The sequence below is a fragment of the Photorhabdus akhurstii genome (assembly GCF_018448925.1).
In the GTDB taxonomy this organism is placed as follows: domain Bacteria; phylum Pseudomonadota; class Gammaproteobacteria; order Enterobacterales; family Enterobacteriaceae; genus Photorhabdus; species Photorhabdus akhurstii.
Genome location: NZ_RCWE01000024.1, coordinates 1 through 83,363, shown reverse-complemented (window position 1 = coordinate 83,363; position 83,363 = coordinate 1). Strand labels below are relative to the sequence as shown.

General features: G+C 42.6%; 38 protein-coding genes, 1 tRNA gene and 2 pseudogenes. 14 read left to right on the top strand and 27 right to left on the bottom strand.

Going from position 1 to position 83,363, the window contains the following annotated elements; translation table 11 throughout:
- Positions 1–2,862, top strand: a 2,862-nt coding sequence (locus tag EAE93_RS19310; protein ID WP_214040350.1) for a non-ribosomal peptide synthetase, incomplete at its 5' end; no start/stop codon positions are given.
- Positions 2,863–2,920: 58 nt separating this feature from the next.
- Here the strand turns inward: EAE93_RS19310 and EAE93_RS19305 are convergent.
- A complete protein-coding gene (locus EAE93_RS19305; protein ID WP_214040349.1) occupies positions 2,921–3,520 on the bottom strand; it encodes a TetR/AcrR family transcriptional regulator in 600 nt (199 codons plus the stop codon).
- A 245-nt stretch (positions 3,521–3,765) separates the two neighbouring features.
- On the opposite strand from EAE93_RS19305, the gene EAE93_RS19300 reads away from it, so the two are divergent.
- Both EAE93_RS19300 and EAE93_RS19295 read left to right on the top strand, forming a co-directional pair.
- Positions 3,766–5,040, top strand: a complete 1,275-nt coding sequence (locus EAE93_RS19300) for an FAD-dependent oxidoreductase (RefSeq protein WP_214040348.1) — start codon at positions 3,766–3,768, stop codon at positions 5,038–5,040.
- 113 nt (positions 5,041–5,153) lie between these two features.
- Complete coding sequence (locus EAE93_RS19295) at positions 5,154–5,795, top strand: HAD family hydrolase (protein WP_036777710.1); 642 nt, start codon at positions 5,154–5,156, stop codon at positions 5,793–5,795.
- An 11-nt stretch (positions 5,796–5,806) separates the two neighbouring features.
- Here the strand turns inward: EAE93_RS19295 and hutC are convergent, their stop codons facing one another.
- The 3 genes from hutC to hutI all read right to left on the bottom strand — a co-directional run bounded on the left by hutC (position 5,807) and on the right by hutI (position 8,857).
- On the bottom strand, positions 5,807–6,538 hold the full coding sequence (gene hutC / locus EAE93_RS19290) for a histidine utilization repressor (protein WP_214040347.1): 732 nt from the start codon (positions 6,536–6,538) through the stop codon (positions 5,807–5,809).
- Positions 6,539–6,643: 105 nt separating this feature from the next.
- Entirely contained in the window at positions 6,644–7,600 is a 957-nt protein-coding gene (hutG, locus tag EAE93_RS19285; protein WP_040149206.1) for a formimidoylglutamase, read from the bottom strand.
- A gap of 18 nt (positions 7,601–7,618) precedes the next feature.
- Complete coding sequence (hutI, locus tag EAE93_RS19280; RefSeq protein WP_214040346.1) at positions 7,619–8,857, bottom strand: imidazolonepropionase; 1,239 nt, start codon at positions 8,855–8,857, stop codon at positions 7,619–7,621.
- 237 nt (positions 8,858–9,094) lie between these two features.
- Here hutI and smrB point away from each other — a divergent pair, with 237 nt between their 5' ends.
- Entirely contained in the window at positions 9,095–9,628 is a 534-nt protein-coding gene (smrB, locus tag EAE93_RS19275; protein ID WP_036777702.1) for an endonuclease SmrB, read from the top strand.
- Between the two features lie 46 nt (positions 9,629–9,674).
- Here the strand turns inward: smrB and sixA are convergent, their stop codons facing one another.
- The 3 genes from sixA to fadI all read right to left on the bottom strand — a co-directional run bounded on the left by sixA (position 9,675) and on the right by fadI (position 13,923).
- Complete coding sequence (gene sixA, locus EAE93_RS19270; protein ID WP_036777700.1) at positions 9,675–10,157, bottom strand: phosphohistidine phosphatase SixA; 483 nt, start codon at positions 10,155–10,157, stop codon at positions 9,675–9,677.
- Positions 10,158–10,429: 272 nt separating this feature from the next.
- On the bottom strand, positions 10,430–12,613 hold the full coding sequence (gene fadJ / locus EAE93_RS19265; protein ID WP_214040345.1) for a fatty acid oxidation complex subunit alpha FadJ: 2,184 nt from the start codon (positions 12,611–12,613) through the stop codon (positions 10,430–10,432).
- Positions 12,613–13,923, bottom strand: a complete 1,311-nt coding sequence (fadI, locus tag EAE93_RS19260; protein WP_046393826.1) for an acetyl-CoA C-acyltransferase FadI — start codon at positions 13,921–13,923, stop codon at positions 12,613–12,615. The genes fadJ and fadI overlap by 1 nt, the downstream gene beginning before the upstream one ends.
- A 583-nt stretch (positions 13,924–14,506) precedes the next feature.
- Here fadI and fadL point away from each other — a divergent pair.
- Entirely contained in the window at positions 14,507–15,832 is a 1,326-nt protein-coding gene (gene fadL, locus EAE93_RS19255) for a long-chain fatty acid transporter FadL (protein ID WP_110086625.1), read from the top strand.
- Between the two features lie 78 nt (positions 15,833–15,910).
- Here the strand turns inward: fadL and mlaA are convergent, their stop codons facing one another.
- Positions 15,911–16,666 (bottom strand): phospholipid-binding lipoprotein MlaA, encoded by a 756-nt coding sequence (gene mlaA / locus EAE93_RS19250; RefSeq protein WP_036812382.1) that lies wholly within the window; start codon positions 16,664–16,666, stop codon positions 15,911–15,913.
- 189 nt (positions 16,667–16,855) lie between these two features.
- Between mlaA and EAE93_RS19245 the strand changes: the two genes are divergently transcribed.
- Positions 16,856–16,930 (top strand) — tRNA-Arg (locus tag EAE93_RS19245).
- Between the two features lie 243 nt (positions 16,931–17,173).
- Here EAE93_RS19245 and EAE93_RS19240 read toward each other — a convergent pair.
- The 3 genes from EAE93_RS19240 to EAE93_RS19230 form a co-directional block, all read right to left on the bottom strand.
- Positions 17,174–17,608 carry a PIN domain-containing protein gene (locus tag EAE93_RS19240; protein WP_040149198.1) on the bottom strand — a complete coding sequence of 145 codons (435 nt, stop codon included), beginning with the start codon at positions 17,606–17,608 and terminating at the stop codon, positions 17,174–17,176.
- Positions 17,608–17,826: a hypothetical protein gene (locus EAE93_RS19235; RefSeq protein WP_040149197.1), complete on the bottom strand. Its 219-nt coding sequence runs from the start codon at positions 17,824–17,826 to the stop codon at positions 17,608–17,610. The genes EAE93_RS19240 and EAE93_RS19235 overlap by 1 nt, the downstream gene beginning before the upstream one ends.
- A gap of 386 nt (positions 17,827–18,212) precedes the next feature.
- Positions 18,213–19,466 carry a dicarboxylate/amino acid:cation symporter gene (locus EAE93_RS19230; protein WP_036812384.1) on the bottom strand — a complete coding sequence of 418 codons (1,254 nt, stop codon included), beginning with the start codon at positions 19,464–19,466 and terminating at the stop codon, positions 18,213–18,215.
- Positions 19,467–19,958: 492 nt separating this feature from the next.
- On the opposite strand from EAE93_RS19230, the gene ybfF reads away from it, so the two are divergent.
- Positions 19,959–20,720 carry an esterase gene (ybfF, locus tag EAE93_RS19225; protein ID WP_415186301.1) on the top strand — a complete coding sequence of 254 codons (762 nt, stop codon included), beginning with the start codon at positions 19,959–19,961 and terminating at the stop codon, positions 20,718–20,720.
- 66 nt (positions 20,721–20,786) lie between these two features.
- On the opposite strand, the gene rtxA (EAE93_RS19220) is transcribed toward ybfF, so the two are convergent.
- Both rtxA (EAE93_RS19220) and EAE93_RS19215 read right to left on the bottom strand, forming a co-directional pair.
- Entirely contained in the window at positions 20,787–30,929 is a 10,143-nt protein-coding gene (gene rtxA, locus EAE93_RS19220; protein WP_214040343.1) for an MARTX multifunctional-autoprocessing repeats-in-toxin holotoxin RtxA, read from the bottom strand.
- A 775-nt stretch (positions 30,930–31,704) separates the two neighbouring features.
- Positions 31,705–31,959 (bottom strand): annotated as a pseudogene (locus EAE93_RS19215) (antitoxin Xre/MbcA/ParS toxin-binding domain-containing protein); the annotation flags it as partial.
- Positions 31,960–32,202: 243 nt separating this feature from the next.
- Between EAE93_RS19215 and EAE93_RS19210 the strand changes: the two are divergent.
- On the top strand, positions 32,203–32,409 hold the full coding sequence (locus EAE93_RS19210; RefSeq protein ID WP_082301001.1) for a type II toxin-antitoxin system prevent-host-death family antitoxin: 207 nt from the start codon (positions 32,203–32,205) through the stop codon (positions 32,407–32,409).
- 163 nt (positions 32,410–32,572) lie between these two features.
- Here the strand turns inward: EAE93_RS19210 and EAE93_RS19205 are convergent, their stop codons facing one another.
- A complete protein-coding gene (locus tag EAE93_RS19205; protein WP_214040342.1) occupies positions 32,573–39,712 on the bottom strand; it encodes a Tc toxin subunit A-related protein in 7,140 nt (2,379 codons plus the stop codon).
- A gap of 536 nt (positions 39,713–40,248) precedes the next feature.
- Positions 40,249–41,265, bottom strand: coding sequence for a formamidase (locus EAE93_RS19200; RefSeq protein WP_036812397.1), 1,017 nt, complete (start codon positions 41,263–41,265; stop codon positions 40,249–40,251).
- Positions 41,266–41,748: 483 nt separating this feature from the next.
- On the opposite strand from EAE93_RS19200, the gene EAE93_RS19195 reads away from it, so the two are divergent.
- Positions 41,749–43,305 (top strand): Fic family protein, encoded by a 1,557-nt coding sequence (locus EAE93_RS19195; protein WP_214040341.1) that lies wholly within the window; start codon positions 41,749–41,751, stop codon positions 43,303–43,305.
- A gap of 263 nt (positions 43,306–43,568) precedes the next feature.
- On the opposite strand, the gene rtxA (EAE93_RS19190) is transcribed toward EAE93_RS19195, so the two are convergent.
- The 4 genes from rtxA (EAE93_RS19190) to EAE93_RS19175 form a co-directional block, all read right to left on the bottom strand.
- A complete protein-coding gene (gene rtxA, locus EAE93_RS19190; protein ID WP_214040340.1) occupies positions 43,569–54,245 on the bottom strand; it encodes an MARTX multifunctional-autoprocessing repeats-in-toxin holotoxin RtxA in 10,677 nt (3,558 codons plus the stop codon).
- Between the two features lie 658 nt (positions 54,246–54,903).
- Positions 54,904–65,535, bottom strand: a complete 10,632-nt coding sequence (gene rtxA / locus EAE93_RS19185) for an MARTX multifunctional-autoprocessing repeats-in-toxin holotoxin RtxA (protein WP_214040339.1) — start codon at positions 65,533–65,535, stop codon at positions 54,904–54,906.
- A 1,484-nt stretch (positions 65,536–67,019) separates the two neighbouring features.
- Positions 67,020–67,487, bottom strand: coding sequence for a hypothetical protein (locus tag EAE93_RS19180; protein ID WP_214040338.1), 468 nt, complete (start codon positions 67,485–67,487; stop codon positions 67,020–67,022).
- A gap of 207 nt (positions 67,488–67,694) precedes the next feature.
- Entirely contained in the window at positions 67,695–68,126 is a 432-nt protein-coding gene (locus EAE93_RS19175) for a hypothetical protein (RefSeq protein ID WP_235319461.1), read from the bottom strand.
- A gap of 815 nt (positions 68,127–68,941) precedes the next feature.
- Between EAE93_RS19175 and EAE93_RS19170 the strand changes: the two genes are divergently transcribed.
- The 5 genes from EAE93_RS19170 (at position 68,942) to EAE93_RS19150 (ending at position 74,174) form a co-directional block, all read left to right on the top strand.
- A complete protein-coding gene (locus tag EAE93_RS19170) occupies positions 68,942–69,631 on the top strand; it encodes a PAS domain-containing protein (protein WP_110086799.1) in 690 nt (229 codons plus the stop codon).
- 29 nt (positions 69,632–69,660) lie between these two features.
- Positions 69,661–70,347 (top strand): helix-turn-helix transcriptional regulator, encoded by a 687-nt coding sequence (locus EAE93_RS19165; protein WP_214040337.1) that lies wholly within the window; start codon positions 69,661–69,663, stop codon positions 70,345–70,347.
- A 462-nt stretch (positions 70,348–70,809) separates the two neighbouring features.
- Positions 70,810–71,478, top strand: coding sequence for a helix-turn-helix transcriptional regulator (locus EAE93_RS19160; RefSeq protein ID WP_214040336.1), 669 nt, complete (start codon positions 70,810–70,812; stop codon positions 71,476–71,478).
- A 541-nt stretch (positions 71,479–72,019) separates the two neighbouring features.
- On the top strand, positions 72,020–73,297 hold the full coding sequence (locus tag EAE93_RS19155) for a hypothetical protein (protein WP_214040335.1): 1,278 nt from the start codon (positions 72,020–72,022) through the stop codon (positions 73,295–73,297).
- A 4-nt stretch (positions 73,298–73,301) separates the two neighbouring features.
- Positions 73,302–74,174, top strand: a complete 873-nt coding sequence (locus tag EAE93_RS19150) for a hypothetical protein (RefSeq protein ID WP_214040334.1) — start codon at positions 73,302–73,304, stop codon at positions 74,172–74,174.
- Between the two features lie 90 nt (positions 74,175–74,264).
- Here the strand turns inward: EAE93_RS19150 and tssE are convergent, their stop codons facing one another.
- From tssE to EAE93_RS19110, 8 genes and pseudogenes are all read right to left on the bottom strand, one after another.
- Positions 74,265–74,693: a type VI secretion system baseplate subunit TssE gene (gene tssE, locus EAE93_RS19145; protein ID WP_046394646.1), complete on the bottom strand. Its 429-nt coding sequence runs from the start codon at positions 74,691–74,693 to the stop codon at positions 74,265–74,267.
- Positions 74,694–74,727: 34 nt separating this feature from the next.
- Positions 74,728–74,976, bottom strand: a pseudogene (locus tag EAE93_RS19140) (type VI secretion system lipoprotein TssJ); the annotation flags it as partial.
- Positions 74,954–76,036, bottom strand: a complete 1,083-nt coding sequence (gene tssG, locus EAE93_RS19135) for a type VI secretion system baseplate subunit TssG (RefSeq protein WP_214040332.1) — start codon at positions 76,034–76,036, stop codon at positions 74,954–74,956. The gene tssG and the pseudogene EAE93_RS19140, both read right to left, overlap by 23 nt.
- Entirely contained in the window at positions 76,000–77,760 is a 1,761-nt protein-coding gene (gene tssF / locus EAE93_RS19130) for a type VI secretion system baseplate subunit TssF (RefSeq protein WP_214040331.1), read from the bottom strand. The genes tssG and tssF overlap by 37 nt, the downstream gene beginning before the upstream one ends.
- A 535-nt stretch (positions 77,761–78,295) precedes the next feature.
- Positions 78,296–79,279, bottom strand: a complete 984-nt coding sequence (locus EAE93_RS19125) for a T6SS immunity protein Tli4 family protein (protein ID WP_214040330.1) — start codon at positions 79,277–79,279, stop codon at positions 78,296–78,298.
- 248 nt (positions 79,280–79,527) lie between these two features.
- Complete coding sequence (locus tag EAE93_RS19120; RefSeq protein WP_250151103.1) at positions 79,528–80,529, bottom strand: T6SS immunity protein Tli4 family protein; 1,002 nt, start codon at positions 80,527–80,529, stop codon at positions 79,528–79,530.
- 98 nt (positions 80,530–80,627) lie between these two features.
- Positions 80,628–82,241 (bottom strand): esterase/lipase family protein, encoded by a 1,614-nt coding sequence (locus tag EAE93_RS19115; protein ID WP_214040329.1) that lies wholly within the window; start codon positions 82,239–82,241, stop codon positions 80,628–80,630.
- Positions 82,242–82,956: 715 nt separating this feature from the next.
- The coding region (locus EAE93_RS19110; RefSeq protein ID WP_332009440.1) for a type VI secretion IcmF C-terminal domain-containing protein at positions 82,957–83,363 on the bottom strand (407 nt) is incomplete at its 5' end.

Genomic DNA, 83,363 nt, shown 5'->3' with positions numbered 1-83,363 from the left:
AACTTTGAAGAAAATCCGCCAGACAGTCGTCTGCCGTTCAGGCCGGTGACACTGGATGAATCGTTATACAGCCCTGCTAAGTTTGACCTGAGCCTGTTTCTATCCGATGGGCAAACCGATATTACCGGGTGTCTGAACTACGCCGTCAGCCTGTTTGCTGAGGCTGCCATCGAGAGACTGGCGGGGATTTATCAACGGGTGCTGGCCGCCTTCGTGGCAGACCAGACACAATCGTTGTCCGAAATTGACATCCTGTCTGCCCAGGAACGTTATACCCTGCTGCACCGCTGGAATCAGACCGACGCGCCTTACCCGCAGGATAAAACCCTGCAACAACTGTTTGAAGCTCAAGTGGAAAGCACGCCGGATAACGTGGCGCTGGTGTTTGAAGGCGAATCCCTGACCTATCGCCAGCTTAACGAACGGGCAAATCAACTGGCCTATGTGATCCGTGAACGCTGTCAGCCACACCATCATGTCCCTGTGCAAGCGGATACCCCCATCGCCCTCTACCTTGACCGCAGTCTGGACATGGTGATCAGTATTCTGGCGGCACTGAAAGCCGGGGGCGCTTATGTGCCTATTTCTCCTGAATATCCATTAGAGCGGGTTCGGTTTATTTTAGGCGATACCCAATCCCCCTGCGTCGTCACTCAGCAAAAGTATCTGGCAACGCTGGCGACAGAGACGCAAACATGCGCAGGACAACCGGTACTGATAGCAACGGATGACCCGACAATCACCGCAGACCAGCCGGTAAACAATCCGGCATCGGTAAACAAATCCTCAGATTTGGCTTATATCATCTATACCTCAGGCACCACCGGCCAGCCGAAAGGGGTCATGATTGAGCACAAAAATGTGGCTCATATGGCGGCGGCACAGGCAGAAATTTTTGATGCCGCCAAGAGAAAAAAAGCCTTAATGTTTGCCGCCTATGTATTTGATGGCTCTGTTTTCGAGCTCTTCCCCAGTTTATTTAATGGCCTGACGCTTTACCTTTGCAGCGAAACAGAACGTCATGCCCAGGCAATTGAAAAACTTATTCAACGAGAAGGCATTGAAATCGCTGCCTTACCGCCAGCCATACTCAAGCTGTTAATCGGCTCGCACTTACCTTCCTTGCAGTTATTAATAACAGCCGGAGAATCCCCCTCGCTCGATTTTCTTGACCATTTCAGCCGTCATAGCGATGTCCTCAATTCTTATGGTCCAACCGAAGTGACCGTTTGTGCGACCGAAAAGAGATATCAACCTGGAATCATCCCAACCAATATCGGCAAAGCCATTAATAATACCCGCCTTTACGTTCTTGATAATCACGGCAATCTGTCTCCTGTCGGCGCACCGGGAGAACTGTATATTGGCGGTGCCGGGCTGGCGCGGGGATATTTAAATCGTCCTGAACTGACGGCCGAATGTTTTGTGGCGAATCCCTTTGCCACCGCAAAAGACAAGGCTCGTGGTTATACCCGCCTGTACAGAACTGGCGATTTAGTCCGCTGGCAGTCGGATGGCAATCTGGAATATCTGGGCCGCAATGATTTTCAGGTCAAAATCCGCGGTTACCGCATAGAATTGGAAGAAATTAAAACCGCACTCACTTTGCACCCACAGGTAAAACAGGCGGTGGTGATTGATCATGAGCATAACGGCCATAAAGTACTGGCGGCATATCTGGTGACGGCAGAGGAACTGTCTGATGACAGCCTGACTGAGCATCTCTCTTCCCGCTTACCGGACTATATGCTGCCGGCCAGTTTTACCCGTATTGAATCCGTGCCCCTGACCCTGAATGGCAAACTGGATCGCCGCGCCCTGCCCGAGCCAGTTTGGGGGAATCGTGACAGCTATGTCGCGCCCCGCAATGCGTTGGAAACTCAGCTCTGTACCATTTGGCAGGCCATCTTGGGGCTGGAGCGGGTGAGCATTGATGATAACTTCTTCCGCATCGGGGGGAACTCACTGATGGCAATTAAGCTGACCACAGCGATACGCCATGAAATGGGGATTGATATTCCTTTAAATATTTTATTTAACTACAAATGCATTTCTCTGTTATCCCAATGGTTGGAAACAGGCAATACAAAATCTAGCTTGCTTAATTTATTAACACCTAAATCAACGGCAACAAATAAGCTGTTTATGGTTCATCCTGCTAATGCAGGTAGTGAAGTCTATGAATTTCTGGCAAATAATTTATCTAGCACGTATAACTGTATAGGCATCGATAATTATAATCTCTGTACAGATAATCAGATAGATTCACTATACCAAATAGCTCAAATTTATAGGGAGTTAATTCTGACTGAAACTTCTATTAATCAACCTATTCGCATCTTAGGATGGTCATTAGGTGGGCAATTAGCGATGGAGATTGCATTTCAATTAGAACAGCTAGGCGCAAAAGAAATTCAATTGTTCTTGTTAGATACTATAATCAATAATGATGAGATAAAAGAGTTCAGAGATAACTTAGCTATATCAAGTGAACATGGTCCCATCATTGTAAAATTGCGAAAAATGGGGGCAAGTGATACCTATATTAAGAAAGTTTTGGCAGCAATACCATTTGAACATAGAATGACTAACTGCAATTTAAGCGGGAAATTATCTTATACCAATATTACCCTATTTAAAGCAGGCCAAATGACACCATATTGCATAGATGAAATTCAATTAGCTATGGGTAAATTGATAACAAAAATATCAGATAATAATATCTCCCAATGGACAGTCAATCCATTAGTGATTACATTGCTTAATGATTATTATCATGAAAATATTATTGAAGCTGTTTCCATTATCAGCGAAAAAATAATCAACACGCGGTTAATTAAGGATAATATCAATATAACTTGATTATGGTTTACGGGGCCGGCCTTGCTGGCCCCGTCAGATTTCTAGTCGAAATGAACATTCAATCCCTAGCCAAACCACCAAACGCACAATCAATAACCTTATCGACAAATTCAGGTGTAATAGAAGAAAAAGAAACCATATATTTGTAGTAAATAGCACCGAAAATGCAGTCTAACAATAAGTCATGATCAGTATTAGAAGAAATTTCTCCCTGCTCGATAGCATGTAAAATGATCTGCTTTCCTGACTGTCGTCGTGGTTCAAGCCAGCGCTGAATAAAAACCTCCCTCACCTCAGTATCATACTGCGCCGCTCCCAACAGATACCTGAACAGCAACCCGCGCTTACTTTGCAACACTTCAATAAGTTTCTTAATGGTAACCCGCATGGATTCTATCACCGGCATCTGTTTGTCATAAATAATCAGAAGCTCAATATCATCAAAGAAAGCATCCATTAAAACCGCTGATACATTCGGCCATCTACGATAAATAGTCGATTTCGCAACGCCTGAATATAAAGCAATATGATTAATAGTGATATCTGCAATCCGTCCACTTTCAGCGAGAACAAGTGCAGCACTCAACACAGTTTTTGTCGTGTCACTATCGCGCGGGCGCCCACGTCTTAATGAGGATAGCCGCTCATGCTCACTCATAACTCCCTCCGTTTATTTCAAAAACTACCCATATTTAGGTATTGACAAATAACAACAGAAAAGCAAGTTTAGACGCTCTAATTTCGATACCAATAGTTTCGTATTTAATAAGGGTAATCGGAATAGAGTGCTATTTCTAGTAAAAAACGGGATGTACTCCGTAAAACCGAACAAACAATTCAATGCTCAACTCATAGAAAATGTTCCCAGGAACATCAATTCTGACTAAAGAATGGAGGAGAGAAATGTCTGTATATGATGTCGCTATTATTGGCGCTGGCCCAGCAGGTTTAGCTGCGGTACAGAAATTGAAAGGAAAAGGTTTACGAGTCGTACTAATCGATAATGGCAAAGCTATTCATGAACGCGATAAAGATAATCTCGTTGAGATAACCGAAGGACACGGCGGCGCTGGGCTGTTTTCTGACGGAAAATTCTCATTTTTTCCTTCTGCCAGTGCACTTTGGGAGTTACCAAACGAACCGGAATTACGGCAAGCCTATGAATGGACGTGCGCCACACTGAATACATATGGCCTGGACACACCACCATTTCCAACAAATCCTAAAGACTTTACAGTGGGTTCTGGAGAATGGGTATTAAAAGATTATCCCTCCAATTATATGTCTCTTGAAGATAGAATTAATCTTGTTGAAGATATGGTGCAAACGGCAGATGCAGATATCATCACACAAACTAAATTCCTGTCTTATAAATACGCCAGAGGAAAAGATTCTCTGATTATGAATTTAAGAGACAATAATGCTAATACTTATCAAATTGAATGCCGACGAATCATTTTGGCTAGTGGAAGATTTGGTCCATTAGAGATTGTTAATCTAGTTGAAAAACAATCTTTCAATCGGCTAGAAGTTGGATTCCGCATTGAACAACAAGAAGATTTAGCATTCTTTAAAAATATGAAGCAACTCGACCCGAAGTTAAAATTTCGGTCGGATGATGGCGTTATTGAATGGCGTACTTTCTGTGCTTGCCGGGATGGAGAAACAGTATTAACAAAAACCCAAGATTTATGGACCGTTTCCGGTCATTCTGACGGCCCTTCTACAGGACGATCTAATGTTGGGTTTAATACTCGTATTCTCGATGAAGATATCGCGGACCGAACACTCAATAATGTTGTCTCCGCCATGAAGCAAAAGGATTCTTACTTTAGAATCAAAGTACAAGATGTATTAGCAGGAAATGCCCACATCATTACACAACTTGTATCTATTTATGGCGAAGAGCTATTCGATAAAATGTTGCAAGGATTACGTAATATCATTAAAAAATTTCCTGAAATCGATCACGAGAATACGCATATCGTTGGTCCTACACTAGAAGGCGTCGGTTGGTATCCCAGTCTTGACGGCGATTTAAGCCTGGAAACTTCCCCTTATCCTGTATGGGTTGCAGGAGATGCTTGTGGAATTTTCAGAGGTATTGTTGCTGCAATGATTAGTGGTCACTATGCCGCCTCAGCGGTTCTTAAGACCTTGGCAGTAAAAGCCGCCTAATCCGTGAGCTAGCTGAAATAAGCGGGGGATTACTAAGATAGGTAATCCCTATATGTTTACCATCACAAACAGACCTACCTATCCCTATAACGAAAAAATTACTTGGGTTTATTATGAAAGTATTACATGTTTTTGATATGGATGGCACTCTTCTCACAGGAACCACGGCAAGTCTGGAAATTGCCCGTACAATGAATTGCCTGACAGAGCTTCATCTGCTGGAAAAACAATTTTCTCAAGGAGATATCAATACCAAAGAGTTTGCCGCTGAATTACAGTTTTTATGGTCAAACTTGCAATACGTTGACGTTGCCGAAGTTTTTTATGCCTCACCGTGGATTGGGGGAATAAAAGAGGTTTTTGACGATATCAGAGCCAAAGGTGAAGTATCTATGGTTATTACCCTCTCACCCGATTTCTTCGCCCAACACTTAAGAAAATTTGGGGCTGATATCGTTGTTGCATCAAATTTCCCTGCTTTACCTTTTCGTGAACCGGTTGATCCAGAAAAGATATTAACGCCTGAAAGTAAATTACAGATATTAAAAAAATATGTACAGGAATATGGGCTGAATTTGGAAAAGTGCGTTGCTTATGGTGATTCTGACTCTGACCTCCCTTTATTTAATGCCCTTACTAATACGGTTGCCATAAATGGGACGGATAAAATACGTGAAATCGCATTAATTCATTACGAAGGTAATGATCTATGGCAACCCTATCAGCTCATACGGAAAAAAATCAGTTGTGAATAATAAGGATACCGCTATGAGCTGAAACGTCCTTTCAATTTATAGCGGTTACCGGGAAATAGCAGCCTGGCACTGGAAACAGTGTAATGAGTGGACCAAGTTCGACGACTAATTAATAAACAAGGAGCTCCTGACTCAATTTGCAACAACTTACAGGATCGAGGATCGCCAGCAATAGCTTCCACAATGTGTTCACCTTCCGTTAGTGGGGCAATCATTGACAAATAATCGTGTGGCGTAAGCTTGGTAAAATCCTGTTGCAAATAGCCAGAAGCCGCTTGAGCATTGACATAACGATCTTCTATCTGAACAGGAACATCGTTTTCATAGTGAATAATAATCGAATGGTAAATCGGCGTACCGACGATAATATCCAATTCAGCCGCCTGTTTCACATCCGCATTCAGCTCGGATAATTTTAAGATTTTACAGCTATGCTGATGAGAACGAGCTGAAATCTCATCAGCAATGCTGTGAATTTCGAATAGCGCAGATTGTCCCTTCGGTTCAGCGACAAACGATCCCACGCCTTGCAGCCGTACTAATAATCCTTCAGCGGTCAACTCACGCAACGCGCGGTTGGCGGTCATACGGCTACAGTTAAATTGTTTAACCAATTCAGCTTCAGAGGGAACACGATCATTTGATTTCCATTCACCAGTATAAATTTTTTCAATGATGGATTGTTTCACTCTGGCATACAGAGGCGCAGGTTTGGCAAATGATCCTGATAAGTGCGTCGTCACAATAAATTCCTTATGCTGTAAAAATGTTAAGTGATTAATTACATTCACTTTATCAGGCTATCTTTGCCAAAATAAAAAACACAATAGTACTGTTATTCTAGATAATCAATACCACCAATGTGCTAATTGCCAGGCAATACGCGCCGCTGCTTTTCCACCTATGCCTTGCATATCAAATATTGGATTGAGTTCAACCAAATCAGCCGCCTGTAGTTTACCGCTCTGACAAATTGGCTGAACTAATTGCAAAAGGCGCTCTAATGGCATCCCCAATGCGGCCGGCGCAGAGACGGCTGGCATCTGATAAGCAGGTAATACATCCAAATCGATCGTCATATAAATCAAATCAACTTGCTGGAGTATATCTTGTATTTGCTGTCGCACCTTGTCCAGCATAGTTTCACGACATTGTTCATCCCAGATAATCGTGGCATTCAAACGGTTTGCCTCATCCACCAATGCCTGAGTATTAGACGCCAAACTTGCGCCAATGCAAGTATAGTGAAACTGGCGTTGATGTTGCTGACAATATTCAGCAAGTTGACGAAATGGTGTGCCGGAAGTAGGCTGCGGCGACCGCCGTAAATCGAGATGAGCATCAAAGTTAATAATACCAACACGTTGATGTGGAAAAGCATCATAAATGCCAACACCATGAGCAAAAGCCGTTTCATGTCCACCGCCCAATACCAAAGTACGTACATTCTGACGTTGGCATTGGGTAACGGCATCAGATAAGGCTTGTTGCGCCTCACATAATTGATTGGGATTAGCACGAATACTTCCCAAGTCCACCAATCGATCATGCCCTTTATGACTCGCCATATTTGCCAACGACTGTCGCAAATAATCAGGGCCTTGATTGGCGCCTGGCCTCCCCTGATTACGTTTTACACCTTCATCACATTCAAACCCTAATAGAGCAATATAGTGAGAAAATTCTTCCGGCGTAAAATACGGAGATAGTTTAACTGTTTGAAAAAGCCGAAGTGCATTATCCGCTTCTGCCAAATCATTTCGTCCTTGCCAAATAGTCGGCGAAGTAGCATGCCATAAATTCATTTACCGCTCCTTATCTGTTTATATGTTGGAATGAGTCATAACGCCACGAAACACTCTGGTATTCAAAGGGTTATGACCCAACTCATAAAAAATATCAACGGGATTTTCTGCATCCCAAACAACAAAATCGGCGTAAGCTCCTGCACGCAACTGCCCGTGACTCGGCTCTCTGCCCAATGCACGAGCCGCATGTCGGGTGACACCTAGCCATACCTCTTCTGGAGTCAATCCAAATTGGACACATGCCATATTCATAGCCATTCGCAAAGAGGCAAATGGGCTGGTTCCAGGATTAAAATCGGTAGATACGGCTATCGGCACATTAAATTGCCGCAATAAATCGATAGGTGGGCGCTGTGTTTCCTGCAAAAAGTAGAACGCACCAGGAAGCAAAACCGCTACCGTACCACTGTGACTGAGCGCCTCAACTCCTGCCTGATCTAAATATTCAATATGATCCACAGAAAGACCATGATAGCGAGCGACCAGTTCACTTCCGCCTAAATGAGATAACTGCTCCACATGGCCTTTTACCGGAATATTCCAACGTTGTGCTGCCTGAAAAAGCCGCTCAGTCTGCGCCAGATTGAATCCCATACTTTCACAAAAAACATCTACTGCCTCAAACAGCCCTTTTCGCCAGAGTTGTGGCAGGATATCTTTGCAAATCAGATCCATATAAGCGTCAGGATTATGCTTATATTCAGGTGGGCAAGTATGAGCCGCGAGCAATGTGGGGCTGATTTCTATCGGATTATGTCGCGCCAAGTTTTGCGTAACCTGTAGCAACTTTTCTTCATTTTCCAGATTTAATCCATAACCCGATTTAATCTCAATAGTCGTTACACCTTCGGCCATAAATGCGGCAAGACGCTGCTGCGCAGAACGTTCAAGTTGTTCATGAGAACTGGCCCGAGTCGCAGAAACTGTCGCGTTAATCCCCCCTCCTTGAGCACTAAGCTCAGCATAAGACATACCATTTAAACGCTGTTCCCACTCATAAGCCCGGTTACCACTAAACACTAAATGGGTGTGACAATCGATTAAACCAGGGGTAATTAGGCGTTGTTGGACATCAATAACCTGACAGCAATTCGTCTGTAATGTTGCGGTGGGTAAAATAGCTAAAATTTTGTCATCACGTACCAGAAGATCATATTCTTTTAATAATCCGTAAGCTGCATTGACAGCAGAGTCCATTGTTGCCAGTCTTGCATTGCGCCAGATGATATCAGTATCACGCAGTTCTATCGCCATGATTAGCATCCTGTTATTGGTCTATATCTGATAAATCAGGTTTCTAGTTGTATATACATTTAATTTCCAACCAACTGTTATTGTCAAATTATTTTGTTAACTACCGAGATATGCCTTCTTATCAGCATTTTTAAACCACAAACTCGGTAAAATCAGGTTTTATTAAGCATAATTAGGTTTAATAGTTAAAAAGATGCAGTACACTTGTCACAAAATGGTTTAATTAACTGAGCAATGATGAAAAATAAATACTCCCTGAATGAGGAAGAAATTCACTTATTTCAACAATCGGTAGCAGGCACCAAACGCATTAACCAAGATACCGTCTTACATTCTCCCAGAAGAAAAAAAATCAGCTATATTGCCCCTGAACGAGTCCAGCAAGAACAAATTGATGCCAGCTACTATTTTTCTGATGAATTTCAGCCTAACCTTGATACCGAGGGTCCTACCCGTTATGTAAGGGGAGATACAAACCATTACGAATTGAAGAAATTACGTCGAGGTGACTATTCGCCAGAGCTGTTTCTTGATTTACACGGACTAACTCAAATTCAGGCCAAACAGGAAATTGGGGCATTGATCGCTGCTTGCCGTCGTGAACATGTCTATTGTGCCTGCATCATGCACGGTCACGGAAAACACATTCTCAAACAGCAAACACCTCTGTGGTTAGCTCAACACCCAGATATCATAGCCTTCCATCAAGCGCCAAAGGAATGGGGCGGCAACGCCGCACTATTAATGCTTATCGAACTTGATGAGCCTTGAGCCTATACCCGTTATCTTTCCATAGGGTATATACATTGCTGGATTATTAGGCTTTTTCTGCTAATTGTGACGGACTGACCTGCCAGACAAGAGTCCCTTTGCCAGTCTGGCTGTTTAAATCTACACATATCATTGCAGAAGTTGCAAACATCGGTGGTGTTTCTGCCGGACATAGCTCAGCAACTAAGTAGCTGACTAATGGTAAATGAGAGACAACTAAAACAGCGTTATGACCTTGCTCAGCAAGAAACTGGAGATAACTACTCGCTGTAGCAGCATCACCTGATGGCGTTAACCCCAGCAATACTTCTTCACTGTCTGGTAAAGATAAAGATTTACGAACAATCTGTAACGTCTGTTCAGCGCGAATATAAGGACTCACCAATACAAGATCAATTTGATGCTTTTGCTGTGCTAACCAACAAGCCATTTTTTGCGATTCATCACAACCGCGAGGAGTCAGTTGCCGGGCGGCATCGCTCATTGCATCTAAAGCCGCGTCACCATGACGCATAATAAAAATTTGCATAGTCCACCGTATGAATGAGTAAGTGCAGTTATTCTACCGCTAACAAATATCAGCAATCCCGACCTGAGTTATACAATAAAAATTGTTACTACAAAAACATTTCAAAGATAGTGAACAAGCATTCTACTCAAAATAAATAAAATGGTTGAACGACAACTCAATGGATGTTGCTTAAATCTATAAAGAGATCTTTTTCATTCAAAAATACTCAATACAATTCCGGTGCCTCAACGGCACCGGAAATCATTTTTTCATCAATGCAGCACAGGCCACTATGGATAAAAACTTTTATTCTGTTCAGCCATTTTCACTAAACATTCACAAGGTACAAATCTGTCTCCATACTGGCTTTCCAGCCTACGCAGAATCTCCACCACTCTGGCACAACCAAGGCTATCAATATAACGGAATGGACCACCAAAGAATGGCGGAAAACCTATGCCAAATACCGCCCCAATATCACCATCACGCGGACTTCTGATAATGCCTTCATCTAAACAACGAACAGCTTCATTAAGCATTAGCATCACACAACGCTGAGCGATTTCTGACGAGAGCATATGCGACTCAGGTGTTATATTCAGCAAGGTATAAATCGAGCTATCAACTTTTTTGCCTTTCTTACCAAACTGCCGGAATTTTCTGGCCTCTGATGCATACAAATAGAAACCACGGCCATTTTTCCTACCCTTGCGACCATCTTGCAGTACAGCATCGAGAGATTCAGGCGCAGCAAAACGCGGACCTAGTTGCTCTACCAGAATCGGCATGATTTTGGTGCCAACATCAATACCTACTTCATCCAATAAATTAATCGGCCCTACCGGAAAACCAAAATTAACCAGTGCTCCATCGATATGGTCAATAGGTTCTCCTGCTACTAGACAATGAGCGGCTTCACTAATATAAGGGACAAGAATCCGGTTTACATAAAACCCGGCTTTATCACCCACCACAATAGCGGTTTTACCCTGTTTCTTCGCCAAAGCAACGGCTGTAGCAATCGTTTTCTCACTAGTCCCTTGATGTGGAATAACTTCCACCAGCGGCATCTTATCTACTGGACTAAAATAATGCAGACCAATAACCTGTTCTGGTCGTTGGGCTTTTTCAGCAATCTGATGGATAGGTAGTGAAGATGTATTAGATGCAAATATGGTCTCTGGTTTAGCATTCGTTTCAATTTCTGCCACCATTTGTTGCTTTAGTGACAAATCCTCAAACACTGCTTCAACAACAATATCGGTTTGTGCGAAACCACGATAATCCGTCGCTCCTGAAATCAGCATCATTTGCTGAGCACGCTCTGCCGGGCGTAGTCGTTTTTGCTTCACCCGCTTGGACAACAAATCCCAAGTATATTTCAATACCTGACTAATGCCCTTTTCATTAATATCTTTAATCCGCACCGGCAACTTGCCACGAGTGACTGTTACATTCGCAACGCCTCCGCCCATCAAGCCACCACCTAATATACCAACGCGCTTGATTTCCGCCGGTCTCTCTGATGAACCCGTTTCATTCTTCAACGAAGTTGCAGCAAAAAACAGATTACGTAACGCAGCAGATTCCCGTGTCATTGCCAGTTCACCAAATGCTACCGCCTCAGCCCGTAAACCCTGACTCATGCCTTTTTCAAGACCTTCTTTGACAACATCAATAATTCGTTCAGGCGCAGGATAATGCCCACGAGTTTTCGCCAGTGTCTTTTTACGAACGATATTAAACAAAAAGTATCTTCCCAAGGGGCCAACTAATAACCGCTGTTGCCACGGCAAAGGCTTACGCACAGGAATACCCTTTTTGACTTTTTCAATAGCAATGTCCAGCAGAATATCCAACGGCACAGCATCATCCACCAACCCGAGCCGTAATGCCTGTTTCGCCCGTAGCTGTTTACCTGTCAGAATGATATCCAACGCTGAACTGACGCCAATAAGTCTCGGCAACCGCTGAGTACCGCCAGAACCGGGTAATAACCCAAGTTGAACTTCCGGTAATCCAAGACGAGTTTTATCGTCCAGTGAACAGACGCGCCAATGACATGCAAGCGCTAATTCCAAACCGCCGCCCAAACAAGCGCCATGAATTGCTGCTACTACAGGCAAGGGATAATTAGCTATCTGAGAAAATAGTTTCTGACCCTTTTCAGCCAAATCTCGCGCATCTTCTTTAGTCTTACATCCGGCAATCATAGAAATATCGGCACCGGCAATAAACGTATCCGGCTTACCGGAAATTAATATTAATCCTTTAAGACCCGAAGATTGCTGAGCTTGTTTGAAAACATTCAGAAACTGATCAACAAATTCTGCTTTCAGCGTATTTACCTTTTCTCCCGGCACATTAATGGTGATAACGCCGATCTTATCTGGCCTGATATCAAAACTGAAAACGGAAGCAGTTTGATTTGTACCCGTAGTGATGGGTGCCGCATCATGCTGAGCCTGAGTCATTATTCCACCTCCAATACCATAGCTGTGCCCAACCCGCCAGCAGCACAAGCGGTTGTCAACCCAAGCCCACCGCCCCGACGGCGCAACTCATTCAATACTTGCGTCACCATACGAGCTCCTGTCGCTGCGAATGGGTGCCCATAAGCGATTGAACCACCTAAAACATTAAATTTGTCCATATCGACTTCACCAATTGCCTGAGCACGCCCTAATTTATTACGAGCAAATTCATTACTGGCAAACATTTTCAAGTTTGCCAGCGTCTGAGCCGCAAAAGCTTCATGCATATCGATTAAAGTCAGATCTTTCAGTGTAATACCTGCCCGATCAAGCGCTATTGGCGTGGCGTATGACGGCCCTAATAACATATCCTGCCAGACATCAATGGCTGAGAATGCATAGCTACGCAGATAACCGAGCGGTTTTGTTCCCAACGCCTTAGCCACTGATTCACGCATCAATATGACTGCCGCCGCCCCATCCGTCAGCGGTGTACTGTTTGCAGCAGTGACCGTGCCGTACTTACGGTCAAATGCTGGACGCAGCTTCGCATAAGAGGTCAGTACAGAATTTTTACGAATATTATTATCTTCAAGCAGTGCTTCACGATACGGTGGGAAGTGAGCTGTCATGACTTCATCAACCAACAATCCCTGTTCCCAAGCTTTCGCCGCCAGAATATGGGAGCGGTGTGCCAGTGCATCCTGATCTTCTCGACTGATACGGTAAGTCTTCGCCATCTGCTCTGCGGTATCTCCCATACGCAGACCTGTCGAATATTCCGCTACCGCCGGAGATACAGGCAATAAATCGCGAAATTTAAGGCGGCTAAGTAACTTAAGGCGTTGCGATAACGTTTTAGCCTTATTCATATCCACCAAAGTACGAGCCAGGGATTTAGTCACACCAATCGGCAATACAGACGAGGAATCTGCTCCTCCGGCAATCCCGATATTCACCGAGCCAGCCATAATGCTTTCAGCCACATTGGCAATCGCCTGGAAACTAGTGGCACACGCACGGGATACACTATAAGCATCAGTACTCACACTTAACCCAGCACCAAGAACGATTTCACGGGCAATATTTGGCGCTTCCGGCATCTGCACTACTTGCCCAAACACCAGTTGGTCAATCTTTTCAGGGAGTAAACCACTCCTAGTCACAAGTTCGCTGACGACTGATTTACCCAAATCCACAGCCGGGATGCCGTGATACGATGTTGCCTGTTTAGCAAATGGAATGCGCAGCCCACTGACAATGGCGATACGATCACCTTGCTGTGTCACTTTTGTTAAAGGACGACTCATAACGGCTCCTGAAAGATTATCGTTAACTGAATCAAATTACTGAAAAAACTTTTCAACCAATCTGGACAGGTCTGACCTGATAGATCATTGTTAGCGTAATGTTTATAAATAGCAAACCTGAATAAATCAAAAATGAGAGGAAGCGCAACTTTAATTTTTTTAATGGCTAAATGGTTTCAATACTTATTCGAACATGTTCGCAAGCTTTTATGCGAAATTAGCCTATTACACCAGTCACAATTTCATTACTAAAATATTCATAATGAATTTTAATATTTTATCTCTCTTAAACTACCGGGAAACTCGCCCTACCCCCTAAAGAATATTTATCTGCCGAAATTTGATCTTAAAAAATCATTTTTAAACGTTTTTATTAATATCAAAAATCATTTTTTTGTTAACTGAGTCGCGTTTTTGATATCAACTTGGTAATATTTTGAAAACATTCTTGCAACACCAACTGTTATCAGACCTATACTTCACGACTGGTCTGATTTGTCAGCGAGGCAAACCGACCCTACAATCCTGCGCTCCTTGCTAAGATAAGTGGCATAGTTAAATAATAAACAAGAGGGTTTTGGTTATGAACCAGAAAAACCTGTTCACCCGTTCAGCATTAGCGGTTGCAGTGGCAATAATTTCATCGAATGCTGGCGCTGCTGGTTTCCAGTTAAATGAATTTTCTACTTCGGCTTTGGGCCGCGCTTTTTCCGGGGAAGGCGTTGTCGCTGATAACGCAACGGTAGGAAGCCGTAACCCAGCAGCAATGACACTGTTTGATCGCCCATCATTTTCTATTGGCGCTATCTATATCAACCCTGATGTTGATATTACCGGTAAATCCCCAATAACGGGCAAAAGCACTAACGCTAAAAATATTGCGCCTACCGCTTGGATACCTAACATACATTTCATTATGCCAATCGATGATCAATGGTTTGTTGGTACTTCGGTCACTACCAACTTCGGCCTGGCAACCGATTTTAGCAATAACTATGAAGCAGGCCCTATCGGCGGTAAAACTGACCTGACAACATTAAACTTCAACTTAAGCGGTGCTTATAAGCTGAATGATCACTTTAGCTTTGGTTTAGGGCTGAACGCTGTTTATGCGGATGCAGAAATCGTCCGTCATGCGGGCGCTCTGTCGTATCACCCTAAATTGCCAAAAGGTCTCATAAAACCAACAGATGAAGTTGCTAATCTGTCAGGTAAAGATTGGGGCTATGGCTGGAACGCAGGTATCATGTATGAAGTGGATGAAAATAACCGCTACAGCTTGACTTATCGTTCTAAAGTTAAAATTAAGTTTAAAGACGGTGACTATAAAAACGACATACCTGTTAAACTAGGTCAAATGGCGCAAAAAATGGGAATAAATTTACCGGGTACTGGAGGCCAAACCATTGGCGGTAGATTGGATCTCAATTTGCCTGATATCTGGGAAGTTTCTGGTTATAACCGTGTAGCACCTAAATGGGCTATCCACTATAGCCTGGCATACACAGGCTGGAGTGAGTTTAATGAACTGAAAGGGACCAGAAATAAAGATGGCTCTGTCCTGTTTAGTAAACATGAAGGCTTTAAAGATGCCTACCGTATTGCTTTAGGTACAACGTATTATCACGATGACAACTGGACATTCCGTACAGGTATCGCCTTTGACGACAGCCCGATTCCTGCTGAAAACCGTTCTATCTCCATTCCGGATCAAGATCGTTTCTGGCTGAGTGCAGGCGCAACCTACGCATTTAACAAAGATGCTTCTGTTGATGTAGGTATTTCATATATGCATGGTCAGAAAGTCACTGTTAAAGAGAAATTGTCCGAAGCGTTGCCTAACGCATATGAATTCGACGCTAAAGGCACTGCTTGGCTATATGGTGTGAACTTCAACTACGCATTCTAATAATATGCCACTCTCAAAAAGGATAGCGACATTGCTATCCTTTTTTATCTACGCGGTTAAAAACCAAATAAGGAGTTATCAATCATCAATACTATCTAAATCATCCTGTATTGCTTCAGCATTTGGATTTTTCGTGGCTTCCAGTTTACCGCCGCTTGCCATAAAATCATGGCTCTGGAAATAAGCTTCACGCATCATCAAATAAGGATCTGACGAGTTCTTCAACAAGCCATCAGAATCCAGTAAACGAGCACGGTTTTCAATCCCTTCAAATGCCCACTTGCCGGCTGACATCCAAATAGTCAGATAACTCAGCATTGGATAAGTCATATCCGCCCAGTTTCCCCCTTCATCACGTAGGGTGAAATTGCCATAGCCCGGTAATACAACATAAGGGCCATACCCCACCTTATGATAGCCCAGAGTACTCCCAAAGCGTTTTGGCTCTTCTTTTGCCAATTTGGGGTTTGCCATCGTTGCAACATCAATCAGCCCCCCCATACCCAAAATGGTGTTCAGGAAAAAACGATTAAAATGTTTCATTCCCTGATATGGATTACCACGCAAGAAACTGTTTACCATACTAGCCGGCTCTTCGAGATTACTCAGAAAATTACCCAAACCATTTCGAGCAGGCATCGGCACATAATCACGCCACGCTACCGCGACTGGACGTAAAACATAAGGGTCAAGAACATCATAATTAAAGTTGAACATTGTACGGTTAAAACCTTCCAATGGGTCTGAACGCCCTTGTTCAACAGTATCAGATGAATTAGCGCATCCCACTAATAATGCGGCGGTAAGAGCGATTCCGCCCAAACGATACTTCATACATCTCTCCAAGTAATAACCTTCTAGATCCGGCAAATTAGTTTGTTGCACGACTCGCCGATGATCATCAATAATGTCAATATTACTGACAATCTAACTTGAATGGTACTCAATTCAAGCGATCACTAAATAGGCAAACAGTTTATAACGCCTTATATTATGAATGAAAAGCCGTTATAATAAAGCTATGTCCCCTTAGTTAAATGGATATAACAAGCCCCTCCTAAGGGCTAATTGCTGGTTCGATTCCAGCAGGGGACGCCACTCTAATGCTAATAAACATAACCTTTCGCTAACGGAATTTCTTTAAAACAGCTCTTCCCCACCTTTGTCGTAGAAGATGTTTGTATGTTTGTCGAGTCACATTAAGCATAAAAAACCCCACCAGATAGTTGATGAGGCTTATTTTTATATCTCTGGAGCTGTCAATCGATTATTTAGATGAACCTGTAGACGACGGTTTCAAGATGATTTAAAGATCGTAACTCCACCATAACTCTATTTCTTCTAAGGCTCTTCTGTACCGTCAATCTCCAATGCAGCTTTATCAAATGTATAAAGCGGTGAAACCGACTCTTTGTTTTTTATTCCATACCGTTGAGACTTATTCACTATCAATGCGTCCGCAAAGTCGGCCTGCTTAGTCTTGCCGCCGCATTTAATCGGTTTTGCATTGATATAGTCATCCAATGCACACCAGAGCGCATGACCATCTTCGAAGACAACATTAGGCTCTTCAATGAGCCTATGCAACACTTTTACCAGCGACTCTTTAGGCAGCAAGTAACGCTTGCCTCTCAATGTCCAAATTGTCTCAACTAAGACTACATCTGTGATCAAGATTTTTTGATTACCTTCAAAGAGTGCATTGGCCTTTTGAGATTGGTTCGCATCATCTTGCAGCAGATACCTAAGTAAGACGTTTGTGTCTACCGCAATCATCAGTGCATGCCACTCTCAAGTGATTCTTCTTCACTCACCTGGTGATCGGCCAAGATACCCTTCAATATCCCCTTCGCGGCACCTTTGCGCTTTGTGACAATTGAAATGACCCCTTTTCGGCTGACGAAACTCTCATACTCATCACCTGGCTGAATGCCTGCTATCAAACATTGCTCAAGCGGTAACGTCACCTGCCTTTTTTGGCTAACTATTGGCATACAAACACCTCTTTACTAAATGTAAAAAGTAAAGATATGCGCATCTTTGCATGTTGTCAACAGTATATACTGCATTTATCTTGGCATAATTACCAATAAACAAGTAATTCTCTATTTCTTAAAAATGTCAAATAATAAAAGTAAAACATTATCCTGAAATAACTCGATATGTTTCATCATGAATAATATGAAATAATTTATATAGAATATTTTTTTGAATTACATTGCAACTCACTATTATCAATCAATTGAAAGTAAGTTACATATTCATTTTAGCAGGAGAATAATATTAATTGCTGACTGGCCTTCATTAATTGAAAATAATGCCGGTTAAAAGCCGGCATTATTTTATTAATCATCGAATAGATAAAAATCCAAAGATTTGCTTATTTAGCATTTAACACTTCGTTTAATTTGCCTTCATCAAGCTGACGACAACGTTTCGCTACCACAATCGTTGCAACACCATTGCCAATCAGATTCGTTAAAGCTCTTGCTTCTGACATGAAACGATCTATTCCCAATATTAATGCCAGCCCCGCTAATGGTAAATGCCCAACAGCGGAAATTGTCGCAGCTAATACAATAAATCCACTACCTGTTACACCAGCAGCACCTTTAGAGGATAAAAGCAATACAACTAATAACGTTATTTGATGCACAATATCCATATGAGTATTCGTTGCCTGAGCAATAAATACCGCAGCCATTGTCAGGTAAATAGAGGTCCCATCCAGATTAAATGAATATCCCGTCGGTATCACCAAACCAACAACAGATTTCTGGCATCCCACTTTCTCCATTTTATCTAACATACGCGGCAATGCAGATTCAGAAGACGATGTTCCCAATACGATTAATAGTTCTTCTTTAATGTAATTAATGAATCGGAATATGCTAAACCCTGTGGCTTTAGCAATTGTTCCTAAAACAAATACCACAAAAAGAATACAGGTGATATAAAAGCAAACTATTAATTGCCCTAATTGTACCAATGTACCAATACCATATTTCCCGATGGTAAATGCCATTGCACCAAAAGCCCCCAAAGGAGCTAATCGCATTATCATATTGATAATGCCGAAAATAACATGAGAAAAACCATCAATAATATTAAAGATTGGTTTCCCTTTCTCTCCTAAACGATGAAGTGCAAAACCAAATAACACAGCAAATAGTAGGACCTGCAAAATATTGCCACTGGCAAATGCTCCGATGACACTAGCCGGAATAACGTCAAGTAAAAATGCGATTATCCCTTGTTCAGCCGCCTTTTCCGCATATAAGGATACCGCTTTAACATCTAATGTAGAGGGATCAATATTCATCCCCGCACCAGGCTGTACAACATTGACAACAATTAGCCCAATAATCAAAGCGATTGTGCTAACTATTTCAAAATATACCAATGCAATAGCGCCTGTTTTACCAACAGCTTTCATACTTTCCATACCTGCGATACCGGTCACAACGGTACAGAAAATAACAGGAGCAATAACCATTTTGATTAATTTGACAAATCCATCACCTAATGGCTTCATTTCTGCCCCAAGCTGTGGGTAGAAATGCCCCAAAAGTATGCCGATAGTTATTGCAACCAAAACTTGAAAATAAAGGCTTTTTAGTAAATTTTTCTTCACTTCTTAATTCCCTAATCCATAGTGTAAAATCAGATTCTATTTATTCTTATTAGAACGGTGTAGTTATTGTTAAATGTACCTTATGTCTTCACTCATATAACACATAAAGTAAATTTTCATCATTTTTTCACAAAAAATTAAAATTAACACACAATTTTTCAAGATATAGATCACATAAACACACAATCAATAACCTCACTAAGATGATTGAACCGATAATCATCTCATAAGTTATTTAAAACTTTCCATTTAATAATATTATTTACTTGAAGAACATTTATTTTTCAATCCATTAAGTATTACATTGAAAAAATTAACAAGTTTTTGATACATGAGCGTTTTGAGAACAACTTAATCATAAGATATTATTAACTATAATTGTATAACCTGGTTGCTTTTTTATAATTTAAGCAACAATATACACGGTATGATATCAATACTTGAAAGAAAACAATTCTCATCATGAAATTAGACAACCTGTTAAATTACCATATGCAGGTACCGGAAAATCCGCTCTCTTCCACCCCTGTGGTATTCATCCACGGGTTATTCGGCGATCTCAATAATCTTGGGGTTTTGGCCCGTGACTTGCAGCAATACTACCCCGTCATTCAAGTCGACGTGCGCAATCACGGTTTATCCCCACGGGCAAATAATATGGATTACCACGATATGGCACAAGATGTTATTTCCCTGCTGGATCATCTGCAAATTGAGTCTGCCATTATTATCGGTCATTCAATGGGCGGTAAGATCGCTATGGCAATAACGGCACTAGCACCAGAACGAATAGAAAAAATTGTCCTTATTGATATAGCACCCATTGCCTATCAAGTTCGCCGTCATGACCAAATTTTTACCGCACTGAATAAAGTGACAGAAGCCGGAGTTAAAACCCGTCAAGACGCCGCTAAAATTATGCGAAAAAATATTCAGGAAGAAGGTGTCATTCAGTTTTTACTGAAATCATTCCATCAGGGGGAATGGAAATTCAATTTACCGATATTAATTGATCAGTATGAAAAGATCAGTGGCTGGCAAGAGATCCCTACATGGCCTCGTCCAGCCCTGTTTATTCGTGGCGGCCTCTCCCCTTATATTCAGGAAGAATATCGGAACGATATCGCCAGACAATTTCCACAGGCTAAAGCTTGGGTAGTCGCCGGTTGCGGCCACTGGGTTCATGCAGAAAAACCAGACGCGGTTTTAAAGGCAATTCATCGTTTTCTTAATGCCAATACGGAATTAATGTAGGAAACCGGTTGATTAGCAATAAAAGTGGCTCATTTATCTTGAGCCACTTGATTATCAGGAACTTAATTAGGCAAATGTCCCCTTGCCAATCGTGACATCTGCCCACGCTGTTGCGATAGCCACTTTCGCTTGACTCTCCAGCCCCTCAATAAAACCATTATCACCGACTGTCGGCGCAAAACCACTCATTGCCTGGATCAAAGAATCCACCACATTATCTGACAGTGCGGTAAATTCACGCTCCCCTAATGAGTTCTTATCACCTATCCGAGTCACCAATTTGGCGCGATTGCCATTAAAGTAATTATCAAATGTCACCGAACCTACTGATTCAAATAACCCCTGCGCACTGTTGTCCCGAGTTTGGCGCTTCACTGACAGCACCAGATCATACCCACTACGCTGCAACCACAGGTTTCTCCAGTCAACACCATTAAGCAATATCATGTCTTCTGCGCTGATATCATTGACTGATGTATCAATCACCTCTCCGCTAACCACAAAACTGTCCGCCCCCAAACCACCCCGGAAGCGGTTCTGGTACCCACCAAGCACCAACAAATCCTGACCTTCACCGCCATCAAACTCACTGAACTTCGAAATCGCCGTGGCTATTAAGTGATCATCACCTTCCCCACCGTTGATTACCGCATGGTAGCCCATCAGTTTTATCGCATCGTTGCCGGAATAGCCGTCGATCCGGTTGTCATTGCCAAATACTCGGGCAAAATCATTGCCTTCACCCAATTCAACCTGGTTATTATTGCCGATGGCGACAACGTAATCCTGACCTTCTCCGCTATCTACCCGGTTATAGTTGCCGGAGATGGTGACGTAATCCTGTCCGTTACCAGCATCAATAAAACCGCCTTCACCAAAGACAAACACCTGGTCATTGCCTTCACCCATAAACACATGGTTAATGCGCCCGGCCACCACCGCGATATCATCGCCATTACCGCCAAACATCCAGTTTTCACGTCCCATCAGGACGCCCAGATCATCTCCTTCACCGCCGGTAAAGATGTTGGAAGTACCAATTGAATAATAAACATCATCACCGCGACCACCCCAAAAGTTGTTGTTATCTCCCAGATAAGCGCCGAGATCTTTACCGTCGCCACCCCAATTGAAGTTATAGTTTCCCAACGATATATGGATATCGCCATCGTCATGCAAATGACCGCTGTTACGCAGGAAATCAAACGTTTTTTCCTCCATATTAAGCAAATCAGCCGTCAGGTTTTCTTTCAAATGCGTGGCTAAGGACTTCATTTCTGCTTGCTTATCTTTACTGAACATCGTCGCAAACAGATTAGGCAGATTCAATGAATTAAAGCCAAATGCAGATTTAGATTTCTCATCATCGGTCTGAGCACGCTTTCCATCAACGCTCACTGGAGATTCCGGTTTACGGTTTTCGTCAGGAACTTTCTCTTGCAAGCCATGATTTTCCGCAAACGATCTAATGCCATCCTCGCCCATATCAATGCCCGCTTTCAAACCATCAAGCAACTTCTCTAGATTTGTAAAAGCTTTCAGTTGATCCCCGCTAAATTCTCCAATCACTGCCAGCATCTCTTGCAGAATCGCTTCGCTATCAACCGGTTCTCCTGTACGGGAAACAATTTGCCCCTCTGCGGTGTAATTCACGCCAAAAATGTCCGCCAGGGTAGTCTCTGCATTTACACTTGCTAATCGGCCAAGCAGCTTATTCTTAAGCTGACGCGGCAAGTCTTGCGGATGATAGGTAAAAGTGGTCTTCGCCATACCCGTTGTCGAATATTGCTGAGTCATCAGACCAAACAACGAACCCAGGTTGGTATCCATAATCGACTGGATATGATCACCAAACATAAAATTCCAGTTACCGGCTGTTACCTGGATATCTGCTCCTTGACCACCGACGGCAAAGTTAAAAGCCAGCTTCTCATTAGCCTGACGGAATTGATTTGCTCGGCTCATTGTGCCCATATCTGTAACGTTGCTGGTTAACCATTGGTGATATTTTTTATTCAACGTCGCTTCAATATCTCGATTCAAACCGCGGCTACTGCGTTCATGCTGTGAATCCAACTCAACCAACGTCTTGTAGTTCACACTGCTGGTTTGATCCAAACGGGACATATCTTGCACAAACTTGTTCGCACCGGCGATTGTCCACTGCTGATCTTGCGCGATTAACCAATCCTGTTCTTTGCCAGAGTAAGCAATATCTTGTAGTACGCCGGCAACATGCGCCACACCATCAAACGGGTTAACCAGTGGCGGCGTTGGAATGGATTTATCCATCATCACAATCAAGTCATTACTGCTGCCCTGATTGAAGCTCACGTTACGATTACCGATAAACATCTGCGCCCCTTCAAACGCTTGGTAACCACTGATATCGAAGCTATGTTTGCTGTCTCCATCACCGATATGGACCATCACATTATTGTCACCGAAGGCCAGTGATTTAAAGCCACCGCTACCCACTTTAATACCGACATTTGATGTTCCCCAATTGAGCGCAGTAAACTCCCCTTCACCCACATTAACCTGAATGTTGCCGGAGTAGCTAAACTGATTATTCGATTTATCGTTGGAGTCAATCTGAATAGTATTTTCACGTTTCTTTGGCGTAGTAAAAGGACGACGATAATCTGCAACTGCCCCTCTCGTCACCGCATCATCCCCGGTGTATCCCACCTTGGAAAGGGTGATATCACTTTCAGTAACACCGCGAATAACCCTTTCTGTACTGGTCGTCAATTCACCCTGTTTATTCCATTCGAATACAACTTTGTTATCAGGCAAGTTATTAACCCATTGGTTATTAGCATCACGGGTAAATTTACGGCCTGTTGTATCAATCGCTACTTCGCTACGGCGGGCGGAAACATTACTGCGAATACCTTGTTTATCTAACTCTGTGATAAAGCGATGGGCAAAACCATCCCGCTTGTCATCACTTATCAAAGAACAACCCACGATGCTGATATGGCTAGGTTTACCCGCTGGTTTAAGGTCGTGACTGAACTGCTTTAGTCTCACAACCAGTTGATCGGCAGTGTAACCACTCAGGCGAATGTTATTTTGCTCCGACGTATCACGGCCATGACCGACAATTTGCCAACGTAACTTACCGGATAATCTGGCTGGGTCGCCATAAACGACACGATATTTACCGTCAGCATCCAGTTGCACCACCACACTGGAATCTGGGTGTTTACCGGCCAGATTGGCTGCTGCTTTGGCAACGACCGGATCATCTTCCATTTGAATAATGACCTGATGACTAAAACGAGTCGTAAGCTCATCGGCTTGTGGTATGACAACCACCTGTTCCCAAGTTCCCGCATCTTTGTTTTTGATGATGTCACTTGATGACAATTTTTCCAGTGAAGAGCTCGCCGCATCACTATCAACCGGCACTTTAAGTATCAGCCGATTTGCTGCTGGATAAGAGAGGACTTTATCGATATTCGACTGCACAAAGCTGGCCGCTTGTTTAAAGTTGTTGCTCTCAACGTCAACCAGAACCTTCTTAGTTTGTTTACCTTGCTTAGCTGTCACTTCCAAGGTGATATCACCTTCTCGGTAATCAACTACACGCCCAGTGACGTTTGAACCTAAGTTAAATACCTTGCCTTGCTCTTTCAATGCGCGCAATACGTAGTTTTGTTCACCATCACGTGACGTTTTCCAAACGCCGTCATATTTCGCAATGGTTCCCTCTTCAAACTTATTAAATTGAACATAAAAGCTTTGGTTGGATTCTTTACTTGCCTGAAATTTATAACTCGTTATAAACCCTTTATGAAACGTATCCATAAAACGGCGGAAATCGTTATAGTTAGCAAACGATTTGCCGCCATAGTTAGGATCATAAAATGACCAAACTGTTTGATTGATTTTTTTATGTACCACAACGGACATAGCATGTTCTTCCGACATGAATGTCATATAAGTCGATTTTCTTACATGACGCAGCTTATCCATGACGGATTCATAGCCTTCCGCAGAGTAATTCAGTGCATTATTAATGTTCGGCCCGGCCAATCCATTAGCTTTCAATTTGCCGCCATAAGCAGCATTCGCTTTTTTATAGGCTTCAAGAGTAGAGTCATCCATAAATTGGCTGTACTGCATCGATAATAAATCTTCAATAACCACCCCAATATTTTGACGGCGATATTGAGTCAGCAAAGCGGATTCAATGGCGTTGATATCGGTTTTCTTATTGACTGATTTGTCGTTATAGGCTTTAACAGTGTCCTTCAACCACAACATATAAGCTTTACCACCCCCAGAGCCATGTACTCGCTCTTCCATTAAATAACGGGCAGATAAAGCAAAACACAATCCTTTCATGAGCTTTTTAGACTCAGCGGTATCTCCTTTAGTCAAGAGCACACTGCCAATTTCCGGGATAACTTCACTAAGTTTTTCTAACAAATTGCCATCTTGGCTAAAATGGAATGAATAAGCTTCCAGCTCTTTTCCATGTGCTATAAGGTCAAAAATTTTATTATCAATTTTTTGAAAAACATCCCCTTTTATTGCCCCTCGATGTTGAGAAGATGTTGTTAGCAGATTTTTATCCAACAAGGATGATTGATTATTAACCTGCAATCGATTAATCATGTTTTCTGCATCTTTCAGTACGGCCAGATCTTCTTCCATCAATCCTGCGCTAAATCGCCCATTTGCCTGTTCGGCAAACTCAAAACCAACATGGCTGCTGGTTTCAGGCATAGCCGTGGACTGATAAGCCTCTCCCGGCAAACCACTACCAAGCGCGCCTATTCGCTGTGGCTTAGCATTGTCACTCTGCTTCGCGCTCTTCGCATCGGTTTGTGCCTGAATCACTTTCTCCTCAGCCACAGCAATATCGCGTTTGCCTCGATTTTCTGCCTCTAGATAAGCAATACTGGCATTACTTTTTGCTTTTTCTGCTTGCCGTTGTTGTAACAGGGCCTCTTTTTCTCTCAATTCCACTTTTTTATGAACGTCTATCATATCTTGTTGCACGCCAATACGATGCTGCTCACTTTTCGCTATACCTGCCTCCGATTGTGCAATCGCTTTTTTCACACTCTGTCGGTTATCGCTAATATTTTGCTGTACATTAACCAATGCTCTCTGTGCATTAGTTTTGGTGTTATCCAATTTACTCTGAACATTGTTTAAGAATCCGGCAGCAAATTGATTACGCCATTGATCACCAGATTTACCGTGGTAATTATCAAAGTCATTCAATGCATCCAGACCTTGAGTCATGGAGAACAGCTCATCTGTCACTGCTTGTGATTCTTCTTTTATCGCATCACGCTGCGCTTGCCCATTGGTGTTTAGCACCGCCTGATCCGTTGACTCCAATCGAGATTGTGTTTCTGCAATTGCTGCCAGTTGTTTCTCTTTCTCTTGTTCCAAGACGCGGCGATCTTCTCCAGCCTTATCTTTATCACTTAACGCGTTTTGCGCCGCTTTATCCTGTCTTACCTGTTCGATAACAGCCTTAGCTGGTCGTGAACTTTCAGATTTCGCAACAATATTATCGAGAACATAACCTACGCCATCATTTAAACCTGTACCTTTAAATGCAATTTGGTTACTACCGGTTTTCGCTGTCAACTCCAGCGTTTTGTTTTGCCATCCAGCAACATCTCCAGAAGTTGAGAATACCCGTTCCCCATTCCAGAAAACCTCCATGCCATTGTTGGTAAGATAAGCATTGTGACGATTGGCAAAATCAAAGCTCAATGAAATAACTTCTCCCTCGAACAAGTCTTGTAGATCCTGATAAATCGCGGTGTTTTTATCCGCATCAAGTTCACTAACCCGCTCTCCATGCCCCTCATTATCAAGACCGTAAGCACCGGCTGAGAGATATGCCTCAATACCATTAGTTGCCAGCCAGCCGTAATTACCTTGCTCAAAATTACCATTGATGATCAGATCGGCTTCCTGTTTCCGATCATCGCTTTCATCAATATTCAATGAATGATAGATATTTTCTAGCTCGGGCGTTTCTATCGCTGTTACAGAACTATTCAGACGACTGCTTAAATCTGAATTTACCGGCGCAATTTCATTCATCTTAAAACCATCAATAGCAGAAACTTCGGCTAAATTAATCGCCCCTCTGCCTTTATGTGTTCCTGACGTATTAGCCTCACCGCCCTCAACCAGATAGTTGATCGCCTGACTGCCCCCCACACCTAACGCTGTCTGTTTGATATGTTCAAAGAAGGAAGAGAGTTTGTTGCTTTGCGTATTGCTTTCTGCAACAGAGAAACTATAGAAATCACCGTTACCGATCTTAATCGCCACGTTATTACGTGCATACGAGGCATTCACCCCCAGACCATCGCCAATATGAATATTGGCATTATTTTTACCTTTCATCACCGCAACATTCAGGCCATTTCCAACTTTAGTATTAACATTGAAATTACCCCATGCCACGTTAACGGAAACACCCTCACCCACTTTGGTATTCACATTCAGGTCGCCATGCGTCGCCGTTACATTTAAGCCATTTCCCACGGTGGTGGTGATATTCGCTTTGCCTTTTGCCGCAGTAACTTGCATGCCATCACCCGCTTTGGTGACAATATTCCCTTTACTCCACAAGGCATTAAAACTGTCACCGTTACCCACCTGAGTCACAATGTTAGCCTCACCTTTGGCAAGCACCACATTGCGCCCATCACCGACCTTGGTGATGACGTTGGCTTTACCCCAGGCGCCGGTGTAATCATCACCGTGACCAACATGAGTGATAATATTGACATCACCCTGAACGATCGTCACTTCTTGTCCATCACCCACTTTGGTTATGATGTTCGCTTTACCTTTCGCGAAGTTATAACGATCACCATGCCCCTTTTGCGTCAAGATATTAGCTTCACCCCAAACCGCATTGATACCGGCGCCATTCCCCACTTTGGTAATGATATTGGCTTTACCTTTAGCAAATCCCACTGTTGTGCCATCACCAACATGGGTCATGACATTCCCCACATTCGACACAAGCAAGCCGACAGTCGTTCCCTCTCCCACTTTGGTCAGAATATTACCTTCGCCAAGCAGTACGCCAGCAGTCACCGCGTTGCCTACATGAGTAATAACATTAGCTTTCGCCCCTGCGACAACCCCCATAAAATCATTACCGGTTTTGGTGACAATATTTGCTTCGCCTAACGCCAAAACACCGGTTAAACCATTGCCGACATGGGTCATGATATTGGCCTGACCAAACATTGCCGCCAACGTTGTACCATCACCGATTTTAGTCATCACGTTCAGTTCACCGGCAAACAAGCCAAGACTGGAGCCATTACCCACATGGGAATAGATATTAGCTTTACCTATCATCAAGGCGGTTGTCAGATCATTACCGATCTTAGTCAACACATTGGCGCCACCGATCATGGCAGCAAAGGTATTGCCATCTCCCATATGGGTAAAAATATTGGCGCCGCCAATCATTGCGGCCAACGTCATACCATTACCCACTTTGGTCGCGGCATTACCTTTTGCCAGCATCAGGGCAACACTACTCCCATCACCAATGTGGGTAAATATGTTGCCTGCGGCTATCATCAGCGCCAATGCATCACCATCACCCACTTTAGTAAAGATGTTTACCGCGCCCCCCATCAACGCCCATACATCACCCTTACCGACATGAGTAAAGAGGTTGCCTGCGCCAATCATGGCTGCAATCACAGCGCCATCTCCGACTCGGGTAAAGATATTGCCTGCCGCCCCCATCACCCCCAAAGTCTGACCGCTACCGACATGGGTAAGTACATTACCTATCCCAAACAGAGTGCCGATAGTATCGCCGTCGCCTATTTTTGTCAGGATATTGGCGCCACCGAGCATCACACCTGTCGTATTTCCGTTACCAATGTGAGTCAGAACGTTTGCACCACCGCCCGTCACTGCCAACACATCGCCCTGTCCTTTCTTGGTAAGAACATTAGCGCCACCCAAGGCAATTGCCCTGATATTCGACATTTCAGCATCATCACTGATATGCGTGATAATGTTAGCCCCACCGAGCATACCGGAAACCAAATCACCGGCACCGAGCTTAGTCAGCACATTGGCGCCGCCCACCAATACCGAGGAGACATTGCCATTTCCTTTTTGGGTCATGACATTAAAACCGCCCGCACCTAACCAGCTCGCTCTACCATTGCCTATCTGCGTGTGCGTGTTGTAACCACCTAACATGAAAATCTGGCTGTTGCCATTGCCGTTGTGGATTGAAATATTGCCAACCGCCAGAAGATGTGCCAAATATCGTCCATCTCCGACACGGACGAAAACATTTGCCGCACCACCAGCATGAACATCCATATCTCCACGTTGACTTTGATGAACAACGACATTTGCCAGACCCGCACCTTCAAAATTGACATTGCCATAGGTGACACTGGATGTAATAACATTTCCGCCGCCAGCGCCATTGAATTGAATATCACCGGAACTCTCACCACTGTTAGTAGATGAGTTCACCAGTGCTTGCTGACGGTATTCTTCGGTATGCGCCAACCGATCAGAACCACAGCGCATCGTTGCATTAAGGCTATATTGAAGCTGACTTAACACGCAGCTACCTGCACTCACCGAGTGGTAACCGTTTGTGGATGAAATATCTTCATCAGCCAGATTGCTGGTATGATCACCCGCTCTGCACCACGCATTAACAAGGTATTTGAGTTCCTGCGTGACAGGATCATTTCCCAGTTCAACCACCACCACTCTCGTGTATGATTCTAGATATTTAGCATATACATAAGTATTCGGTTGACGGTTCGATCTCACTGCGGAAACATCAAACTTCTGACAATTAGCAAAGATCGTATCTCCTCCCATCTTCGCATCAGAGAGGGTGATATCTTCCGCTTTAACCGTTGTCCCACTCGCATAAATAATCCACTCGTTTTCAGATAACCCCGCTTCCACGGCATGAATAGTCACCGGCTGATAATGTTCAACCATTAAATTGAAAAGTCGGTAAGCATCATTGATGTTGATATCGACAAATCCATTACCGGAAGAAATCTCCGTTGAAGCTAGACCATTGAGGTGATTACCCTCCTTATACCAAGAGGTGGCGTAATAATTGAGCTTGCCGGTTTCGGGATCATTTTGGAGCTGAATTTTGCTGATTTTCGTATACATTTCGTCAGCAAAGGCAAAGAGATAAGTATCAGGTTCAGTCGTTGATTTAATACCTGTCACTTGCCGGGCTTCTTGAATCCAAGTTCCGCCCATCGTTGCTGTCGTTAATACAATATCTTTAGCCTTAGCATATTCCAGCGCCTCATCACGGAGACTATTATTGACACCTATTCTTGATATTTGGTTGTAGGCTCCGACACCGGAGAAATTAATATTGCCATGCGCAATATTAGAATAAATCTTGTTATAACCACCTGCCCCCTCGAAAGAAATATCACCACGGGTCTGTACGTAAACATCCTCCTTTTGGCGAATACGTTTAATTCGGTTCGATGCCCCAGCACCACTTAAGGTAATATCACCCTCTTTACCTTTACGTACAATATGATTGTCAACCCCGGCACCTTCGAAAACAATATTACCGAGCTCTGTCCGCGAGCTAATACTATTTGCCGCACCTGCGCCATTAAATGTGACATCGCCACGACTTCCGTGGTAATTATCATACCAAGTGCGGTCAATTTTGTTACCCGCTCCAGCGCCATCAAAGAATAAATTGCCCTGATTGGTTCCGTGCCATAATTTATTGTAGCCGCCAGAACCATTGAAGCTCATATCACCCGTTAAACCGTCACGGTTCATTTCGTTATAAATGGCCGCACCGGTAAAGTCCAGATCACCGTGATGACCGGTGTGATCCATAACAACGCCACCCGCAGCGCCGGAAAATGAAACATTACCATCACCATTTTTATCAATATCGGTGTAACCCGCGCCACCTTTTACTGTCAGATTACCGGTGGAATCCTCAATAGATAAATATGCCGCGCCACCGACTACCGTGTCATTACCTGTGCCGGTATAGACTTTGGCAGCAATCGACCCTAACGTAATATGGTCATTTCCTCCGCGAGCATAAATGTAGCCACCAAATCCAATAGCATCAATGTCATTATCATTGTCATCAGCGAAATAATTCCCGGTAAAAAAATATTCCGCACTCCTGCTTGATGATTTCCCCATAAACAATCCCTTAGTTTAATAGAAGTTAAAACCGTACTCGACAGATATAATGGTTAGGTTGAATGTCTCATTTTTTTAACAATACAAATCCTTTAGTCTCTTCATGATAAAAAGAGACCAAATAACATATTGTTAGCAACGTTAAAGCGGTGATCATGGAATATGATCATTTCGAAAAAAACAGATATTCCGGCTCAACGATTAAGCTTTATTTAAAATACTGAGTGCAGGAAAATGCTACTCCATCATTATTTTATTCATCCGGCAATTTTATTCTCAGCACACGGAATATAAGGTAAGCAGCTCTCCTGCTGATATACAGATTAGAGAGAATTTGTACAAATCTTTTAGACATACTTTTACTCAAAAGACAATTTATTCATAAAAAGCGCACCATAAAACTTTAAAATCAAAAAATACCTAAACTGATGTATAGACAGATACTTTCAAATAAAACCAAGATTCAAAAACAATATTTAACCCAGAAAACTTCTTTCTTTCATATAAGATATAACGTTTCGCTAATTATGATCAATTATTTATTTTTTCTTTATTAAAATACCAAAAATATATTTTCACCAATAACATTAATTCTATATATATAATATATTATTAATATAATAACAATTTGAAATAATTAATATCGATTCTATTTAATGTAAACCTGCCACCTACCATGACGTTAAAAAAATGCCCAGTTCACATTTGACTGGGCATTAATCTAGAAAAGAGAGATTAAAGAAGGAGAATGATTTTTCTTAATTCTATAGAAAAATCATGAGAATACTCCATGCTCCAGACGTTCGATAAGGTCTAACACTTCAAGTGCGCCACTTTCAGTTGCAATAAGAGATATTGGAGTAACTCCACCAAGCCCTTTAACAGGACTTTTTAACCATGTCCATGCTTCATTCTTATTTCCGCCAAAAAGTTGTACTGCGGCATCAAACACACGAATCAATCGTGCAACACGCTCACTCTCTTCGGCAGAAAGAACACAACCTGCATTTTTTCGGCAGGCAACGTTTCGCCCTTTATATTTGTATTTGTCAAAGTTGTACATATGACACCTTAGTTAATCTGATAATAATGACCGCTATAGCTCAGATACCACAAATTACGAACTTGGAAGCTTGCAAGATACAAAAACAATCGTACAGTATGTTGTACGATCAATAGGTGTTTCGTTGTATTTTTCAGGTTATTTCTTGGCATAGGTAGGATAAATGAAAGAGTTAACTCACTCAGAAGCAAAAAAAATCTTTCTAAGACGATGACAAATGCCGTGAACGATTGTAGCCCAGTGATTACCACTCGTGAAAATGGCGAAAATTGCGTACTTATGTCATTAACTGATTTCGAATCTTTGCAAGAAACAGCTTATTTGATGAGATCGCCAACCAACGCGAATCGCCTTATGGAATCTATCTCTCAATTAAGAACCAACAAAGGGAAGGATAAGGAATTGGATTTAAGCTGATGAACCAGCTCGACTTATTGATGTTCAGTACAGAGCCGGGAAAACTCCCAGCTCTGACCGTTAACGAGGTTTTGGATAAAGCAGTACGTTATCAACAATCCGATCTTATCCAGTAAGCTATTGATACTCGACCATCTTATGATTTACTCTCTCAGACGCCGATTTATCCATGATTCATTTTACCTTTTACTGCTGTGGCAAATGGTTTACCACCATCTAACGCAGTGTAGTGAAGATGAATCTGAATATCTTTCAACTGCGATGTATAAAGGTTGGGAACCAGGACATCAATCACAGACTGATCGGGGAATTCCAATGTCCAGGTTGAAATGGCTCCTGTTCCTTCGAAAGGCAGATAGCGATCATCATCAAACATCAGGGTGCATAGCCAGTTCTCTTTAGCGACACCACCATCATCTTTTTCATTTAAGGAAGAGAGGGCAATTTGCTGTTGAGCACGTAGATTCTTCACAATATTTTTATCGCTTCCACTATTTCTGGTTGGGTCATAAAGCCAGGTTACTCCATCAATATCGGTACTGGTTAAAGTGAAACTGCTGGTTTGTGTCAGGATGGCGCTAATCTCCGTCGGTAACGCAGGGTAAGGGCTAAGTGCGTTTACCAATATCGAAACGGAAATGCGCTTAACCTGGCGTAGATAATGTCCGGGATAATTCGTGTCGAACAATTTAGAATCCAGCGTAAAACTCACCGCCTTTTTATTAATGATTTGAGTTTTCAACCCATTTTCTGACAGCAATTTACCGAGCGAGATGGTTTTATTGATATTCAAACGGCGTTCATTGCGTTGTAGCCAAGCGCTTTCCATTTGTAATAGATCAAGCTGCAAAGATTCCCCTGCCAGCAAACCTTGGTAAGAATCATTCCACGCCGAGGTTTTGATAAAACCTTGCCGCTGATAATCCCCGACTTCATACCGCCAGCTTCTTTCCGCCATCAAACACATAGAAAGTACTGCATCATAGGCTGGCGCATACAGTGCTGCGAGACGCCCCATCAGCCACTTATAGGTTGGGACAACCAGAAAGCCGGATGTTATAAACTCATACAGATCACGGGCAGCGGATTGCTGTGCTTGGGCTTCTTGCAGGGCGATTTGAGAACTTTTGATGAGCAATTCCTGCTCTTTTAATTGCATCTCAATGATATTGATTTCGCTTTGGGCTTGTTTGTACTCAATTTCCCATTCTTGGCGGCGGCGTTGGTATTCTGCTCCGTCTTGCAACCTGTCGGCAGTGTTGTTTAATACATCAGAAAGAATTTCAGCAACGATAGCTACATTTTTGACAGGCGCTTCGTACCTTGTTCCCCCAACTGCCAGACCAAAAATATTGGGTACGATTTCCAGTGCCGCGCTGGTGATAAAGAAAGGCGCCGCCGTCATTCTGGATATTCCTGATGCCACTTTCATGCTGATGGCTGAAATCTCCAAAGCAGAAAGATTTTCTTCATATAGCGCGTGATAATGTTGGTAGCGCTCCTCTGCCATTTTTTTGCTGACTTCTAGTGTGGCTTTCCCCATTTGCGCAAGTTGCAAGGCTTGTTGTTGCAGTTCCACTGTAAAAGCAGATAATCGGAGCGCTTGCGATTGTACCAGCACGTCCTTTTCGGCATCAACTTCAGTTTCCATGATATGAAGTAACCGATGTCCCATTTCAATTAATTGTTTTACCGCGCTATTTGCGCTTTTTAACATCAATGGGAAGCGATAAGGGGGGATCTGCTGCTGCATATTGCTCAACCCGCTGAGGAGACTGCCAGCGTTTCTTTGCGTCAAGCTCTCTGCACCCGCAGCACTAGCATAAAGTGGCAACGGTTGTACTTTACCATCCAGTGTCAGGCCATGACGCAAATTATAGAGCCGAGTGTTCAACGTTTTTTGAAATTCAATCAGTTTTTCATTGAACGGGGATTTAAATAAATTTTCAGCCGCACGTACCTTGGGTTTCAATTTTGCTTTGACCTTTTCCAAGGTATCCGGACGCCAATGACTGGCATCTAAACCTTCCGGTAATGCGCCGAGTAATTGCAGGGCTTGTTGATAACACAGACCGGCTTCGTTCAGGCTATCTCTGGTCAGTTGTCTGTAGAGGTTATCGCCTTCTTGTATCCACAAATTGATTAAGAAATGGAACAGGGCTTTCTGATAATAGACGGGCTGGTTGTAAGCGATAGTATCGGGATCGGCCGTTCTCATTATTGGAGGAAGATCATTGCCATTTTCGACAATGGCGCGAGAATTCCACATTCGAATATTGTTATAAGGGTCAAACAGGTAATTGATAAACCATCGGCGTGCATCATAAAAACGCTGCTCTTCATAAAGTCGGGAAGAGATTAGGAAAGGAAGATGGAAAAACAGTTCCCAGAAATATTGCCCGTTAGCACCATTAAAATCGACTTTTGTCGGTGAAGTTTCGTTATCCAACGCAGGCTCAAGCAAGGATTGAGTTTCCCATGCCAATACCTTGTCAATGGATTGCGTCGCTCGTGCAACCAGTTGTTTGCCAAATAATGTGTTTAATCTAATGGCGGTAGATTTGAATTTCAGGTTGGTTATATCTAGATATTGAACTTGCTTTTCATTTCTTTTCAACGTAATGGCAGGAATTTTATCACCTTCTTCGATCGTGAGTTCGTATATATTCTCGATAACTTGTGGTTTATTTTCTGATTCAATTAATCCTGCGACTAAACTAAAAAAATAGGTATTGATATTTGGTTTAAGATTAAAAATGATATCTTGTATTACTGCGTTACCATCTAGTGGTAATTTTCGGCTGGCGTATTGTTCACCTTGTGGGTATGTTCTGAAGATCAGAACAGATGGTAAATATTCCCAACCATCTTGGATTTTGTATATCTCTTTACGTAAGGAAATATTCTCTCCATCAATGGAGAGTGACAGGTTTTTATCACTGAGATTCCATTGTGTACTGGCCTGAAATGCACCGCTACCGATCCATGAAAAATCGTGGTTTTTGGTAATTTGATCATCTTTCCAATCAGAAGGTAATAACTTGAAAAGTTGTGTTTCATCATAGCTGATAATAAAAACATCCGTTGGTGCATTTTCTCCGACCCACTCAAAATTAAACGTTTTTATTGCCGTATCACTGGCAGGAATTTGGACTTGCATTTGAATGTTCTTAGTATTGATTCCCCAAAAAAGTTCTTTGGAGGGAAACTTATTAGGGCTTGATGATACTAACTGATAGCGTTTAACCAATGTGTTTCTGCAAGTTAACAGAAGATTAGTTCCTCCGCTGCCTACTTTGCCCTCTAATTGCAGAAAAGAAGATTTATGCGGTTTAATATAATAATAACTACTCTTCGTTTCCTCCTCGGTTTCTTTTATGGTGAGAAACTTCGCTGTACCTGCATAGTGATGTTGTAATGTGTCTGGATTGCTGAACAACTTATACCACATCGTAACAAGTGTTTTTTCATTCTCTTGAGTCAGGGACTTCTTATCCAGCAATAATAAGTCGCGCAATTCAAGGTAATAATCTTTGTTTTTCTCCCACTTGCTGCTATCTTTATTTTCGGAGTCGTACAATAAAACCCCCATCCATTGGTCTCCGTCCACTTGTAGTTGTACATCCACCATAGCTATCAACCCAGGTTTATATTTTTCATCTTTCAAGTAAGGGTTACTTTTATCGGTAACGCGCTGCCCCTCTTGTGTCGGATATTCACCGTTGTCATCTCTACCATCCAAGCGGAGTAATAGATTGGGGGCGCTCCATTCACCATTGCTTTGTTTGAAGGTAAATTTCACATTAATGGCGCGATAATCTGTGGGTTTCTGATCTACACCCATCAATGGCGTTGCTTCACGCTCAACCCAGATTGCATATTGACGGCCAGAAATCACAATAGGCCGGATTGCCAGCATGGTTCCGGATAAAGACAATGTGATTTTTTCCCATTCACTCCACGCCAGTGGGCTAATGACATCGTTGTTATCACGCAGCTTAATATCCAGTGTGCGCCAGTAATACTCTATAGGTTCGACATTGCTTTTACCGATAAAGTGATAGCTATCGTTTTTAGGGTCAGTACCGTCGATATAGCCGCACATTAATTGCAAATTGCTGATCCGTTCAAATTCGGTCAGATAATGCAGAATGGCTGTTTGGATCATATTGTTGTTCAAACGTGATTGACCCAAATCGTTTTCCAGCGAGGTAAAGGCGCTAGTTTTACGCAACCTGCTGGCGGGGGAGATAAAGTTTTCCGGGAAGTTTCTTTGCCTTTGCCAAGCTTGCCAACGGTTATATTGATTCAGAAAGTTCTCCCAGAACTGGGTTCGTTCATCACTGATGATTCGTCCCTCATAGCCGGTTTCCATCCGGGAAAAGAGACGAAACAGATAGCGTTGTAAGCTGGCAATGCAAAAAGCCACTCTACTGGTATCGACTTCTTTAGCCACCAATATATCGGTCAGGAAATAGTTTGAAAGATCTTCAACAGTCGTGATATCCGATGAAGCATCGCTGGAAGGCGCCCAGCGCCGTAACAGATATTCGACCATCGAATCACGCCAGCGTTCATTGAGTGAACCGCCTAGCTTGGATTGTACTTCGGAAGAGGTGGCGGCAAATAAGGCGCTGCTGACTTGATACCAATGATCATAGCTGGATGCTGTGGTCAGTTTGGCGATATCTAGTAATGGCTGGGCAGATACTTGACTCTTTTCGGCCAGTGCTTTTAGACGCATGACGGTACTAACGTCAACGACATTCTGTGCCACTTTCAGATTAAAATCGCTGGTTATTCTCAGAATCTCTCGACTTGACCAGCCAATTAATTCGGCCAAATTTGTGGCGGCTTGTTCAGCACTCCAAACCGTGGCGTCAGACGGTTGTTGCCCAATTTGACCGACTTGATACAGATAGTAGATCACATCAACTTCCGTTTTATTAGCGGGTAACAAATTCAGCCAATCACTATAACGGCTCAAGCGATGGAGGAAAGTCAAATCAAGGGGACGAAGTTGGTTATCTTTCTGGAGATTGAACCAAGCGGGGTAATTCACTAATGCTGTAACGCTTGTATCTTTCAGCTTGAATAACTTGCAAATCTCAACATAACGGTTGAGATCGTACCATGTGGTCAGCGCTTGCTCTGTTTGTTGTTGAGAACCGGAACGGCGCGCCAATGCAATGGTATTACTCAGAAAGTCAGCGTTGCTGTTTCCCGTCCATAGCAATAGTGGCAGCGCAAGTGAGTTCTCAATATCAAAAACATGGGCGATGGCATTAACTATCAGATCCTGTTGGGCAATAAAGGCGTTGCCTATCAAGGTCGTTAGCTCCTGTGTCCAGGTATCCCCTTGTTGTTTCCATGCATCATCTTGGGCTAATTTTTGGAGAATTCCGCTCACTTTGTCTCTTAAGGCTTTTTGATCATCGTCTGAAACGACTGGAACCAAAACAACACCTAATTCCCCTATCAGTTGATTAAGCTCATTCATCCAATGGATCGGCGTTTTCTTCGCCTGAAAGTCTTGCATGACAGCGGCAATTTTATCTTCGCTCAGCAACGCATCGCTAGCATTGGGGATGACAGTTCTGACTTTGTTAATCCAATCAATATTTTCAATATCAACCGTCACATTGCCGTCAGATCGATAAGGGGTGAGTAACGTGTTTAGCGACAGGGGAGATAAATTATGGCGCTGAATCCACTGTGCCGCATTCGTGACCGCGATAAGTACATCAAGGATATCAATGGTCTTGGCATCTTGCGCCAATGTTGGAATACCCGCTAGCTGTTGCAGATAATTGTTATTATCACGGCTCAATATGACGAGTAGCCCCAAACCCTCTTTAACTGACATGCGTAACTGACGAGGCAATGCTACCAAGCGATACAGGGCGGAAACGACATTCAGTGAACATTGAGGTTTCTTCAACCCCTGAACATACATCACAAGCGTTAGCAGAATTTGGCATGTTTCATCATCAATATTCAGTCCTTTACATAGCTGATTAACGATTAAAGCGTCTGGGCCTTCGGTCATCATTGGGTCAAATTCACGATTATCCAGCACAAGCACAGAGGAAGAGGATGCCTGTTTTGACAGCCCTTGAGCATTGAAAACCCTGTCAAAGAAGGAGAGTTGATTGCCGAGCGCATAAGGCGTTATCTGGCCGATAAAGGCAGCAAACTGTTCTGCGGTCGTGTTGTACTCTTGCCGGAAATGCAGGAAGACGCCCAATGTGCGGATGGTTGCTTCTGTGATAACAAAACCAGTCTGTTTTTCTGCTTGTCGTGCGGTTGCCAGTAACAGATCCAGTTGCTCATAAGAGAGTTTCAGTGCTTTTTGCAGATGCAGGAAACGTTGGATACGGTCAAAGTTATCAGTACTGACGTCTGAGATTAGGATAACGCTTTTGGCGGTGTCTTTATTCTCGAATTTTTCCAGATAGAGCGCGGGAGCTTGACCCGCATTGATATAGGAAGCGGCATAATTAGCACCGGAAGGAAACCGTTTATCCACATTGTCGGGTTTGATGACATTGGCGGAATAAGTGACGGTACTGTATATCTCGTCTTCTTCCTCTTTTGATATGCCATTAACGGCAAACAGGCGTTCAGCTTCTTGGGAACTTAGCCCGGTTTGTTGGGTAAATACCGTGAGACGAGATAAAGAGCGAGCCGCCTCGGCTGCATCGCCTTTGAGACCGTAGTAGTTATCGAAGAAATCTTTTTGGCCGCTTTGTGATGTTTCCAACAGCAAAGCTTGCAGTTTCGGCGCCAAGGTACTGCTAACCATCATGGCCGTTTGCAGCGAATCCACGCTCAGGTTGTCATCTATAAAATTGGGGTATTTTCTGTCGGCTTGTTGAATAAGATCCAGTAATGAGATCTGCTTTTCGGCCAGTACGGTTGTCGTTTGCTGGAGTGGAAAATGAAATGGCAACGAAAGTGGGTAATAAATATCAGCCAGCGAACCCGTCAAAGGTTGGTCGTTATTGAGATATGTTTTGACTTTTTCGGCAAGAATTTCAACAACAAGGGGTAATGATTGACTGGTTTGATTAAGATTTGTGCCATCAAGTAGTAATTTTTCAATATCTGGCCGTCGTTGGCTAAGAAGCCGGGCACTCTTTTTATCGGCATCTTCTTCAAACAAGCAGGATTGTTGATACAGATCGACCAAATAAGCCAAAGGGCCATCGTTGGCTTCAGGTAAACCGGGAAAACAATAGAGATCTTGGTTATCGTTAAATAGCGTTTTATAGCTAATTCGTGATTCTATTTTATTTGCCATAAGTAATTACCTTTTCAATAGAAAATAGGAGTATTCAATCAAACATCATGATGATTAGATGTTTGATGAATAGGATTACACTATGGCCTATCACGGTGAATCATCCAACCTAAAATATATTTCCACTTTAATCGTTTTTAAAAAATCATTTTATTTTAACCTATCATATATATCTCAATTCAATTAAATTCAGATTTTATATATCCAATTTACAAAAAAATTAAAACTATTCTCAATCATCATATAGATGATTAATCCATTCAATAAATTAATACTAAACCAGTAATACAATCAATTAATAAACACAATGGAATTAATAAAAATATAATAAAAATCACCTTGCTATAATAGTTATCCAATAAAATATTTATACTATTTTCAATTTCAAAAAAAATAGTTAAAATTTCACACAATACCTTTCATACCAGAAGAATGCCAGATTCACCACTTTTCCACTACGCTTTAAGTTGACATAGGATGGAAAGAATAGCAGCATCGCAGCACTCCTGTGGTTATCATATTATCAGTCTCTCAGTTTACTTATCAATTTTCGGTAATGGCCCCAATTTCACACCTTCTGGGTAATATTTCCAACCATCACGAATACGGATGCTTTCATCCCAAGGCAATTTATATTCACCGTTGGCCAAATCGCGCACCCAAGTCAAATAATTAGCTCTCTCTCCGCCAGGTTTACCAACATAGCCTCGGCAACCGAGATTAAAAATACTGTTCTCTAGCGCCCAATTCTCACGAGCCTTATCCGCCAGACGCGGGAACAATTCAGCGGTAACAATTTCCCACGGATTACGCTGGCCTTGCTGGATAACATTACCGTCATAATTACAAATCGTACCTTCACCGAAATAATAAAAAACCTCATCATAGCCTGCCAGATTAACCGATACGGTATACATTAAGTTCTGCCAGGCATTAGTGCGATTAGTCCAGATCCATTGATCGTTGACTTGGGTAGAATAACCGGAAATGCGGATAAAAACGTTACAACCTTTATAGGCTGCTTCACGCGCCAACTCAGGAAACATACCATCATGACAAATACACACCGCCAGTTTTGCACCTTTGGGCCCCTCACAAACCGGCATGCCCAAATTACCCGGCATCCAGGGCTCAATCGGCACCCAAGGCTGCAATTTTCGGTAATGCAATGCAATCTCACCATTGTTGTTAATAATAATCGCAGAGTTATAAGGTGGCTGTGACGGATCTTCATTACGTTCCATGACTGAAAACACGCCCCAAATATCATTGCGAATACACGCCTGGCGAAAACAATCCACTTCTGGACTGTCCAGCGATAACAACATTTCATCATAAGTCCAGATCTTGGTATTTAATCCCTGAGCGGAGTATTCAGGAAATACCATCATATCCAGATCAGGATAACCGGCTTTAGTTGAATCGATTGTTTTACAAATCTGCCGCACTTGAACCTGAATATCTTCAGGCCCCTTAATAATAGGAACAGGATATTGAATAGCGGCAATTAATAACGCTTCATCCCACGCACTGACACTTCCGGTACTGCCCATAAAGACCTCTGAATGAATAGTAATTATTAGAATTGAATGACAAGTTTCATCGTTATGCAGACAAAGAGAGCATTATCTTTACCCGTCGTTAAGCGATTTCACTAATGCATAATAGCGTCTCTTTTATTCACAAAAATGCGATCTGTAACATTAAATAAAAAAATTAATAACTTTGTAGTAAAGAGTACTGTTATTAATATTAGGGTTAATTTGTCCTGAATCACTTTGCAAAATAGTCGAGCACTTTGAAGGGACTCAATCCGGTTTGAGTGATCTGAGGAGTTATCAAAAGATCCCAAACTATCTGTTTGGCCTTTGCCGCGTGTTGACCATCAGCAATCAGTTGATAGAAGACTTAAATTCACTGTATTTGAGTGTAACAGCTAATAATGTAAGTTCGTAAAAGCTAGTAATTCAATATCGTAATAGCTAATATTGTATTCCCGTATTAGCTAATACTTGAACATCTGCTGGAAGAAAGACATGGCAAAAACTGGAAACGAAAGGTTGGCAGAAGCGCTGAGAGCTGCAAGCGATGCGGCCGTGGGCAACGTGCTGAGTTCTAAGTCAATCACTGATAAACAACGCACACTTCTGGTCAATAAAGGCTATTTCAAGCAAATCATCAGGGGATGGTATCTCCTGGATGCAGATCTCACGACTGAAAAAGCGGGTGATTCAGTACTTTGGTATGAATCCATCTGGTCTTTCGTTGGGCAGTACGTCGAAAGCATCTTCGGAGATGATTACTGGCTAAGTCCCGAATCCTCTCTTGATTTACATACAGCAAACAATGCCTTACCAAACCAGATAATTGTCTACACCTCAGACACGACGCCTCGCACACTTAACCTACCTAACAACATGAGTATGGTGATCATCAAGGGAAGAGCTCCCTGCAAGACTGTCAAAGTAAACGGTATAAATGTTCATTCGTTAGAAAGCGCACTCGTTGAAACTGGCCCACAAACTTTCAGAGCCAACCCTATAAGCATTCAGCTAGCACTCAGGAATGCTGATCTGAGTCTGCTTTCAGAAGCAGTACTGACAACCAAGAATGTTGCCTCAGGAAACAGATTAATTGGCGCCTATCAGCAGCTAAAGATGAGAGCCGAAAGCCGGAAACTACAAACCATCATGGAAGGAGCCGGTTTTGAAGGTATTAAGCAGGTTAACCCATTTGACCATATTCCGATGATAGTAGGTGGTAGTCGGGGAGAATCCCCAAGCGCAGTTCGTGTGAGGCTCTTGTGGCAGGAGATGAGACAAGAAGTCGTCGAGGTATTTGATGACTTTCCACCACCTTTTGACTTCTTTGAGCGCTCAATCGAAAAAACACACGCCATGATGAGCAGCCTCTACATAAGCGATGCCTACAACTCACTATCCATCGAGGGTTACAAGGTTACGCCAGAATTAATCGAGCGCCTGTCTAAAGGTGACTGGTCGCCGGATACAATCCAAAGGGACAAGGAGCAGAAGGATGCAATGGCTGCCAGAGGCTATTACGATGCCTTCAACAAGGTGAAAGAGCTACTGCGTGAGGCACATGAAGATAAAGAAGGCTTGGATATCCACTATCTGATCGACGTTGGCTTGACTGACTGGTTCACTGCGCTGTTCAATCCCTGTGTAGATGCCGGAATTATCAACAGACTGGATTTGGCGGGATTTCGCAAAGGACCAATCTATATCCGCACTTCAATGCATGTACCGCCCTCCAGCGAGCAATTGATGGACTGTATGGAAGCACTGAAAGAGTTGATCGCTAATGAGAAGTACTTTGTGGTAAAGGCTATCTTGGGACATCTTTTTCTGGGTTACATTCATCCGTTTCCCGATGGTAATGGCCGCACCGCCAGATTCTTAATGAATTTCTTGCTGGTAATCGGAGGATACCCTTGGACAGTGATTAAACTCGAAAATAGAACTCAGTATCTATCAGCGTTAGAATCAGCCTCGGTAGGAAAAAATGTAAAGCCATTTGCGGAGTTCATAAGGCAATCTATGCAAGAAATAGAACACAATATCTCAATATGAAGTGAATATTAACCTGAATCCTAAAATCGGGGCGGACAGGCCCCTTAGAAACCAGCAAATCTTCCAACCTTATTTGTGATCTATTCCATTTAATAACAAAACCCTAAATTTAATATTAAAACAGTGATGAAGAATTAATAAAAGCATTAACAAATAAAACTCAGAAATAATCTCTAAATAAAAATTCAAAAAAATGGCCCATCTTTCTGTGAGCCATTTTTATTTCAATAACAACGCTGTATGACTGATTAATAGCAAGTTAATCAGGCAAACTTCCCCTTACCCATTGTGGTATCTACCCACGCCATTGTTATAGCCGCTTTCGCTTGACTCTCCAGGCTTTCAATAAAACCATTATCACCCACTGTCGGGGAGAAACTACTCATGGCCTGAATCAAGGAATCCACCGCATTCTCTGATAGCGCCGTAAATTCACGCTCACCTGACGCATCCTCATTGCCCATCTGTATCACCAACTTAGCGCGATTGCCATTAAAGTAATCATTAAAGGTGACCGAACCTACCGATTCAAAGATCCCCTGAGCGGTAGTGTCCTGAGTTTGACGATCCACTGACAGCACCAAATCATACCCACTGCGCTGGAACCACAAGTTTTGCCAATCAATATCACCATTAAACAGAATCACATCTTCTGCGCTGATATCATTAACCAATGTATCAATCACCTCCCCGCTGACCACAAAGCTATCCACGCCTGTACCTCCCCGGAAGCGATTTCGATACCCGCCTAACACCAGCAGATCCTGCCCTTCACCGCCATCAAACTGACTAAATTTCGAAATAGCCGTGGCTATCAGGCGATCATCACCTTCTCCACCATCAAACACCGCGTGATAGCCCATCAGCTTAATCACATCGTCACCAACGTTGCCATCAATCCAGTTGTTGTTGCCAAACACTCTGGCCGAATCATCGCCTTTACCTAGGTTAATCTGGTTGTTATTGCCGATGATTACCGCATAGTCCTGATCTTCCCCAACATCCACCCGATTATCATTACCCGAGGTTATTACGTAATCCTGCCCGCTGCCTGCGTCAATAAAACCGGCTTCACCAAAGACAAACGCTTGGTCATTGCCCTCTCCCATAAATAAATGGTTAATGCGCCCGGCCATCACCGCAGTATCATTACCCATACCACCAAACATCATATTTTCTCGTCCCATCAAGATACCGAGATCGCTACCTTCACCTGCGGTATAGATATTGGATATCCCCATTGCATAGAAAATGTCATCACCACGACCACCCCAGAAGTTATTGTTATCTCCCAGATAAGCACCAAGATCTTTACCGTCACCACCCCAGTTAAAGTTACTGTTGCCCAACGACACGTGAATATCGCCATCTCCTTGCAAATGACCACTGTGACGCAGAAAATCCAACGTTTTCTCTTCCATATTAAGTAAATCTGCCGTTAGATTCTCTTTCAGATGGGTGACTAATGATGTCATTTCTGTTTGCTTATCTTTACTGAATATCGTCGCAAACAGGTTAGGCACGTTTAACGCATTAAAACCAAATGCCCGTTGCGGGGTGCGATTGTCTGTTGTTGATAAGTTGATTTGCGCCTTTTCAATATTGTGATTACCTGTCGAAACCTGGCTTTTTTCCTCAACTTCTCTCTTTTTTAAGCCGTGACTTTCCACAAATGATTTCACCCCCTCCGCACCCATACTGATGCCAGCTCGCAAATCATCAAGCCATTTATCCGGGTCAGCAAAAGCTTTCAGTTGTTCACCACTAAATTCCCCAATGATATTAATCATCTCTTGCAGAATAGCGGCACCATCAACCGGCTCACCCGTGCGAGAGACAATACGTCCCCCCTCGGTGTAATCTACGCCAAAGATATCGGCAAAGGTTGTCTCCGCGCCAACCCCCGACAACCGACCAAGCAACCTATTTTTAAGCTGACGCGGTAAGTCATGCGGATTATAGGTGAAAGTCGTCCTCGTCAAACCCGTTGCCGTAACCTGCTGAGTCATCAGACCAAACAACGAACCCAAGTTGGTATCCAGAATTGACTGGATATTGTCGCCAAACATCAAGTTCCAGCTACCTGTTGTCACCTGAATATCCGAGCCCTGACCACCCACCGCAAAGTTGAACGCCAGTTTTTCATTAGCCAAACGGAATCGCTCTGCTCGACTCATATTGCCGATGTCAGCATGGCTACCATTGCTACTTAGCCACTCGTTATATTTTTTATTCAGTGTTAATTCGATATCGTCTTTCAGTGCTCGGCTGCTACGTTCATGTCGAGAATCTGGATCTATCAGGGTGTGATAATCCACGCTGCTGGTTTGATCTAAACCAGACATATCCTGGATAAATTTCTTCGCGCCAGCTAATGTCCACTGTTCATCTCTAGAGACTAACCACATTTGTCCTTCATCAAAACGCGCAATACCTTGCAATACACCAGCAATATGGGCAGCGCCATCAAACGGATTAACCAGTGGCGGTACCGGAATGGATTTATCCATCATCACAATCAGATCGTTACTGCGACCCATGTTGAAACTCACATTACGATTGCCGATAAACATTTGCGCCCCTTCAAGCGCCTGATAGCCACCGATATTGAAACTGTGTTTACTATCACCATCACCGAGATGAACCATCAGGTTATTGTCACCAAAGGCCAGTGATTTAAAACCACCAACACCCACTTTGATGCCCACGTTCGAAGTTCCCCAGTTGATCGCGGTAAATTCCCCCTCTCCCACTTTAACTTGAATATTGCCGGAATATTCCCAGTGACGAGTATTCGATGTACTACCTGAATGAGTATTAATCCTGGCCCGACGCTTCTCCGGCGCAGTAAAAATATGCGAATTATTCGCAATCGCCCCTTTGATTGATTCATCTAAGTTAGCTACCCCCACGTGAGAGAGGTTAATTTCACTTTCAGCAATACCGCGCACGACCCTTTCTGTACTGATGTTCAATTCACCCTGTTCATCCCACCTGAATATGATTTTGTTATCAGGCAGGTTATTCACCCATTGGTTATTTTTGTCACGTGTAAATTTATGGCCGGTTGCATCAACTGCAACTTCACTACGACGAGCGGAAACATCACTACGAATACCCTGCTTATCTAATGCCGTGATAAAACGGCGGGCAAAGCCATCTCGCTTATCATCACTTATCAACGCACAACCGACGATACTGATGTGACTCGGTTTACTCGTCTGACCAAAATGCTGGCTAAACTGTTTTAGTTTTACTGCCAGCTCATCGGCACGGTAACCACTCAGACGACCGTTATTCTGTTCTGATTCATCACGGCCGTGGCCCACAATCTGCCAACGTAAATTGCCCGATAATTGAGCAAGATCTCCATAGACAACGCGATATTTGCCATCAGCATCAAGCTGAACAATCACACTAGAATCGGGGTGTTTACCCGCAAGATTAGCCGCGGCTCTGGCAACAACCGGATCATTTTCCATCTGAATAATAATCTGACCATTAAAACGCGTTTCGCGGCCATCAGTTTGAGGAGTGACAGTCACGCGTTCCCAAGAATCGACATTTTTGTTTTTAATAACATCATTTGATGACAATCTTTCTAATGCAGGAAGCGACGCTTCCCTATCCACCGGCGTTTTAAATGTCAATTTACTTACCGCCGAATAAGTTAATACCCTACTGATATTCAACTGTACAAAGCTGGCTACTTGCTTAAAGTTGTTACCTTCAACTTCAACCAACACTTTCTTGCCTTGTTTAGTTGCCACTTCTAACGTTACATGACCTTCACAGTAATCAACCACACGCCCAGTAACCCCTGAACTCAAAGTAAAAGCTTTACCTTGTTCTTTTAATGCACGTAGTACATAGCTCTGTTCACCATCACGCGCCTTTTGCCAGATACCGTCATATTTGGTAATGAGACCTTCTTCAAACTGATTGAATTGAACATAGAAGCTCTGATCCGGTCGCTCACTCACCTGAAAGTGATAATGCGTCAGGTATCCTTTATGGAAATCATCCATAAAACGGCGGAAATCATCATAATTAGCAAACGATTTGGCGCCAAAGTTAGGATCATAGAACGACCAAACTGTCTGAGCACGCTCTTTGTGTACCACAACGGACATGGCATGTTCTTCAGACATAAATGTCATATAAGTCGACTTTCTTACATTACGCAGCTTATCCATGACCGCTTCATAGCCTTCAGCCTCATAATTCAACGCGTTATTGATGTTCGGTCCTGTCAATCCATTAGCTTTTAACTTACCACCATAAGCGGCATTGGCTTTTCGACGCGCAGCAACGGTAGAGCTATCCATCGACTGGCTGTACTGCATTGATAATAGATCTTCAATCGCCGGGCCAATATTTTGCCGACGATATTGGTTGAGCAAAGCCGTTTCAACCGCATTGATATCAGTTTTCTTATTAACTGATTTATCGTTGTAAGCTTTAACCGCATCTTTCAACCACATCATATAAGCTTTGCCGCCCCCTAAACCCTGTACCCGCTCTTCAATCAAATAGCGGGCCGACAAAGCGAAACACAATCCCTTAAGGAACTCTTTTGACTCAACCTTATCGCCATGAGTCAGGAGTACACTGCCAATTTCTGGAATAATTCCCCGCAGTTTTTCCAGAAAATGGCTATCCTGGCTAAAATGAAATGAATAAGCTTCCAATTCTTTTCCATGTGCTTTTAAGTCAAAGATCTTGTTATCAATTTTTTGCAGTATATCGCCTTTGACAACATCATGATTTTGCCCGGAAGAGTGGCCCGTCGGCGTGACATCGGGAGCCTTCACCGAATATTGGCGCCCGATATTGTCCTGTAGCTCGATCTTATCCTGTAATCCGATCTTATCCTGTAAATAGTTAACCGCTTGTTCAATACGATTCAGCCCTTGCTGTTCTCCCTTCCCTAACCCTTGACTAAACCGGCCATCCGCATAGACAACCGCTTCGGGATTAATCTGGCTGCCGATTTCTATATTACGCTTTGGCTTATAAGCCTCTCCTGATAAACCACTGCCCTCTGCCCCCTGACGTTCTGGCTTAGCATGATCACTCTGCTTCGCGCCTTTAGCATCAGCTTGCACCTGAGTGACTTTATTTTCAGCCTCAACAATGTCACGTTTGCCACGACTCTCAGCATGCTGATAAGAAGTATTCGCGTCATTTTTCGCTTTTTCAGCCCGCTGTTGCTGCGAAAGCGCCTCTTCTTTTCTCCGCGCTGTATCTGTTTGCGCATCCATCACATCTTGACTTGCAGCGACACGATGCTGTTCACTTTTTGCCGCTCCGGCTTCTGACTTGGCAACTGCTTTTTCGACTTCTTGTTGGTTAGCGACGATGATTTTCTGTACATCACCCAACTGCTGTTGAGTAGCAGAATTTACTGCATTTAATTTATCCTGAACGCGGTCTAGCAACCCACCGGCGAAACGATTACGCCACTGTTCACCTGATGGCCGATGATGATTTACATCACTATCAAGCTGATGCAAACCTTGAGTCATGGCAATCAGTTCATCCGTTACCGCCTGCGCCTCCTCTTTCACCGCACTGCTCTGCTCCTGCCCCTGAGTATTTAGCGCATTCTGATCTGTTGATTCCAATTGGGATTGTAATTTTGTCACTACCGCCAGTTGTTTATCTCTTTCCTGTTCCAGCAGCAGGCGATTTTTTTCCGCTTTGGCTTTATCGTTTAACGCATTTTGCGCCGCTTTATCTTGTTTCACATATTCAGGAATGGCCTCGGTTGGTAATACCCCCGCAGATTTCGCCACAACGTTATCCAGCAGATAGCCTATACCATCATTCAAGCCTGTCCCTTTAAACTCAATTCGATTACTGCCCGCTTTCGCTGTTAATTGCAGCGTTTCGTTTTGCCATTCCGTGACATCTCCAGAGGTTGAGAATACCCGTTCACTATTCCAGAAAACCTCCATGCCATTGTCGGCGAAAAGGGCATTATGGCGATTGGCAAAATCAAAACTCAGTAAAATCACTTCCCCTGCGTATAAATTTTGCAGGTCCTGATAAATCGTGGTGTTAGTTTCAACATCAAGTTCACTGACCCGTGTTCCATGTTCTGCATCATCAAAACCATAGGCACTTGCCGATTGATATGCCTCAATATCATGAGTTGATTGCCAACCTTGATCATCTTGTTCAAAATCACCATTGATAATCAATGATTCTTCGGATTTCACAATAACGTTATCCAGAAGATAACCTACCCCATCATTCTGGCCGGTACCTTTAAATTCGATTCGGTTACTCCCCTCTTTTGCCATTAGCCTCAACGTCTTGTTTTGCCATGCCGCTTGCTCACCAGACTCGGAGAATACCCGTTCACCATTCCAGAAAACGTCCATGCCATTATCCGAGGAAATTTTTGGGCGCGCGGTAAAATCGAAGCTCAATACAACCACTTCTCCCTGATACAGGTTTTGTAGATCTTGATAGAGGGTGGTGTTAACTTCAGCGTCAAGTTCAGTGATCCGATCGCCATGTCCGGCATTATCAAAACCATAAGCGCTCGCTGGACTGTAAGCCTCAATCCCCTTAGTTGATTGCCAGCCTTGATCACCTTGTTCAAAATCACCGTTGATGATCAGATCTCCATCCCGGCTTGATACCGATTTGATTCTCCGATTCAACGTGCCTTCAACCGAATCAATATCAGGCATCGCGATATCTGACACTGAACCACTAAGCTGGTGATTTAAGCCTGAACCTATTTGTTCGACCTGCTCCATGTCAAAACCATTAATGGCAGAAACTCCCGCTACATTAATTGCACTACGACTTTTAAGTATGCCGGAGGTATTCGCTTCATCACCGCGAACCAAATAGCTAATTGCCTGACTGCCCCCCACACCTAATGCAGTCTGTTTGATATTGTCAAAAAAGAGGGAAAGTTTATCAGTTTCAAGGTTACTGACCGCCAGGCTGTAAAAATCCCCATTACCCACTTTAATCGCCACGTTATTACGGGCGTAAGCGGCATTGACGGTCAGACCATCGCCAATATGAATATTGGCATTGCTTTCACCTTTCATGACTGCAACATTGAGGCCATCCCCAACTTTAGTCTCGATATTACCGTTGCCCCACGCCAGATTAACCGAAATCCCCTCACCCACTTTCGTACTGATGTTAAGGTCGCCATGAGCCGCTGTGACACTTAACCCCTTGCCCACCGTGGTCGTGATATTTGCTTTGCCTTTTGCCACGGTAGCCTGCATGCCATCACCCACTTTGGTGACAATATTTCCGTTACTCCACAGGGCATTAAAACTGTCACCGTTACCCACCTGAGTCACAATGTTAGCTTCACCTTTGGCAAGGAGAACATTACGCCCGGCACCTACTTTAGTGATGACATTCGCTGCCCCCCAAGCGCCGGTGTAATCATTACCGTGACCAACATGAGTAATCATATTGGCTTGCCCCTGGACAACCGTCACTTCTTGTCCATCCCCCACTTTGGTCACGATGTTCGCTTTACCTTTCGCGAAGTTATAACGATCACCATCCCCCACTTGGGTCAGAATATTGGCCTCCCCCCAAACCGCGTTAATACCAGTGCCGTTCCCCATTTTAGTCATGATATTGGCTTTGCCTTTAGCGAATCCCACGGTCATACCATGACCAACATGGGTCATCACATTCCCTACATCCGACACCAGTAAGCCAACAGTCGTCCCCTCTCCCACTTTAGTCAGAATATTGCCTTCACCAAGCAGTACGCCAGCCGTTATCGCGTTGCCCACATGAGTGATAACGTTTGCTTTCTTTGCGGCAATACCCCCCATAAAATCATCGCCGATTTTGGTGACAATATTCTTTTCCCCCAACGCTAACGCACCAGTTAAGCCATTGCCGACATGGGTCATAATATTGGCTTTACCTGACATGACGGCCAACGTTGTACCATCACCGACTTTAGTCATCGCGTTCAGTTCACCGGAAAACAAACCAATACTGGGGCCATCACCCACATGGGAATAGATATTGGTTTTACCCATCATCAAGACGGTTGTCAGATCATGACCGACCTTGGTCAACACATTGGCACTGCCGATCAGAGTGGCAAAGGTATTGCCATCACCGATGTGGGTCATCACATTCGCATCACCTATCATCGCGGCCAAGGTTATGCCATTACCCACTTTAGTCGCGATATTGCCTTTCGCCAGCATCAGGGCGACACTTCTCCCATCACCAATGTGGGTAAACACATTACCGGAGGCAACCATCAAAGCTAATGCATGACCATTTCCCACTTTAGTAAAGACATTAGTCATCCCACCCATCAATCCCCAAGCATCATCGTTGCCAACATGAGTAAAAAGATTGCCTTTCCCCATCATGACAGCAAGCGCGTCCCCACCGCCGACTTTAGTAAAAATGTTGCCGGCAGCCCCCATCATCCCCAATGTTTGACCGTCACCAACATGGGTAAGCAAGTTACCTATACCAAACATGATGCCAACCAGATCACCGTTGCCAACTTTGGTCAGGATATTAGCGCCACCTAGCATCACACCCGTTGTGTTACCGTCACCAATGTGCGTCAATACGTTTGCACCGCCCCCCATCAGCGTTAGTGCATTACCCGCCCCTTTCTTGGTCAGAACATTGGCGCCGCCCAACGCAATAACCGTGGTATCTGACGTTCTAGTCTCATCACTAATGTGGGTGATAATATTCGCGCCACCGAACATACCGGATACCAGATCACCAGCACCAAGCTTAGTCAATACATTAGCGCCGCCGAAAAGTACGGAATACACATCCCCGTGACCTGCCTGGGTCATGACATTAAAACCACCCGTTGCAGACCAATTCGCTCTGCCATTACCTATTTGGGTATGGGTGTTGTAGCCACCCAACATAGTAACCCGGCTTTCGCCATTACCTTTGTGGATCGAAATATTGGCAACCGCCAGAAGATGAGCCAGATATCGACCATTACCGATCCGCACGAGTAGGTTAGCCGCGCCGCCAGCGTTAACATTCATGCTTCCACGCCGACTTTGGTGAACAATAACGTTTGCTAAACCGCCCCCATGAAATGACAGATCTCCCTCTTCTCCACCTCTTACAATGACGTTAGCAGCCCCTGCGCCGACAAAATTGATATTGCCGCGCGTAACACTGGATTGAATAACGTTTCCACCACCCGCACCGTTAAAATTAACGTCCCCCGAACTCTCACCGATATTCTGTTTATCAAATTCTTCCGTATGTTCTAATTGTTCAGAGGTACTGTATATCGTATCAAACTGATATTGGAGTTGGCTGAGAGTACAACCACCTGCTTCTATGGGGCGGTAACCATTTGCCAAAGAAAAATCTTCATTAGACAAATCACCGGTATGATCACCCGCTTTGTACCACGCTCTGGTCAGATATTTCAGTGAATCTGTTTCAGAATCATTTGCTAATTCAACCTGCACCACTTTGGTATACGATTCTATATATTTGGCATACACATAAGTATTCGGTTGACGGTTCCACTTCACTGCGGAAACATCCACTTTCTGGCGATTGGAAAAGACAAAATGCCCCCCCATTTTCGCATCAGAGAGAGTAATATCTTCTGCCTTGACGTCCGCCCCAACAATATAAGTTACCCACTCATTTTCCAGTAAGTTTTCTTCTACGCTATGAACAGTGATGAGTTTCTGATATTCAACCACTAAATTGAAAAGACGATAAGCATTATTAACATTTATATCGATAAACCCATTAGATGAATAGATATTTTGCGACGCGAGATCCTTAAGATGATTACCTATTTTATACCAAGACGTAGGGTAATAATTGAGCTTACCGGTGACAGGATCATTTAGAAGTTGAATTTTGCTAATATGGGTATACCGATTATCGGTATATGCAAAGAGATAAGTATTCAACTCTGTTGTGGATTTAATACCCATCACTTGCTGAGGTTCCCGAAGAAAACTTCCGCCCATCGTCGCAGTTGTTAATACAACCTCTTCGGCCTTGGCATATTCCAATACCCCACCAATTGCTTCACCATGATAAATATCATGGGTATTTGATCGGGTGATTTCATTGTAAGCGCCCACACCAGAAAAATTGATATTGCCATGAGCAACATCAGAATAAATCTTATTGTAACCACCAACGCCTGAGAAAATAATATCGCCACGGGTTTGCGGGTATTGATCCTGACGTTGACGCAAACGTTCAATTCGGTTTGATGCACCTGCACCATGTAAGATAATATTCCCTTCTTTACCCTTACGTATGATGTGATTATTAGCACCTATACCGGTAAACGTAATATCACCACGCTCTACCCGCGAACTGACACGATTTGCCGCCCCTGCGCCATTAAACGTTACATTACCTTGAGAACCCTGATAACGTTTCAACCAAGTACGGTCGATTTTATTATTCGCACCGGCTCCGGCAAAATACAAATTACCCTGATTAGTTTCGTGCCATAATTTGTTGTACCCCCCCACCCCGGTAAAATCAACATCACCCATCAAGCCTTTACGGTTCAAACTGTTATAAGCCGCCGCACCAGAAAAATTCAAGTTACCATAGTTACCTGAGTGCTCCACAGCAATACTCCCGGCAGCGCCAGAAAATGCAATGCTACCATCACCATGCTTATTAATATGTGCATAACCGGTACCACCTTTGACAGACAGATCACCCTTAGAATCTTCTATTTCTAGATAGGCAGCACCACCGACCACCGTATCATGCCCAACATCGGTATACACCTTCGCCGCAATCGAACCGAGGGTGATATGATCATCCCCGCCATGCGCATAAATATGACCACCAAATCCAATAGCATTAATATTATTATTATCGTCATCAGCAAGATACTTGCCAGTGAAAAAGTATTGCGTACCACGATTTGATGATTTACCCATAAGAAATCCTTTAGATTATTTTCATTACAGTTTAGCGAAATAAAGAAAAAACACACTGGTGTTTATTGATATTAAAGATATTTTACATAAATTCTCCAGCCATTTTTTACCTAATAAAAACTTATTAATAAAGCAATTAAAAATAAATAAAAAATTAAACTCAGATGAATCCTGAGTTTATGTATCTACGAGTTCTTTGAGTAAATTTGTGATTAATGAGCTGAATAAATTTGGCGAGATAATATAGAGTAGAAATGCAAAAGCAATATCCACACACAAAAAGTCTTTTTATCCCCCCTGACACTTCCTAATACTCACCATCATGACTATTAGTGCTAACTCAGTTAATAAAATAGACATTAAATTAATCATAGACAATTTTTTATTCAGATTTAAAAAATAAAATATTTATAGAGTAATTTATTAATATTTAAAATATAAAAACACCACAAATATTTAACTTATCTATTACAGAATCACTATGTAAAAAATAATAAATTATTACAATCAATTCGATAATAATAACCCTGTTTTTAAACAAAATAGAAAAACTTAATCAAAATATAAAACAAAAAAAATGGCCCACCTTTCTGTGAGCCATTTTTATTTCTATAACAACGTTTTTACTGACTTATAGAAAGAGCTAATAAAGAGTTAATTAAGCAAATTTCCCCTTACCAATCGTCACATCGGTCCACGCCGTTGCGATAGCCGTTTTCGCCTGACTGTCCAGACTTTCAATAAAACCATTATCACCCACTGTCGGGGAGAAACTACTCATGGCCTGAATCAAAGAATCCACCGCATTATCTGACAGTGCCGTAAATTCACGCTCCCCAGACGCGTTCTTATCACTCATCCGAGTCACCAATTTGGCGCGATTGCCATTGAAGTAATCATTAAAAGTGACCGAACCCACCGATTCAAATCTCCCCTGAGCGGTGGTGTCCTGAGTATGGCGATTCACTGACAGCACCAGATCATATCCGCTACGCTGGAACCACAGATTTTGCCAGTCAACACCGTTAAACAGGATCATATCTTCTGCGTTAATATCGCTCACTCGGTTATCAATCACCTCTGCGCTGACCACAAAGCTATCCACACCTGCGCCGCCCCGGAAATGGTTCTGATACCCGCCTAATACCAGCAGATCCTGACCTTCACCGCCGTCAAATTGGCTGAACTTCGAAATAGCCGCGGCTATCAGATGATCATCACCTTCGCCACCATTAATCACCGCATGGTAGCCCATCAGCTTAATCCCATCATTGCCGGAATAACCATCAACCCGATTGTCATTACCAAATACTCTGGCAAAATCGTCTCCTCCACCCAGTTCGGCCTGATTATTATTGCCGATGATTACCGCATAATCCTGACCTTCCCCACTATCCACCCGATTATAGTTGCCGGAGGCGACAACGTAATCTTGTCCGTTACCGGCATCAATAAAACCGCCTTCACCAAAGACAAACACCTGATCATTGCCTTCCCCCATAGAGATATGGTTAATGCGCCCAGCCACCACTGCGGTATCATCACCATTACCGCCAAACATCCAGTTTTCACGTCCCATCAGGACACCCAAGTCATTACCTTCACCACCTGAAAAAATATTGGAGGTACCTAGTGAGTAATAAACATCATCACCGCGACCACCCCAGAAGTTATTGTTATCTCCCAAATAAGCGCCGAGATCTTTACCGTCGCCTCCCCAGTTGAAGTTATAGTTCCCCAACGATACATGGATATCGCCATCACCGTGCAAATGGCCGCTGTTACGCAGGAAATCAAACGTTTTTTCTTCCATATTAAGCAGATCAGTCGTCAGGTTTTCTTTCAGGTTAACCACTAACGATTTCATCTCTCGCTGCTTCTCTTCGCTGAACATCGTGGCAAACAGATTAGGTAAGTTAAGCGAATTAAAGCCAAACGCAGACTTGGGTTTATTATTGGTCTGGGCATTTTCTCCATTGATATTCACCGCAGATCCTGATTCCTGATGTTCATCGGGCGCTTTCTCTTTCAGACCATGACTCTCCGCAAATGACCTGACTCCATCCTCGCCCATATCAATGCCCGCCTCCAGGCTATCAAGTAATTTTTCTGGATTGGCGAAAGCTTGCAGTTGATCACCACTAAATTCCCCAATCACTTCCAGCATCTCTTGCAGAATCTCCTCACCATCAACCGATTCGCCTGAGCGGGAAATAATTTTCCCCTCTGCGGTGTAGTTCACCCCAAAAATATCCGCTAAGGTGGTATCTGCATTTACACTCGCTAATCGGCCAATCAGTTTATTCTTAAGCTGACGCGGCAAATCCCGTGGATTATAAGTAAAGGTGGTCTTCGCCATGCCCGTTGCCGAATATTGCTGCGTCATCAGGCCAAACAGCGAACCCAAGTTAGTATCCAGAATCGATTGGATATGGTCACCGAACATCAAATTCCAGTTACCGGTTGTCACCTGAATATCAGCGCCACGCCCGCCTACAGCAAAGTTGAAAGCCAGTTTCTGATTAGCCTGACGGAATTGCTCTATACGACTTATTTTGCCTATACCAGCGCCATTGCCATGTTCGCCTAGCCACTGATTAAATTTCTTGTTCAATGTCAATTCAGCGTCATGCTTCAAACCACGGCTGCTACGCTCATGTTGCGAATCCAGATCAGTCAATGTGTTGTAGTCTACGCTGCTGGTTTGGTCCAAACCGGACATATCCTCCACAAACCTCTTCGCACCGGCGATGGTCCACTGCTGATCTTGCGCCGCCAACCAATCTTGATCCTCACTGAAACCGGCAACCCCTTGTAATACATGAGCAATACGCGCAGCGCCATCAAACGGATTAACCAACGGCGGCGTTGGAATGGATTTATCCATCATCACAATCAGGTCATTACTGCGGCCTTGGTTAAAGCTGACATTACGATTACCGATAAACATTTGCGCCCCTTCAAGCGCTTGATAGCCTGCAATATCGAAGCTCTGTTTACTGTCGCCATTACCGATGTGCGCCATCACATTGTTATCACCGAAGGCCAGTGATTTAAAACCACCGCTACCCACTTTAATACCGACGTTCGAAGTTCCCCAGTTGAGGGCGGTAAACTCGCCATCTCCCACATTCACCTGAATATTACCGGAGTAACTGAGCTGATTATTCGATTGATCGTCAGGGGCAACCTGAATCGTATTTCCACGTTTCTTGGGTTGAACTAACACTTCATTGCGGCCGGTAATCGCGCCTTTAATAACGGTATCCGCTTCGGTATGTCCTACCCTGGAGAGGTTGATATCACTTTCAGCAATACCGCGACGAACTTGTTCGGTATGCGTGATCAGCGCATTTTTATCATTCCAACTTAATACAACTTTGTTATCAGCCAGATTGTTAACCCATTGGTTATTTTGATCACGGGTAAATTTGCGTCCACCGGCATCAACCGCCACTTCACTACTGCGAGCGGAAACATCGCTGCGAATGCCTTGCTTATCCAACACGGTGATAAAGCGACGAGCAAAGCCATCCCGTTTGTCATCACTTATCAAAGAACAACCCACAATACTGATGTGATCAGGTTTGTGAGTTATGCTTTTACCCAGATTAACGTCCCGATAAAACCGCGTTAATCTGGTCGCCAGTTCATCAGCCGCGTAACCACTCAGACGAATGTTATTTTGCTCCGACGTATCACGACCATGACCGACAATCTGCCAACGTAACTTCCCGGATAATCGGGCAAGATCGCCATAAACCACACGATATTCGCCCCTAGAGTCAAGTTGAATCACCACGCTAGAATCTGAGTGTTTACCCGCCAGATTGGCCGCGGCCTTAGCGACGACCGGATCATCCTCCATTTGGATAATAATCTGACCATCAAAGCGAGTTTCACGGCCATCAGCTTGTGGCGTCACCTTCTCTATTTGCCAGTCACCGAGTGGTCTGTTCACTTTCTTATCCTGATGAGTATCGTCGATGATAGTCGGTTGTGGCCTCTTATTCTTACCTGATAACCCGTCTAACTCTTCCACCGCTGGACGACTTTGTGGCTTCACTCTGGCATGTTTCTGATAGAACTCCCCAGTTTCTCGGAAAGCGTTATCCAGCGCCTGACTTACCCACACTTTGCCTTCTCCACCGGCAATATCCACCAGATCCCGATAATTGGCAGTGTAGCTGTTCAATACCTGTCTACGTTGTTCATCACCAGTTACCTGTAGTGCCTGATAAACCGCCAGACTTTCGTTGACAGAATGACCACCATCAAATACCAGAAACGCCAGCGTGTTGAGATAACCCTGCCTGGCCGAGAAAGCAGGCTGTTCACCAGCAATCTGTTCATTGGCAATCTGTTCATTGGCAATCTGTTCATTGGCAATCTGTTCATTGGCAATATAGTTATTGAGGTGAACCATGATATTGGTCGAGCCGGAAGCGCCTGTCACCACAGAGTGACCTTGCGCTAACGCATGATGCTCAAATCTCGTTTCCCATCCGGGGACCAAAATTCGGCCCGCAGCAACCTTTCTGCCATACAAAAAGTCATCATGCTTGTTATTAGCAGGCTGGTAAGGCAATGCCGTACCATAATCGTTAGTCTGCTTTTCGGTTATTTCGACTTCATACGTGACATCAGCCCCGCTAGTCAGTTGACTACTGGTCGAACGGGCTTTGGTGATCGCATCCTCATAGAAACGATCCCCTTTAACCTTCCACTCCGCACGATCCATCCCCATTCCTGAGGTAGTTGCCATTTTCACTGCCAGAAATGGCACCTTAATCACCGCAAAACCATCATCAACCTGAGTCATCATGACTTTGAAATTGGCAAAAGTCGGTTCATCCAGAAACGTCGTCAATTCAGGCACCCGACTGAACCAAGGACGAAAATCCCTATTAATGACCCTGGCGAATCCCGCCATCTTTTTAGCAATAACCTTCTCACGCTCGGCTACATCAGGATAAAAACCCCCTATCCACTGTTCAAATCTCTCTACCAGAAATTGCCCTGTCTGTCTGGAAGCAGTCATGGCATCCTGTGGCGCTGTTTTCACCAATTCATGGGCCAATTCAGAATCAAAATGGCGGCCAAACAGGTTGTCAATATATTGTCCAGTCGTCTTTTCCTTACGGGCATCAGCCAGTAACTGTTGAGCTAACGTGTGTAATTCAGGATGTGTCTGCAACTGGGCAACCGCCTCCTCAAACAGCTTAATGGTTTCCTGTTGTGTTACTTGTCCGCTAAGCCACAGATTTTTGACCCGTTCAATTAGCGGCATACCTTCGGGAATAGCCTCTTGTTGCAATCGGCTAACGAAAACGATGAGGCTTTCACTTTCAGTTTTAGGCGTTTCCCGCTCCGCTACAGAGTTAATCTGAGTCAATGGCTTGATTTGTAAAGCAGTAAGACGATTAATTTCGCTTTGCGCGATATCGCCTTTCAGACCTACCACACGCCCAAATCCATCAAAGGATACCTGTTGGTCAAACTGTGCAATATGGTCAGGCGCTAGGCTAACCCCTAAAATCCCGGCTGATTCAGCTCTTTTTGCTTGAAGGTAGGCAACCCGTTCCCCCATCTCAAAACGCAGGCTTTTAACTAATCGGCCACGCCTGGCAAATTCATTGGGATCATGCTGTTGCCAATGAGCAAGCGCTTGCTCAAGCTGCAACACATGCTGCTCATCAGGTTGTTCGACCGCATTATTGAAAACCTCACGTACTGCCGCCAGCGCCTTACTGGGCCGATCGGTATTTATCTGGCCAAGATATCTTTTCGTCGAATCAATAAACCGTTTGTCACCCTGACTCAGCAAGAAAGGCTCAAACTCTCTCAGGATGGAAGAATGGGATTTAAGGCTATCTCCACCAGCAACTTGCCCTAACCCTTGCAAATTGATACCCGAAATTACAGGTGCTTTTGTGGTTAACTTTCTCGGTTGATTTGAAGCAGGCTCCATAACTCTATCGGATGACGTTCCGGTAAGCCGCGAAATGACCGAAGCACCGACATGTTCAGCACGAATACCCCTGTTGATCTGTAGTCGATTAACCGCCCGTCGCGCACTATTCAATGCCGCCAAATCTGCGGCTGTGAGTGTTAGATCTTCACTGTTCCAGCCATTAGCTTCCGCTTTGGATTCAGGATTGATATGACTTTTCGGTTTCGCTACGTCGATTGGTATATAAGCCCTCCCAGACAAGCCACTGCCGGGCGCCCCGCTACGATCGGGTTTTGCGTCACCGGCCTGTTTCGCCCCTTTCGCATCAGCCTGTACCTGAGCGGCTTTATTTTTCGCTACCGAGCTATCATATTCACCGCGTTGTTTCGCTTCTTCATATACGGCATAGGCATCGCTTTCCGCTTGCGCTGCTCGCAGACGTTGTAAATCCGCTTCTTTCTGTCTTGATTTCGCTTTTGTACGCGCATCCTCAATACTGTCGTCTGTGTTTTTTATATTCTGATAACTTTGTTCTAAACCTGCTGCTGATTTGCCAATTGTATTTTTTACGTGTTTTTGATTATCAATAAAGCACGGTTGTAAATCAGCTAATTTTTTCTGGGAAATAAATTTGGTGTCATCTAATTTCTCCTGAGTACGGTTCAAATATCCCGTAGCAAACCGGTTACGCCACTCATCACCCGATTGACCTGTGTAATTGACATAGCCATTAAGCGCATTCAGACGTTGAGTCATGGAGAGCAGCTCTTTCGTTACCGCTCTGGATTCTCCACTTATTGCATCACGCTGTACTTGTCCATTGGTATTCAGCGCATTTTGATTTGTTGATTCCAATTGGAGTTGTGATTTTGAAATTGTTTTAAGTTGGTCATCCCGTTCTTGTTCCAGAATGCGGCGATTTTCCTCCGCTTTCTCTTTATCACTTAACGCATTTTGCGCAGCGCTGTCCTGTTTTGCATGTTTAATAACAGCATCAGCTTGTGATGATGATTCACTCTGAGTCGAATCAACTTCGTCTCCAATATGCAAAGCATTCTGGATAGCCTTAGTATCAGGCGTCTCCACCTGAGTGACCGTACCGCTTAATTTATTACGCAGATCCGAACCAACGTCATCAATGGCATTCATCTGGAAACCATCAATGGCAGAAACTTCAGTTAAATTAATCGCCCCTCGGCCTCTATTCGTACCAGAACTATTCGCCTCATTACCGTGCATCAGATAGTTAATCGCCTGACTACCTTCCACACCTAACACAGTTTGTCTAATCGTTTTAAACAGAAAGGAAAGGTTATTACTTTGCGTATTGCTTTCCGCAATAGAAAGCGTGTAGAAATCGCCGTTACCAACCTTAATCGCCACATTATTACGCGCATAAGAGGCGTTAATCCCCAGACCATCACCAACATGAATATTGGCGTTGCCCTTGCCTTTCATGATCGCAACATTAAGACCATGCCCGACTTTAGTATTAACGTTATATTCACCCCACGCTGCGTTAACGGAAATACCATCACCCACTTTGGTATTAATATTAAAATCGCCATGCGTCGCAGTAACACTTAAACCATTCCCCACCGTGGTAGTAATATTCGCTCTGCCTTTTGCCGCAGTAACCTGCATACCATCACCTATTTTGGTGACAATATTCCCTTTACTCCACAAGGCATTAAAGCTGTCACCGTTACCTACCTGAGTCACAATGTTGGCATCAGCAGTGGCAAGTATGACATTACGCCCATCACCGACTTTGGTAATCACATTAGCTTTGCCCCAAGCGCCGGTATAATCATCACCTTGCCCCACATGGGCGATGATATTGGCATCCCCTTGAACAACCGTGACTTCCTGCTCATTACCTACTTTGGTAATGATGTTCGCTTTACCTTTAGCGAAGTTATAACGGTCGCCATCACCAACCTGAGTCAGGATATTAGCCTCCCCCCAAACAGCATTAACGCCGGTACCGTTCCCCACTTTGGTAATGATATTCGCTTTACCTTTGGCGAAACCCACCGTCGTGCCATCACCAACATGGGTCATGATGTTACCCACATCGGAAATAAGTAAACCGACTGTTGTCCCGTCACCCACCTTCGTTAGAATATTACCCTTACCGAATAGCACAGCAGCAGTGGTTGATGATCCCTTATGAGTAATGACATTCGCCTCCGCCGCCGCAACCACCCCCATAAAATCATCGCCCACTTTGGTGACAATATTCGCCTCTCCTAACGCTAAAACACCGGTTAAGCCATTACCGGAATGCGTCATGATATTGGCTCGACCAAACATTGCCGCCAATGTTGTACCATCCCCTACCCTGGTCATTACATTCAGCTCACCGGCAAACAGGCCAATGCTGGCGCCATTACCCACATGCGAATAGATATTAGCTTCACCAACCATCAAACCAAGCGTCAAATCATTGCCCGCTTTCGTCAGGATATTACCCTGCCCGATCATCGCGGCAAAGGTTGAGCCATTACCAATATGGGTCATCACATTGGCCTCGCCGATCATTGCCGCCAGCGTCATACCGTTACCCACTTTGGTTGCGATATTGCCTTTAGCCAACATCAAGGCAACACTCGTTTCATCACCAATGTGGGTAAACACATTACCGGCAGCGATCATCAATGCCAGCGCCTTACCATCCCCTACTTTGGTAAAAACATTCCCCAAGCCTCCCATCAACCCCCATGCATCACCATTGCCAACATGGGTAAAGATATTGCCCGCGCCAATCATGGCCGCAATCGCAGTTCCATCACCCACTTTAGTAAAAACATTGCCTGCGGCTCCCATAACTCCCAGAGTCTGACCGCCACCGACATGAGTCAGCACATTACCGATGCCGAGCATAATACCCGTGGTGTTATCGTTTCCGATCTTGGTCAGAATATTAGCGCCGCCTAACATCACACCCGTCGTACTCCCATTGCCAATATGCGTAAACACATTAGCGCCGCCGCCCATCAACGCAATAGCACTACCTCTGCCCTTTTTCGTCAAAATATTGGCGCCGCCTAACGCAACCGCCGTGGTACCTGATATTTCATCATCGTGGAGATGGGTGATAATGTTCGCGCCACCAAGCATACCGGCAACCAAATCGCCGGCACCAAGCTTAGTCAGCACATTGGCGCCCCCCGCCAGTACCGAGGAGACCTTCCCCTTACCTGTTTGGGTCATCACATTAAAACCACCGGCGCCTAACCAATTAGCGTTACCATTACCTATTTGGCTATGAGTGTTGTAACCCCCAAACATGACAACTCGGCTCTCGCCATTACCTTGGTGGATTGAGATATTACCTATCGCCAGGAGATGAGCCAGATACCGCCCATCACCGATTCGGACCAATACGTTTGCCGCACCGCCAGCGTAAACATCCATTTCTCCATGTTGGCTTTGATGCACCAGCACGTTTGCCAGACCTGCGCCACGGAATGTCAGATTGCCCTGTTCCCCACGCTTCACAATTACATTGGCAGCACCAGCGCCTTCAAAATTAACATTACCGCGTGTGACGCTGGAGGTAATGACATTACCGCCCCCCATGCCCTTAAAATTAATGTCACCGGAGCTATCACCCATATCCGCAGATGATTTCACCAACTCCTGATAGCTGTACTCTTCGGTATGTGCTAAATGTTCAGACACCCGGCGTACTGAATTCACTTTGTATTGCAGATGGGTTAGGGAATATCCGCCCACATCCATTGAACGATAACCATTTTTAGGGGAAAAATCTTCGGCAGCCAGATTGCCGGTATGATCACCTTCTTTATACCAAGCACTGGCATAATATTGCAGCGCACCGGTTTCAGGATTATTCACCAATTCAACCATCACCACTTTGGTATATGACTCAACATACTTGGCATAAATATAAGTGTTCGGTTGACAGTTCGATTTCACCGCTGAAACATCCAATATCAAACCACCGGAATGGATTGCATGCCCATGCATTTTGGCATCAACCAACGTGACATCTCCTGCTCTGGCATTGGTTCCACCGGCATAAGTCACCCACTGGTTTTCCTGCAAATCTTCTTCAACCGTATGTTGAATAGTAACGGGTTGATGATGTTCAAAGATTAGATTAAAGAGACGGTAACCACCATTGGAATGTATATCGAAAAATCCATTACTTGAAGAGATATTCTCCGTAGCAAGATTATTGAGATGATTGCCCTGTTTGTACCAAGAAGTAGCGTAATAACCGAGCTTACCGGTTTCAGGATCATTTTGAAGTTGAACCTTAACCAGCTTAGTGTACATTTCATCGGCCAGCGCAAAGAGATAAGTATTAGTCTCGACAGTTGATTTAATGCCAATCACCTGTTGGTGTTGGGATTGTTGAAGCCACTTTCCTCCTATTGTCGCTGTCGTTAACACAATCTCTTCGGCTTTAGCGTATTCCAGAGCGCCATCACGAGAACCGCTATCTACGCCGATTCTTGATATTTCATTGTAAGCGCCGGCGCCATCGAAACTAATATCACCATGTGCGACATCAGAATAAATCCGGTTATAACCCCCTGCCCCTGCAAATTCGATATTACCGTGGGTCTGTCCATATTGATCTTGGCTTTGGCGCAAGCGTTCAATACGGTTTGATGCCCCGGCGCCATGCAAAATAATATTGCCTTCTTTACCTTTACGTATAATGTGATTATCCGCTCCGGCTCCTGTGAAATTAATATTGCCGTTTTCAACCCGCGAACTAATACTATTTGCTGCTCCCCCGCCTTCAAATTTCACATCGCCGTGACTTTTCTCATAGTGATCATACCAGGTACGATCAATTTTATTACCGGCGCCGGCGCCGAAAAAATTTAAATTGCCTTGATTGGTTTCATGCCATAACTCGTTATAACCACCGACACCTTCAAAAATCACCTCACCGGATTGCCCTTTACGACTCAGGCCATTATAAGCAGCCGCCCCAGAGAAATTGAGATTACCGTGGCTTCCCCGGTGATCGATAGCAACCCCTCCCGCCGCGCCAGCAAATGAAATATCACCATTGCCGCTCTTATCAATACCCGAATAACCGGCAGCGCCATGTACTGACAGATTACCTTCCTTATCCACTATTTTTAAATATCCGGCACCGCCATTGACAACCTTATTACCAGAATCAGCATAGACCGTCGCCCCAATCGATCCGAGGGTAATACGATCATCGCCTCCTTTGGCATAAATAACCCCTCCCACGCCGATGGCAACAATATTATTACCATCATCATCATCGTAGTATTTTCCAGTAAAGAAATATTCTGTACTACGGTTTGATGATTTTCCCATAAATAATCCCTTAATTTAAGTTTAGGTTAAATAGAAAACCACTGCATCTGACAGATACAGCAACGGTTTTGAGAATCGAGTTTTCCGTGGACAGTGCGAATCCACCGTTCTTACCACGGTAAAAATATAATGACAGCCATCAACGATGGCATTATTTGGCCTAATTAGTCAGATTACCCTAACTCTATTAAGTTACTATTTCATTGATTATTTACTTTATGTTCAATGCAATAATGAGAGAAAACACCTTTGTCATGATTGATATCAAAGATGATTGTTCGAATTTTTTAAACATATTTCGCCCTTAACAAGAAATTTATTCACAAAGATTGTAGAATATATAGTGAAATAAAAAACCTAAGCTCAGAGACATAATGAGCTTATATATACAAATAGTGTTAAATGAATAAGCAGAATAAAATAATATAGAGCAAAAACTCAAAATCAATATTAATACACAAGAAAGTCTGTTTACCCCCCACATATTGCCCTATATCCCCACACTGATGTTAACAATACAAATAAGATAGTAAAAAATAATATTAAAACATAGATTAACTTGTTGTTTTTATTAAAATTATTAAAAGATTTTCACAAATCAAATTACTAAGGTTAAATTATTAACATTGTTGCATCAGAAATGTAGGTAAATTTAACTTATTTCTTTGCAACAAAATATCTATAGTGAAAAAATAACCGCTCACTTCCATTACTCTGATCCAAATAAAGGCGAACAATAAATACAATATTACTAACTATAATGAGTTAAATTAATAGCGAGATTAAACTTCAAACACTGTTCTGGAAATTTATAGACTTTACAATGAGGGATAGCGCTTTGAGTGAGGATTGATATATCGCAAGTTAATTATAATGGAATCATTCAGATCGATTATGAAAAAACCCACAAAGTGGGTCTATTGGATAGGTAATTCGCCAGGGCAACCGCATAAATGATCAAATATTGCCCATATTAGAAAATCCCGCTTGTAACACTTGATAGCTGTAATTTCATTTTACCCATTATACTTACTGCCCAAATGTCTTTACCAAATGTTACATCTCTTAGTTATTAATCCGGCGGTGATTTATATCTGTTCATATAACTCCTAAAGGAATAGGATTACTGAAACTCCGATGCTGGCGTTAGTTCTATTGCGACTCCAGTGAAATGTTTTGAGATTTCATTAATAGATAAAATCCTTTCTCTGGATCTAATATAAAAATTTATTTTTATTGACTTTTTCTAGAATAACGAAGTGATTCATATCCCAATGGAATATGCAGCTTTTTTTTAAAGGAATGGATCTCACCTTCAATCAAAACCCTATTATTTATTTTTAATACAAATATTAAAAAAAAAGAAAAAATATCAAAAAAACACTATTGAATATAAAAAAAGAGAAGATGGGTAAATTTTAACTATTGTATTGACAACCCATCTATTTTCATCTTTCTATTTATTCAAATTTTTAAAAACACTATCATTCATTATTATTTTGGCACCAAATCTTAATTAGATAGTCATATAAACAAGTGGTTATAAGGCATATAAAAAACCAGTTAATCCATGATACTGAATTCTGTAAAACAGATACTGTAAATGGATTTCCTATAGCATAGTCCATCAATGGTTGCCTAACAAGCCGTCCCATGATTGCTAATTCAATTAACCACATAAGGATACCTCTTGTGATAGGGGTATATGTAGGAAGACTCTTTTTTATGAGAATATATAAAAATGTGATACCCAGTCCTGTCTCTAAACTTGTTAATGCAGCAAGATATCTAACATCCCAAGACGGAGCTACAGTTATATTGCTTACTTCATTCCTTATATAAGGAACTACCCACTCGGAGTTGATAACATGAATCACAAAACCTACACAAGAAGTCAATATAGATACGATTAGAATAATAAGAAATATTAATTTTTTCTCTTTGTTTACCATACAATCCTCTGTTTAAAAGTAGGAGGGGAATTAGCCCCTCCTTATTCACTAATTAAAAACTATATTTATATACCCGTTATCTTTCAAGTTTCCTCTTTGTTGGCTGCGCTCACTCCCCCCCGGTCACATAGATACCTATGTGACCGGGGATTCGCTCCTTTGCCGTCGCAATGCATCTTGAAATTCATAGGGTATACACTTGAGATATCAGGCAAATAGCGTTAAATCAAGGCGAGTCACATTATAAGATTCGAGCAAGTAACCGAAGACCACCTGACCAGCCAGTTCATGCAAAGCCGTTCGATGTTCACGTTTCAGAATACGCCAAACAAGAATTTGTGTTACTGGACAACAAGTCACTACCACATCTGGCTGTATAACCACTCGATTATAATAGGCAACCTCTTTAGACACATTGTTAACCAACGCCAATTCGAAGTGGGATTGACTGATACGATTACCAAATCGACCATCAATACGAACCATGCGATAACCTGGCGAAAGTAACAATCCTTTTATCTGGTCAGTAATATCAACCCCATCCATTAACGCAGTATAAAGGCTATGGTTATCTGAGCTTCCATTCAGATGAGCGAAAACCTCATTAATCTTTTCAGGATTTACCAATCTTATTGACATATAGCCTCCTCCTATCCCCACGCTAATCCTCTAAAAAGAACGATATAGTTATCAAATTGATAACTGTACCTTAAATAGAAGGTAACGATATGATCTTTGCACATCCCATCAAACTTGCGTGTTATACATGTGAAGTAACGGATAACATTAAGAAAAAACTAAATTCAAATAGAAAAAACCAAATTGATGTTAGCACCATTCATTAAGTATTTACTACTTAATCCCAACAAGTGTAACTACTGCTAGCTACCCTTTAAAAGGGTAGTTAGCACAAACAATATGAAAAACTAAGAATATATACTTAACACAACAGACGTAATTTATTGAGTTCAATCTTTAGGTCACATCAAAAATGTGTTCAAAAGCTATCGTTTTTTTCACGCTACTGCTCAGATTTTTTCTTTATTACAAAGAAGAATAAATAAAATAGTTTAACAAAACAGCTATTAAGCATTAGGACAAATAATTATTTATCAATTGAAAACAGCTAGAATGCTGATAGTTTTGAGTATAATCTGTACTTATTGACCACCAATGATGCCTGTTTTCCAGCTAAAAAATGGCGGATATCAGGCACAGCAACAATCTTCAATCATTCTTTCAATAAACACAAAAATAATCCACATCTAAAATAGTATATATAGTTATATTCATTGCCATTTAAAGTTTCATGATAAAATAGTAAAAATTCAATTAATAAACATACGCTTTTTGACGAGGAAAGCATTATATCCTATTATATAGCAATCCGTTTAAGACATAATCGAAAACGCAACTATCCAGATAACAATTTAAATCGAAATTTAGGAGTTACTATGTCAAATATAAGAAACAAATCCACTCTTATTACGCCACAATTAACCATGATGTGGGATAAAAGCAATGAACCTTGGGGCGCCAGAGATCACCAATCAAGATTTATTTATGCTAACCCTGCTTTCTATCAACTGCTCAATCTTCCTGAAGATTTCGATATTATAGGGCTTTCTATGGGTGAATTACCTTCACCTGTTGCTGAACATGCAGAAGAATTCCACCGTCAGGACCAAAAAGCCATCCAGACTATGCAGCGCGTCACTTCATTGGAAACGCATCAGTTTGGAGAAAATAACATTAAACAAAGCTATGTTTGTGATAAATTTCCCCTTTTTGATGAGAATAATGATTGCATTGGGATCTTCTTTCATATGTATAAGGCTCAAGATTTTTCTGTTTCTTACTATTATGAAAGAATATCGCCAACAAACCTGGAATTTATGCCACCAAATAATATTCTGACACAAACCGAGTGGGAAGTCCTTTTTCTGACTTTACGCTCACAAGATGAAGAGAGCATCAGTCAAGAATTAATGATGAGCACAGAAGATGTCGTTAATCATATTCAGTCAATTTATCAGAAATTTGACTTATCACCTCATGTAGAGTTAGCAGATTTCTGTAAGAAAAATAACTATCATCTCTATATTCCTGAAAGATTTCTTACTATTGGTAGCAGGGAATTATAAACTACGATTACTAACTTAAGGATTTCATTATGAATCAAATCGGTAAGTTAAATCTTTCACCTCAAGTCATTAATACTTTACAGCAAAGTAATGACCCTTGGGGGATCAAAGATAAAGACTCATGTTTTATTTATGGTAATTTAGCATTTAAGCATATCCAGAATCTTCCAGATTCATTTAATTATGAAGGACGGTATGATGATGAAATTCCTTGGGATGGAGCTGAGTTTGCAAAAGAATTCGTTACTCACGATCAAAGTGTAATGGAGAAACAAACAAGAGTCTGTTCGCTTGAAACTCATATATATGGGAAAGATAGATTTCTATCATCTCATTTTTGTGAAAAATATCCATTCTATAATGATAATAACGAATGTGTTGGCGTCATCTTCCACGGATGGGAAGCTCAAGATTTCTCATTTACCCGTCTATTTCATGGAAAACTACCAGCATCTATCCTGTTCTCTCCACCAACCGATATATTTACGCAACGGGAATGGGATGTTATTTTCCTTCTGTTACAAAAATATACTAGTAAGCAGATGGGTAGAATGTTAAATATTTCCTATCGTACGGTTGAAACCCATCTCTCGCGAATATATAAAAGAATTGGTGTTCATTCTAGTCGTCAATTGGAGGAATATTGTCGCACAAATAGTTATGATCTTTACGTACCAGAAAGATTTGTGCATCCAGAAAGTAGAATGTTTCCTTAACCCCTAAATAGCAACAGGTTTTTTATGCAGAAGAACTATGAAATATTACCTCAAATTATTAACACAATGGCAATAAGTCATACACCGTGGGGAGTAAAAAGTAGTTCTTCATATTTTATTTACGGTAATTCAGCAACAAAATAATTTACTCATAATATTGAAGAATTATTTGATTGCAGAACACCTTATAACCATAAACCTCCTTAGAATGATTCTAAATTTGTAAGATAATCAATTAACTAACAAATGTACTTTTGAGCTAACAGATTGCTGGATATTACTATATAAACTATTGTTTTAAATATAATAAACAAGAAATTAAAACAATAATCCAGTCTGCCATAACATATAAAACTAGAAAATTATTATGAAAAAATTTAATTTTATTGCTATACCCCAGAAAGCACCAGGAAATCCAAAAGTAGAATGTTTATTTAAGCTGAAAACTATTAAGGAGTTTTTATGAAGAACTGTACGATATCACCTCAAATCATCAACACAATGGAAATCAGCAATGAGCCGTGGGGAATAAAAGATAGTTCTTCAAATTTTATTTATGGAAACTCAGCAACCAAGAAATATATTCATAATTTTAAAGCATCATTTGATTATGAAGGGCTTTACGATCATGAACTCCCTTGGGACGGCGCTGAATTTGCTAAGGAATTTATTATTCAAGATAAAAAAGTCATGGCAACAGAGCAAAGAATATGTTCAATTGAGACACATATATTCGGACAAAATCAAATTTTGTCATCTTTTTTCTGTGAAAAATCACCTTTTTATCATGAAAATGGAAATTGTATCGGCGTCATGTACCACTGTTGGGAAGCCAAAGATTATTCATTGTCTTGCTTGCATCAATATTATAAAAAACTACCCGCGTCGATTATGCTCCAACCACCAAGCGATATTTTTACGCCGCGTGAATGGGATATCATTTTCTTCTTTTTACAGAAATACACCAGGAAACAGATTGGACAGAAATTAAATATTTCTTACCATACCGTTGAAACTTATATGTCTCGGATATATGGAAAGATAGGTATTCATTCTAGTCAACAACTGGAGGAATACTGTTTAGCGAATAATCTTCATCATTATGTGCCAGAGAAATTCTTATTGTCATAGCAATTTTATTGTTAAACCATTCTGCTGCTGACAATAAAATTCAATCTGGACGTACCAGAAGAAATAACGGTAGCCTTGATCTATTAATAAGGCTACCGTTGAAACAATATTATTAATTTCATTATGGTAAAACGAATTAAAATAATCCCCTTATCTTTATTTTTATATTTAAGACTTTATTTACTTGGATATTGTAAAGATAACATCAGGAATATTGTTATTGTAAACGATAAAATATCGAATCCTCATAGGCAGAAAATGTCCTACCACAAACCCAGTGATAATATTCATTGTAATCATTAAAAAATTTATCTTATCGAAAAATTTATTATTAAAATTCAATCTGATATGAAAATTGTATTTAATTTATGTCACAATTTTACAACTTTATTAACAATAGAACTTTTACTCGCTATTGTTGTTCAAATCGTTGTTATTACCTTATTTCTAGATGAATATGGGGAAACAAAATAATCGAATAAAAAACAGTCTTAATAAAAGATGTTTTCGAGTACAATAGCCCTTTCTACACCAACACGAAATGACAAAAAGATTTATGCTCAAAAAAACAGCTCGCTCAGGAACTTTTACCGATAACATGAAACTCCCTGTTCACCGGTGGTTTCGCTATTCCGCTGGTTTTTCGGCTGAGTGGGTGAATTCTGAGATTTTAAAATTTCAAGACGAAACGGGTAAAAAAGCGATAATTCTTGAACCTTTTGCTGGCTCAGGTACAACTAACATTGCGGCCGATTTTTTTAATGTCAGCTCTTTCGGATTTGAAGGACATCCCTTTGTAGCAAGGATCGCAAGAGCTAAACAGCTTTGGTATTTAGATACGAATGATCTAAATGACGCAGGAGAAGAGCTTATCGCATACGCATCGTCTTTAACGACAATGCCTGATCCTATTCGCTACAACGAAAGTAACCTTTTGGGGAAATGTTACTCTCTTGATTCATTTAACAAACTTGAACGATTAAAAATCGCATATGAGAAATTATCTAATGCTGAACCGATCTGGGAATTGATCAGGCTAAACATAACATCAATATTGAGAGCATGTAGCCATGTGGGCACAGCTCAGTGGCAATATGTATTACCTAATAAATCCAAATCTAAAGTGCTAGATCCCTTCGAAGCCTTCGTTGGGAAGCTTGAAATGATGAGAGCCGATATGCTTCATGCAGTTTCGTCAGGTTGGCAGAACAGCTCATATATTGAACATAAAGATGTAAGACAACCATTTAAAACAAAAAAGTGCAACTTGCTAATTTCATCACCACCATACCCTAATAACTATGATTATGCAGATGCAACAAGACTAGAAATGATGTTTTGGGGGGAGATAAATGGTTGGGGAGACCTCAAAAATGTTGTCAGACCTTCACTAATGAGATCATGTTCTCAACACTCATCTTCAGATAAAATCGACTTAGATGAAGTTCTCAGCAATCCACTTCTCTATCCAATAAAAGATGAAATATCTGATGTAACCAAAAAGTTAGACATAATAAGGCATAGTAAAGGCGGTAAAAAATCCTACCACACCATGATTGCAGCTTATTTTTTGGACATAGCCAAAATATGGGTAAATATTCGTAAAAATATGGAGAAAGATTCAAAAGCCTGCTTTGTTATTGGTGACTCCGCACCATATGGTATACATGTTCCTGCTGAAAAATGGCTTGGGGAACTTGCTGTTTCTGCCGGTTTTTCCTCTTTCAGCTTTGAAAAGCTAAGAGATAGGAATGTTAAATGGAAGAATAGAACACATACAGTACCTTTACATGAAGGTCGTTTATGGGTTAAAGGATAAGAATATGGCTATATCTCCATCTCACAAACTTGGACAACTTATTGGGAGCATACTTGAAAATTTATTCGTTCCTTTATTACAAGATATAGCAAATAAGACAAGCTTATATCTCGATGTTGTTGGACAACCAAGAAAAGCACGAAAAGGAAAAAAAATAACTTGGGAAGATACTTATGGAAACACTCATGACTTAGATTTCGTGTTTGAGTATGCTGGTTCAGCAACAACATTAGGAAGACCCGTCGCTTTCATTGAATCAGCATGGCGTCGATATACCAAACATTCAAAAAATAAAGCTCAGGAAATTCAAGGTGCTGTGCTTCCTATTGTAAGTAAATATCAACTTGAATGTCCTTTTAAAGGCGCAATACTCGCCGGAGAATTTACAGAACCTTCCTTGAAACAACTTGAAAGTTGTGGTTTTCAGGTTCTGTATATTCATTATAAAGATATTGTTTCAGCATTCGCATTAGCTGGGATTGATATGGCTTTTGATGAAAATACCTCAGAAATAATCCTTGCTGAAAAAGTTGTTCTTATTGAACGACTTAAACAAGATCAACTTGAAATAGTTAAGTCTAGTATTTTTAACTCAAATAAGGCAAACATTGAAAAATTTACAAAAGCATTGGAATGGAAAATACAAAAAACACTCAAATATGTAGTTATAACCCCTTTGTATGGGCATGACTTTAAATTTCAAACTTTAAAGGAAGCTAAAGACTTTATTGCTACATACAACAGCACGCTCATTCCTAATCACCTAATATTCAATACATTTCTAATCCATGTTAAGTACATGAACGGTGACAGTGTTGATGCTGAATTATCTAGTACTCAATCAGCTTTAGATTTTCTAGAGCGCATTCTTTCTTAAACTACCAAAGGCTTGCACAACAATGGCAAGCCTTCACTTTGTATTACAAATGATCATTTACGACACGAGTAACAAAACACACACAAATACCTAATCCATATACCCTTGCTGGCGTAAATGGCGGATCAACACATTCCCTTCCGGCACAAACTCAGTGCTGAAACGCACCAGCCCCACACCTTTGAGTTCAGCATTGATGACATAACGCAAATGCCCCGGTGCAAGTTCCGGCAATAACGTCACATTGACTTGCTTCAAACGCGGTTCATAAGTCAGCAACGTGTGCTCAATCGTTGAGATCAAGCGCTGTGACGACGCAGGCAACCCTCGCAGAATGGTGTTGAGATCAGGTAGACCATAATCGGGCAGATGGGTGAGCGAACCGGCACGGCTATTGAGGATACGCTGCATATTGTCTAATACCGACAAAATTACCTGATCTTCTTCACTCACCTGATGTAACTCCAGACCACAATTAAAATTGCCGAAAAGGCTTTCATACAAAGAAGGTTTTTTCATGTACTCACTCCTTTTCAGGCAACAAGGTCAAAGCTTTGTTATCCCGCAACTGATAAACCCGAACCAATGTCGGAACGGACAGAGCAACACTTTCTCCAGCGTCGGTATTGACCGCCGCCTGTGGAATAAAATCCAGATGCAATATTTTCACCTGCTTATGAAAAAGGGAGTGAGCGGCCGCTGCCGTGCCATCAGTCACGGTCTGAGTCAGACCGCCCCCGCTCAATAGTAATATTATCGCCGTCATCACCGACGCAACCTTATAAAAAGGTATAACTAACATAGTCTCCTCCTCTGTCTTGATTACTGTCTGGAGATATCCCCTGATAACCTCCCAGATTCAGCGTAATGTTGTCAGGCACTGCCGCCTCTTCAACTTTTAAACCTAATACCCCTGTCAGCCCTAACTGAACAGGCTTACCACCCAGTATCGGCGGCGGCAATATGCGGGTTGGCAAAGTCAGTTGCAATCTGGCTTGGTATCGCCAGCCCAGATAAACCCGCAGCAACACCAAAAAATCGCTGTACAACTGCCCGCCCGGCAACCAGCCCCGAGCTTCATCCGGGCAATCGGTATACAACGCCAGCAATAACTGGCTATTGATATCAATGCCCATTCTGCCTAGTACGGTACGCTGCGACAGGGAAATTCGGTGAGTCTCTGAAAAACTCGCCGGTTGCATGAGATGGATCTGTCGCGGGCAGGAGGGCGTCACCACGATCCGGGTTTTCGGCGCCAACAATGCCACCAGCGCCGATACGCCTTCAGCGGTTCGAGTCGGCAGGCGCATAACACTGAGCAACGCCAGAAAACGAGACATCGGCGTAGCTATCTGTTGCTGACTACCCGGTATCCCTAAGCCAATCAGCCCAAGCAAACATTGGGATGTTCTGTCGGTTCCTCCGGTAGCAAAAGTCGCCGGATAAGAGTATTTACGCCAGATACGGTAAAACTGGGTGAACATCCGGTGGTTAAAAATATCCAGAAAGGCTTCGATTGTTTCATTCCCTTCCCTTTGCTGAGCGATATCGTTCAGGTAAGCGGTCGGCAACAAAGAATCCACCCCATATAACCCCATAAACGTTGTTCTGGCCGTCGGTGGACGCTCTGGATGTTCATTGTCAGTTTCTATCGCTTTCAGTTCACTGACGGGAAATCCCAAACCCGGATGAGGCCGCAAACGTATCGCATCATCAGCCGGATTTTCCGTACTACCCAACGGCGGCCGCTCAGGGACTGCACGTTCAATGATCTGACAGAATTGGTAGAAATCGAGTGTCGAAATGTCAGCTTCCAACATCGCCATCAGCCGGGAATGTTCTGACAGTGTTGTTCTTCCCATAACAGTCGTTCCCCCGTAGGTTGTAAAATCAGCGTAAGTCGGTTAAACAGATGAATATCGGTGTATAAAGCAAAGAAGCGGTTGAGCATTTCGCCAAACAAGCAGATATCACCGTTGCCTGCAAAGCCGTTGCTATCCAGTGTCACTTCAATGTGTACGCCCCGCCGCAAACATCCCTGCTCAAATCGCTCAATCAGCGAATGCTTCACCGCGACAATCGCCTCCAGACGGCGATAATTCATCTCATTGTCGGTCCAGTCATACAGGGCCAACGTCCCGCGCAGCACTTCCGGGTTATCCATCATGCTAAGAAAGTTAGAACCAAGATGGCTGAGCACTCGCCAGTGGAAACGGTCCCGATTTGGCGGATAGCAGGGCAATGTCGGTTCACACAGATTACGTACCGTAAATTCCGCCAACGGAGGATTAACGGCGGTATCCAACGACGTATCCTGCAATGCTCTACGAGGCAGTTGACCATTGGTGCCGGTCAGCGTGAGTGACAGAACTTCTTTTTCATACAGTTCATTATCATCAAAATCCGCTCCCCCCAGAATAATCCAGGTGTCACACAGACCTGACGGCCCCCGTTTCACGCGGGTATGGTAGTAGCACTCCGGTGCGTCATGGCGCAACATGCCGCCTTTATGACGGAAACTACTGAATGGCACATACCGATGGCCCTCGCGTTTTGAAGAGGAGACCTCATCCACGGAATAAACCTCGGTATGCCCATCCTGAAAGCGTACTGGATACAGCAAATACTCAGTTTGCAATGGTGATAATTGAAGCGGATCGGATTCCAATCGAAACAGGTTAATCACCGGGGTACAGTGCAAACGGATATGCTCGGCAGCAAATGGCAAATCACAGGGCCAACTTTCACGCAGAACCACATCCAACTCAAACCACGGCGTTCTCTCAGGGAGAGTCAACTTTTCCAGCCCACAGAGCGTAACAAACATAAACTTTTCACGGAAAGTGAAATATTCCAGCAGCAGTTGATAACCACTAAACGAACTTTCCCCTTTCGGCCATAACCTCTCCTCTTCGCCAAATCCCATTGGAGAGAATCCGCCGTCAAATGGCTGACGATCAGGTTGACCGGGTAAACGCAAGTAAAGTTGCTGTGTTTGCAGCGTAAACGCCCGATGCAATGCACAGGCCAGCGGGCTGTCGGCACTGAGATACAGCGGTAAACGGCTCAAATCAATTTGGCGCCAGTCCACCAATGTTCCACAGCCAAAACGCAATCGAATAACGGAACGTCCATTGGGTTCCTCTTGCAGGGAAGCGTCGGTCAGTGCCAGAGGCAGCAACTGAACCGCCTGAGTCGTGGTATAACGACACCGAGTCTTGCTTGGGCCGATCGGTTGCGAAAGGATTTCAAAACCCTTTTTCACCTGTACCGAATTTTTCAACTGTGCCCAATCCATCCCAAATTCAACAATGGAAAGGGACGGAATCGTGCGTAAGTAATGCGGCCACAACAAGCTAACCAACCCTTCCGTCAACTCCGGCAAGTCATCATCCAGCTTCTCACGCAGACGCCCGATCATAAAGGCAAAACCTTCAAACAGACGCTCCACAAAAGGATCGCGCATACCGATTTTATCCAGATTAAGCGCGGCCGCCCGGTCAGGATGAGCCTTAGCAAACTCTCTACCTGCCTCACGCAAATAGCGCATTTCTGCCTCATAATAGCGCAGGGTTAAATCATCCATAGGATGTTCCTCCAAAAGAGTTATTAAAAAAATACCGTTTCCCGTTCAAAATAAATAAAAAGAAGAGAAATAAAATATTAGAGAAAAATAGCCGTAGTCTGATATCACCTAAAAACAATGCCAGACATAACGACATTCTCTATTTTATTGCCAGAGCAATCACGCAATAAGCAATTAATATTCAAAGGCAATGTTTCATACCGAAATACCTTGTCATTGATTTTTAAATTATTACCTCAACTAAAATAGTTATATAAATAGTCACATAAATCAACAAACAACACATTAGTGAAAAAGCCCACACCGGCAATCAAGATACTCATCAATAACACGCCAGGAATCAAAAAGAACACAATTTTATATTTTTTCCACCCTCCACGTTTAATTATCCGACGAATGATAAGTATATCAATAACCAATATTGCCGGACTAAAAACCAACATATAAAGAAAAAAAACCATTAGCGATATAATCCATAACACCTTTAACCTCCCATTAGTGAATTATTTAAAACACTATCTCTCTCACTTTATTACTATTCGAAAGCATCCGGTCTTCTACGAAAGGTTTTCGTTATTGTATCCCAAAATGTGATCAATTCATCTTCGGTATATGGCGTTGCAGGTAACTGGTAATTCATTAACATAATGACAATACAAACTTTTTTATCATCCAACACCATATCATTTGCAATAAAATCAAATTGATAACGAGGATTATTATCAAAAGATTGCAGACCTACCGCTAACAACTCCGCGCCATGTATCCCATTTATCTCTCTTTCTCCTTCTCTTATTATCCTGCCATAGTTAACGAACCAGTCCCTTTCAATTTCACCAATATGTTCAAGTAAAATCCCTTCCCCTTTAAGGTCATTAATGATTTCAAGACTGAATGTGAAATTATCATCCTGATTTCCTTGATAGACAAACTTTATACTTTCTTTTTCATTATTATAGTCGGCAATAAAACCATCAGGGATACAGATTCCTGCCTCTGTCGGAATATCGCTATCCTTTCTGCCACTGATTCTGGCAATTAGCTTTTGCATTTTGTCCAGAGTTTGAGAAAGCATTTTATATTGGCTTTCGGTCAATCCAGATTTTATATAACGGTCCCTTGAATAACTGTATTTATCATCTGATATCTCTGTAAACTTCATTTCTATAGTAAAAGCAACCCCATTATCATATAAATGAGCTTCTAATACTCGGGTAAAACCGGGCTCACTGATACTGTTATTTCTATCAAAAATCATACCATATAAGTTTCCCTGGAGATGATAAGTCTTCTTTAAAAAGGGCAGATCTTTCAAATCGGCAGTCTTAGTCGTCCTTAATTTTTGCTCTCTTATCTCTATCCGCTGTTCAAATGCGGATAGATGCATACGCTTGGTTTCTATTTTCGCATCACCAATCAATATCTCATTGTTGATGATGTTTTCAAATACTAAGGGAATATCAATCAGATAATTCCCGACACAACGAGTCTGCATATTGGATAATATTTCAGTTTTCATTTAATTTTCCTTTTCAGGTTTAAACGAGATAATAAAAGGCAGGAAAATATCACTGCCACAGGGCATAAATTGCTACGATAGCGAATAAAACCAATCATCTTCTCTTTTACCTAACTATCACCACTTATACTATCTTGATAACTGAGTCCACAATATATTTTTGTGTTTATCACCATCATTTTCATTTGCTAACCTTAGTTTTTAGACCTTATATCTCTATAAGAAGTTCAATTTAAAACTTACTTTTATTACTCTTTAAAAGCACCGGGCCTTTTACGAAAAGTATTCGTTACCGCATCCCAAAATGTTATCAGTTCATTTTCACTGTACGGCGTTGCGGATAACCGATCATTCCCTAGATCAATAGCAACAAAAGGGTTCTTATAATCCCCGGCTGTTTCATTGGCAATTAAACTAAATGCATATCCAGGAATTTTAGTTTCTGGCTCCATAATTTTTTCTGTCGGCGCAGTTGTTAAAACTTCCTCCGTATAAGTGCCATTAATTTCCCGTTTCCCTTTCCTTATTATCTTAGCATGCACAGCTAAAAACAGACCTTCCATTCCCTTCAAACGCTCTAACAGATGGTCTTTCTCTTGAATATAATTTAATATTTCAACACTGAAAGTGAAATGATCACTTTCATTTCGCTTATAGACAAAAGTCATCCTCTCTTTCTCATCACGACTGCCAGTAATAAAACCATCAGGAATGCAAGTACCTGCCTCTGTAGGTATTTCTGTATCTTTTCGGCCGCTGATTCTGGATAATAAATTCCTCATTTTCATCATCGTTTTATCTGTGGTATTTAATTCATCCTCAGAAAAACCAGCTCTGATATAACTTTTCCTATCACTCGCATATTTAGCATCAGACAAATCTGTTATATTCATTATAATTTTAAATGCAACACCATTGTCGTATAAATGTGCTTCTAGCACCCGGCCAAAACCAGGCTCACCAATATCCTCATTCCTATCGAAAATTACACCTGTTTGCTCCCCCTGTAAGCGATAAATTTTTTTCAAAAATGGCATATCTTTAGGATCAATAGTTTTATCCTCCTTTAACTCCTGTTCTCTTAGCCGTATCCGCTGTTCAAATGCAGGTGGATATAAACGCTCAGTTTCTATTTGCGCATCACCAATAAATATCCCATCATGAATAATATTGTCAAATCCAGCAGGAAGATCTATCAAATAACGGCCCACACATCGGGTCTGCATATTTGCTAACATTTCAGTTGTCATTTTCTTTTCCTTTTCAGTTAAAATCGGGTAATAAAATACGGGCATATGCCACCACAAGATATAAATAACCGCTAAAGTCAGTAAGGTCGTTTTCCTATTCAATTTTCACCTTTCACCACCTGCACCATCTTCACAATTGAGCGTAAGGTGAATAACCGGGTAAAAGTCTCTTCCGTCTCGTTATTTCCTTTATATGCACCTTCATGGTCAACTTCCGTTGCCAACTGACTGCGTAATCTTCTGGTTGGAATACGGCCAGCCCGTTCCGGCACGGTACCATCCCCTTTATCCTTTGGCGGTGCCAGCTTAAAAGTTTTCGCCGCAATATCCTGAAAAGAGGGACCAACAGAAAACTGCACCATACGTGTAGTACTAATCTCCAAGTTATAAGGATCATAGATCGGCTGATTAAAGGTCAGGCCGGAATAATCCTCCGTTTTATTGTAATAATCTTTACTGACTTCCTCCCAAGAGATAACCCCATAGGATAGATGTTTCTCACTGGCGCCATAAAAGGCATAGGTATTAGGATGGTATTTACCACTCAATCCTTCAATAAATGGCCTAACTTTTTTCCCTATAATATGTGTATAATTTTTCCAGCTTTCATTATCTTTCCACTTCTCCTTTTTATCCGGGTTTAAAAACCGGGTTTCACATAATCCCCACCAGTGCTCCTTTTCCAGATAAATCTCCTCATACGGATCTAATTTCGGCAGTTTATGCGTCATTTTACCATCAGCGATATGTAACCAGCCTCGACCATACTCCTTTCCCGGCAGAAGCTGTAATGGGCCGGGAGATTGCGCCAACACCGGGGTCATCTCTGCGCCATTACTGCCGATAACCAGTCCAACCATTCCATCTTCACCGGTTTTCATCCTTTTATAAGTCATGGGTGAACCGGTATCAGGCATCACCCCATGCACAATACCTAAAATTTTATCTCTGCCATTCAGCAGTTCTGAATAATAACGAGCAACCAGCCCCCCCATTGAGTGAGTGACTAAAATCACCTTTTTAGTTACGCACCGTTTACCATAGAAAGTTAAAACCTTATCCACATATTGCGCCAGCCTCTTGGCAGACTCCTTATTAGATTGCAACCAGTTATAGCCCATCACATGTACCGGGTAGAGAAAATCATAACTATGGTCAACCTCTGCCTCGGTCAGCGGCTCTTCCCCCCACTCCGCATTCAGGTTCATATCAACCATACGTTGCCGAAGGGTTTTTTCCCCCTTCCCTGCCAGACAGTACTCAAAGGCCAAACGCTCATCATCCAACACCGCCTGAAGCCAGGGCAGGAAAGCGCCATAGCTCATATGGGCTATCTCCCCCCAACCGCGCTGCTGGCAAGTCTGGAATTTATTCTTCTCAGTGTGATCAGGCGTAATATCCCCGGAATCATCAACTTCTGTATTACTAGGATCTAGTGTATCTTTCCTATAAGAGGCTCCTCTGCACATCCAAACTAAAACATCAAAACTCCATATCTCATTTAACCGCCAGACCGACTTACCCTCTTTTGATTTTAAATTACTCCCCATCACCCCCGGCAGGAAAATTACCGGGATCACTTTAGTCGCGTATTTCAAACAAGTCGCCACCAGATTTTCTTCAATTCTGGCATTCGGCACGTTGTAATAAGGGAGGCCCAGTTCATCATATTCAGGGTGAATAAAAATCTCATTTTCCTTCGGCTCACTCATCATTTACTCCTCATCTTTTATTTTCAATTGACTAATTTCTACCTCAACTTGCTTTGGCAAGGGACTCTTCCCATTCTGTACATATGATCATCCGTTCGGATCAAAGATATTTACACAGGCCACCCATATTTTCGCCATACATCAATGCATAAACAGAATGAGCGATTTCTGAATTTCCCTATCTTCTCGGCGGGTGCTTATAAAAATCAACTCTTTTTTTCAAAAAAATACGATTTTTAATGCACTCCCCTTTTCATCACCGATATAACAGCATGCCGAGAAAAATATTTAAACTTCATGACAATAACATGACATTTATTGACAAAACTAAACTGACATTGATTGCCATAAAATGAAGGCGACCTGAATACGCTGTTATAATCATATTCCTATGATAACAATATCTATTTTCATCCTATTCAATAAATTACATCCGCTTTAATCTTATCACTCCTTTTTAAATTTCATTTACCTCATCACTATAAAGAAGAATCATTCTCATTCCTGCTATGCGAATAACAAAATATTTAATCACATCAAGAAAATCCCATAGCAGTATTTCCTATTCATTGAGAAAAGTATCATCAGGCTTATCACCCATATAACCAAATATCTTTATCGGAATATCTGTAGCAATATCTATTATGGCAGTTATTTTATTAACGAAAACAGTTAACGGTTACGCTATTTCCTCATTTATCTCCAATCGCATGCATTATTCCGCTATCAGATCATCGTCATTTACCGCTGATATTGTCCTGTGACTACCCGGTTTTACCGCAAAGATATTTTTCGGCAATTTAAATCCGCGCAATTTTAATAATGCCAGTGGCCCTTCGCCTAATTCTGTGCGTAAAATCCAAGTCAACGGTAATCCATCCGGGGCAGTAAATATCAGGCGGTAACGGCTTTCATCCAGCCTTTCCGCTTTCGCCCGCGCCAACCAACGGATCAGCCCCCAGTTTCCCTGATAATCACCGAACAACCTTGCCCCAGTATTGACACTGGTCCACATCAGCGTCACCCCCGGTTCATCGGTCTCGCCCGGCCAGCGAAAACTCTGCCAGCTTTCCATCTGGTTAAAATAGCGCAATTGCTGTCCATCTATCGTCAGGTCGGTTT

Bases quoted from the DNA above. Each gene is read 5' to 3' on its own strand.
- EAE93_RS19305 (WP_214040349.1), bottom strand. From the start codon at position 3,520: ATGAGTGAGCATGAGCGGCTATCCTCATTAAGACGTGGGCGCCCGCGC.
- EAE93_RS19300 (WP_214040348.1), top strand. From the start codon at position 3,766: ATGTCTGTATATGATGTCGCTATTATTGGCGCTGGCCCAGCAGGTTTA.
- EAE93_RS19295 (WP_036777710.1), top strand. From the start codon at position 5,154: ATGAAAGTATTACATGTTTTTGATATGGATGGCACTCTTCTCACAGGA.
- hutG (WP_040149206.1), bottom strand. From the start codon at position 7,600: ATGAATTTATGGCATGCTACTTCGCCGACTATTTGGCAAGGACGAAAT.
- hutI (WP_214040346.1), bottom strand. From the start codon at position 8,857: ATGGCGATAGAACTGCGTGATACTGATATCATCTGGCGCAATGCAAGA.
- smrB (WP_036777702.1), top strand. From the start codon at position 9,095: ATGAAAAATAAATACTCCCTGAATGAGGAAGAAATTCACTTATTTCAA.
- sixA (WP_036777700.1), bottom strand. From the start codon at position 10,157: ATGCAAATTTTTATTATGCGTCATGGTGACGCGGCTTTAGATGCAATG.
- fadJ (WP_214040345.1), bottom strand. From the start codon at position 12,613: ATGACTCAGGCTCAGCATGATGCGGCACCCATCACTACGGGTACAAAT.
- fadI (WP_046393826.1), bottom strand. From the start codon at position 13,923: ATGAGTCGTCCTTTAACAAAAGTGACACAGCAAGGTGATCGTATCGCC.
- fadL (WP_110086625.1), top strand. From the start codon at position 14,507: ATGAACCAGAAAAACCTGTTCACCCGTTCAGCATTAGCGGTTGCAGTG.
- mlaA (WP_036812382.1), bottom strand. From the start codon at position 16,666: ATGAAGTATCGTTTGGGCGGAATCGCTCTTACCGCCGCATTATTAGTG.
- EAE93_RS19240 (WP_040149198.1), bottom strand. From the start codon at position 17,608: ATGATTGCGGTAGACACAAACGTCTTACTTAGGTATCTGCTGCAAGAT.
- EAE93_RS19235 (WP_040149197.1), bottom strand. From the start codon at position 17,826: ATGCCAATAGTTAGCCAAAAAAGGCAGGTGACGTTACCGCTTGAGCAA.
- ybfF (WP_415186301.1), top strand. From the start codon at position 19,959: ATGCAGGTACCGGAAAATCCGCTCTCTTCCACCCCTGTGGTATTCATC.
- rtxA (WP_214040343.1), bottom strand. From the start codon at position 30,929: ATGGGGAAATCATCAAGCAGGAGTGCGGAATATTTTTTTACCGGGAAT.
- EAE93_RS19210 (WP_082301001.1), top strand. From the start codon at position 32,203: ATGACAAATGCCGTGAACGATTGTAGCCCAGTGATTACCACTCGTGAA.
- EAE93_RS19205 (WP_214040342.1), bottom strand. From the start codon at position 39,712: ATGGCAAATAAAATAGAATCACGAATTAGCTATAAAACGCTATTTAAC.
- EAE93_RS19200 (WP_036812397.1), bottom strand. From the start codon at position 41,265: ATGGGCAGTACCGGAAGTGTCAGTGCGTGGGATGAAGCGTTATTAATT.
- EAE93_RS19195 (WP_214040341.1), top strand. From the start codon at position 41,749: ATGGCAAAAACTGGAAACGAAAGGTTGGCAGAAGCGCTGAGAGCTGCA.
- rtxA (WP_214040340.1), bottom strand. From the start codon at position 54,245: ATGGGTAAATCATCAAATCGTGGTACGCAATACTTTTTCACTGGCAAG.
- rtxA (WP_214040339.1), bottom strand. From the start codon at position 65,535: ATGGGAAAATCATCAAACCGTAGTACAGAATATTTCTTTACTGGAAAA.
- EAE93_RS19180 (WP_214040338.1), bottom strand. From the start codon at position 67,487: ATGGTAAACAAAGAGAAAAAATTAATATTTCTTATTATTCTAATCGTA.
- EAE93_RS19175 (WP_235319461.1), bottom strand. From the start codon at position 68,126: ATGTCAATAAGATTGGTAAATCCTGAAAAGATTAATGAGGTTTTCGCT.
- EAE93_RS19170 (WP_110086799.1), top strand. From the start codon at position 68,942: ATGTCAAATATAAGAAACAAATCCACTCTTATTACGCCACAATTAACC.
- EAE93_RS19165 (WP_214040337.1), top strand. From the start codon at position 69,661: ATGAATCAAATCGGTAAGTTAAATCTTTCACCTCAAGTCATTAATACT.
- EAE93_RS19160 (WP_214040336.1), top strand. From the start codon at position 70,810: ATGAAGAACTGTACGATATCACCTCAAATCATCAACACAATGGAAATC.
- EAE93_RS19155 (WP_214040335.1), top strand. From the start codon at position 72,020: ATGACAAAAAGATTTATGCTCAAAAAAACAGCTCGCTCAGGAACTTTT.
- EAE93_RS19150 (WP_214040334.1), top strand. From the start codon at position 73,302: ATGGCTATATCTCCATCTCACAAACTTGGACAACTTATTGGGAGCATA.
- tssE (WP_046394646.1), bottom strand. From the start codon at position 74,693: ATGAAAAAACCTTCTTTGTATGAAAGCCTTTTCGGCAATTTTAATTGT.
- tssG (WP_214040332.1), bottom strand. From the start codon at position 76,036: ATGGGAAGAACAACACTGTCAGAACATTCCCGGCTGATGGCGATGTTG.
- tssF (WP_214040331.1), bottom strand. From the start codon at position 77,760: ATGGATGATTTAACCCTGCGCTATTATGAGGCAGAAATGCGCTATTTG.
- EAE93_RS19125 (WP_214040330.1), bottom strand. From the start codon at position 79,279: ATGAAAACTGAAATATTATCCAATATGCAGACTCGTTGTGTCGGGAAT.
- EAE93_RS19120 (WP_250151103.1), bottom strand. From the start codon at position 80,529: ATGACAACTGAAATGTTAGCAAATATGCAGACCCGATGTGTGGGCCGT.
- EAE93_RS19115 (WP_214040329.1), bottom strand. From the start codon at position 82,241: ATGAGTGAGCCGAAGGAAAATGAGATTTTTATTCACCCTGAATATGAT.